The 102,488-nt window shown below is 51.1% G+C and carries 83 protein-coding genes, 3 pseudogenes and 1 riboswitch; of the genes and pseudogenes, 49 read left to right on the forward strand and 37 right to left on the reverse strand.

What is annotated here, in order from left to right:
- Positions 1–218: 218 nt before the first annotated feature.
- From RB620_RS19360 to RB620_RS19390, 7 genes and pseudogenes are all read left to right on the forward strand, one after another.
- Positions 219–644 (forward strand): annotated as a pseudogene (locus RB620_RS19360) (NUDIX hydrolase); the annotation flags it as partial.
- 141 nt (positions 645–785) lie between these two features.
- Positions 786–1,121, forward strand: a complete 336-nt coding sequence (locus RB620_RS19365; RefSeq protein ID WP_308097277.1) for a GNAT family N-acetyltransferase — start codon at positions 786–788, stop codon at positions 1,119–1,121.
- Positions 1,122–1,196: 75 nt separating this feature from the next.
- Positions 1,197–1,592, forward strand: a complete 396-nt coding sequence (locus RB620_RS19370; protein WP_308097156.1) for an HIT family protein — start codon at positions 1,197–1,199, stop codon at positions 1,590–1,592.
- A gap of 54 nt (positions 1,593–1,646) precedes the next feature.
- Positions 1,647–2,291 (forward strand): hypothetical protein, encoded by a 645-nt coding sequence (locus tag RB620_RS19375; protein WP_308097157.1) that lies wholly within the window; start codon positions 1,647–1,649, stop codon positions 2,289–2,291.
- A 74-nt stretch (positions 2,292–2,365) separates the two neighbouring features.
- Complete coding sequence (locus tag RB620_RS19380) at positions 2,366–4,441, forward strand: transglycosylase domain-containing protein (RefSeq protein WP_308097159.1); 2,076 nt, start codon at positions 2,366–2,368, stop codon at positions 4,439–4,441.
- Positions 4,442–4,621: 180 nt separating this feature from the next.
- Positions 4,622–6,901 (forward strand): heavy metal translocating P-type ATPase, encoded by a 2,280-nt coding sequence (locus RB620_RS19385; RefSeq protein WP_308097161.1) that lies wholly within the window; start codon positions 4,622–4,624, stop codon positions 6,899–6,901.
- Positions 6,898–7,590: a sulfite exporter TauE/SafE family protein gene (locus RB620_RS19390; protein ID WP_308097163.1), complete on the forward strand. Its 693-nt coding sequence runs from the start codon at positions 6,898–6,900 to the stop codon at positions 7,588–7,590. The genes RB620_RS19385 and RB620_RS19390 overlap by 4 nt, the downstream gene beginning before the upstream one ends.
- Before the next feature lie 15 nt (positions 7,591–7,605).
- Here the strand turns inward: RB620_RS19390 and RB620_RS19395 are convergent, their stop codons facing one another.
- Positions 7,606–8,079: a hypothetical protein gene (locus RB620_RS19395; RefSeq protein ID WP_308097165.1), complete on the reverse strand. Its 474-nt coding sequence runs from the start codon at positions 8,077–8,079 to the stop codon at positions 7,606–7,608.
- A 180-nt stretch (positions 8,080–8,259) separates the two neighbouring features.
- Positions 8,260–8,508: riboswitch (cobalamin riboswitch) on the forward strand.
- A 159-nt stretch (positions 8,509–8,667) separates the two neighbouring features.
- Here RB620_RS19395 and RB620_RS19400 point away from each other — a divergent pair.
- The 17 genes from RB620_RS19400 (at position 8,668) to RB620_RS19480 (ending at position 29,128) form a co-directional block, all read left to right on the forward strand.
- Positions 8,668–9,666 carry a helical backbone metal receptor gene (locus tag RB620_RS19400; protein WP_308097167.1) on the forward strand — a complete coding sequence of 333 codons (999 nt, stop codon included), beginning with the start codon at positions 8,668–8,670 and terminating at the stop codon, positions 9,664–9,666.
- A gap of 6 nt (positions 9,667–9,672) precedes the next feature.
- Positions 9,673–10,713, forward strand: a complete 1,041-nt coding sequence (locus RB620_RS19405; RefSeq protein ID WP_308097168.1) for a FecCD family ABC transporter permease — start codon at positions 9,673–9,675, stop codon at positions 10,711–10,713.
- Between the two features lies 1 nt (position 10,714).
- Positions 10,715–11,506 carry an ABC transporter ATP-binding protein gene (locus RB620_RS19410; RefSeq protein WP_308097169.1) on the forward strand — a complete coding sequence of 264 codons (792 nt, stop codon included), beginning with the start codon at positions 10,715–10,717 and terminating at the stop codon, positions 11,504–11,506.
- A 533-nt stretch (positions 11,507–12,039) separates the two neighbouring features.
- Complete coding sequence (gene cobT / locus RB620_RS19415; protein WP_374121434.1) at positions 12,040–13,107, forward strand: nicotinate-nucleotide--dimethylbenzimidazole phosphoribosyltransferase; 1,068 nt, start codon at positions 12,040–12,042, stop codon at positions 13,105–13,107.
- A gap of 16 nt (positions 13,108–13,123) precedes the next feature.
- Positions 13,124–13,834 (forward strand): bifunctional adenosylcobinamide kinase/adenosylcobinamide-phosphate guanylyltransferase, encoded by a 711-nt coding sequence (locus RB620_RS19420; RefSeq protein WP_308097170.1) that lies wholly within the window; start codon positions 13,124–13,126, stop codon positions 13,832–13,834.
- Positions 13,831–14,805 (forward strand): adenosylcobinamide-phosphate synthase CbiB, encoded by a 975-nt coding sequence (gene cbiB / locus RB620_RS19425; RefSeq protein WP_308097171.1) that lies wholly within the window; start codon positions 13,831–13,833, stop codon positions 14,803–14,805. The genes RB620_RS19420 and cbiB overlap by 4 nt, the downstream gene beginning before the upstream one ends.
- Entirely contained in the window at positions 14,790–15,611 is an 822-nt protein-coding gene (cobS, locus tag RB620_RS19430; RefSeq protein WP_308097173.1) for an adenosylcobinamide-GDP ribazoletransferase, read from the forward strand. The genes cbiB and cobS overlap by 16 nt, the downstream gene beginning before the upstream one ends.
- Before the next feature lie 31 nt (positions 15,612–15,642).
- On the forward strand, positions 15,643–16,752 hold the full coding sequence (gene cobD / locus RB620_RS19435) for a threonine-phosphate decarboxylase CobD (RefSeq protein ID WP_308097174.1): 1,110 nt from the start codon (positions 15,643–15,645) through the stop codon (positions 16,750–16,752).
- Positions 16,749–17,459: an adenosylcobinamide amidohydrolase gene (locus RB620_RS19440; RefSeq protein WP_308097176.1), complete on the forward strand. Its 711-nt coding sequence runs from the start codon at positions 16,749–16,751 to the stop codon at positions 17,457–17,459. Before cobD ends, RB620_RS19440 begins: the two co-directional genes overlap by 4 nt.
- Positions 17,460–17,638: 179 nt before the next feature.
- Entirely contained in the window at positions 17,639–19,426 is a 1,788-nt protein-coding gene (locus tag RB620_RS19445; protein ID WP_308097178.1) for a copper amine oxidase N-terminal domain-containing protein, read from the forward strand.
- 192 nt (positions 19,427–19,618) lie between these two features.
- Positions 19,619–20,449 (forward strand): phosphodiester glycosidase family protein, encoded by an 831-nt coding sequence (locus RB620_RS19450; RefSeq protein ID WP_308097180.1) that lies wholly within the window; start codon positions 19,619–19,621, stop codon positions 20,447–20,449.
- A gap of 25 nt (positions 20,450–20,474) precedes the next feature.
- Positions 20,475–22,952 carry an ATP-dependent helicase HrpB gene (gene hrpB, locus RB620_RS19455; RefSeq protein WP_308097182.1) on the forward strand — a complete coding sequence of 826 codons (2,478 nt, stop codon included), beginning with the start codon at positions 20,475–20,477 and terminating at the stop codon, positions 22,950–22,952.
- A gap of 47 nt (positions 22,953–22,999) precedes the next feature.
- Positions 23,000–23,296 carry a DUF1294 domain-containing protein gene (locus RB620_RS19460; RefSeq protein ID WP_308097184.1) on the forward strand — a complete coding sequence of 99 codons (297 nt, stop codon included), beginning with the start codon at positions 23,000–23,002 and terminating at the stop codon, positions 23,294–23,296.
- Positions 23,297–23,367: 71 nt separating this feature from the next.
- Positions 23,368–25,491: a HelD family protein gene (locus RB620_RS19465; protein ID WP_308097185.1), complete on the forward strand. Its 2,124-nt coding sequence runs from the start codon at positions 23,368–23,370 to the stop codon at positions 25,489–25,491.
- A gap of 155 nt (positions 25,492–25,646) precedes the next feature.
- Complete coding sequence (locus RB620_RS19470; RefSeq protein ID WP_308097187.1) at positions 25,647–26,789, forward strand: DUF3900 domain-containing protein; 1,143 nt, start codon at positions 25,647–25,649, stop codon at positions 26,787–26,789.
- A gap of 176 nt (positions 26,790–26,965) precedes the next feature.
- A complete protein-coding gene (locus tag RB620_RS19475; RefSeq protein WP_308097189.1) occupies positions 26,966–28,276 on the forward strand; it encodes a hemolysin family protein in 1,311 nt (436 codons plus the stop codon).
- 63 nt (positions 28,277–28,339) lie between these two features.
- The gene (locus RB620_RS19480) at positions 28,340–29,128 is read left to right on the forward strand and encodes an undecaprenyl-diphosphate phosphatase (RefSeq protein ID WP_308097190.1); all 789 of its coding nucleotides are present in this window, start codon (positions 28,340–28,342) and stop codon (positions 29,126–29,128) included.
- A gap of 124 nt (positions 29,129–29,252) precedes the next feature.
- Here RB620_RS19480 and RB620_RS19485 read toward each other — a convergent pair whose 3' ends face one another.
- Positions 29,253–29,546 carry a DUF3817 domain-containing protein gene (locus RB620_RS19485; protein ID WP_308097191.1) on the reverse strand — a complete coding sequence of 98 codons (294 nt, stop codon included), beginning with the start codon at positions 29,544–29,546 and terminating at the stop codon, positions 29,253–29,255.
- A gap of 278 nt (positions 29,547–29,824) precedes the next feature.
- Between RB620_RS19485 and RB620_RS19490 the strand changes: the two genes are divergently transcribed.
- The gene (locus RB620_RS19490) at positions 29,825–30,412 is read left to right on the forward strand and encodes a hypothetical protein (RefSeq protein WP_308097193.1); all 588 of its coding nucleotides are present in this window, start codon (positions 29,825–29,827) and stop codon (positions 30,410–30,412) included.
- On the opposite strand, the gene RB620_RS19495 is transcribed toward RB620_RS19490, so the two are convergent.
- A complete protein-coding gene (locus tag RB620_RS19495; RefSeq protein WP_308097195.1) occupies positions 30,409–31,821 on the reverse strand; it encodes a hypothetical protein in 1,413 nt (470 codons plus the stop codon). The genes RB620_RS19490 and RB620_RS19495 overlap by 4 nt on opposite strands.
- 182 nt (positions 31,822–32,003) lie before the next feature.
- On the opposite strand from RB620_RS19495, the gene RB620_RS19500 reads away from it, so the two are divergent.
- A complete protein-coding gene (locus RB620_RS19500; protein WP_308097197.1) occupies positions 32,004–32,273 on the forward strand; it encodes a hypothetical protein in 270 nt (89 codons plus the stop codon).
- A gap of 89 nt (positions 32,274–32,362) precedes the next feature.
- Here the strand turns inward: RB620_RS19500 and RB620_RS19505 are convergent, their stop codons facing one another.
- Positions 32,363–32,989: a DedA family protein gene (locus tag RB620_RS19505; protein ID WP_308097198.1), complete on the reverse strand. Its 627-nt coding sequence runs from the start codon at positions 32,987–32,989 to the stop codon at positions 32,363–32,365.
- A 205-nt stretch (positions 32,990–33,194) separates the two neighbouring features.
- Between RB620_RS19505 and RB620_RS19510 the strand changes: the two genes are divergently transcribed.
- The 14 genes and pseudogenes from RB620_RS19510 to RB620_RS19575 all read left to right on the forward strand — a co-directional run bounded on the left by RB620_RS19510 (position 33,195) and on the right by RB620_RS19575 (position 45,909).
- Positions 33,195–33,449 (forward strand): hypothetical protein, encoded by a 255-nt coding sequence (locus RB620_RS19510; protein WP_308097200.1) that lies wholly within the window; start codon positions 33,195–33,197, stop codon positions 33,447–33,449.
- 38 nt (positions 33,450–33,487) lie between these two features.
- On the forward strand, positions 33,488–34,417 hold the full coding sequence (locus tag RB620_RS19515) for a serine hydrolase domain-containing protein (RefSeq protein WP_308097202.1): 930 nt from the start codon (positions 33,488–33,490) through the stop codon (positions 34,415–34,417).
- 411 nt (positions 34,418–34,828) lie between these two features.
- Entirely contained in the window at positions 34,829–35,257 is a 429-nt protein-coding gene (gene fosB, locus RB620_RS19520) for a metallothiol transferase FosB (RefSeq protein WP_308097204.1), read from the forward strand.
- Entirely contained in the window at positions 35,244–36,035 is a 792-nt protein-coding gene (locus RB620_RS19525) for a GNAT family N-acetyltransferase (RefSeq protein WP_308097206.1), read from the forward strand. Before fosB ends, RB620_RS19525 begins: the two co-directional genes overlap by 14 nt.
- 51 nt (positions 36,036–36,086) lie before the next feature.
- Positions 36,087–36,446, forward strand: coding sequence for a VOC family protein (locus RB620_RS19530; protein WP_308097208.1), 360 nt, complete (start codon positions 36,087–36,089; stop codon positions 36,444–36,446).
- A 78-nt stretch (positions 36,447–36,524) separates the two neighbouring features.
- Positions 36,525–37,271 carry a phosphoribosylformimino-5-aminoimidazole carboxamide ribotide isomerase gene (gene hisA, locus RB620_RS19535; protein ID WP_308097209.1) on the forward strand — a complete coding sequence of 249 codons (747 nt, stop codon included), beginning with the start codon at positions 36,525–36,527 and terminating at the stop codon, positions 37,269–37,271.
- Between the two features lie 159 nt (positions 37,272–37,430).
- On the forward strand, positions 37,431–38,237 hold the full coding sequence (locus RB620_RS19540) for an inositol monophosphatase family protein (protein WP_308097210.1): 807 nt from the start codon (positions 37,431–37,433) through the stop codon (positions 38,235–38,237).
- Positions 38,238–38,243: 6 nt separating this feature from the next.
- A complete protein-coding gene (locus RB620_RS19545) occupies positions 38,244–38,786 on the forward strand; it encodes an NUDIX hydrolase (RefSeq protein ID WP_308097211.1) in 543 nt (180 codons plus the stop codon).
- Between the two features lie 76 nt (positions 38,787–38,862).
- Positions 38,863–39,780 carry an AraC family transcriptional regulator gene (locus RB620_RS19550; RefSeq protein WP_308097212.1) on the forward strand — a complete coding sequence of 306 codons (918 nt, stop codon included), beginning with the start codon at positions 38,863–38,865 and terminating at the stop codon, positions 39,778–39,780.
- Between the two features lie 84 nt (positions 39,781–39,864).
- Positions 39,865–41,187, forward strand: a pseudogene (locus tag RB620_RS19555) (prolyl oligopeptidase family serine peptidase); the annotation flags it as partial.
- Between the two features lie 33 nt (positions 41,188–41,220).
- Positions 41,221–41,643, forward strand: a complete 423-nt coding sequence (locus RB620_RS19560) for an S-layer homology domain-containing protein (RefSeq protein ID WP_308097281.1) — start codon at positions 41,221–41,223, stop codon at positions 41,641–41,643.
- 222 nt (positions 41,644–41,865) lie between these two features.
- On the forward strand, positions 41,866–43,359 hold the full coding sequence (locus tag RB620_RS19565; RefSeq protein WP_308097213.1) for a spore germination protein: 1,494 nt from the start codon (positions 41,866–41,868) through the stop codon (positions 43,357–43,359).
- Positions 43,356–44,525 (forward strand): Ger(x)C family spore germination protein, encoded by a 1,170-nt coding sequence (locus tag RB620_RS19570; protein WP_308097214.1) that lies wholly within the window; start codon positions 43,356–43,358, stop codon positions 44,523–44,525. Before RB620_RS19565 ends, RB620_RS19570 begins: the two co-directional genes overlap by 4 nt.
- 280 nt (positions 44,526–44,805) lie before the next feature.
- Positions 44,806–45,909, forward strand: coding sequence for a GerAB/ArcD/ProY family transporter (locus tag RB620_RS19575; RefSeq protein ID WP_308097215.1), 1,104 nt, complete (start codon positions 44,806–44,808; stop codon positions 45,907–45,909).
- A 10-nt stretch (positions 45,910–45,919) separates the two neighbouring features.
- Here RB620_RS19575 and RB620_RS19580 read toward each other — a convergent pair whose 3' ends face one another.
- The 3 genes from RB620_RS19580 to RB620_RS19590 form a co-directional block, all read right to left on the reverse strand.
- The gene (locus RB620_RS19580) at positions 45,920–46,690 is read right to left on the reverse strand and encodes a sugar phosphate isomerase/epimerase family protein (protein ID WP_308097216.1); all 771 of its coding nucleotides are present in this window, start codon (positions 46,688–46,690) and stop codon (positions 45,920–45,922) included.
- A gap of 20 nt (positions 46,691–46,710) precedes the next feature.
- Positions 46,711–48,153: a GMC oxidoreductase gene (locus RB620_RS19585; protein ID WP_308097217.1), complete on the reverse strand. Its 1,443-nt coding sequence runs from the start codon at positions 48,151–48,153 to the stop codon at positions 46,711–46,713.
- Between the two features lie 96 nt (positions 48,154–48,249).
- Positions 48,250–49,023, reverse strand: a complete 774-nt coding sequence (locus tag RB620_RS19590; RefSeq protein ID WP_308097218.1) for an IclR family transcriptional regulator — start codon at positions 49,021–49,023, stop codon at positions 48,250–48,252.
- Between the two features lie 152 nt (positions 49,024–49,175).
- Between RB620_RS19590 and RB620_RS19595 the strand changes: the two genes are divergently transcribed.
- On the forward strand, positions 49,176–50,276 hold the full coding sequence (locus RB620_RS19595) for an alpha/beta hydrolase (RefSeq protein WP_308097219.1): 1,101 nt from the start codon (positions 49,176–49,178) through the stop codon (positions 50,274–50,276).
- 111 nt (positions 50,277–50,387) lie between these two features.
- Positions 50,388–52,157 carry an alkaline phosphatase gene (locus RB620_RS19600; protein ID WP_308097283.1) on the forward strand — a complete coding sequence of 590 codons (1,770 nt, stop codon included), beginning with the start codon at positions 50,388–50,390 and terminating at the stop codon, positions 52,155–52,157.
- Between the two features lie 811 nt (positions 52,158–52,968).
- Here the strand turns inward: RB620_RS19600 and RB620_RS19605 are convergent.
- From RB620_RS19605 to RB620_RS19630, 6 genes and pseudogenes are all read right to left on the reverse strand, one after another.
- Positions 52,969–53,097 (reverse strand): annotated as a pseudogene (locus RB620_RS19605) (group II intron reverse transcriptase/maturase); the annotation flags it as partial.
- A 644-nt stretch (positions 53,098–53,741) separates the two neighbouring features.
- A complete protein-coding gene (locus RB620_RS19610) occupies positions 53,742–54,602 on the reverse strand; it encodes a LysM peptidoglycan-binding domain-containing protein (RefSeq protein ID WP_308097220.1) in 861 nt (286 codons plus the stop codon).
- Positions 54,603–55,357: 755 nt separating this feature from the next.
- Entirely contained in the window at positions 55,358–56,227 is an 870-nt protein-coding gene (locus tag RB620_RS19615) for a polysaccharide deacetylase family protein (protein ID WP_308097222.1), read from the reverse strand.
- A gap of 328 nt (positions 56,228–56,555) precedes the next feature.
- Positions 56,556–56,813: a fluoride efflux transporter FluC gene (locus RB620_RS19620; protein ID WP_308097285.1), complete on the reverse strand. Its 258-nt coding sequence runs from the start codon at positions 56,811–56,813 to the stop codon at positions 56,556–56,558.
- Between the two features lie 98 nt (positions 56,814–56,911).
- Positions 56,912–57,298, reverse strand: coding sequence for a fluoride efflux transporter FluC (locus RB620_RS19625; protein ID WP_308097223.1), 387 nt, complete (start codon positions 57,296–57,298; stop codon positions 56,912–56,914).
- An 830-nt stretch (positions 57,299–58,128) separates the two neighbouring features.
- Positions 58,129–63,684 carry a DNRLRE domain-containing protein gene (locus tag RB620_RS19630; protein ID WP_308097225.1) on the reverse strand — a complete coding sequence of 1,852 codons (5,556 nt, stop codon included), beginning with the start codon at positions 63,682–63,684 and terminating at the stop codon, positions 58,129–58,131.
- Between the two features lie 630 nt (positions 63,685–64,314).
- Here RB620_RS19630 and RB620_RS19635 point away from each other — a divergent pair.
- The gene (locus RB620_RS19635; protein WP_308097227.1) at positions 64,315–65,163 is read left to right on the forward strand and encodes an N-acetylmuramoyl-L-alanine amidase; all 849 of its coding nucleotides are present in this window, start codon (positions 64,315–64,317) and stop codon (positions 65,161–65,163) included.
- Between the two features lie 577 nt (positions 65,164–65,740).
- Here the strand turns inward: RB620_RS19635 and RB620_RS19640 are convergent.
- The 7 genes from RB620_RS19640 to RB620_RS19670 all read right to left on the reverse strand — a co-directional run bounded on the left by RB620_RS19640 (position 65,741) and on the right by RB620_RS19670 (position 72,443).
- Complete coding sequence (locus tag RB620_RS19640) at positions 65,741–66,376, reverse strand: pentapeptide repeat-containing protein (protein ID WP_308097229.1); 636 nt, start codon at positions 66,374–66,376, stop codon at positions 65,741–65,743.
- A 128-nt stretch (positions 66,377–66,504) separates the two neighbouring features.
- Entirely contained in the window at positions 66,505–67,473 is a 969-nt protein-coding gene (locus RB620_RS19645; RefSeq protein WP_308097286.1) for an aldo/keto reductase, read from the reverse strand.
- Between the two features lie 111 nt (positions 67,474–67,584).
- Positions 67,585–67,968, reverse strand: coding sequence for a MerR family transcriptional regulator (locus tag RB620_RS19650; RefSeq protein WP_308097231.1), 384 nt, complete (start codon positions 67,966–67,968; stop codon positions 67,585–67,587).
- Positions 67,969–68,456: 488 nt separating this feature from the next.
- A complete protein-coding gene (locus RB620_RS19655; protein WP_308097233.1) occupies positions 68,457–69,380 on the reverse strand; it encodes an NHL repeat-containing protein in 924 nt (307 codons plus the stop codon).
- Positions 69,381–69,462: 82 nt separating this feature from the next.
- Positions 69,463–70,314 carry a phytanoyl-CoA dioxygenase family protein gene (locus RB620_RS19660; RefSeq protein WP_308097235.1) on the reverse strand — a complete coding sequence of 284 codons (852 nt, stop codon included), beginning with the start codon at positions 70,312–70,314 and terminating at the stop codon, positions 69,463–69,465.
- Positions 70,315–70,453: 139 nt separating this feature from the next.
- Positions 70,454–71,344, reverse strand: coding sequence for an AraC family transcriptional regulator (locus RB620_RS19665; protein WP_308097237.1), 891 nt, complete (start codon positions 71,342–71,344; stop codon positions 70,454–70,456).
- A gap of 100 nt (positions 71,345–71,444) precedes the next feature.
- Positions 71,445–72,443 carry a phosphotransferase enzyme family protein gene (locus tag RB620_RS19670; protein ID WP_308097239.1) on the reverse strand — a complete coding sequence of 333 codons (999 nt, stop codon included), beginning with the start codon at positions 72,441–72,443 and terminating at the stop codon, positions 71,445–71,447.
- A gap of 229 nt (positions 72,444–72,672) precedes the next feature.
- Here RB620_RS19670 and RB620_RS19675 point away from each other — a divergent pair, with 229 nt between their 5' ends.
- The gene (locus RB620_RS19675; RefSeq protein ID WP_308097241.1) at positions 72,673–73,077 is read left to right on the forward strand and encodes a CBS domain-containing protein; all 405 of its coding nucleotides are present in this window, start codon (positions 72,673–72,675) and stop codon (positions 73,075–73,077) included.
- A 599-nt stretch (positions 73,078–73,676) separates the two neighbouring features.
- On the opposite strand, the gene RB620_RS19680 is transcribed toward RB620_RS19675, so the two are convergent.
- Positions 73,677–74,228 carry a hypothetical protein gene (locus RB620_RS19680; RefSeq protein WP_308097243.1) on the reverse strand — a complete coding sequence of 184 codons (552 nt, stop codon included), beginning with the start codon at positions 74,226–74,228 and terminating at the stop codon, positions 73,677–73,679.
- 238 nt (positions 74,229–74,466) lie between these two features.
- Here RB620_RS19680 and RB620_RS19685 point away from each other — a divergent pair, with 238 nt between their 5' ends.
- Positions 74,467–75,879 carry a HEAT repeat domain-containing protein gene (locus RB620_RS19685; protein ID WP_308097246.1) on the forward strand — a complete coding sequence of 471 codons (1,413 nt, stop codon included), beginning with the start codon at positions 74,467–74,469 and terminating at the stop codon, positions 75,877–75,879.
- A gap of 170 nt (positions 75,880–76,049) precedes the next feature.
- Here RB620_RS19685 and RB620_RS19690 read toward each other — a convergent pair whose 3' ends face one another.
- Positions 76,050–76,889, reverse strand: coding sequence for an AraC family transcriptional regulator (locus RB620_RS19690; RefSeq protein WP_308097248.1), 840 nt, complete (start codon positions 76,887–76,889; stop codon positions 76,050–76,052).
- A gap of 110 nt (positions 76,890–76,999) precedes the next feature.
- Between RB620_RS19690 and RB620_RS19695 the strand changes: the two genes are divergently transcribed.
- Positions 77,000–77,326, forward strand: a complete 327-nt coding sequence (locus RB620_RS19695; RefSeq protein ID WP_308097250.1) for a UxaA family hydrolase — start codon at positions 77,000–77,002, stop codon at positions 77,324–77,326.
- Positions 77,323–78,483, forward strand: coding sequence for a UxaA family hydrolase (locus RB620_RS19700; protein WP_308097251.1), 1,161 nt, complete (start codon positions 77,323–77,325; stop codon positions 78,481–78,483). The genes RB620_RS19695 and RB620_RS19700 overlap by 4 nt, the downstream gene beginning before the upstream one ends.
- Positions 78,484–78,705: 222 nt before the next feature.
- Here RB620_RS19700 and RB620_RS19705 read toward each other — a convergent pair whose 3' ends face one another.
- Entirely contained in the window at positions 78,706–82,062 is a 3,357-nt protein-coding gene (locus RB620_RS19705) for a DUF5107 domain-containing protein (RefSeq protein WP_308097253.1), read from the reverse strand.
- A 130-nt stretch (positions 82,063–82,192) separates the two neighbouring features.
- On the opposite strand from RB620_RS19705, the gene RB620_RS19710 reads away from it, so the two are divergent.
- Positions 82,193–83,080, forward strand: coding sequence for an AraC family transcriptional regulator (locus RB620_RS19710; RefSeq protein WP_308097254.1), 888 nt, complete (start codon positions 82,193–82,195; stop codon positions 83,078–83,080).
- 79 nt (positions 83,081–83,159) lie between these two features.
- Here RB620_RS19710 and RB620_RS19715 read toward each other — a convergent pair whose 3' ends face one another.
- From RB620_RS19715 to RB620_RS19765, 11 genes are all read right to left on the reverse strand, one after another.
- Positions 83,160–85,256 (reverse strand): alpha-galactosidase, encoded by a 2,097-nt coding sequence (locus tag RB620_RS19715; RefSeq protein WP_308097256.1) that lies wholly within the window; start codon positions 85,254–85,256, stop codon positions 83,160–83,162.
- Positions 85,257–85,275: 19 nt separating this feature from the next.
- Positions 85,276–86,094: a carbohydrate ABC transporter permease gene (locus RB620_RS19720; protein ID WP_308097258.1), complete on the reverse strand. Its 819-nt coding sequence runs from the start codon at positions 86,092–86,094 to the stop codon at positions 85,276–85,278.
- On the reverse strand, positions 86,094–86,972 hold the full coding sequence (locus tag RB620_RS19725; RefSeq protein WP_308097259.1) for a carbohydrate ABC transporter permease: 879 nt from the start codon (positions 86,970–86,972) through the stop codon (positions 86,094–86,096). The genes RB620_RS19720 and RB620_RS19725 overlap by 1 nt, the downstream gene beginning before the upstream one ends.
- Before the next feature lie 69 nt (positions 86,973–87,041).
- A complete protein-coding gene (locus RB620_RS19730) occupies positions 87,042–87,485 on the reverse strand; it encodes a type 2 periplasmic-binding domain-containing protein (protein WP_308097291.1) in 444 nt (147 codons plus the stop codon).
- A complete protein-coding gene (locus tag RB620_RS19735) occupies positions 87,391–88,380 on the reverse strand; it encodes an ABC transporter substrate-binding protein (RefSeq protein ID WP_308097261.1) in 990 nt (329 codons plus the stop codon). Before RB620_RS19735 ends, RB620_RS19730 begins: the two co-directional genes overlap by 95 nt.
- A 110-nt stretch (positions 88,381–88,490) precedes the next feature.
- Positions 88,491–90,098 carry a response regulator transcription factor gene (locus RB620_RS19740; RefSeq protein WP_308097263.1) on the reverse strand — a complete coding sequence of 536 codons (1,608 nt, stop codon included), beginning with the start codon at positions 90,096–90,098 and terminating at the stop codon, positions 88,491–88,493.
- A complete protein-coding gene (locus RB620_RS19745; RefSeq protein WP_308097264.1) occupies positions 90,091–91,893 on the reverse strand; it encodes a sensor histidine kinase in 1,803 nt (600 codons plus the stop codon). Before RB620_RS19745 ends, RB620_RS19740 begins: the two co-directional genes overlap by 8 nt.
- A 16-nt stretch (positions 91,894–91,909) precedes the next feature.
- Complete coding sequence (locus RB620_RS19750; protein WP_308097265.1) at positions 91,910–92,866, reverse strand: aldose epimerase family protein; 957 nt, start codon at positions 92,864–92,866, stop codon at positions 91,910–91,912.
- Between the two features lie 242 nt (positions 92,867–93,108).
- Positions 93,109–93,987: an RCC1 domain-containing protein gene (locus RB620_RS19755; protein WP_308097288.1), complete on the reverse strand. Its 879-nt coding sequence runs from the start codon at positions 93,985–93,987 to the stop codon at positions 93,109–93,111.
- Between the two features lie 150 nt (positions 93,988–94,137).
- Entirely contained in the window at positions 94,138–94,791 is a 654-nt protein-coding gene (locus RB620_RS19760; protein ID WP_308097266.1) for an ATP-binding protein, read from the reverse strand.
- 27 nt (positions 94,792–94,818) lie between these two features.
- The gene (locus RB620_RS19765; RefSeq protein WP_308097268.1) at positions 94,819–96,078 is read right to left on the reverse strand and encodes a helix-turn-helix domain-containing protein; all 1,260 of its coding nucleotides are present in this window, start codon (positions 96,076–96,078) and stop codon (positions 94,819–94,821) included.
- A gap of 118 nt (positions 96,079–96,196) precedes the next feature.
- Between RB620_RS19765 and RB620_RS19770 the strand changes: the two genes are divergently transcribed.
- On the forward strand, positions 96,197–98,467 hold the full coding sequence (locus RB620_RS19770; RefSeq protein ID WP_308097269.1) for a glycoside hydrolase family 3 C-terminal domain-containing protein: 2,271 nt from the start codon (positions 96,197–96,199) through the stop codon (positions 98,465–98,467).
- A 199-nt stretch (positions 98,468–98,666) separates the two neighbouring features.
- On the opposite strand, the gene map is transcribed toward RB620_RS19770, so the two are convergent.
- The 3 genes from map to RB620_RS19785 form a co-directional block, all read right to left on the reverse strand.
- Positions 98,667–99,413: a type I methionyl aminopeptidase gene (map, locus tag RB620_RS19775; RefSeq protein WP_308097270.1), complete on the reverse strand. Its 747-nt coding sequence runs from the start codon at positions 99,411–99,413 to the stop codon at positions 98,667–98,669.
- Between the two features lie 5 nt (positions 99,414–99,418).
- Entirely contained in the window at positions 99,419–100,021 is a 603-nt protein-coding gene (locus RB620_RS19780) for a TetR/AcrR family transcriptional regulator (protein WP_308097272.1), read from the reverse strand.
- Positions 100,022–100,208: 187 nt separating this feature from the next.
- Positions 100,209–102,026, reverse strand: coding sequence for a family 43 glycosylhydrolase (locus RB620_RS19785; RefSeq protein WP_308097274.1), 1,818 nt, complete (start codon positions 102,024–102,026; stop codon positions 100,209–100,211).
- Between the last annotated feature and the right edge of the window lie 462 nt (positions 102,027–102,488).

The following is a 102,488-nucleotide window of genomic DNA, read 5'->3' on the forward strand; positions in this document are numbered from 1 at the left end:
TGCATAGTAACAGCTCCTTTTGCTATGTAGCTCTGAAAATGGTTGTGTTCTTACTTCCCATTTTTAACCTACGACGTGAAGCACATACGGGGCTGTTTTTACGTTCATCATAGCTAGATTATCGAATAGGGAAAATGTTACAATTTAATAGGGTCGATTTGTTAACGAAAGGGCATCGACTGAGATATTGATCTGATCTGGCTATTGGAGGCGTCGTCATGGGATATATCATGGATTTGCGCAAGCTTGTGGGCACAAGGCCGCTAATTATGGCCGGTTCATGCGTGCTGGTGTTTAATGACGAGGGCCGCTTGCTCCTTCAGCGGAGAACGGACAGCGGGGATTGGGGAACGATCGGCGGCTCGATGGAACCTGGGGAGTCGTTCGAGGAAACTGCGGCAAGGGAGCTTCTGGAAGAGGCGGGGCTGGTCGCGCGAACGTGGACGCTGAGGACCGTGTTGTCCGGTCCCGAGCTGTACTACCGATATCCGCACGGAGACGAGATCTATAACGTCATGGCGGTGTTCGAAGCGACGGACACGGAAGGCGATCCTCGCATTCTTGATGACGAAGGTCTGGAGCTTCGTTATTTTTCGCTGGACGAACCCATACCCGATTTGAACCCTCTCTCCGAGTACGTGCTGGGAGCCATGGGATATATCCGCAAACAAATCAAGCCACAGCCGATCGAAGAGCTGACGGTAAGATTGTGCGGGTACGACGACCTGGATCTGCTCGCTCAAATGAACAAGGAGCTGATCTTGGACGAAGGACATGATAACCCGATGGACGATCGGCAGCTCCGAGATCGAATGAATGCTTTTATCGAGTCCGAATATAGGGCATATGTGTTCGAGGTTGGGAAAGCAGTTGTTGGTTACGCACTCGTGAATCATGCCCGTACGCCACTCTACTTGAGGCAGTTCTATATCGGGAGAGAGCATAGGAGACAAGGTTGCGGGAGAGAAGCCTTTCATCAGCTAAGGGCAACGCTTGGCGCCACGGACCTCGATTTGGAAGTGCTGGTCAGCAATGAAAGGGGACGAAGATTCTGGCGTTCGCTCGGATTTCGTGAGAGAAGCCTTTATATGAGAATTTCGGACGCGTGCGCAAAATCGTAAGAGTGCGAGAAAATTTTTGTTATTATGAACGAAAAAATATAAAAGCGACACTCATACATTAAGGTGGTTGTCTGAATGAAGGAATGTCCTTTTTGCAATCTTGATTTAGTAGAACAACAACAAGTGATCATTCAAAATGAATATTGTATTTTTCTACAAACTCCACAGGAAGTATTAATCGCTTCAGGACTTATAGTTCCAATTAAACATCGTGAAACCGTATTTGACTTAACGGAAGAAGAATGGTCTGCAACCTATTCATTATTACGAGAAGTAAAATCGATCTTGGATGAAAAACACCAGCCTAATGGATATAACATTGGTTGGAACTGTCACGCTGTTGGAGGTCAGCATATCATGCATTCACACCTACATGTTATTCCTCGATTTAGTGACGAACCCTATGCCGGCAAAGGGATCAGACACTGGCTGAAAAGCATAGATAACAAGCGAAATACATCTGCCAGTTGAGTAATTGAACCCAGATGTTTTCAAGTCGATGTGCTAGATAGGGGGAAAGGATAGATGACGAAGAAATTATCATCACTGTTATGGCTGTTCATCCTCTGTATGCTTGCTGCTTGCAGTAAACCTTATGGACATTACGAGGATGATAAAATGATCGGTACGGTCTTACGGGTGGAGCCCGACAACCATTTGCTCGAAGTCGATATTTCTGAATGGCACAAACGAGATCTGAGAGGAGGCATTGATGACTACGGCATGTCCGTAACCGTTGAAAATACGGATGAAATGGTTTTTAAGAAAGAAGACGGCACTTTAACCGATGCCCAGCATATCAAGATCGGACAAAAAGTGTTGGTTAAACCGCCAATGGATCAGAAGGACGGTGATTACAAAGCCGAAGAGATAATCGTGCTGGAAATGACCTATAAGGAGAAATATAAGCAATTATTGTCCAATCATAAAGATCTTTATCGTATAACCGTGTTTACAAAAGAAGATCCCTTGCCGCAAGAAACAGAAAAGAAATTAATGGATCTGCTCTCTAAAAGTACGTTAGGTATCGGATCGTATCCTGAAAATTACATTGTGGATTATGAAAAGGAACTGGATATCGAACAGTACTCTGTTTTTCTTGTTTTTGATCATAAAGGGTTCGTCTTCAAATCGTATGATGTAGAGGAAGTGGAGGCGTTTATTGATTAACGTCGACCAAACGACTTAAACCGGCATCAGCTTCCGAATGTTTTAGGAATAAGCAACTCGGGAGGATTTCGGTGATGAACACTGCAACAAGACAAAACAAGAAGAGACGCAGCGAATCTTGGAGAAAGATACTGATTATACTTGGGGCGCTATTCCTACTGCTTGCGGTATCGGGCTGGCTAGGACTTCGAATGATGGTAGCGGCTCAGGATGTTACAAGACTGGATCGTCCGCTTCCTGCGGAAACAATCCTTTTTGACGAGAATGGCCATGAAGCGGTGACGATTTCGTTAAACGAAATTGAACCGATCACCTTCGATCAAATTCCGAAAACTATGATCGATGCGATAATTGCGGTTGAGGACCGTCGATTTTACGAGCATAGAGGGACGGATATCTGGGGAATCGGCCGGGCGTTGCTGCAGAATGTGACGTCGGGACGAACGGTTCAAGGCGGCAGCACCATTACGCAGCAACTTGCGAAAAATGTATTTCTGTCTCACGAGAGATCATGGAGCCGGAAATGGAATGAAGCGCTGCTTGCCAAAAAAATCGAGGAGCGTTACAGCAAAGACGAAATCATCACGATGTATCTCAATCAGATCTATTTTGGCGAAGGCGCTTGGGGAATTAAACGGGCGGCGGAAGTGTATTATGGAAAACCGGTTGAACAATTAACGCCGGCCGAATCGGCATTATTGGCGGGTCTCGTAAAAGCTCCTTCCGTGCTGTCCCCCTATAAGCGGCCAGAGCAAGCGGTTGAGCGGCGGAATGTCGTGCTCTCGTTAATGAGAGATCAGGGATTAATAGAGCAAGAGGCATACGATCTTGCCTTACAGGAGTCTCCGAAACTCCGGGAGTCCAAACCTGACCGCGCGGAAGCTATTCATTTTCCATATTATACGGATCAGGTCATTCGGGAAGCGGTGAACTTGTACGGACTAACGGAGAACGACGTGCTGCACGGAGGCCTTCGCATCTACACGACGCTTAATCCCGATATGCAAAAGGCGGCAGAACAACTATTCCAAGAGGATGCCTTATTCCCCGAAAGCATGGGCGATCAGCTCATTCAGGCCGGCACGGTTCTGGTCGACCCGCGTAATGGCGGAATTAAGGCGCTAGTCGGCGGAAGAGGGAAACAACCGTTCCGAGGCTTTAACCGTGCCGTCCAATTAAAGCGGCAGCCAGGCTCAACGATGAAGCCAATTGCGGTCTATACACCGGCTCTAGAGAATGAGTTCAAGCCGGACAGCCGTATTATCGACGAGCCGGTTCGATTCGGAAGTTACGAGCCGAACAACGTGGACCATACGTTTCACGGCAATGTGTCGCTTTATGAAGCGCTGATTCATTCTTATAATATCCCTGCCGTTAAGCTGCTGAATGAGATCGGGATTGATCAGGGAATGGATGCGTCTTCCAGATTCGGCATACCGCTAAAGGCGGAGGATCGAACGCTTGGGCTGGCATTAGGAGGCACGAATACCGGCGTATCGCCTCTCCAGATGGCTGAAGCATACGGAGCATTCGCAAACGACGGGATCCGTATGGACAGTCATGCTATCGTCCGAATTGAGTCAGCCGATGGAACGGTCCTTGCATCTCGCCAGGAGGAGCAAGGAAATCGAGTCACCACATCCGAAAATGCTCGCATGATGTCTGCCATGCTTCAGGGCGTAGTCGAGAGCGGAAGCGGTAAAGCGGCTGCGATAGAGGGGAGAGATGTGGCAGGGAAAACTGGCACGACCCAGATGCCTGGCGTTAGCGGATATGGGGCGATGGACAATTGGTTTGTCGGCTACACGCCTCAGCTTGTGGGGGCCGTCTGGCTTGGCTACGATAATCCGGATGAAAGCAATTATTTGACAAGCTCCTCCTATGCGGCTGCCGCCGTCTTCAAGGAGCTTATGAGCAACGCCTTGCACGGTCAACCATCCATTCCGTTCCCTGTCGTGAAAGGGATGAATACCCGCAAAGATCAAAATGAGGAAGATTCTGAGCGCAAAGGCAACAAGGAGAAAAATCGAAAGAAAGAAAAAGAAGAGAAAAAAAGAAACAAAGAGAAAGAGGATGAACGTCATAATAAGGAAAGGGGAAGAGATAGGGATGACGAAGAGGATGATGAGGACGATGAAGACAACGATTAGAATGAACCTGAATGTATAAAGAACATAAGGAATAATCGTCCCTAATAGTTCCTCTTGGAAGGTGGGAGCATGCAATCCCGAAACCCCGCATATAGTGTAGGGCAGAGGTACGGGCCTGCTGCGGCGCCGCAAGGCTGCCGCTTCGGGCTGGCGGTTCTCCGGATCGGGAGGCGATGGGGGATGAAGAGAGGCTCAGCTTTCGGACAAGCCGGTCGCGGCGGCGCCGTGACGGAGCTGGATTTTACGATTCAAGGCATGAGCTGCTCGGCTTGCGCGGCGCGGATTGAACGCGTCGTCGGGCGGATGGACGGCGTGCGCGAAGCCGCGGTCAGCTTCCCGCTGCGAACGGCGTGGGTGCAGTTGGAGGCAGGCGCGGCTACGCGCGAGGAAGTCGCGGACAAAATCAAGCAGCTCGGCTTCACGGCCATGACGACGGAATCCGCCGGGCAAGGGCTGCGCAAGGAACGGAAAGCGCTCCTCATCCGGCTCATCGCGTCCCTGATCATGACGCTGCCGCTGCTCGCCACGATGCTCCAGCATATCCCGCTGCTGCAGCCATTGATGGCGTTGCTGCCTGCATGGATCTTTCTGCCTTGGCTGCAGCTGTTCCTCGCGACGGTTATTCAATTCGTCATCGGCATGCCGTTCTATTTCGGCGCCTATTACGCCATCCGCCAGCGCAGCGCCAATATGGACGTGCTTGTCGCGCTTGGTACGACGGCCGCCTATCTCTATAGCCACTACGTGGTGTTCTCCGAAGGCTTCATTCATTCGGCGGATTGGCCGCAGCACGCAGCTCCGCTTTATTTCGAGACGTCTGCGGTCGTGATGACGGCTGTGCTCCTCGGCAAATTCATCGAGACGAATGCTTCGCTTCGCACGCACGACGAGTCGCTCGGCTTCGGCAAGCTGCAGAGCGGCACTGCAACCGTCGAACGGGAAGGCGAGTTGACCGAGCTTAAGACGGAGTTCGTCCGGGAAGGAGATGTTGTCGTCGTGCAAGGCGGCGAAATGATTCCCGTGGACGGTACCGTCCAGTCCGGCGAGTCCCATGTGGACGAATCGCTGCTCACCGGAGAGAGTTTAGGCGCGGCAAAGCTTGCAGGCGACCTGGTATGGGCCGGGACGTTAAACATCTACGGCACACTCCGAATCGAGACGAAAGCGGCGGGCCACGACACGATGCTGAACCGGATCGCGGACCTCGTCAAACAAGGGCAACGCTCCAAGTCGACGATCCAGTCCCAGGTCGACGCGGCCGCCGGCTGGTTCGTGCCCATGATGCTGCTGATCGCGGCCGGCTCCTTCCTCGCTTGGGGGCTTTGGCTGGCTCCCGGCGATTGGGGGCAGGCAACCGTATGCGCGCTCGCCGTCCTGCTCGCGGCATGCCCATGCGCGCTTGGGCTTGCCGCGCCTATCTCGCTCGCCATTGCCTCCGGCAGGCTGGCGAAACGGGGCATTATTGCGAAGGAGGCAAGCGTGCTCGAGCGTCTCGCCGCGATTCGCACGATTGTGCTGGACAAAACGGGCACGTTGACCGAAGGGAAACCGAAGGTCAGCCATTTGCAGACTTTCTCGCTCGGGCAAACGGCGTTCCTGCGCATCGTGGCCGCGCTGGAAGCGGAGTCGTCGCATCCGCTTGCCGAGGCGATTCGCGAAGAGGCCCGGCGGCTGGGCATGACGGTGACGGACGCGGAAGCGATCGTCATAACGGCGGGAGGCGGCGTCCAGGGGCGGATTAGGGGCGTGAATTATTCGTTGGGCAATCTGCGTTTTATCGAACGTCAAGGCTTCAGCGTCGGCCCTTGGGCATCGCAAGCCGCCAAGCTGCGGGAAAAGCTGGGGGAGACGGTGTTATATGCGACGCAGGAGGGGGAATGCATCGGCATCGTCAGCTTCGCGGACCGGCTGAAGGCGGATGCGGCACGCACGGTCATCTCGCTGCGCAAGCTCGGCATTGCGCCGATCGTCGCGACGGGGGATCACGAGTCGCCGGCAAGGGCGGCGGCCGGAGCGATCGGCATCCGCGACGTGCACGCGTCGATGCTGCCGGAAGGCAAGCTGACGCTCGTGGAATCGTTGAAGCGGCGCGGCGGCCGGGTAGCTGTGGCGGGAGACGGCTGGAATGACGCGCCCGCGCTTGCCGCAGCGGACGTCGGGATCGCGATGGGGAGCGGGACGGAAGCGGCGCTCGCCGCCGGCCATCTGACGCTGCTATTCTCGCGGCTGCCCGCTATTCCCGAGGCGGTGCGCATCAGCCGGCAGACGATCCGCAACATTCGGCAAAATCTGGCGTTTGCTTTCCTCTATAACGCGGTTATCATTCCGTTCGCTGCGGCAGGTTTGCTGGAGCCTTGGATGGCGGGAACGGCGATGGCCCTAAGCTCCGTATCTGTCGTGGGCAACGCTCTCCGGCTGAATACGAGACTGCGCTCGGTGGAAGACGGAGCACCGCGATGACGCTCACGTGGAACGCCATCGGCTTGATTTTACTGACCGGCTTATTTAGCGCCCCCCATTGCATCGGCATGTGCGGGGGCATCGTTTCGACGGTGTCGCTGCAAGCCGGCATGCCCGCATCGAGGTCGATGCTGCTCTATAACGGCGGCCGCATCGTCTCCTATACGGCGATGGGGGCGATGATGGGCGCCGTCGGTTCGTTCGTCGATGTCGCGGGGCGGCTGGCGGGTGTTCGCGGTCTTGCATCCATCATTGGAGGAATTTTCGTTCTTTTATGGCTGTGGCGCCGGTTCCAGCTTCCGTTCATGGGCAGGCTGTCAGGGATGCTGCATCGCAATCTGGTCGACGGCACGGGGAAGGTGCCTTCGGACAAACGAGCGGCGCTCCACGTGCTTGCCACCGGCCTCGCGTTTGGCTTCCTCCCCTGCGGATTGACGTACGCCATGGGGATGAACGCGGCATCGACCGGATCCGCGCTGGAAGGCGCGGCGACGATGGCGTTGTTCGGCCTAGCCACGTTCCCCGCGCTGGCGGCGGCGGCTTCCATCGCTGCGTTCGCGAATCGCCGCTGGCGAAGGTTCATGCGCAAGGCGGGCGTCGTTACGGCGATGGCCGTCGGTATCCTATCCATTCTCCGCGGCTTGGCCGTGAACGGACTGATCCCTTCCGTCTCGCCCTGGTTGTGGTGAATCGACCCTGACACGTCAATAGACGGCCTTAAGCGTACGGTCGACCGTGAAGCTCTCACCGCTAGCCGTCCGCATCGTGGCGGTCGCACGCCAGAGGCCCGGCATGAGCGGCACGCCGCTGCCCTCGTAGACGCCGGGGCTCGTTTCACGTAGTTCGAATACATAATCTCCGCACACCATGTCGAGCATTTCCATCTTGACGTCGATCATCGCGCCTTCCACCAGGTTGCCCGATGCGTCTTGTAGGCGAAGCGTAAACGGATTGTTTTTCAGAACGGCTGCGGGGTATTGCGCGATGGTCCATTGAATGGCGATGCCGTCCTGTCGATGTTCGGTCGCGGCGGGATCCGCCGCAGAAGCCGGCGCCGTACGGAGCGTCCAGAACAAAGCTAGCCCGATCGCGGCTAGGACGAGTGCCCAAACGAGATAATGGGACTTTCGCGCAGGCCGATTGGCCAGGGATGCTGTGGGAATGTCCATGCCTGCCATCAGGCGACCTCCTTTTGATTGGGAACGGAACTATGGTACGTATGGCGGTCTTTCCTATTACTTGTATGTCGGGACGCGCCGAACATATACATGAGCGCGGAGTACGCGAATCCATACCTTTTGGCTAGGAATAGATAGACAAATAGGGATGACAAGTGTATAGTAACTACTGACCAAGTTGAATAGGATACGAAATAGGTGTCTAGACGAGCTAGCGGAGCGACGGCAACACGCTTCGAACTCATCGAGACTTAATAGGGAAGCCGGTTCAAATCCGGCGCGGACCCGCCACTGTAAGGAAGGGAATCCCAAGGCAGTCATGCCGACGGAGACCTAAGCTGCGGCATGACGTCACTGAACGAGCACGTTCGGGAAGACGCCGCCAGCGACATTCCGAGCCAGGATACCTGCCTGTTTCCATAACGCCGTAACCTACGCGGAATTAGGTTGGTGTTGGAAGAGGCCTGCTTCCTGCCATTGGCAGGTTCCCGCAAGCATTTCCGGCACGTTCGCCGGAAGTGCTTTTTTTATTGCCTAACATTGTGTACTAGTCTTAAGGTCCAAGACGATAAGGGGAGTGGAGAAAAAATGAAAACAAGGAACAAATGGAGCATGAAGCCGTTACTCGGCATGCTGATGGTGGTCCTCATGCTCGCGCTCGCGGCATGCTCTGGCAACAACGGCAACTCTGAGGTCCAGAGTACGAATGCGGCTGGCGAGCCTACCGCGACGGTGCAGCCGGAGTCGACCGAATCGGCATCCTCCGAAACAACGTATCCGTTAACCGTCGTCGACGCGACTGGAACGGAGCTTGTGCTGGAACAAGCGCCGACTGCGGTCGTTTCTTTGGCGCCAAGCGAAACCGAAACGATCTACGCGATCGGGGCAGGCGATGTTGTCGTTGGCGTAGACGATTTCAGTAACTACCCTCCGGAAGCGGCGCAGGTTGCCAAGGTCGGCGACATGACGACGAACATCGAAGCGGTGGCGGCGCTTAATCCGGATTTGGTGCTCGCCTCCTCGACGATGAACGCGGATGCGGTCACGAAGCTTCGCGAGCTTGGCATTCCCGTCTATGCGACGGATCCCAAATCGTACGACGAAGTAGTTGCCAAAGTCGAGGAACTCGGTAAAATGATGAATAGGAGCGAAGACGCGGCCAAAACCGCGGGCCAGATGCGCGATACGCTGGCGCTAGTCACCGAAGCCGTAAAGGATGCCGAGAAGAAGAAGGTTTACCTCGAGTTCTCGCCGGGCTGGACGGTCGGCTCCGGAGAGTTCCTTGACGAGCTGATCACGCTTGCAGGCGGCACGAACATTTCGGCATCGATGCCGGGCTGGTTCGAAGTGAACGCCGAGGAAGTCATCAAGCAGAACCCGCAGCTTATCATTTATCCGGAAATGGGAGAGGAGAAAAGCTCGATCGTCGCGGGCATCGAAGCGCGTCCTGGCTGGGAAGCGATCGACGCAGTGAAGAACAAGGCCATGATCGCCGTGACGAACGATCCGCTCGTCCGCGTAGGTCCGCGCCTTGCCGACGGATTGCTGGAGCTGGCGAAAGCCATTCATCCCGAGCTTGTCAAATAATCGTACATGAATAAAAGATTCGCAAGTTACGGAGGAGCAGCTATGCTCCTTCTTGCTGTTTCTATTACCGCAAGCCTGTCGATCGGCTCGGCCGGCTTGTCGTTAAGCGACGTATGGGGGATCCTGCTGCATCAGCTTCCTTGGTTCGGCGGCGACGGCGACGGTTCTTGGACGCCAGGCGAGGTGGCGATCGTCACGCAGGTAAGGCTGTCGCGCGTGCTGCTCGCCGTGCTGGTGGGCGCCTGCCTCGCGCTTGCGGGAACGGGCTTCCAAGGCGTGCTGCGCAATCCGCTTGCGGATCCGTACACGCTGGGCGTCGCCTCCGGCAGCTCTGTCGGCGCGGCGTTCCTCATCTTGTTCGGGCTGCAGCTCGCGATCGGCATCTGGACGATTCCGATCGTCGCGTTCCTGACGGGTATCGTCACGTTGCTCGGGGTCATCGCGTTGTCCCGTTCGAGAGGCGTCATGCATATCCAGACGTTGATCTTGTCCGGCGTTATCATTCAATCCTTCCTCGGCGCGTTCGTCTCGCTGATGGTTTCGATGTCGGAGGGCGTCATCAACCAGATCCTGTTCTGGATCATGGGCTCGCTCGCCTTGCGGGGATGGGAGCATGTGACGATGCTGCTTCCGTTCCTGTCGATCGGTCTATTCGTCATGCTTGCCTACAGCCAGACATTAAATTTGTTCGTGCTCGGCGAGCGCCATGCTGCGCATCTAGGCGTAAGGGTGGAGCGGACGAAGATGATCGTGCTGATCGCCTCCACGCTGCTCACCGCCGCCGCCGTGTCCGTCTCCGGCGTCATTGGCTTCGTCGGCCTTGTCGTCCCGCATATGATCCGGCTGATCGTCGGTCCGGATTACCGTTTTATCGCGCCGTTATCCGCCATTGGCGGCGGGATCTTCCTGCTGTGGGCGGACACGATCGCGCGGACGCTGCTTAGTCCCAAGGAGCTGCCGCTTGGCGTGGTGACGGCATTAATCGGTGCGCCGTTCTTCGCGTATTTGCTCCATCGCCGCATGAAGGACGAAAGGGGAGAGGCTTGATATGGCGCTGACACTGGAGCTTCAAGACGTATCCCGCTCGATTCACGGCGCGCAGGTGTTGAAATCGATCGATGTAAGCTTTGAACCCGGCCGCTTCTACGGGATCATCGGGCCGAACGGCGTCGGCAAGTCGACTTTGCTCGGACTGCTGGCCGGTCTCGAGAAACCCGACTGGGGAACGGTGACGCTCGGGGACCGCGAGCTGTCCGCGATTCCTCGCAAGGAGCTGGCGCGCCAAGTTGCCGTGCTTCAGCAAGGCGGCCTTGCGCCTGTCGCTTTCACGGTACGGGAGATCGTCCGGATGGGTCGATTCCCGTATCAAAGCTGGCTTGGCGCCGAGCCGTCGGATCCAGAGCCGCTCATCGACGAGGCGCTGGAGGCGATGGGTCTTACGCGGCTGCAGCATAGGCGGCTGCATCAGCTGAGCGGCGGCGAACGCCAGCGCGTCGCCTTGGCCAAGCTGATGGTTCAGCAGCCGACCATTCTTCTGCTCGACGAGCCGACGACTTATCTGGATATCGGCTACCAGATCCAATTGCTGGACAAAGTCCGCTCGTGGCAGCGTGAGGAAGGACTGCTCGTCGTCGCCGTGCTTCACGACCTGAATCTGGCAGCCATGTATTGCGACGAGTTGATCGCGCTCCATCAAGGCAAGGTGCTTGCGAATGGCAAGCCGTCGGATGTAATAGAGCCCGCAACCATCGAACGGATGTACGAGACGCGCGCGACGATCATTCGCCACCCCGGGAGCGGCGTTCCGCAGGTCATTCTTGAGCCGGGCGCGAGCCGATAAAGGACGCGTTGGAGTATTCGGTCATGCACGCAGGTGTGTCGCAAACGAATCGTCTGCAATCAAACTCTAACGGTCCATGGCGCCGCTATTTAAGATAAAATTGAGTATTTCAAAACGTAACGGACCAGAGAGACGTTATTAGCCTGTTCGAGGCCTCAAACCCGCTTCAAACAGTGAAATAACGTCATCTGGGTCCGTTACATTTCAAAAAAGCCTCTTTCGAAGCGAATAGCGTCGCCTCAGTCCGTTAGCGGCAGTTATGTCCGTCAACCGCGGGGAGGTTAACGAGGTTAACTAAATTAGCGGCAGTCAGGCCCGAACATTCTGTTCCAATAGCGAGACGACAACCCGAATGGCAAGCTAGGGGCGGTTTGTTCGAAACGAAGTACGACACGCCATTCCGTTAGCGTCACCCCATTCCGTTAGCGGCAGTCAGGTACGTTAGACGACGGAAGGTTAATGAGGTTAACTAAACATATGTTTACATAATTATAGTTATGTATATCAATTCAATCACTTAGGAGGCATCGACCATGAACCTTTCGGAGATGGAACAACAACTCTTGTCCCGCATTGCGAGCATTCCTGCATACGACACGGAAGCCGCCGAACAGGCGGCGCGCCATTCTGATCAGCTGACGAAGCCGCCCGGCAGCCTAGGCAAGCTGGAGGAGATGGCATGCCGGCTCGCCGGCATCGGAGGTAAGTTGTGGCCGGATCTGTCGCGTCGGGCGGTCATCGTCATGGCGGGCGATCATGGCGTATGCGAGGAGGGCGTCAGCGCGTTTCCATCGGCGGTCACGCCCCAGATGGTGATGAACTTCCTAAGCGGGGGCGCAGCCGTGAACGTGTTGGCCCGCCAAGCGAATGCCGACGTCGTCTGCGTGGACATCGGAGTAGCGTCGGAGCTGTCGCATCCGGAGCTGGTTAGCCGAAAAGTTGTATATGGCACGGCAAACATGGCGATCGGCCCTGCGATGAGCCGGCAAGAAGTGCTTGAGGCTGTTCTAACGGGGATCGATATCGTAGACGAACAGGTGAAGCGTGGCGTAAGTCTGTTCGCGACCGGCGAGATGGGAATCGGCAATACGACCGCAAGCGCGGCGATTGCCGCCGTGTTAGGAGGGCTGTCGCCGGACGCTGCCGTTGGGAGAGGGACGGGCATCGGCGACGATAAGCTTGCGCACAAGATCGATGTCGTCCGCAGGGCAATCGACGTAAACCGGCCCGATCCGGGCGATCCGCTCGAAGTGCTCGCCAAAGTCGGCGGCGCCGAGATCGCGGGACTTGTTGGCGTCATCATCGGCGCCGCGGCGAATCGTTGTCCGGTCGTGATCGACGGTTACATTTCGTCGGCTGCAGCCTTGGTTGCGTCACGGTTAGCTGCAGACTCGCTGCCTTACATGATCGCATCCCATCTCTCCCATGAGCAAGGGCACGGACGGCTGCTCCAAGCGATCGGCTTATCGCCGCTTATCCATCTGGAGATGAGACTTGGGGAAGGCACGGGAGCCGTTCTTTGCTTCCATCTGATCGACGCCGCGCTTCGTCTCATGCAAGAGATGGCCACTTTCGATAGCGCAGGCGTATCCAAAGCGTAAAGAGGAGGTAGCGAGTATGGCCATTCTGATTACGGGCGGCGCTCGCAGCGGCAAAAGCGCCTTCGCGGAGCGGTATGCGCGCTCTCAAAGCGCCGTAGGCATCTATATCGCGACCGGCCAGCCTTTCGACGACGAAATGGAAGCAAGGATCGAGAAACACCGGGACGATCGCGACCGGCAGGAAGGCATGACGTGGATAACGGTGGAGGAGCCGTTCGCTTTGGCGGAATGGCTGAACGGCCATGCCGAGGCGATCCTGTCGGAAAATCCGGGCGTTGACCAATCCTTATCGGCCGGAGGCGGTCAGGCAGGTCTGTCGGGGGAAGGTCATTCCCGGCCTGTCGCTTTCGGCAAGTGGTCAAGTTCCAAGAATACCGACTCACCGTCTCGCCAATTCGCCGAATCCCCCGTCGTACTTGTCGATTGTTTGACGTTGTGGCTGACGAATTGGCTGCTTCGCAAGGAAGAGGACCCAAGCACGGACTTGCGCGCGGAGATGGATCGGCTGGTGGACTCCATCGCTCGATTCCCGTTCCCTCTGCTCATCGTCACGAACGAGGTCGGCGACGGCATCGTGCCGAGTTATCCGCTCGGCAGGCGGTTCCGAGATGAAGCAGGGTGGCTCAATCAGCGAGTGGCAGCCGCATGCGAATGCGTCTTCCTCGTTACGTCGGGCATACCGGTTGATTTGCGCGCCATTGCGTTCCGATTCGAGGATGGGCGATGATCTATAGCTTCCAGGAGCTGCTTCTTCTATCGGCAGCCGCCATCGTCATCGATTGGGTCGTCGGCGATCCGAAGTGGCCGACGCATCCCGTTATCCTGATAGGGAGATGGATCGGATGGCTGGAGCAGCGACTAATGACGGAAGCGCGTCGCAGCAAGCCGGTTGCGGGGCGGCTGCTCGGAATCGTACTGATGCTTTCGACGCTCTTGCTTAGCTACGGAATCATGTGGGGCATCGTATGGACGGCGGATGCCGTCCATCCCTGGATCGGCTATGCCGTGTCGGCCTGGTTCATCTCGTCGACGATCGCGGTCAAAGGCTTGAAGGACGCGGCGATGCTCGTGTATGAGCCGCTGAAAGCCGGCGATCTCTCGAAAGCCCGCCAGTACGTCGGATATATCGTCGGACGGGATACGTCTGGCTTGAGCGAGCAGGAGGTGATCCGGGCGACGGTGGAGACCGTCTCGGAGAATACGGTCGACGCCTTCGTATCGCCGATTTTGTACGCGCTAATAGGCGGCGCGCCTCTCGCCATGTTGTACAGGGCGGCGAACACGCTTGATTCGATGGTCGGCTACCGCAACGACAAGTACCGTTATTTCGGCTGGTGTTCGGCGAGGACCGACGATTTGCTCAACTTGATTCCCGCTCGAATCGCAGGGCTTCTGATGGTCGCCGCGGCATGGCTCATTCCGGGCATGAGCGCGGGAAAGGCGTTCAGATCCGTCATCAAGTTTGCGCATAAACATCCGAGCCCGAACAGCGGCATTCCGGAAGCTGCGGCCGCAGGCGCGATGGGCATCGAGCTCGGCGGTCGCAACGTTTATTTCGGCGTCGCCAGCGAACGCGCGCGAATGGGTTATCCGACCCGGCCGATAACAATCGAAGATTCGAAATCGGCAGTCGTTCTTTTGTATACCGTCAGCGTATTAATCGGGACAGGGGTGTTGCTGTTATGGCTCGTCACGTAATAAAGGATCAAGCGCTGGCAGCCGTCGCCGCCGTTCAGTTTCTCACTCGGCTTCCGATGCCGATCGAAGTGCCGTTCGAACGGCGCATGCTCGCACGAAGCGTCGTCTATTTCCCGGTTGCCGGTTTGCTGATCGGCGTCATAGCGGGCGGGGCGGCATGGCTGCTCGGCTACGTGCTGCCGCCTTGGCCAGCCGCCGTTCTGACGCTTGCGATCTGGATCGGGCTGAGCGGCGGGCTCCATATCGACGGATGGATGGATGCGGCGGACGGCGTGCTGAGCAACCGTCCGCGCGAGCGGATGCTGGACATTATGAAGGACAGTCGAGTCGGCGCGATGGGCGTGCTGGCGGCTGTTCTTCTGTTGTTGTTGAAAGCTTCTCTCCTTGCGGAAGTGATCGGAGACGAATCAGCGACGGGAGGGTGGGCGTTTCTGCTTATCGTCATGGCTTCGTGCTTCGGACGCGCCTCGATGGCGATCGCCATTGCCGGCTGGCCTCCGGCAAGGAAGGATGAAGGGTTGGGAAGTATGTTTAACGACGTTAACAAGTTCCAAGCCGCTACAAGCGCGGTTTTAGCGCTCATTATTTCATTAGCGACGTTATTGATTAATGACATGAATTTAGTGTATTCCGTGTCGATTTCGCTCATTGGCTTACTATTAATGTCGTCAACTGTTGCTATGTTGGGAACGTGGTTCTGTCGAAAATTAGGCGGATTAACGGGCGATACGTACGGTGCAATAAATGAAGCGGTCGAAGCGTTGCTGCTGGTTGCTGCCGTGATCGCGATCCATATGTGGAGTTAGTATAGAAATCTTAGAAGGCGAGGGTAACGACATGCTGGAGAGATACGGGCACGGCGGCGATCTGCGAACGGCGGAGGAAGTATTCGGCATGCCTGCCGAATCGTTTGTCGATTTTAGCTCGAATATGAATCCTCTCGGGCCGCCCAAGTCGGTTCGGGACGTGATGGCGCGATATTGGGAGCATATCCAGGCGTATCCCGACCCGGCTTCGCGCGCGTTAAAGGCAAAATTGGCGGAGAGACACCGGATTCCCGAGTCTTCGATCTTGGTCGGCAATGGGGCTGCCGAGCTGATCGATCTCGCGGTGCGGGCAATTCGGCCGCAAGTGACCGCGCTTGCGATGCCTTGTTTCGACGAATACGGGGACGCGGTGCGCAAATGCGGCGGCGAAATTTACGCGATGCCGCTTGACCGCACGGCAAATTTCGAGTTGAGCGAGGACGCGGTGAGGGAAGCTATCGACCAATCGGGCGCGGCGCTTTACGTGCTCGGTTCGCCCAACAACCCGACGGGACGTCTGCTCGATGCCGGCCTCGTGCGCCTCTTGCTCGATAGCGGCGCGCATGTCGTCATCGACGAAGCGTTCCTGGATTTTGTGCCCGAGGAGGAAGAGCTGACGCTTCTTCGAGAAGCGGCTAGCCACGAAAGGCTGATCGTCCTTCGTTCGATGACGAAGTTTTATGCCGTGCCGGGGATTAGGCTCGGTTATGCGGTGGGCAAGTCTTCAACCATCAGCCGGCTGCGGAGGCTGCAGGTGCCTTGGAGCGTTAACTCGTTAGCACAGCAGATCGGGGAGACGGTGCTCATGGATGTGGAATTCGAAGCGGAAACGAAAAGCTGGCTGTTAAGCGAGCGCGAATGGCTCACAGACGGACTTCGGCGGCTAGGCTGCTGCGTCACGCAGAGCGTAACCAACTATCTGCTCGTCCGATTGCCGGAAGGAACGGGCTTAAGCGCCAGCCAACTCCAACTGGAGATGGGACGACGAGGCGTACTCGTGCGCGACGCGTCCCGCTTCCAAGGGCTGGATCATACCTATATACGCGTCGCGGTCAAGCTTCGCGAACATAACCTGAAGCTGCTGGCGGCATTGGCCGATTGTTTCGGCGAACAGTTCGACGGGCACGGCGGATCGCTATGACGCAGCCTTTCCGCAGCGGCATCACGTACTCCTCTCTGGTCTGGCCCGGCCTCGTCTTCGCGTTGGACGAAGACACGCTTCGCGTCCGATTCCCCGAACCGCTGCACGCGCTCAGCAGCGCCATTCTGCCCGGCGGCTTCTCTATCGCCGACGAGCTCGTCAACTGGAAGGTGCCGCTCGATTATGACGGAAGTGATCCGCTGACGGAACTCAAAGCGCGCTGCATGGATTGGGGCTGCGATCCGAGCCGAACCGTCGGGTTCATGACGGCCGCCAAGCTGACCCATGCCTCGCTTGCGGAGCAAGAAGGAGACCGGTTCCGCCTCGTCTGCTGCTCGACCGTCGGTACTCGCAACGCTGCTAGGGCAGGGTATCCGAGAGAAACGTATTCGGCTTACACGCCGGGCACGATCAATATCGCGCTTTTCATCGACGGCCGAATGACGGAATCCGCTATGGTGAATGCCGTCATCACAGCAACGGAGGCGAAAGCGGCCGCGCTGCAGGAGCTTGGCGTCGCGGAACGGGCGAGTGGCCTTATCGCCACGGGAACGACCACCGACGCCGTCGCCGTCTGCGTGAGCCAGCGCTCGGCTTGGAACGACGTGCACGCATACGCCGGCAGCGCGACGTCGATCGGCTGCGCCATTGGCGAAGCCGTCTTCCGTACCGTGAGCGAAGCCGTACGCACGCAAGGCGAAGACTAACGATCGACAAGCTCGGCGATGATTGTAATATCATTATTTTGAAATCAACCTGCAACTTTTCCAAATTTTGAACGTCTTAACGTTAGCGCACCGAGGGCGCAAGCCCGGGTCACCGTTCTCGCGATCCAAGTCCGGAGCCCGCGAGAAGCGCAGGATGAATCGAAAGAGGAGTTGTTGAAATGCCGCAAGGACAACGCAGATTTTCAGGAAAACGCGGGGCAGCCGCGTTACTTGTCTCCGCCATGCTGCTAGCGTCCCCCCTGGGACAAGCATCGGCGCTGGACGCCCCGATAACGTCGGGAACTAGTTACGTAATTTTGTATTTGGACAAGCAGGAAGCCTTCTTGAACGGCGAGCAAGTCACGCTGGATTCCCCTGCGACCGTGAAGAACGGTCGGACTTACGTGCCCGTTAAGTTTCTGGGCGATGCGTTCGGCATGAAGGTCGAATGGCAGGAGACGACCCGAACGATCGTGATGGAGACGCCGTCCCACGAAATTTTGCTCGATACCAAAAATAAGATCGCATGGGTAAACGGCTATCAATATCCGTTCGACGAAGTTGCCATGCTGAAGAACGGCAGGCTCCTTATTAAGCTGGCTTGGCTGTCCGATTACATGGGCGCAAGCTACACGTACAACCACGAGCTGCGGCGGGTGGACGTCCTGTATGTGAAGAAGCCGGAAGGCAACTACGATCCGAGCCAGAACAATTCGAAGCCGGTCGCGAAGTTCTCGTTCGGGAAGACTACATACCGGATCGGCGAACCGATCAAATACGTGAATCTGAGCTATGATCCCGACGCCGAGGGCGTCAGGATGGAGTGGGAAGGCAATGAGGAAGTCTTTTTCAAAGCAGGCACTTATCCCGTTACGCTAACGGTCACCGATCAAAAAGGCAATAAAAGCAAGCCTTACACGCGCCATCTCGTCATCGAGGACGAAGTTTACTTGAGCGAAGTCGAGTATCCTGTCTACACGAAGCCGATCGGCGGCTACATTGCGACGGATTGGAAGACGCTGTACGCGCATTACTTCGATCTGCCAAACTTGACGAAGACGGTGACTGAGGACAAATCCCGCACGCTGCTGCTTAGCGACAGCCCGGAGACGTTCACGGAGACGGGCATTCTGTACCAGGACACGATCAACGGCATGGGACGCTTATACGCGGATCATCTGAACGGCACGCCGAACAAGGTCGGTTTCGCGATTCTGGCGACGAATAATACCGATAAGCCGGTCAAAATCCGGACGACGAACAAAGGCGAAGTGTATCCTTCCATCTACGCGCATCTGATCGGCAGCGAAGCGATGGTCGATTTCCTCGCGAACGACACCGAGCCGGAGACGATGACCGTCCCTCCGGGCGAGACTTTTGTCTACAAGCAATTCCCGGATTTCTATCCCGGACAGGGCGTTAACCTGATGTACGACGTGGAGACCGACGGCGAGGTACAATTCACGTTCGCGACGGCCGACAAGGTGTCCAAAGACATGCTCGGCATGGCGAAGCTTCCGTTCACCGGCCATATTCGCGGCACGTTCCAAATCGCGGGCTTCGACTGGAAGGTCGACGTCTCCGAGAACGGGTTGAAGAAGCCGACCAAGCTGATCATCGGAGACGGCAAGGTCGATCCGTTCCAGATGGGCTACGACCCGCAGCGCGGGGAAGAAGCAACATTATGGGGCAATTACGGCACGGTCTACAAAATCCATTCCGACAAGCCGCGGAAGATGGCGATTATGATTTTGGCCAAGGGCGGCGCGTTCAAGGGTCCTTTCAAAATTAACGGAGAGCTCGTGAAGGTGCCCGCATCAGGCGTTCTGACCGCCTTCGACGGCATGATCATGCTGCATAAGACGACGGGCAAGGAAGATAGCCTCGACATCGAATTCAGCCCGCCGGCGGGCTCTGCTTTCCCGATTAACCTGATCTTCTATCCGCTCGACGACCGGGCGTTGTAATCGCGATATTTGGCGACATGCGCGCCAATCGTACAGGCATCACGGCCTCTCCCACAGGAGGGCTGGGATGCCTGTTCTATGCCAGTGTGGACAAATAGACGCCAGACATATTAAACTATTAGCTCGAGAATGAGAAAAAAGCGCGGACAAACTCAAAACGCGGCATCAGAGGGCGCGGCAAGGAGAATTTGGATGAATGAAGAGGCGCAAGCTCCCGCGCGGGCGCAGGGCAGACAGCTGATTAAGATCATAGCGGCTGTCGTCATCGTGTTCGCCGTCGCGGGCGCATTATTGATTTTATTAATCCAGTCGCTTAACCATAAGTCCGACGCGACCGGTGCAGCGATCGATAACGTCCGCGAATACGGCTATGCTACCGCTGAAGCGGCCAACGGCATGAGATTGCATGTGCTCAAGACGAAACCGTCGAACGTGTCGCTTGAGGTCATCTCCGGCAACGTGACCCTCGCCGACAAAGTAGGCGTGAACGGGGGATTCTTTTACGGGAAAGCGCTCGTCAGCATGGCGGTCGTGAATGGCAAACCGGTGAACGGAACGGAGAGCGATTACGGAAGCGGCTGGGAAAATATGAAATACGCCCGCGGCACGCTTGTCTGGGACGGCGAAGCGGATTCGCTTAGCGTCCAGGTCGTGCGGCGTGCGACCGAGCTGAAGGTGAAGGACGCGACGCGCTTCTGGGCACAGGGCGGCATCAGCATGTCGCTCGGCGACGACGCGAAGTGGCAAGCACAATCCGCCGCCGAGCAGGCGCCTTTCCCATCCGACAACCGGCTGCGCTCCGGCGCGGTTTATGACAAGGACGGTTATTTATATTTGGTCGTCAGCGAGACGAGCGGTACGCTCGCGGCATTCCGCGATGCGATCAAGGAGGAGCTCGGAGAGCATGAGCTCGTGGACGGCATCTTCCTCGACGGAGACGGTTCGTCGCAGCTGCTAAGCAAAGAAATGATGCTTCCCGGCGACAACAGGCCGGTCGTTCAGATGATACGCATCATGAAATAACAGGCGAAGAAAGGTAGGAACCGACATGAGACCGTTGCCGATTGACGAAGTTTTGCCGGAGCTGATGGCCGGGTTGGCAAAGGGCCGCAACGCCGTTCTTGTGGCGGAGCCGGGCGCGGGCAAGACGACGCGCGTCCCGCTAACGCTGCTGGACCAGCCGTGGCTGGCCGGCAGACGGATTATCATGCTGGAGCCGCGCAGACTCGCAGCCCGCTCCGCCGCAATCTACATGGCGCGCGAGCTTGGCGAGAGCGTAGGCGAACGCGTGGGCTACCGCGTGCGGCTGGATTCGAGAATCGGTCCCCGCACCGTCGTCGAGGTCGTCACGGAAGGCGTGCTGACGAGAATGCTTCAGGATGATCCGGGGCTGGAAGGCGTCGGCGCGATCCTGTTCGACGAATTTCACGAGCGCCATCTGCACGGCGACCTCGGACTCGCGTTAAGCTTGCAATCGCAGGCGCTGTTCCGCGAGGATCTGCGTCTTCTCATCATGTCTGCCACGCTGGACGCGTCGCCCGTCGCGGAGCTTCTCGGCGGAGCAGACGTGATTGCGAGCAAAGGCCGTACGTTCCCTGTGCAAACCGTTTACGCGCAAGTGAAGCCAACCGGCATGTATCCCGATCAAGCGATGGCTGCCACAATCGGGGATGCGCTGCGCGGCCATGACGGCGACGTGCTTGCGTTCCTGCCCGGCATCGCGGAAATTCGCCGGACGGCGAGGACGCTCCAGTCGCTACAGCTGCCCCACGAAGTCGATATCCGGGAGCTCCATGGCGGGATGCGCTTGGAATCGCAAGCCGAGGCCGTCGCGGCATGTCCGGAGGGCAGGCGCAAAGTCGTGTTGGCGACGTCCATCGCGGAATCGAGCTTGACCGTAGCGGGCGTGAAGGTCGTCGTCGACAGCGGCCTCATGCGCGTATCCCGCTTCTCGCCTCGGACCGGGATGAGCAGGCTCGAGACGGTGCCGGTATCCAAGGCGTCCGCCGATCAAAGGAGAGGACGTGCGGGCAGGCTTGCCCCTGGCGTCTGTTATAGGCTTTGGACGGAGGAGGAGCATCGCCATCTGCCGGAGCAAGGCAAACCCGAGATCCTGGAGACCGACCTTGCATCCCTGGCGCTGGAGCTTGCGGTATGGGGCATTCGCGATCCAGGTGAACTGGACTGGCTGACGCCTCCGCCGGAAGCTGCTTATGAACAGGCGGTTACGCTGCTGCAGGAGCTTGGCGCGATTGGCGAGCCGGGCGTTCCCACCGCTGCCGGCCGCCGCATCTGCTCGCTCGGCCTTCATCCGCGGCTCGGCTCGATGCTGCTCCGCTCGATGGAGGAAGGGGGCGCGGATCTCGCTTGCGAGCTCGCGGCCCTCATTAGCGATCGCGATTTGCTGCCGTCCGAGCGCAACCCCGATATGGGCCTCCGGCTTGACGCGCTGCGCCGCGGCGGCGGAAGCGATTCTGCGACCCAGCGAATCCTGCAGCAAGCCGAGCAATGGAAGCGGATGCTAAGAACCGCTTTGCCAGACGGGCAAACATCGACTCCGTCGATCGGAAAGCTGCTCGCGTATGCGTTCCCCGATCGGGTGGCTCAGCGCAGGAGCGACGGCCGCTACTTGCTGGCGAACGGGCGAGGCGCCGTCATGCCGACGGACAATCCGTTGTCGCAGCTGCCCTATCTAGTCGTCTGCGAGCTGGACGACGCCGGGCAGGAAGCCCGTATTCGTCTCGCCGAAGGAATCAAGCTCACCGAGATCGAGAGCGGGCTGGCTGAATTCCTTAAACGGGAAGACAACGTGGAATGGGACGGGACCGCGAAGGCAGTTCGGGCGCTAAGCCGAGTCAAGCTGGGCGCCATCGTGCTGCAAGAGAAACCGACAGCCGACGCGGATCCCGAGCGCATCGCAGATGCATTGATCGAGGCGATCCGGCAGCGCGGGCTTGCCATGCTGCCGATGTCGAAGCAGGCGAGCGGATTGCTAGGACGGATTCGACTGATGAGCGGAAGCGGAAGTCCCGATTGGCCTGACGCGAGCGAAGAGCGGCTCCTTGAGACGCTGAGCAATTGGCTGAAGCCGCATCTTTACGGCATCCGCAAGGAATCGGAGCTGCAGAAGCTGAATATGCTTGCCATTGTGGAGAGTTTGCTCTCCTGGAAGCAGCGGCAGGAGCTGGACGAGCAGGTGCCGACGCACTATATCGTGCCGTCCGGTTCCAAAATCCCGATCGATTACAGCGAGCCGACGGCTCCGGTGCTCGCCGTTCGGCTTCAGGAGATGTTCGGGCTGCGCGACACGCCTGCCATCGCAAGAGGCACATTGCCGCTGACACTGCATCTGTTATCGCCTTCCCAGCGGCCTGTTCAGGTTACACGCGATTTGGCGAGCTTCTGGGAGTCGGCTTATTTTGAAGTGAAGAAAGACTTGAAGGGGCGCTATCCGAAGCATGTGTGGCCGGATAATCCATACGAGGCAGCGGCGACAAGCAGAGCGAAGCCGCGGCCGAGAGGTTGAACGAAGAATGCAATAGGACACAATGGATGGCGAGGAGGAACGGCCGGATGACGATCATCGTTTGGATCATCGCGTTGTTGATTGTTTTGAACGGATTTACGTTCTTGCTCATGGGCTGGGACAAACGCCGCGCGAAGCAGCGCGGGAAGCGCCGGGTGCCGGAGAAGCGCTTTTTCCTTCTCGGCGCGGTCGGAGGCGCTCTTGGCGTCTGGTACGGCATGAAGGCTTGGCGGCATAAGACGCAGCACCGTGCGTTCACGGTGGGAATACCGTATTTAATCGCCGTCAATTTGATTGTCTATTTGGTATTGATCGGGTTTATCGGCATGAATGCAGTGGAATAACAGTCTTGAGAATAACGAAAGCAGCTGAGTCTGGAGCAGACTCGGCTCTTTACGGTTGGGAGGAAAAAAGGATGGCGGAGCAAGAGACGTACCAAGACACGCATCAAGAAGAGCAGCAGCGGCTGGAGAGGTCGCTAAGCGATATCGATAAACAACTGAGCGAGATCGGGCCGAGATATACGGGCAACGACTTCACGGAGCAAATGCTCGACTTGCAGCGCGAGGAACGTAAACGGCGTTTGGAAATTGCGCGAAAGGAGCCGTATTTCGGACGAATCGACTTCCAGGAGCTGCCGGAAGGAAGCTCTGACTCCGAAGCGAATGGCGACCTTGCTAAGCCGCTCTACATCGGCAAAGCCGGCGTCGCGAAGGGCGGCGGCAACGAGCTGCTGGTTATCGACTGGAGAGCGCCGGCCGCAAGCCTGTTCTACTCCTTCACCGGCGGCGACGCTTCGGCGGCCTACGATTCTCCGGACGGGGAAGTAAACGGCTATGTCCACTTGAAGCGGAACTTGATGGTACGCGGCGGCGAGCTTATTCGAATGGTCGACAGCTATGTGCGCGGCCAGGAAGAGGGCGCGGTATCCGACGAGTTCCTGCTCTACAGGCTAGGCGAGAACAAGGATAACAAACTTCGCGACATCGTCTCGACCATTCAAGAGGAGCAGGACCGGATCATCCGGGCGGAACGGAATAAAGCGCTGTTCATTCAGGGCGTCGCGGGAAGCGGCAAAACGACGGTCGCGCTTCACCGCCTCGCCTTCCTGCTCTATCAATACGAAGGGCGGATTCGCGCGGAGCGCATGATTATTTTCGCGCCGAACCGGATGTTCCTGGATTATATTTCGGGCGTCTTGCCCGAGCTTGGCGTCGGCGACATTAGCCAGACGACGTTCTCGGATTGGTCCATTCAGCTTTTGGAGCATGAAGTGACGCTGGCCGATCCATCGGAGACGATGGCTCATTGGTTCGAGCAGCCAAGATCCGCCGAGGAGCTGGAGCATGCTTCGGGCCGTTATAAAGGGTGCCTTTCGTTCAAGGCTGAGGTCGACAAGCGGATCGAGGAATTTATGGCCGGGATCGTCCCCGAAACGGCATTCCAGCCGCTGGACGGGTATGTGCTGACTGCCGCGGCGATGAGGAAATGGTACGACACGGATTACGGCGAAGAGTTGATCATGCAGAAGAGGGACCGACTGGCGAGCCGAATTCGGCGCTGGCTGGAGTCGGAGTTGAAGGCGAGGAACGTGACCGACAAGAAGAAGCGGGCGGCGGCGATGCAGAAGCTGAATGCTTTCGTCAAAAAAATCCCTTCCTACACGGCCGTGCAGCTTTATCTCTCCTTGTTTAAAGGAAAAACTGCTTTGGCGTCCATGCCGAGGGCCATCGCGAAGACGACAGCCGAACGGCTCGGCGGCGGCTCGGCCGCTGCGGAGGATTTGGCCGCTCTGGCCTATATCCAGCTTCGCCTGCACGGACTCAAGACGGCTCCATACGACCATATCGTCATCGACGAGGCGCAGGACTATTCGCCGTTCCAACTGGAGGCGCTGAAGCTGTGCCAACGCACGGCGTCCATGACCGTTCTCGGCGACTTGCAGCAAGGGATCCACGCTTATGTCGGCATTCAGAGCTGGAAGGAGCTTACGCGGTTATTCGACGCGGAGCAGACGGAGATGTTCGAGCTGAACCGGAGCTACCGTTCGACGATGGAAATCATCGAATTCGCCAACCATATCCTGGGCGGGATGACGGGCGAAGTGAAACCTGCGGTACCGGTGTTCCGGAGCGGAGAGCCGGTTGTCTCGGAAGCGGCGGACGAAGAAGGTTGGCTGCCCGCGATCGCGGACACGATTCGATCCTGGCAAGCCGCCGGGGTATACGATACGATGTCCGTCATCGGCAGGACGGCCAGGGAGTGCGAAATCATCCATAAGCATCTCGTTCGTCAAGGCATCGAAGCCTCGCTCGTTCAGAGCAAACAGCCGACGTACGGAGGCGGTCTGACGGTTGTCCCCGTTTATTTGTCCAAGGGACTCGAGTTCGACGCGGTGTTGATCGCCGATGCCGGGGAAGAAGCGTACGGCGAGCTAGACGCGAAGCTGCTGTACGTGGGCTGCACGCGCGCCCTGCATATGCTTAAGCTGTTCTATCGCGGACAGCGTACGCCGCTGCTCGGAAGCTGGGAAGTTTAGTATTTTGGGATCTGGCGCAGGGTTTGCGGTCGCGATGAACGTCTATATCATTGCTGTGCCGTCTCAATGTGCTCGAATTCTTCTAACGGATGCCTCCCTAGTAGAGTTGTGGTATTCTAGTACAATGACAATTTTATATGAGGGGGATCGCTGACGTGGATTTTCGAATGGAGTTTTTATCATTTTTCGTCATACTGACCGATGGTGATCAAGACGAGTCCTCATCCGGCAGACGGTTCAAGCATTATCAGACGCTCGATGGCGACGACTATGAACATAGCGAAATTAAGAAGTTTCTGGACGAGGAATTTAAGCGCATCGTCAAACGGAAAGTCGAACGCAATCCGAATACGGCCGGCGCGCCGACGAAGATCGGCCGGTTCATGGTTGAGCCGGGATACGAACTGGGCAGCAACCAGAACTACAATTTGTTCCAACGGCTGCGCGACGCCGATACGCGGGAGCGATTCATCGGAATCGCCGACGAGCTCGTCCGCATCTATATGGACACGAGCGCGGTCCGCGGCGGCGCTTTCATCATCGCCCGTTCCAAGCTGAATACCTACTTCGACGAACCGTTCCTGTTCCTGCTCAAATGCGACTTCGAGCCGAAGATCGCTCGTATTTCGGACGAACGCAATCTGATCTCGCATGTGGAGATGGCGATCAGCGCGCGCAGCATCAAATCGATCCAATATCCGCATATGCCGGAGGAAGGTTCGCTCGACCAATGGGAGCTCAAAATCCATCAGGCGTCGCATGCGCGATATTTCGAGGATTTCCTGAAATTCGTTTCGTACGAGAAACCGTTGCCGGAAGTCATCGGCGATCAGGTGGTGGAGATGGTCCACCAGTATATCGCGGACAAGTGGCAAGAGGAGACGGGGACGGAGCGCAGCGAAGAAGAGAATGCGGTTGAAGTATGGGCACACAGCGAGAAGCGCGAGCTGCAGGAATGGTGGTCGCAGGAGCAAGTAGAGACGGCAGCAGCGGCGCTCGTGGAGCAGAAACCGGACTTACCGTTCACCTTCAAGCTGGGAGGAGTGACGGTCAAAGGGCTGTTGTCCGACTTCGGAGACAGCGTCCGCTTCGCGAAACATAACGGCAGATACGTCGCGGTCATCGAAGGGGACGCATTCCAATTCGAAAAAGGGATGTCGCCGGTCGAGCTGCTCCAGCCAATGGAGCTCGCCGACGTCATTCCGCTGATCGGCACCGGGGTCTCGAAGGAGGACGCAGCCGGCCGTTACGACGAGCAGGAGGCGGCGGCAGGCAGCGAGGACGACGTGCCATGGTAATTCGGAAATAACAGGCGTGATGCGCCGGTAATCGTTGAATGGCTTTCAGGTATGCAGGGCCTTCCATAGGGTAAGGATGTATAAGTGGACGATCATGCATGCGCCGACCTTCCGACCGTGTCGGGAACTGCGGAGATGAAACGTCCTTGACCGACCCGGAAGGAGCCGCTGCCATTATGATTTTAAAACTTGTTTCATTTGCCTTATTGCTTGCGTTCACCGCTTTCTTCGTCGCGACCGAATTCGCAATCATCCGGATGAGGGCAAGCCGAGTCCAACAGATGGTGGACGAAGGCGTCAAAAACGCGAAAGCCATTCAACATGTTACCATGCATCTGGATGGGTATTTATCCGCCTGCCAGCTCGGCATAACGATTACGGCGCTTGGCCTCGGCTGGCTCGGCGAGCCGACCGTCGAGGAGCTGCTGCATCCGCTGTTCTACCGGTTCGGCATCGAAGGAAACGTCGGCACGCTGCTATCTTTTTTGATTTCGTTTGTCCTGGTCACCTACCTGCATGTTGTGCTGGGCGAGCTTGCGCCGAAAACCGTCGCGATCATTCAGCCGGAACGGATCAGCCAGCTGACCGCGCCCGCCATCATCCTGTTCCACAAGATGACATATCCGTTCATCTGGCTCCTTAACGGCTCGGCGAACAAGCTCGTACGTCTGTTCGGCCTCCGGCCCGCCAGCGAGCACGAGGCGCATTCCGAGGAGGAGATCCGGCATATTCTGTCGGAGAGCTACGAGAGCGGCAAAATCAACAAAAGCGAGTTCGGCTATGTTAGCCGTATTTTCGACTTCGACGAACGACTTGCGCGCGAAATCATGGTGCCCCGCACGGACATGGTTTGTATATTCGTCGGACAAACGCGCGAAGAAAATATTGAAATCATCAAACGCGAGCAATATACGAGATATCCCGTAGCCGATGGCGACAAGGACAATATTATCGGCGTGCTGAATACCAAACATCTATTCCTGCATGACCATGAGGACGAGCCCGAGCTGAAAAAACTGCTTCAGCCGGTGACGGCCGTTCCCGACGCGATGCCGGTCAGCAAGCTGATGAGCATTATGCAGCTAGAGCGGGTGCATATGGTCATTCTGCTCGACGAATACGGCGGCACGTCCGGGCTTCTGACGATGGAGGATATCGTGGAGGAGATCGTAGGCGAGATTCGCGATGAATTCGACGCGGACGAAACGAAGGAGATCGAGCGGCTGGAGGATGAACATTATTTGGTCGACGGCAAAGCGTTAATTAGCGACGTTAACGATATTTCGGGAATGCAGCTGCCTAGCGGCGACGCGGATACGATCGGGGGCTGGCTCTACCAACAGCAGCCCGCGTTGCCGGAAGGGGAAGCGTGGAACTATCGGAACGCGAAGTTTATCGTCCGGGAGCGGGATGACCATCGCATTCGCAAGATTGAAATTTTTACCGACATCGTGGAAAATGAAATGAGCGAGTACGGACATGCATAAGCTTGGAAGAAGAGCCCGGCATGTCTGAAGCAAGGAAGTACACGGGGAGAGTGAGCAATTGTCATGATGGATTTAATCAAAGCGATCATTATGGGGATCGTGGAGGGCTTAACGGAATTTCTTCCGGTATCGTCGACCGGCCACTTGATTCTGGCGGGGGAGCTTCTGAACTTTAAGGGAGACCGTGCGAGCACGTTCGAGGTCGTCATCCAATTCGGCGCCGTGCTTGCCGTGTTTGTGCTGTACCGCAATCGGTTTTTGAAACTGCTTAATTTTAACTTCAAAAAAGGAAGCGGCCTGAACGCCATTCATGTGGCGCTGGCGATGCTTCCGGCAGGCATCCTCGGCGTTGCACTCCATAGCGTGATCAAAGAATACCTGTTCGGACCGCAAACCGTGCTTATTGGATTAATTCTGGGAGGCATCCTGATGATCGTAGCGGATCGTTCGAAACGCCCTGTCGTGTCGGAAGAGCTTGACGACATTACATACAAGCAAGCGTTCATCATCGGCTGTTTTCAAATTTTGGCGCTCTGGCCGGGATTCTCACGCTCCGGATCGACGATCTCGGGAGGCATGCTGGTAGGGACAAGCCAGAAGGCCGCAGCCGAGTTCACGTTTATCGTCTCCGTCCCGATCATGGCGGCCGCGAGCACGGTCGACTTGATCGGCAGCCGCGAATTTCTGACGATGAACGATCTGCCGCTCTTTTTGGTCGGATTGATTTCGGCGTTTGTGGTCGGGATGATCGCGGTCGTGACGTTTATTAACGCCATGAAGAAACTTCGTCTCAGCTGGTTTGCCTACTATCGCTTCGCGCTTGCGGCACTCTTTTTCTTCATCATCCTCTAAGGCGATGGATGGGCACATGCCCGTAACCACGAAAAAAAGCATCCAACCTTGCCGAATTATCGCGACGGCAGGGAAGGATGCTTTTTTTTTTGTGCGCGATTGCGGGAATAACGAAGGTAGGCTCTTACTTCTCGTTTTTCAGCAGCTTCCTGTCGAGTACGAACGGGCCGAACGGCAGGACGGAAGCGACGCATGCCAAGCCGAGCTTCACAATGGACCAGCGATGTTGGATCGCGGCCCATATCGCGGCCAGGATGTAAAGCACAAACAATCCGCCGTGCAGCGCGCCGACGACGGCTACCGGCTCCGGAATATCAGCCCAATACTTAAGCGGCATGGCGATAAGCAGCAGTACAAGGAACGAGATGCCTTCGAAGAAGCCGATGAACCTTAGTCTGCCGATTGCGGTTTTTAACATGTGGAGTACCTCCGTTATTGTTATCGTATCATTGCGGAGAAGGGGCAATCCCCGTCCATATCAATTGTACGATTTCTTCGGCTGCTTGTCCCACAGTTCTCACATCGTTCACATTTTCCGTCCGGTTTATCTATAGATATAATGGCTGCTCCGCCACCCATTCACGGAACGGGAGGCGAAGCAGCCCTTTTTGCGTCGCGGATGCAACTAATTCCCAATCCTGAGCGTTGTATAGGAAATAGAAACAATGAAATCGCTCACAAGAGGGGGAAGAAAAAATGAGAAAGAAACGTTCATGGATTACCGCCGTGCTCGCATTCGCGATGCTGGCGGCCAGCTTTGCCATTTCTCCTAAGTCGGCATTCGCTTGCAGCTGCGCGATGCCCGCCTCCGTGGCGGAGGAGCTGGGCCGCAGCGACGCGGTGTTCGACGGTACCGTCATCGCAGGGCATAAACCGAGGAAGTGGTTTACAGAGTCTTCTGCAGATCCCGTTACTTGGACGTTCGAAGCCCATGAGATTTGGAAAGGAAAAGTCGCGCCAACCGTCACGGTGACATCGGCTCAGAGCGGTGCAAGCTGCGGCGTCGAGTTCCAAGAAGGCAAACGTTACATCGTTTATGCGAGAGGGACGGGCGATTCACTCGACGTCAGTTTATGCAGCCGCACGGCGCTGCAATCCGCGGCAAGTAGCGATCTTGCGGATCTCGGAGATGGCTCCATCCCGCCGCTGCCCACCGAGAACGAAGGCGATGCGGCTAATCCTCTGACCCGAATATCGATATTCATCGGATTGGCGATAGCCATAATCGCGGCCGTCTACGCCAGCATCCGGATAAAGAGTCATTCCCGCAATAAATCAGGTTAAATGAGGAAGATCGCAACGATCGTCGTTACTGCAAGCCCGATCAAGACGGGCTTCAGGTTGCGGCGAGCGAGCTCGAACGGGCTAACCCCGCAGATCGCTGCGGCAGGGATAAGCGCCCATGGAATGATCGTACCGCCGCCGACCCAGATGGCGGCTACCTGGCCGAGCGCAGTCAACGTATCTACGCCTGAGCCGATCGCATGGCCGAACAGCTGGGCGATCGAACCCGCAAGGGAAATGCCGGAGAAGCCGGAACCGTCAAGGCCGGTAATGGCGCCGACGACGGTCAGCGTGACGGCGCCGACAACGCCGTTCACCGGCACCTCGCCCGCAAGCGCCACGCCAAGGTCGTTGACGATACCCGCGGACGCTTCAGGAAGCTTCTCGCCGAACATCGCGAAGAATCCGGCATCCCCCAGATAGAAAAACGCAGCGATCGGAATGACGGGACCGAACACCCGGAATCCGAACAGGAATCCTTCGATCAAGTAACCGGTCGTTTTCTCCAACCCTTTGCCCCGATGAGCAAGCATCGTAATCGCGAGCATGATCAAGATGGATGTTCCGCCGATCAGCGCCGTCGCTTCGCCGCCTTGCAAGTCTAGCAGGAACATCGCGGCGACGTTCGCGGCATAGAGGAGCGGGATAAGAACGGCCATCAGCCGTTTGGTCCCCAAGGATAACAAATCTCCTCCTTCGGAACCCGCTTCTCCGCTCGCATCTTTCGGCGAATCCACCGGCGCGATGATCCCGTCGTTCCACGTGCCGAGCCGCTGATCACGACGCATCATCCAGAATGCCGTTACCGTTGTCACCACGCCCATGACGATGACGAGCGGTATACTCGCTTGCATGACGTCGGGGACCGGGAGACCTGCGGCATCCGCAGTCAGCTTGGGAGCCCCTTGAATAATATAATCGCCGGATAAGGCGATGCCGTGACCGAACAAGTTCATCGCGACGGCAGCGCCGAGCGCCGGCAGGCCGACGCGCATGGCAACCGGCAGCAGGACGGCGCCGATCAACGCAACGGCCGGAGACGGCCAGAAGAACAACGAAACGATTAACATGATGACGCCGATGCCCCAGAAGGCGAGTGTTGGCGTTTTCATAAACCGCGTAAGCGGAGTGATCATAATCTCATTAATACCCGTACGAATGAGGATCCTGCTTAAGGCTACGATGACGGATATGATGAGAATCGTGTTGATTAATTCCTTAATGGCATAAATAAAACTGTTAAAAATCCCGCTCACGGAGCCATCGATCGTCGTCGTAGCCAAGATGCCGATCCCCAGAATACCCGCGATGCAAATCAGCGTCGTGTCTCTTCGCATAACCATGAAGCCTATAATAGCAACGACGAAAGCCAGATAGACCCAGTGCAAAACCGTTAGTTCCATCACCATGCGCATCCATCCCCCCGGACTAAAGCGGCAACATCGGATTCGTTGCCGTACTGTACTGTATGCAGCGGCTCCGATAGGCGTTAAACATGGTCGCGGGCTTGTTGCGCGGCTCGTCGGCCTATGCTATTCTACTAAGCATGTAGGCGAAACGTATAGTCGGGATCGGAAAGGAAGATCGTCAAATGCAACCAATCGAAATCATCGATGCGTCGATGACTTATTCGAAGGAAGACGGCTACGTAGGCAAAGTGCAATTCCGCGTAGAGAATCATGTCAACGAATACGAAATGACGTTACATAGCAAGCGGGGAACGGAATGGGGCTACGGACTGTTCTTCCTGCACGAATCCGGGAAGGAAGAACAGCTCCTGGCGCTGGAAGACGAGCTGGAAGAGAATGATGAGCTATTCGATCTGCTCGTACAGGCTGCTAAGGACAAGCTGGAGGCTTAAGCCAAGGCAAGTCGAAGAAAACCCCTGCCGGAAGAGCTGCGTTCTCGCAACTCCGGCAGGGGCTTTACGTTTTTATGATCTTTAACGCGTTACATGTGCCGTTCCACGGAGGATGTTTTTTCTTTGCCGCGCGACTTCAGTCCGCGATAGACGAAGTAACCGGCCGCAGCCGCCGCAAGTGCCGCAAGTATCCATATCCCGTAGCGGTAGATCATATCCGCGATCTGCTGAACTTGATCGCCGACGAAGCTTCCGATCACGAAGTAGATCATCGTCCAGACGAATGCAGACGGGTAAGCGAACATGGCGAATCGTCCGAACTTCATCTTGTTCATACCCATCACGTAAGGCGTCACATGGCGGAGGAACGGCAGGCATAAGCTGATGCTGATGGCATATCCGCCGAACTTTTCGCTGAGCTCTTCGGAACGTTCGATGAACGCGCCGATATTCTTTTTGCTGCGGAACCAGTCCGACAGCTTGACTCCCGCGAACCGGCCGATGCTGTACCCGAAGGTCATCGCGGAACAAATGCCGAGGCATGTCATGATAAAGGCAGGTACCGGGGATAATACTCCGGCGGAGGCTAACGCTCCACCCGTCATGACGACGGCTTCGTTCGGAATCGGAAGTCCGATGAGTCCGAGGCATAAGACTAGGAACAACGCGGCATATCCCAATTGCTCGATAAAGGATAATAATAGATCGTAGGCCATTTGCTTTTACTCGCTTTCTATAAGTTACTGCCGGTTTATTAAAATAATCATCTTTATAAGGTACCATAATTGAAAGCCAATGAGAACCTTTCATACGTGCGAAGCCTGATGACGTTTCATGTTTTAACCATTTCGTAACTATTTCCATGCTTTGCTGGGGTAAGATGGGCTTAGAGAAATGGGAGTTCGAGGAGAGAACGTCGAGATGTGCTTTTTCCAACAAAAGGTGGCCGAACTGAAACGTTTCGAGTCCACGGTTTATACGATATGCCTATCGTTATCGGGCGAAGAAGGAACCGCTTGCGCGGCGGGGGAACGGGCGTTAATTCTTTTGTTTCAAGACAGCGAGTTCTGGCAAATGGACGAACAGCCGCGCAAGTCGCATCTGTTAAAGCTTTGCGTTCGCGCATGTATGGAGCATTCCGTCGTTGCGCAGCGTCCGGTGTCGCCTGCCATCTAAAGCTTGCGCGCATAAGACTTATATGCAGGAGCATTCAAATGTCGCTACAAGGGATTACGGATCAATTAAGAGATCGGCGGATATCATCCGTCATCGTCCATCAAGGTTCGAGCGTTGCGGTAGAGTGGCATGATCGGGGAGAAGACGCCGTCATGCCGCTCTATTCGTGTACAAAAAGCGTGCTGTCCGCCCTGATCGGCATTGCGATTGCACGCGGGGAGTTGCCCGGTACGGATGAGCCTCTGCGAACATTCTTCGACAAGGCCATCGTCGGAGGCAAGGAGGGGTGGCAAGATGTCACGGTCAAGCAACTGCTGACGATGACGCCTGGTTTCGATTGGCCGGACTTCGACAAGCCGTACAAAGCGCTCAGGAGGGCGAACGATCCTGTCGCTTTCGCGCTGGAGCAGCCGATGGCGCATACGCCGGGCAGCGCTTTTACTTACAATTCAGGCGGATCTCATCTGTTATCGGCTATTCTGACGGAAGTATCGGGAATGTCTGCCTTGCGTTACGCGAAGCGGCATCTGTTCGAGCCGCTCGGTTTCCGTGCCGCCAAGTGGACGGAGCGAAACGGCGTTAGCGAGGGAGGCACCGGACTTTCGTTGCTTGGCCATGATCTTGTTAAGTTCGGCACGTTGTACTTGAATCAAGGTTTATGGAACGGAGAGCAGCTGTTGCCGAAGGCATGGGTCGTGGAGTCTACGGCCATGCGTCACCGCGCTTTGCTCCTTTACGATCCGCCGATCTATGGCGGCTACGGTTATCATTGGTGGTGTTCGCCTGCCGAGCAGAACGGCTTGTCGGACTGTTATTTTGCATTCGGCCACGGGGGGCAATATTTAATGATCATCCCGGCGCTTGAGGCCGTCATCATGGTTCGCAAACAAATCACGAAGCGGAACGACGCCATTCAATCCCGCGATTTGATATTTAATTGGATTGTACCAATGATCCTCCAAAAGTAATGATCATCAACATTCATTCAAAGGAAACGTGAATATGATTCAACTCGAAGGTGAATCGATTATCAGGTATCGCGATGATCGGATTCGGGTTGGCGGCATTCGCCACGCTATTGTAAACAATGGAATCCCTCGTCGTCGAAAGTTGTCTTCATTTGGATGGGACAATGGGCCAGTTGCTTGCGAATCGACAATAGCACAACAGCGATCTACGAGATTCGATTTCATTAGCCAAGGCAGCTAGGCAAATTTACCCAAAACTAGCAAACTTCGAAGTTTAGGGCTTTATTGCCCTTCACAAAAGTTGTATAATCATGGAAGCTGCTTACCGACAAAGAACCCAACCTAAGAGAGGAAAACGATCTTGGGCTGGGTTGTTAGAGGTTTTCTCATTAGAAATGGAGATCAATAGCGATGAACGTACACTCTATCAATCATTTATGTTTCTCTGTATCCGATCTCGATCGATCCATCCGATTCTATGAACGCGTGTTTGAAGCAAAGCTAAAGGTCAAAGGCAGAAAGCTGGCGTATTTCGACCTGAACGGTCTGTGGATCGCTCTGAACCAAGAAGATATCGATCGGCAGAACAATGCCCGAACGTATACGCATATCGCGTTTACGATCGCGGAGGACGAGTACGAAAGCGAAGTAAGACGCTTGGATGAGCTTGAAGTCGAGCTCTTCACGGGGCGCCCGAGAGACGAACGGGACAAGAAGTCGATCTATTTCCTCGATCCGGACGGTCATATGTTCGAGCTGCATACCGGTACGCTTGACGACCGGCTTGCTTATTACAAGGCGGATATGAGCCATATGGAGTTTTACGATGAATCCAAATGAACGCGCGATCATACTCGTCCATTCCGAAATCGACTATATGTCGGATCGAATGACAGCGATGAAGGAACAAGACGGCAATCCGATGGGTGTCGACATGCAGCGGCTAGGCGACGCGGTCGCCTATTACAGCCGGAACATGCCATGGCCTCTTTTCAATCACGTCAAAGGCGCTTTGGCGCCTGAAGACGTCGAAGCCGCAATCGCTTTCTACGAGAAGCGGGAGCGCAAGGCTGAGTTCTATGTCTCCCCGGGCGTATTTCGCACGGAGACGCTGAAACTTCTTGCTGAACGCGGTTATTATCAATCCGCCTTCCACGTCTCGATGTATGCAGAGCCTACGTTTCAAGATCAACAGAATGACGATGTCATTCAAATCAGAAAACTGGACTCGGACGAGCTGCCTGTCTACGCCGAAATTCATTGTTTGGGCACCGGTCTATCCATCGAGGGCAAGGATCATGTAGCGGCCAATAATCGGCTGCTGCATGAGCGCCCCGGATGGCATTATTACCTTGGTTTATCGGAAGGGCAAGCCGCATCGGTCGGCGTCATGTTCGTGAAAGATGATGTCGCGTCCTTTACGTTCGCAGCAACGCTGCCGGAGTTTCGGAACAAAGGTCTCCATACGGCAATGCTGCGTGCAAGGCTTCGCGACGCTCGCGAGATTGGATGCCGGATTGTCGTCGCGCAGTGCGCATTTGGTTCCGCCAGCCATCGCAATATGGAACGGATTGGCATGAACATCGGCATGACCCGGTCGACATGGTCCAAACATTAGTTTACATAATAATAGTTATGAAAATTTAATTCCGAGGTGAGGGGCGATCTTATGCCAAGTCCTATCAAAAACCAAATCACAGGGATTTTCGTTCCGGTCAAGGACATCGAAGCCGCGAGAGCCTGGTATTGCGACTTGCTCGGACTCGAGCCGACGTACGATATACTCTCGGGACATCTCTGCTGCATTCCAATGAACAACAACGGGCAGAACGTTGTGCTGGACAGCAATGTTTATGCGCCGGACAATGTGTTTCAAACGCCCGCGTTCCACTTCGACACCGACGACATCGAGCTTGCTTATGCCTATATGAAGGAGAAGGGCATCGCGTTGACATCCGGCATCGAGCACGGTCATTGGTTCCGCTTCACGGATCCGGACGGCAACCATCTCATGATCTGCCGCTGCTAGCTCAATTCACGATTGCGATTCCTATCCGGTCTATGTCACAATGGTAGCAGCACACAACGAGAGAATTGAGGGTTAACATTGAAATTCAGACCTTGCATCGATCTTCATGACGGTAAAGTGAAACAAATCGTCGGCGAAACGCTAAACGAAGGCGCGATCGTCGAAAACTTCGTATCCGCACATGATTCCGTTTATTACGCAGAATTGTTCAAGAAAGACGGCCTCACTGGAGGTCATGTCATCATGCTGGGTCCGGGCAACGAAGCGGCCGCTCTGGCGGCTCTGCGACATTATCCGGGCGGCCTGCAGATCGGCGGAGGCATCAAGGCCGATAATGCGGCCTATTATTTGGAGCAAGGCGCGACGCATGCGATCGTGACGTCCTATATTTTCCGCGACGGGCGACTGGATGAAGAGAATCTCTCCCGCATCGTCGGCGAGACCGGCAAAGACAGGCTCGTGATCGATCTCAGCTGCAAGGAGAAGGACGGCAAGTGGTTCGTCGTGACGAACCAATGGAAACAATTCAGCGACTTTGAAGTGAACCCTTCCAATATTCGTTATTTGGAGCAATATTGCGACGAGTTTCTCGTACATGCCGTCGATGTCGAAGGCAAACAAAGCGGCATCCAGCAAAGCCTGGTGAAGGATTTGGCGGAATGGGTATCCATTCCGACGACCTATGCCGGCGGCGCAAGATCGATCGCCGACATGGAGCTGTTCCGCGAATTGTCAGGAGGCAAGTTGGATCTGACGATCGGCAGCGCCCTTGATATTTTCGGCGGCGCATTATCTTATGACGAAGTGGTGCGGTACGGGAAGTAAACGTCTTGAAGGAAGAAACCGAGTTCCGTTCGGTTTCTTTTTTTGCGTGATTGCGTGCCATGATTCGGTTTGCGTTGGCATGACAAACGATTTCGAGTCGATTATAATGTGAAACAATGGTTGGCGATATGCAATTACGGTATTGGGGGAGCATCCGGCATGTTGAAGCTAGCGAAAGAAGTCGCGATCGCGGCAGCCTATGAGGCTGGACGCCTGGCGAAAGAGAAGTTCGGCACGCTCGTTCGCATCGACGAGAAAGACGAGCATGGCGATGTCGTGACGGAAGTCGATCACGGCGCGGAACATATTATTTTGTCCAAAATCAAGGCCGCATTTCCCGACCATCGGATTCGCTCGGAGGAAATCGGGGACAATGAGGAACAGAGCGATTGGATGTGGCTGGTAGATCCGCTTGACGGCACGAATAACTTCGCGGTGGGGCTGCCGGTGTTTGCGATTTCGATCACGCTCGTCTACGTGGATCAACCGGTCATGGCCGTCATCTATGAGCCTATGACGGATCGATTGTCTGCGGCGATCGCGGGCGAAGGGGCGACTTGCAACGGAAACCCGATCTCGGCGGGACAAGCGGCGGTTCTGAAGAAAGCCAGAGTCGGTTGGATTCAGGGGCATCAAGTGCAAAATCAGCCAAGAGCCGTGCGGCTTAGGCATTCAATCGATGTGGAAGCGAAACGTATGATGAGATTATGGGCTCCGACGCTGCAATGGTGCATGCTCGCGAGAGGAGATTTAGACGCGATAATCGTCTATGATTCGGAAGGCGAGGATTTGTATTCGGGTTTGTTGATTGCTAAGGAAGCGGGATGCGAAATCGTCGATTTCGAAGGTCGATTATTTAACGGCGTTAACAATCAACCTTTTCTAATCGCATGTTTGCCGAGAAATCGGGAATATTTTATCCGCATGGTAGAAGCAGGGTTAAATCAAGGCTCCGGAGAGGAATAGATCGGCATGGATTTGTTGAGGGAGATTTATGAACGGGATCTGGGAATCAGCGATCGGGATAACACGGCAAGACGGCATGGCGGCCGGTTTTGGTTCAGCCAAACCGTTGTTGGCGTCGTCTACAACGACCAACATCAGATTGTCATGATCCATCGGAACGATGACCATTACGGTCTTCCTGCCGGAAATTCCGGCCCGGGTGAAGAAACGTCCCATGTGCTGCGATTAGAGCTTGACAAGCTTGGTGCAGGAGCATGGACGGTAGAGCCTGCGGATGAACTGGGTCTTGTCATCGAATACCGCGATTCGCTCGAATCGATCCAATTCGCATACGGATTTACCGCTCATGCGAGCGTACGAATATCCGATTTTCATACGGAAGCGGATTCGATTCTCCTACATGAAGCCTTGGAAGAAGAAGCTAATTTGGTGAAATGGATGTCGGTACATGAGGCTATCGCATTGCTCAATCGCCATTCTCCGAATAGTTATGAAGGGAAGTTTATTCAGGCGCGGGATCTGACTTTGTTGAAGCAATTACTTCGTTAGGGAGCGATAGCGCTTGACTGCCGCACTGCTTGGAAGCTTTATTTCCGCGATGGCTACTTTCAAGGGGGGTCACTGAATGGAATACAAATATGAAATGGTAAAAGTCGATGATTTTTGGCCGATTAAAATCATTATTCATACCACAGACAAACAGGGGTATATACCAAGACATTGGCATGAAAGTATTGAAATATCTTATGTTCTCTCCGGGATGATTGATGAAATTTATATAGACGGGAAGGTTTATGCATCCGGGCAAAGCGATATTGTCTTAATCAATTCCAATGCGATCCACTCTTTTTCAGTAAATAGAGGAGAAAACAGAAAGGCAATCACTATTCTTATGCCTTATGAATTTATCAAAGCTATTTATCCGGACCTTGATCAAATTGCCTTTGATTGTATCTCAATCGGTGAAAACGATTTACAGAAAAAAATACATTTTGATGAGTTGCGTGAGATTTTAGACTTAATCATAACTTTTTATGAAAATAAAGAGAATAACAACTTAACCCATATAAAAGTAACAAGTTTATCTTACGAGTTGGTTTATAACCTGTTAAAAAACTTTAAAGTTATGAAAAACGGTAACAGCAGGATCAAAGCAAGGAAATATCTCGAACGGTTAACCATGATTACGAATTATATAAGGGAAAACTATAATCAAAATTTATCTCTTGACTTTCTCTCAACCAAATTTAATTTATCGTCAGAATATCTTTCGCGGTTCTTTTTTAAATATACAGGAATGACTCTATTACAATATATCAATGCGATCCGTCTTGAAAAGTCGTATCCTGATTTAATGAATACCGATGATCCGATCACCCAGATTGCATTAAACCACGGTTTTCCGAATGAAAAGTCCTATAATCGAGTATTTAAAGCTGTCTATCTTGTAACACCTAGTCAATATAGGAAAGAGCAAAAAAAGTCAGGAATTGACCATAAACAGGCTGATAAAAGACAGGATATATTGTATCGCTTTCCTTAAAATATATGTAAGCGCCATCAATTTTAAAAATACTCAAATTAGTAGCGCTTACATTATGGAGAGAGAGCAGGAGGTATTAGGATTATGTTAAAGAGAACTAAAAAAAGCGTTAAAGCTGCATTGTTATGTACATTAGCAGCTGGTTCTGCCCTTTCTTTCAGTACGGGGGCAATGGCTGAGGAAGTGAAAACTCAGCATAGCTCAGGCTCATATCGGACGGTTACCGAAATTGAGGATTGGGGACCTGCCATAACAAAGGTCATCGTCGATATAGGCAAGCCGGTTCCGGTAAATTCTGTAACATCAGAAACATTCAAAGTACATGTGGCTAGAAGCGACAGCCGACTAGCCAAGCCCTTTCTAGAGGAAGGGTACAGGAAGGTTACAAATGCATATGTAGCGGACAAGAATGGAAAACCTGCCGTTCAAACAGGAAAATATGCCGTGTTGGAAATGGAAATTGGTCCAACTGTAACCTTAGGATCATCAATGAATTTTAATTTAGATACATTTCTAAACGACTGGATCGATAGTAAGTATACGATTACTCAGCAAAAAGACATTCTTACGCCTGCAGGGAAAGTTTCTGGATTGGTTGCGGATACATTTACTGGGGGAGTTAGAGAACTTGTAGATGATTTCTCTACCGGCAAAGCATCATATGATGGCGTTACTTTAACCTATGCCGATTATTCTCCAGCTAAGGATAAGAAAAAGAATCCTTTAATGATCTGGTTGCACGGCATGGGTGAGGGCGGTACAGATCCAACTATTGCGATTTCCGGCAATAAAGCCGTCAACTTTGCTACGGAAGAAATCCAATCCTATTTTGACGGGGCCTACGTATTGGCTCCTCAAACGCCAACTTATTGGATGGACGGTTTTACGGGATTTGGAGATGGGACTTCAAAATATGAAAAAGCTCTTATGGAATTGATCAAGGATTATGTTGCAAATAACAAAGATATTGATCCCGATCGAATTTATATCGGCGGGGACTCCAATGGCGGATATATGACGATGCTTATGATACGTGACTATCCGGAGTACTTTGCAGCAGCATTCCCAACATGCGAGGCTTTAATGGATACGCTTATTTCAGATGAAGACATTCAGAGTTTGAAAAACCTTCCCATTTGGTTCATTGCGGCTGAAACAGATAAAGTCGTACCTGTAAATGAGTATGTCGTTCCGACCTATAATCGCCTAGTCCAAGCAGGAGCAAAGAATGTTCATCTATCCTTGTTTGATAACGTGATTGACACTTCAGGCATATACAAGAAAGCGGACGGCACGCCATTCGAATACGATGGACATTGGTCATGGATTTATGTATATAACAACGATGTATCTAAAACGATCAATAGATCTGCAACTACTCTAATGGAATGGATAGCCGATCAGTCAAGCAGCAGCATTACTCGCGCCGAGTTTATCTCCATGATCGTGAAAGGTCTTGACATTAGGCCGGAATCGGGCGCGCCGTTCTCAGACGTTGCCGCCGATTCCACGTACGCGGGAGACATTGCCGCAGCGAAGGCCCTCGGACTGATCAAAGGCAAGTCCGCCGCAACATTCGATCCGAACGGCACGATTAGCCGCCAGGATATTGCTGTTATTCTTGCCAATGTGCTGGCTTACCTGGGCCACAGCACGGACGCCAACGTATCGGCGCTTGAAGCCTTTGCCGATTCCGGTGCGATCGCACCGTACGCGAAGTCCGCTGCAGCGCTTATCGTTGATCAAGGCATCATGATCGGCAAGTCCGAATCGAAGTTCGAACCGAAGGCAGACCTGACAAGAGCCCAAGCGGAGGACATCGTGATTCAACTGTTGGACGCACTTGAGCCGGGCAACGCGTAACCGGCGTAGCCCGTCCAAATGCCATGGCCGCCTCGCAACCTGCGGGGCGGCCGCTTTTTATGTCCATAACCCCCAGAGATTTACTCAATGAAGCCCCATGCCCTTACAAGGCAAGGGGCTTCTTCGGTTCAATTCAGCACGCAAGATGGATGCATACTGACTCATCATTGAAGGAACAATAGAAGAAGTTCCAGTTTCTCCAATGAAAGGTAATGACATGAGATGGGCAAACATACGATATCGCAGCATTTGGAGGAGAATCAGAAACGGATCGAGGATACGTTCGCAGCCTGCAAGGATCTAGTCATCCTTCCTTGGAGGTATGGAAGCGGGCTTGAACATGCCGCATTCTCCGTCTACTTCGATACGCTTGTTCAAGATAAAAAATTCAATTACATGAAAGAAACGCTGCAGGACCTCGTGTCGCATGAAGTCGGCCCGGGAGAGGACATTACTCCTGAGGATATCATCCATTTTTTTGATCGGAACGGGGTGTCAGCCCAATCCTCAGCGGTCATTGAGCATTACGATCAAGCCGTTCAGCACATTCTGAATGGCAATGTCGTTATTTTCTTCGACAAGTGGAATCACGCGCTAAGCTATCCTGCTCTTGGCCTTGAGATGAGACAAATTTCCGAGCCGATCACGGAACCTGTCGTTCAAGGGCCGCACATGAGTACGATTGAGGACCTTGGCAAAAATATCGGTTTGATCAGAAGTCTTTTGAAATCGCCTAAACTCAAATTCGCGATGTTGACGGTCGGAGCGGAAAGCAAGAGGGTCATCGCATACGGCTATTTGGACGGGGCGGTGAATCCCGAAACGTTAGATGATTTCCGGCGGCGAATCGAACAGATTGGCGAGGAAGAAGTGCTGGAGACATCCTATCTGGAGGAGTGGATCGAGGAGTCGGCTTATTCGCCCTTTCCCCAAGCGCGATATACGGAGAGGCCGGATGCCGCCGTCGCTTCACTGCTCGATGGAAAAATTATTGCTCTCGTTAACGGAACGCCGACGATATTAATTTGTCCTTCTAAATTTTTCGAGTTTTTTTCGGCGACCGAAGATTATTACCAACGAGCCGTATTTTCAAGCTTAATTCGTCAATTGCGGTTCTCCGCATTTTTGATGGCGCTGCTTCTGCCAAGCATCTATATCGCATTATCCACCTTCCATTCCGAGCTGCTTCCTACCGTATTGCTGCTCGCGATTCTCGATACTCGGGAAGGCATTCCGTTCCCAGCCTTCGTGGAAGCGTTAATTATGGAGTTTTTTTTCGAATTGCTGCGCGAGGCCGGCATTCGGTTGCCGCGTCCGATCGGCTCCGCCGTCAGCATCGTTGGCGCTCTCGTCATCGGACAGGCCGCGATCCAGGCCAAAATCGCATCGCCGGTCATGGTTATTATCGTTTCGCTGACCGGTATTGCTTCCTTTGCGCTGCCGCAATACAGCATGGCGGTCGCATTGCGAATTATGAGGTTTCCTCTCATGATACTAGCGGCAACGCTTGGAGGCCTTGGTATTATGTTCGGGCTGATATTGGCTTTTCTGCATCTGGCTTCGCTCCGAACCTTAGGTCAGCCGTATCTGTCGCCAGTAGCGCCGCTTGATATAAAACAATGGAGAGATGTCTTTCTCATCTTCTCGCGCAAAACTTTACTTCAATCCCCGCGCAATCGGCATCTTCACAGAAAGACGGGTGGGAGGAGCAAATGACGATGAGATCACGCCTGGCTGTCACGATTTCCATAGCCGCCTTATTTCTGCAAACCGGGTGTTGGGATCATGACGAGCTGACCGAATTTGGTTATGTCCAAGCAGCCGCGATCGATGCTGCGGAAGATGGGAAGCTTGAGCTCACCACTCATTTCTATCGGCCGTCGGGCGGCGAACAATCAGGGGAGAGCGGCAAAAGCGGCAAAGGCGGGATCAATATTAAGACGAAAGCGAAAACCGTGTTCGAAGCGGTTCGCGACATTCCCATTCATTTTGGGCGTAAGGCCAAGTGGGATCATATGCGCGTTATTCTGATCGGGGAAGAGCTGGCCAAAAAACAGAATATAGGAGACATCCTCGATTTTTTCTCAAGAGACCATGAACCTAGAGACACGATTTCGGTGTTGATTGCAAAAGGCAAAGCTAGCGATTATTTGGATACCAAACCTTTGATTGAGCATACGATTGGCCAGCAAATGCTGAAAATGGAGGAGACGACTTCGACGTATACCGCCAAGACGACACACTTTCTGCTGCTCGATTTGGCGATCCAATTAAAGAGCGAAACGAACACAACGTTGGTGCCGTTTATGTTCAGTCCTAACAAACAAAAAGAGATATCGATTGCGGGGTTTGCCGTTATAAAAGACGGAAAGATGCGGAAGACGCCATTGTCTCCGCAAGCGATCCCCCCATTGCTGATGCTGATTAATCAGTATGATCAAGGCGTGCTTGAAATCCCATGTTCCGATCAGGCTTTGGCCGATAAGGGAATGAAGGAAGCTTTGGAGGTCAAATCGTTAGTGACGAAACTAAAGACGAGTATCAAAGATGAATCCGTCAGCGTTCATGTAACGACCAAATTGAGCGGATCGGTCGCGGAGCTTCGCTGTTCGACGGTAAAAACAGAAGAAGAGCAGAAAAAACTCGAACATACGATCCAAAATCAAGTGGAGCGGGACATGAGGAAAACGGTGGAGCGGCTTCAGAAAGAACAGCTGGATGTACTCGGCCTCGGAAATTCCATTTACAGAAAACATCCCTCGTTATGGAAGAGTTGGAAGCCGACATGGGACAAGCGATTCTCGGAAATCCGATTCGATTTCAAGACGGAGGTCAATGTGGTGAACACGGGTACAATCGTTGGTACGCCTTTCTCAAAATAAGGGAGGAACAGCGGGATGTGGATTCGAATCTGTTTTTTGCTAATGCTGTACCTTTCGATATTCGCAAGCGATCTCCCCAAGTGGAAGCAGTTGGACAGGAAGACTCGAATGGCTTACGGGGCGCTGTTGCTGCCTGCGATCTATTTGAGTGTTATGTTTGCGACAGATCAGCCATGGCCAACCCTTATTAGCTTATTCAAACTCGTTTTTTTAGAGCCTGCCCTACGCATTGTCGAATCTATCAAGCTGCCTTCATAAACTGAAACATAAGGAGTATGCCATGCAAAAACAAGAAATCGTCAGCTCATTCCAAATGTCCATGCTGTTTCTCGCCTTTCTGACCGGCTCGTCCATCGTCAATATTCCGGCTCCGCTGACCGGCGCAGCCCGGAACGGGGCATGGATATCGGTATTGCTCGCCGCTGCGATGGGGGGGCTTCTGTTATTCGGCGTCCTTTATCTTCACCGAAAATTTCCCGGTATGACGTTCATCCAATACGGACGCCAAACGCTCGGGAAATGGCCGATGGCGATGATTTCGATTCCGTTCCTCTTGACCACCTTTTCGATGTTTTCAAGCATCCTCGTCGATATTGGCGGATTTTTCAGCAGCACGATGATGGTGGATACGCCTTCTTTTATTGTCCAAACTCTGTTTATTGTGCTGTCGGCGCTCACGGCTCGCGCTGGGATCGAAGTGATGGCCAGAATGTTCGTCGTTCTGATCGTCTTGATGTATGGCGCTGTTATTGTGGTTTTGGTTCTCGTGGCACCGCATTATCATCCGGAGTATCTCTTGCCCGTTATTCCGGAAGGCATAAAGCCCGTTCTCCATGGAGCGTACATCATATATGGCTTTCCGTTTACCGAAATCACCTTAATCTCGATGCTGCTTCCTTTTATCCGGAAAGAAGATGCCGGCACAACGGGCAAATACATGCTCTATGCGATTGTGATTTGCAGTGTCGTGTTGGTAGCGGCGGTCATATGTTCAATTATGGCTTTTGGTCCCTTGAGCGGCATATTTAAGTTTTCCGTATTTCGATTGGCCAGAATGATTCAAATCGGCGAGATTCTCGAAAGGGTCGAATCGATGATCGGGTTCTCGTTAATTGCCGGCTCCTATATGAAAGCCACCATTGTTCTATTCATTCTGAAGACGGCTTTGACGCAGCTGTTCAACTTGCAGGATGACCGGATCTTGACCTATCCCGCAGCGCTATTCGGGTTGCTTCTTTCGATCACTTCCTATAAAAATGAAGTCGGGTTTCTCGAGACTTCGTTGATTGTCTGGCCATTACTAAGCAATATTATGTTTACAGTGCCGCTGATTTTGATTATGGTGGTCGCATCCTTTAGACGGCAAAAGCCGAAAGGGGGATAGAAGCCGCCCATTACGCGACTCCGATCGATTTCAAATAGTTCAAGCTCGACTGTGCGCTTGCCATTGGATGCGGGCTGACATCCTGTTCGACGAAATAATAGTGAACGCCCGCTTCTTTGATCACGCGAAATACCGAAGGCCAGTCGATGACCCCTTGGCCTACTTCCGTCATTTCCCCGGAGGGAGCCATATCCTTGACATGGATCAGCGGAACGATCCCTTTGTAGGCGAGGAGAGTGCTCTTGGGATCCAGCCCTGCTTTCCTCGCCCAGTACAGATCGATCTCGAGCTGCATAAGATCGGTTCCGACATCCGCAAGCAACCGATCGAGGATCGATTGCCCGTTTAGTTGTTCAAACTCGTGGTCGTGGGGGTGATACAATAGCTGCATGCCGCGGCGTTTCAACAGTCGTGCGATATTGGTCAACAAGGAAACGGTGGCTTGATACTCTTTATGTTCAAACGATTGAGGCGGCAAGCTGATAACGAGATAACGAATGCCAAGAGTTGTCGCGTAATCGATTTGTTGTTGCAGGTCGTCATCCAGCGTGAAGAAGGAGGAGACGGCCTGCAAACCGAGCTCGGATAATGTCCGTTTTATTTCAACGGATGGAATAGTCCCATACCCCGCAAACTCGACCATCCGATATCCCATCTCCGCTACTTGTTTTAGTGCTCCGAAAAAATCCTTATTGATTTCGTTGCGTATCGAAAAAAGCTGCAATCCCGGAGGGATCTTGGACATCTCCCATAACGAATCGCCGAGTCTTCGAAATTTCATCGCATTCCCTCCATAACTGATTATTTGAGGCGATGGATGATGGCATCCGCCGTTCGAATCGCGAGAGCGACCGTGGTCAGCGTCGGATTCGTGGCGCCGACGGAGGGGAGGACGCTGTTATCCGCCACATACAGGCCGGAAACGCCATGAATTTGGCCAAATGGATTCGCGGATGATGTTCTCGGATCAGTCCCCATGCGGCATGTTCCGGCCTCGTGATAATCGCTCCCCGGAAGTCCCAAACATATGTTGGAATCATTCGATAAGGATTGCCCGCTGATGCCGGCCCATGCCCGCTTCATGGCCTCGGCTGTTTGCCGAATGACATGAATATCCGCGTCGCTGTATGAGAACTGAACTTGCGCCAGAGGAACTCCGTATGAATCCTTGCGAAATGGGTCCAAATAGAGAAAGTTCTCATATCTGGTTTCTACTTTACCGAAGCCGGCCATGATGAATGGAGCGGTGGCAGCATTCATGTCCGGAATGCCAATCCTGCCAATTTGAATTTGATATGGGGATCCAGCCCTGTGCGGGATGAGCACATGCACGAATGATTGCAGGTCGGAAGCGTTTCGGATGATCGCGGAACTGACTTGAAACAGGCGGGAATGGTTCACGAGATAATGTCCGATGGCGGTTCCATTGATGCCAGAGTGCAGCAGAAGACGGGGAGTTTCATAACTATTCGCCGAAAGAATGACGTTTTGGGCTCTAATCCTATACGTTTTTTTATCCTGTGACATCGCCTCTACGCCGATTACACTTCGTCCGTCGGACAGTACTCGAACGGCTCGCGACCGGACGGCCAATTCGAATGGACGATGCCGCAATGCATAAGCCAAAAACGAGATGGAACTAAAATGCATCCCGAATTGGATCGGCTCCCGGTTCATTGCGAGAGGAGCGGCGACAGCGTCCGGAAATCCGCTTTCGCGCAACCGTTGTATGATCAAGTGTTGAAGGGAAGAGGGGCTTCCGAACGATGGAGTGACGTTCATCACTTGTTCGGCGATGGCGTAATAATGAGCCATTTCGTTTGGCGATACAGGCCAGCCTGTTAGCTCAGAGGCGTCGAATCGAGGACTGACGCCGGTCCAGAACAATGTTTTTCCTCCGAGGGCGAACACTTCCCTAGCTCCCGGCAAGTCAGGAAATAAGTTTCCGTATGGCTGCGAGATTTCGGGATTAATAAAATATTCATAGGCGCGAAATCCAGAGAGGGTGGCCACATTCATGGCATGAGTCGGCAGCAGCAGGTCTCCGGCTTCCACAACCGCGATTCGTTTCCCGCTTCCACTGAGACGCTCACACAATCGCCAAAGCGCCGCGCCGCCGCCGGCTCCACTGCCGACGATCAGCACATCGTACGGATGTTTAGCCATTTCTTCCAATGGAATCGTAGGTATCCATTCTTTCAAGTAACGGGAATCCGGCGGGCAATATGGCGGAATGCCGTTCATAAGATCAACTCCTTGCCGCATCATTCAAAGCCTAGTCATCATCTAGTTGAATGTATGCGGTTCGAGTCCCTATAATACTGCTGCTTACGACGTACATTACATCAGATAACCGAACTGGCGCGATATCTCCTTCGCCGTCTTCACGACCTTATTCACGTAAGTCGTTATACGCTGTTCATCCATTCGATGCTTTAGAGCAACTAACGTAAGAACCGAGATGACAAGGCCGTTCGCATCTCGAAGCGGTGCGGAAATAGAGACGATGTTGTCGTGATATTCCCCATTTGAGACGCAATACCCCAGCTCGCGAATGCGTCCGATCCGCTCTTTAAGCTCACCCGGGTCGGTGACGGTGGCGGGTGTATGTTTCGTCAAGGGACGGCTCAATATTTTGCTCAAATTGAATTCGTCTTGAAAGGCGAGCAGCATTTTACCGGAGGCCGTGCAATGAACAGGGGCTCTTCCGCCAACGTAAGTCGTAATCTCTTCATGCTTAGCCGGATCTGTTTGATAAATGTATGCAACTTCATTTTCTTCCAATACAGCCACTCGCAATGCTTCGGACGTATCGTGGGCGAGGCGCTCGATAAGGGGGGAAGCCGCTTCCGCCAGATCCGAATAGGAGGTGAGAATCACATTATAGAGCGAGACAATGCGTTGGCCAAGCCTATATTTGTTGGTGATCGGGTCCTGGTAGACGAAGCCTTCATTCAATAAAGTGGACAGCAGCCGGCTGGCTGTGCTCTTGCTAATTCCCAGATCACGGGCTATCTCGGTTAATCTATGCTCGGGCTTCTGAATCGTAAACGACTTCAGGATTCGCAAGGCGTTGCTAACGGATGATAAGGTTTGTGGATTGGTATGTTTCACATTCGGTTCCCCCAAAAAATTAATAGACTGTTCCGTATAGAGAAACAATCGCGTTGTTCGCAACGATAACTTGCTATTATTATACATTTAGCTAGTGTTGATTCCAATGAGGTACTTTAGCTATTACTACAAACCGATGGGAGATGCGAGTCATGAACAATAACGATCAGTATCAGCAGTTGGTTTCTCGTCTCCAGGATAAGGCCGTAAGCGTTCTAAGGGACGATTACGAGTTCGTTGTTAAGCCAATCCCCGACTCCGACGAGACGGGACGATTGGATCCGCGAGTATTCGAGATTCAGAAGGCTTTCGCCATGTCTGCAACTGAAATGCCCAAGATAGATCCTTCCAATTTGCATGAATTCGTCCAAGGGATGCGGTCAATGATGGGCTGGGACAACCTTGACATTACGCTGGACCCGATTGATACCGCTTACAAGGTAATCGAAGGGACGAACGGACTGATACCGATGCGCATTTATTCGCCATCCCGCGAGGGACTAAAGCCGGCCATCGTATTTTTCCATGGCGGAGGATTTATTGGAGGAACCGTCGACGTCGTCGAGAATCCTTGCAAGGCATTAGCCGAAAAGGCGGGAGCTGTCGTCGTGAACGTCGATTACCGGCTTGCGCCTGAACACGCATATCCCGCAGGGCTGAATGATTGCTTCGAGGCCGTTCAATGGGTATACGAGCATGCCGAAGAGCTCGGCGTCAATCCGCAGCAAATCGGAGTTGCCGGCGACAGCGCAGGGGGGAACATGGCAGCGGTATGCGCCCTTATGGATCGCGATCAAGGAACGGGCATGATTCGTTATCAGGCGCTTATTTATCCGACCGTCAATATGGGCAATATCGAAACGGAAGATTTCCGTTGGAGTCTGGATGAATACGAAATTCGCGATCATCGCGAGCTGATCGTAGGCGGCATCCAAGAATTAGGCGAGGGCAGCGACATGATCATTCAGCTGTATCTGCAGAATCGTGCGGAGCTAACGGATCCTTATTTCGCGCCGCTGCTTGCAGATGATTTGACTGGCCTGCCGGAGACGCTGATCGTGACGGCGGAGTATGACTACTTAAGAATTGAGAACGAAGCTTTCGCGAGGAAATTAGCACGCACGGGCATCGCAACCAAGCTTATTCAATACAATGGCATGGACCATGCATTTATGGATAAAATCGGGCAATATCCGCAGGCGGAAGATTGTATGAGCGAGATCGCAAAGGATGTTCGGAGGATTTTTGCTTAATATACGAAGAGTGTACGCAGACTTGCAAAATTGAGGCATCCTATCGGGAGGTGAGAACAAAACAAATACACGATGCCGCAAGGACTGATCAAATGAGGTAATATCTTGAAAATGGGGGAAACAGAATTGGAAAAAACTTATAAGCGTTTTCTATTATCCGGATTGGCACTTTCCCTGCTATCGGCAGTGTTGGCAGGGAGCGCGTTGGGCGCAGAGACAAACACGAATGCCGCTCCCGCAGCCGCACCGTCCAAAAACTTGATTATTATGATCGGCGACGGAATGGGAACGGCGCACGTTACCGCAGCGCGGTATTATGCTAGAAAGTTTTTGAACAAAGATCAATTGGAACTGGACAACTATTTTGTCGGCACAGCTTCAACCTACTCCGAGCAAAGTCCTTATACAACGGAATCAGGCGCTGTTACGGATTCATCTGCAGCAGGCACTGCATTTGCAACAGGAAAAAAAACCTACAATAACGCGGTTAGCGTATCCAATGAAGATATTGCGAAGCCGCATGCCTCCGTCATCGAGGCAGCCATGAAAATCGGCAAATCGACCGGCCTTGTCACTACGGACACCCTCACGGGAGCAACGCCAGCGGTATTTGCCTCCCACGTCCGCTTGCGGTTCAATCAAAATGCTATCGCCTCCCAGTATGTGGACAGCGGTGTAAACGTCCTTCTTGGCGGCGGTAAAGCCTCCTTTGTGACGCTAGAGGAAAAGGGGACGCGCACCGACAAATCGATTATTGCGGATTTTGAGGCTAGAGGCTATCAAACCGTTAATGACGCGGCGGGATTGGATGCATTGCCTGCTAACAGCGATAAGGTGCTTGGACTTTTCGGGATGAAAACATTGCCTTATGTGATCGATCGCCGGGATAATAAAACGCCTAGCTTGTCGCAAATGACGCAAAAAGCGATCGACATTTTATCCAAAAACAAGAACGGCTTTACACTGCTAGTCGAAGGCGGGGAAATCGACCATGCCGCACACTCGAACGATTTTCCGGCCGCTGTTCAAGAAGTGTTGGACTTTGATGCAACCGTAAAAATGGTCATGGACTTTGCAAAAAAGGACGGCAATACTTCTGTCGTCGTTACCGCAGACCATGAAACAGGCGGTTTGACTGTTGGTAATACGGTCATCTCAAGTACAGGTTTGGCTTACCAACTGGACATTAATCTTTGGAATCAACCCAAACTTTCCGGCGATGCTATGGTGAAACTTTTGATGGAAAATACTACGACGGAGAACATTCGTAAAGTTGTAGCCGAACACACGGGTTTCACTGATCTTACCGATGCGGAGGTCGCCCAGATCAAGAGCGGCTTGAACCCGGATCTTCCCTCTCAGCTTCGCGCAAGCGGTTACAATAATGTGATTGCTAGGCGCCTCGGCGTAAATTGGGCGACTCCCGGCCATACTGCTGTGGATGTAGGAGTTTGGGCATATGGACCGATCGCTTCCCTTGTAAAAGGCGCCATCGATAACACCGACATCGCGAAAAGCGGCGCTAAAGTGATTGGCGCAGATTTGGACGCTGCTTCGGCAGAGCTGCAATCCAAATACCTTTATCCGATGTATAAAGTTACAAGTGAAAAGACGATTCTGTATCCTGCAAGAGCGATGGCGAATGCGCTGGGAATTACCGTGAAATGGGACGAAGCCACACGCACAGTAACACTGAGTAAAGGGGCTAACCAAGCAACGATAAGCATAGTTACGAAAGCAGTGAAAATCAATGGAGCTGACAGCGCGTTAGTTGGCATTGTTGATAAAGGAAAGTTGTACTTGCCTTTGGACGTATACAACAAACTGACTGGTAAGAGCATGACATGGGATACGCTGTCAGAAAGACTTGTTCTGAACTAAGCTAAATAATGAATGATGAAAAAGGCAGGGGGACGCAGTTCCTCTGCCTTTTTTGGTGCGCCACGCATGGCGATTAACTAGGCGGTGAAAGTCTGCTGGTGAAATTGCCGAAGGAGCGTATGGATTAGGGAAAGCCGGCAGCGGTTATTTTTTATGCCTCTAAATGTAATAGTTACGATTAACTGAGATTGATGATGGGAATGATGAGAATAGTTAGATCAGAGTTTAATTGTTTACATAACATTGATTATGGAATCTAATATCAAGATTGATTCAAAGTTGAATGTCAATCGACGCGATAAATCATGTTTCGATTCAATTGTGTTCGTTGAACTTGTTCATGGATGAACCGTATATTGAACCTGAATGAAGATTTGCGTACAACGGATTACGAGCAGATCGCAGCAGAATTAATATCGAATAGATACGTGATCATGATATGAACATAAAATGATTAATCTATAAAGGAAATGCCAGGATGCGACTATAAGTATTCAAAAGCTGGTTAAGATGATTATGCAGTACGGTATCAGCCATTCGTAATGACTCCGACTATACTTTTTCACAAAACTCGTATTTTGTACATATGTATGTAAATCGAATTAAGCCTTACTACGACTGCTCCCTGTAGATGTCCATTGACACAATATTACCCTCAATGATGAATCAATCATGCCCCCATTCGATTTATTGACACAAATACACCTGCAATCATGAAGTTGATTGTGGGTGTATTTGTGTCAATTTGATTTGAGCGATGTTAGTTGAATGAACCGAACACGCGCTTTTCTCCTCATTGACCTTGAGTTTCAACTTTCCCGAAGAATTGCGCCAAGTCGATGTCGACTACAAATGGATATCCTTCCCGGATAAATCGCTGGGCTTGCCTCACGGCGTCATGCCATCTCTTCCCTGGGCGGAAACCGAAACTGTGCGGAGAATTGGCAATGCGTGCCAAATAGCCCTCCCTTATGCAAGACGGCATCGAACTTATTATGGGGTACCGCCAACAAAACGCGGAAAACGTACGCTAAGCAATTCGTTGCATAAAAAAGCGAACTCTCCCTTACTCTACAAGGGGGAGTCGCTTTCGTAAACCGAAGCCCAGCAAAGTTAAACTAACGTGCCCGTTAGGGTATAGGATTTCCTTCTTGTGACATGATACTTCCAAATCGTAATTTAATAAACTTAGCCATTAAATTTAAAGGGGGGTCCAGCCAAAATTTTAACTAAAATATACGCTAAGGATGTTTTTTGTCTTCCCGGCAAGGTTTTTCACTACTCTTTAGCCATGATCGATAAACATCATTAGCGGTCATCAATAGGCCGGGAAGTGGCTCGTTACGTCCGCTAAGGTTGTCAGGAACGTCGAGAATGCATATCCACTAATGCTAAGCGTATAGAACAGTCAAAATGTTGGCGCTGCCCCTTCTAGATGAGTATTTACTTCATGGCTTACTTTTTATGAAGTTCGTCATTTTACACAATTTTATGGACTCAACTCCTCTTACCCAGTCCGGCATGATGAAGCGCAGCGGAATGGCTGATCTACTTTAGAAGCAACAATATTTTAGAACCGTTTTATTAAATTCTAACTGGGATCAATATTCTTTGACCGATATATAAATAAACATTTGGATTAATGTTGTTCCACTGGGAAATGGCATTGATTGTAATACCGTATCTTTGGGCGATTAACCACAATGTTTCACCACTTCTGACAATGTGAACGAACTGCCCGATCACCCTTAATCTTGACCAATCAAACAACCTTCCCGGGTCAGTCCTCCTGCCCGGGGCATACTCATCATGTCCGACAACATGCTGCCTGTCTCTTACTATCGAGGGATGGCGCTTAATAATTTCATCAAGAAGCAAATTTAAAGAGCGGTACTGAGCATCTGTGTAACCAATATTTGAGGGAGAAATCATATCGTATGTCTGGGATGGAAAAAAGGGCAGCATCTCATCACGGGTTCCAATTGCCATTAATTCTATCCCGATTGAATATTCATTTAGCCGGTTTTCGTATCCAGGAAATCCTGGTAGGCTCCCTTGTCCTGCATGGTACGCAACGCGATTTTCATCGACCAGTCGATAAATCTCTCCATTTCTTCCAATCAAGTAATGTGAAGAAACCCCACCATTTAAAAAAATACGATAAATATCCTGGACATCGTAAGGATTACGTGGATTATTAGCTGCATTGGATATGAAGTGAATAACCACATGCGTTATATTCTCTGTTCTAGGCTTTGAGTTTTGCAATGGAAGATAGTAATTCTGAATGGATACAGGTCTTTCAGGAATTTTTAGTGCAGTTCCGGGATAAATCGTATTTGGGTTTTGGATGTTATTCACACTAATGATTTCTAGGACAGATGTATTGTATTTTTGTGCAATTTGCCATAAGCTTTCCCCTGGCTGAACAACATGAGTTGCCATTACACAACCCTCCCTCTGCGTAGCATCCCTTATATATATTAGAATGGGAAGCGATAATTGTCTAAGAATATTCCTCCCTGGTTTTACACACTAATCCTACATGGCCTGACGGCCACCACCATGGATGAAAATGGAGCTTGCGCATCCTTCGTTCATTTGCGGTAATGGAAGTGCGCTGTTATGCTTCGCGACAAGGTACCTTATCTTGAAGCAGGAGCCAATTATTTAGGATCACGCGTGAAGACGGTTGATTACTGGGTTCGAAAGGTTAATCAAATGGGCTTCCAAGTTGAACTTAAAGAAAGTTCAATAGCTTAACCCATAAAATGGAATCAAGAAAAACAAGGGAAATCTTTTTTGTCACTGCGACTGCGGCGCTTTAAAGCAAAGTGTTATTTTCGTATAACTTAAAAGACAATGAAAAAGATTAAACTTTTTGACTAGAGCATCGATCCTTTGGTGGTATTGTACCTCGTTCTTGAGCGCGTTGGGACGTAGCGGATCGATATTGAACAGCTCCCGCCACATAAAGCAAGCTGGAACGCCAAGTTGGTCAATAGGCAGCCTGCCGCCTTCGCACGGCCGCCACCACCGAACTTCACTCCGATCTCTGATACGTCCACTTTGTAATAAATTCTGCGTAGGCGGAGCTTTTCACCCTATATTCAGATCGAGATGTGTAATCCAGATGCGCGTAACTTTCCCGAGCTCATTGACAGTTCGAGTGGTACATGTTATGCCGCATTCGAGCTATTTTATTTTTTTTCCGGCAGATTAAACATTTGCGGAATCGTAACAAATTCCGCGCCTTCTCTCTTTAAGAGGGGGATAAGTGCGTCCACCGCCTGGACCATCCCAGAGAGGTCCTGCGTCCAGTGACCACCGCTGTGCATAAGAACGATGGCGCCCGGATGCAAATTACTCAAAACATTTTTCTGCACGGTAGCGGAATCGATCTGCGTCCAATCCATGGAATCGGCTGACCAGCCGATGACGCTGAATTTCATTTTCCCAAATTCTATTAGAAGCTGCTCATTCAACCCACCGTACGGTGCACGAAAGAGCTTCGGCGAATACCCTACCACTTTTTTAATTTCTGCGTCTGTTTGCGTAACCTCCCACCTCATGCGGTCAATGCTTTCCTGCCACAGTTTTGGATGCCAATACGTATGGTTACCAATAGAATGACCTTCCTGATAAATTCTTCTCGTTATATCCGGATGACCGGCTACTCTGGAGCCCATTAGGAAGAATGTCGCTTTAACATTATGCTTCTTAAGAACATCCAGCACTTGCGGGGTGAAACGGCGGTCAGGACCATCGTCAAACGTTAGCGCTATACGATTTTTCTGCAAGGAACCACGGAGCACAAAAATATTCGGGAATTTCTTCTGGAGCTCGTAATTGCTGATTGGGCGAAGAACACGTTCCGTCGTCTCGGAACCTCCCGCCAGCGCATTCATGTTGCCGGCAACACTCGGCTCTATCTCATCGGCGGATTTTATTCCTAATCCGGAAGGCATGTTTTGAATGTGCATATGTTGCTTTTGGCCAGCATTGGAACATGCAGAAAGAATTGCAAGTCCGATTAAGATTGGTGTATAACATCTTTTCAATTTCAGCATTGAGGCACCTCCATGTAAATCATTTCCCTTCTAATTTGGATGATTTGACATGGAAATATTCTTAGATGGACCATATTGATACAGAAAAAACAAGGTCAAGTGAAGCCTAATTTGAATTTATTCCAATAAAGTGTTTAGCTGATTGAACCAATTTTATGAAGCAGATAAAGGATCCGCCGCAGTACAAATTCTTTTTCTATTTTTTGAGCTCCCGTTTAATGAAAACAGGGAGCAGCGACGATCTGTTCCCCGCTAATTCAACTATCGTATCCGTTAACTCTTTGCATTTTCAACCCGATATTCACTCGGATTTTGCTTATATTTTCGATCATTTTAGTAAAGTAATGCCTCCAAAAGCACACAATAGTCCCAGCAGCACAGAAGTGACCACATAGACCCCAGCTTTTACTACTTCCCCTTTTTGGACAAGTTGGATTGTTTCGTAGCCGGAAGTCGAAAAAGTCGTATATGCACCACAAAACCCTGTTCCGACCATCAGCCAAGCTAAGTCCGAAATTTCGTGGTTAACGTGTAGGGAAACCAGAACTCCTAAAATAATTGAGCCGGTTAAATTAATAACCCATATTCCCTATGGAAACATCGATGTTACCTTGGAACTTATCCATTTACCCAGGTGAAAACGAGAGAGTGTTCCTACAACGCCACTAAGACCATTAAGCCAAATCATGCCGTTCCCTGCCTCCTTTTCACCTTTGCCAAACGAATACCGGCAATAATCAACAATAACCCTCCAATTATGCTTAACAGAATATACAAGGCGGCAATGAAGAAGTGTCCACTTTGTATAAGATCAACGGATTGGACCGAAAACGTAGAGAACGTGGTAAAGCCCCGGTCACTCCAGTTCCTATTCCAAGTCGTATTTCGAGGGGGGACGTTCCAGCGCACTAATGTAACAGTGAAAAACCACCCTAGGAAGAAGCTGCCTAAGAGGTTAATAATCATAATGCCTAGTGGGAAACCACTCGATAGCGGAGGAATAACGTTTCCAAGCTCATATCTTAAGATCGTCCCAATAAATCCGCCAACCACGAGCGCAATTAATTTCATTTACAACTTCCTTTCATCAGAAGCACAAGGCGGTTATGGCGAACTCTATCGCCTGGTGCGTGATGCTGCAAGGAATGCATCGACAAGCTCCCGTTTTTTCCTTGAGGTTTATTCGCACACGCCCTTCTCAGACATACCATGATGTCTGTAAATTGAAAATACGACTGTATGATCCGCTTTTCCCCATTAACTCGTTATGCGACCCTTGTTCCTGAAGCTGGCCACTTCATGACGAATATTAGATTTGCCAAATTTGCTACTCCAAGCCTATGGGTATGCGTGGCGCACCTAAAAGAAGGTCGCATGAATCGCGACCTTCAATCACAAACTTTTTAAATTTATCTTTAATATTCAACTCTGCATCAAGCACTCTCGAGACGATGCGCAATTGGAAGGTCGATTCGTACTACCATCAAAGTTGATGCGTATGTGTAACCGTTGAGGCTGTCAAAACGTCACCATTACTTTACTCGTTATCGCAGTCGCTTTTGCTGGTATTCATATTTATTACAACCGCCATCGTAAGTCAAGTCAACTATCTAGCTCAAATTTTGAGGTTGAGCCTAAAGGAAACTTACATATAATAAAATCAAACCAATCAATATTGAACCTAACCCTTTTAATAAGTCATTGTTTAACAATACTCGCGTAAATATTTCAGTTAATATTACATTACTATCAGTACTTTTTAATTGTTTATATAAAGTAAAAATTTGATAAAGATAATAAATTCCAATATACATTGAACATAAACTAAGGATAAAAAGAAAAATATTCATGTTATCTCCCTTTCTTAAGAAATACCGGCACTATACAGTGCCGGATCGAGTTTACAAAGAATTCCGATAACCTGCTGTGTTTTCCCCCCAAAGAGGGAAAGTTTCTTCAAACAATACCGTATACCAATTTGATTGACTACTCTTATATTTCTGAGTATTTTTTTCAATCATTTTAATTAGAAAATTCTTTAGGAGCCTTTTACTTGTTACATATACCAATCCCGCAGTTAATGCTGCACCACCTGTACCTGCTACAACTACTGCCCAGAGCGCATCTAAAAGTTTATCTGAATAAAAATCGATTCCTTTTACTAATAATCCACCTTTTGTAATTTTAAAATGGATTCTAGCCCAGTTCCAACCAGATCTGAAGGCAATGTACATTCCGTAGGCATATTCTATTTTCTTATATGCGTGCCCGCTAGGATCATAATAGTTTACTGGGTTATTTTTTGAATATGCATACTGATTCAAGCTAATTGGTTCTTCTTCAAAGCCATGGAAAGTATCTCTTGTAATAAATCTGCCTATATTAGGATCATAATACCTAGCCATCAAGTAATACAGCCCCGTAGATTCATCATACCTGTATCCCGAATACCTGTATGGATTTATCGAAGCCATTGTACCTGACTGTGAGATAATATTACCCCAAGCATCATACTGATACTGAGCTACTGTATTGCCGCTGGCATCAGTCATCGCAGTGACACTACTGTGCCCATCCACATGATAGTAATAGGTGGCGCCATTGTACCTCATTGTAACCGGTTTACCGGCAGCATCCCAGGTATATTCGGAAGTAATGTTATTATTTGTATCCGTAACATAAACAACCTTATCTCCATCGTAATGGAAATTAGAAGTAGAACCAGAAGCTGTCATGCTTATGCGTCTGCCCTGATCGTCATAGGTGAAGGTCGCTATTGTGCTACCGCCGGTATTTTTCACCTCGATAAGCTGGTTCACTTCATTATACACGTAGGTCTTAGGGCCATTGCTAGTGAGATTCCCGTTAGCATCATACGTGTACGATTGACCGTTTACTGCAGTAAGCTGGTTGCCGCTATCATAAGTGTAGTTTGTAATATTAGCGCCAACCATTTTCTTCGTTCTGTTTCCTGCCGCATCATACTCGTAAGTGATTGTAGTTCCATCCAGTAATGTTTCCTGAATCAACTGGTTCAATGCATCGTATTGGTACGATATAGTGCCAGAATTCGTTACGATACTAGTCCGGTTGCTGTTGGCATCATAAGTGTAAGCATAGGAATCCAACACTGCACCGGCTGCATTGTAGTTTTTCATCACCGTCAGCCTGTTGTCGGCATCGTACTCATACGAGGTGTAGGTCCCATTGCTGGATCTGGCTGATATGACATTGCCTCTCTCGTCGTATACGAACTTGACAAGGTTAGAGCTGTTTCTTGCTAATGCCGTCAACTGGTTTAAGCTGTTATAAGTGTAACCGTGTGTTACCGAAGACGCTCCTGCAGTAAGAGTCAGGGATGTCAGGTTACTGTTATTGTCATAACCGTAATCAAACCTGTTATTCGCACCTTCAGACATCCTTGTTACACGGTTATTCTTGTCGTAAGTGAAGTCGGTAGTTTTACCCGCGGCAATGTTACTTATTGAGGTAACATCTCCATTGATGTCGTAGGTGTAACCCCACTTCTGCACTCCGTTATAAGATACTCCGTTTAGGCGGTTCAATGCGTTGTAGGAACTCGTTATGCTGTCGCCTTTTGGATAAATCACCTTCGTATTCTGTCCGTTTTTATTATACCCTAACTGTATAGCCTGGTTTAACGGGTTTGTTATCATTGAAACCCGATTGAACTCGTTATACTCATAGGTTGTTGTTTTGTTCCTTGCATCAGTGACCGTAGTCCTGTTCCCAGCATTGCCATATCCATAAGTGGTTATTCCGTTCTTTGCATCTGTCACCTTAGTAAGAAGGTTCCTGCTGTCGTATTGGAATGAAGTCGTCTGATTTTTCGGATCCTCTGCAGTCATCACATTCCCAAAGGCGTCATAGGTGTAATCTGCAGTATTCCCCAGTGGATCTTTTACACTGGTCACGTAGTTGCCGTTTGTATCATAGGTGTTAAAGGTATGGGAAGCCCCGATCTCCAGCCTCGATGCATCAAACCACGCTGTACCGGTCTGATTGTAGTAGTAATAGTATACTTCAATCCAATCAAAAGACGCTGTTGGATTGACAGTAGCTGCTACGTGCTGCCAGCCGGAAGCTGCCTTATCGAACGCATTGGAATTGTTCCAATCGGTTACCCCACTTGTATAGTGGATCGCCACCTGCATGTTGTAATAGCCTCCACTCGGGTTCGCACCCGACTGTTTCGACCAACCTAACAGGGTAAGCTTCGTATTAGCATCACCCGAGATATTTATCCGCTGCTTGATATATTTGTTTACTCCGCTTTGCCCGGTTATCTTATAGGAATAGGAACCGATATGCTTCTCCGCGGTATCTTTAACATCGCTCGATGTCAAAGCGCCCCTGTCCCAATTGTCGGGATAGTTGTCTGCATTAGCGTCGCGCTCGAAGCTGGAGTTATCAAGCAGGTTATAGGCGCTTAATACAGTCCCTTTTTCAAGCTGTATTCCATCAAAATAAGCTGTACCTGTACCAGGATCCATACCTGCCGATACTTTAATTTTCGCTGTTCCGGCCGGAATGCTGTCAACGACAGCCTGCACGCGAGTCCAGTCATGGGTTCCCTTTAATGCGTAAGATAATTGCTGGCTGATCCATACGTTTGACGAGTTATAGAAATCGACTTTTATAAGAGAATTGCTGGTTGTACCTGTTGTTTTTGCATACCCGCTGACGATAAATTTATCTGTCGCGGTGACAGATATAAAATCAGAGGTAACTACCGCCCAACCCGTTGGATTTGATATACTGACACCTTTATTACCGTATTTAGCCGTACCCGACCATGCAAAGGTTGCCGTCTTTCCTGTATCAACCAGCTGGGACCAGTTATCAGGCCAGTTATTGGAATCGCCATCCAACTCAAAGCTTGAATTTGCCAGCAAGTTATCAGCTGCTGCCATCATATTTGTCGAGTACTCAAGGTTACCGTTCAACAAATACCTACTTGCGGCAGTCTGAGTGTAAGGATCTGTTGATTCCGTTTGATTATTGCTTGCGTCATAACTGAAATTGCTTGTGTTCAAGTTGAAATCCCGTGAACTAATCCTATTGTTCTGGCTGTCGTAGGTGTGTATCTCCGACTGATTTTCAGGAAGCTGTACACCGGTAACATTCCCGTTCGAGTCGTAGGTATACACATAGACATTTACGGGATTGGTCTGCTGTCCAGGAGGCGTCACACCGGTAATATTGCCGTTCCCATCATAAGTGTAAACAAAAGCATAGGCATAATTTTCCGTCTTATTGACATTGGCTTCCTTTACCTGCGTGAGATTATTATTATTATCATACGCATAGGTTGTAACCGCTTTGTTTGCCGTATCCTGTGGATTTTCCGCAATTTGGACGATATTATTGCTGGAATTATAAGTGTAGTCTTTTCTCCGCCCTTCACCATCAATGACCGACGTAACACTGTATGCCGTGTAATAGTTATAATTAGTGGTGCTGGTCTGTACAGCACCATCGATCGTGATCGGCCTGCTGAAGCTGGTTACTCTGTCATTTGGTACGTCATATCCTACAGTTGTTGTTATATTTCTCTGGTCGGTTATGGTAGTCATGTTATGGGCAGAGTCGTAGCCCATTGTTACGAACTTTCCAGCCGGGTCGGTAACCTTTGTCAGGTTGTATGACGCATCATACTCATAGTTTACCGTACGATTGGCCGAATTGTAGGTTATACTTGAAACATAACCGTTAGCGCCGTAGGCAATGGTTGTCGTCCTGCCCGAAGCATCGGTGATCGTTGTAAGCTTACCTGAAATGTAGCTATAAGAAGTCGTATTGTTATTAGTATCTACCATAGAAGATATTTTACCGCTGTTATTGAAATTGATTTTTGTACCGTCGGTTCGGGTTACCGTATAGGTATTGTCGCCATTCTTTACTAAGGTCAGGTATACCCCTCCGGCAGCTACATAACCTCCTCCAACTGCCTGTCCGAAGATATGAAGTGTGTCATCTCCGTCTATAAGCGTAATGGGACCGCTGCCTGAATCGACAAGCTGAGCTTCCACATTACTCTTCCAGCCATATCCGAACATACCTGCTACATTGGATTTACGGCTGTTGTAAGACCGATCAATGCTAACAGGCACACCTCTTCCGGGTATTGAAAAGTCGGTTTGTTGAAGTACGAAGTTTCCGTTTGTTGGATTTACGCCATCTTCTGTATAGCCCCAGAAATCCTCAAGTCCGATGGGATCTATTGTATAATTGATCGTAAGTCTTGGCGTATTGGTGCTTGCGTTAACCGTATTGAACGACCTATAAGGAGATGTGCCCTCATTCTTCTGCTTGAGCATGAATCCATAGTTTGGCAGTACACCATTATACCAGTCCTTCGCTAACTGGGTTATATCCCACTGCCAGTATGTACCGGATGCATTGCTGGTTACGGTCGATTCGGGCGTTGCATGGATTGTAGGCTGAGTATTCCATGTTACAGAACCCGTCCAACCGGAGGTTATTTTCAACAGGTCTACAGAGACATTGGTAGACTCTACTCTGGTCTGGTAAGCGTTGAAGTTTGCACTTGAAATTTTACTGTCGCTGGGGAGGCTCGGCAGATAAAATTGCTGCAGAGACCGCATCGTGCCATAATAGCCGCTATCATTTCCTGTATACATCAACGTATTACTCGAATAGGACGAAGTGGGAAACGCACTGGAAACGAATGTATCCCGCAATATATTCCAGCTGTCGATCGTCGGGTCTATGGTAATGGGATATTGTGTGTCGGGATCTTCAAGGAATGTCTTGTCGGCTGTAACATCGACATAGGTTTTTCCGTTTTCATTTCGGAGCGTCAATGTAACTTTATCCGAATATTTACCGTTTGCATCGGTCATAAAGGGCTTTTCAAAATACCAGATTTTGTTGCCTTTGTTATCTCTAAATAGAATCGTTCCGTCCTTATCAACCGAAGCAGTTATTCCGCTCATCTTCAGTTCATATGAAAATACATTTTTGTTGTTATATTTGTTCAGAATGATGTCTTCCTTAACTGCGTCACCTTTTACCTGATATCGGACATCCGTATCCTTATAAAGTCCGGCATAAGTGATTTTGTCTTCTTTAATTGAGCCTTTGACTTTGTTTGCCAGTACAGGAACAATTGCTAGACTTTTACCTTCCTTTTCAACAGTAACAAGGTCACCTAATTCTGAATTGTCGGCAAATGTGGCGTTGAAGTCGTTAGCTCCGTTTTCATACTTCCCGGAAGTCTTTGCCTTAAGACTGTTATCGATCTTCTTCCACTTTTTATCTGCCCGATCCTGGTAAAACTTCGGCTCGAGATAGATTTCTTCAGTAAAGCTGCCATCCGGGTTGAGGAACCTGGTGGAGTATTTTGTACGCTTGCTTGTTAATTCCAGCTTTTCCTTAGGAAGTTTATTCGGTATTTCACCGATATCAGCCACAAGCTTGTTCTTCTGGGAAACACGCTGCGATTCTTCAGGGGAAGCAAGCGCACCAGATGCTCCAATAAGATTTGATAATAGAGTACCCCTCTCGAATGATGTGTAAACTATTATGACGTAGATAATATACCACGGTCTGCCTTCGGTTAATATCTAAATACTGCTGGTAATTAAACCTTTTATTGGGTTAAGTTTTAATACTGGAAACCAGCTCACCATCCGAAAACTTCGTTAAGGTCTCATATCAACAAGTGTGAATTTTCACTCTGTGTGATTGGCTAAGAATGAAGTAAAGCTCTTCCTGCTAATTGCCTCTGAGACCGCCAGCCGCGATAAGATTGACCTTGCTAACCGAACATCGTCGGAAGCCAGATTTCATACTAAAGCGCCGTGCCTCTCCGTGCATGTCGCCCACTGATCGTTCAGCGTATAGCAACTCCTACAGCGCCCCCTGCTTTGCAAATGTCGCCTGTGGATCTCCGGTATAATGTGTAATGTTTCGACCACTAAAACGTCGCATTACTTGCCGCAATTTGATCCAGTTTGGTGAAGTGCCTCATGCATAATTGGCATGTCTACAGTGGATGATAATCAAAAACCAAGGATTTAAATTATAGAGGAGTGCTTATTTTGAAACTGGGCAGTTTCTTTTCGGTCTTTTTTGGATGCATGATCTTAATAGGATGCAGCGGCCAAAGCACGGAGCCGGCACCGATCTCGGAAAACAAAAAGCAGTCACTCAATCGTGGCATTTCACAAGCTAGTACAAATGTCGGCTCTGTCTCAATACATAATTATTACCTTCCACCAAAATATTCGTACCCCCGGACTAACCAAGTCACACATGTGATGATTCACTTTATTTCGAATGCCGTACAAAAACCGCAGAACCCGTATAATGTAGAAGACGTTTATCGCATTTTTCTTACCTACGGAGTCTCCGCTAATTACATGATTGGACGGAACGGAGAAATTTACCGATTGGTGAGTGAAGACCGCGTCGCATTTCACGCTGGAAAAGGCATGCTTCCAGGATTCCCAGAGTACCAAAACAAAATGAACGAGTATTCGATCGGAATCGAGATGTTAGCGATTGGAACACGGGATGAGATGCTGTCTATCATGCCTGAAAAAACGTATGGTTTGATCTCCCCTGCTAATATTGGATATACCGATGCTCAGTATTACTCCCTAAATCGCTTATTGAATGAAATTATTAAACGCCACCCTACAATTCAACGGAACAGAAAACATATTGTGGGCCATAACGAGTATGCTCCGGATAGAAAAAAGAATCCTGGGAAGCTATTTGATTGGTCACGCATCAATATTAGTCAGCCTTATACAGTGAAGCCAGGTGATACTTTGTGGAATATTTCGAAAAAATTTGGTGTAAGTATACAAGCGATTATTAAGTATAACAATCTAAATCCGAACACTTACCTCAAAGTTGGGCAAAAGTTAATTATTCCTCAATAATGCTTTAGAAGGGGCCGCGGCCCCTTTTCGTTTCATGGTTAAAGATGCAATTCCTATAATTAGCTTAGGGGCAGATTGTACCAATTTCTCAATGTGGTTGGACCCTATGCTCTTGTTAGCCTCCTGCAGCATGTGCCCGCTTAAGTGTAATCCTCTGAGCTTCGTTTTAAAGGTTTTCCGGACGCTGCCTGATTTCCTCTCATTTCGGCTATGGATATATGTTCTTGTCCTTATCGGTTAAGGATATAAGTTCTTGTCCTCAAGTTTGGATAAGAACTTATATTCTTAAAACAAAAAAACCGCGATTTACGCGGTTTCTGATGCATATATGTTCTTGTCCTCCGACATTTGATTTGTTTAGTTCACTGTCCCTCTAGATAACAACTTGGTACAAATCAAAAGCAAGACATCTGCTGTTGTGGATGATGGCAAATGTCTTGTCGTTGTGCTAAAGTGTACCTTACTTCAATAAAAATAGCAGCTGATCCTCTGATCGGCTGCCGCTGTTTGTTGAATGAGCTATCGTTCTCGTTACCTTAATAATGATCCATGGTATTTGTAGCCTCTTAAGTATCGATTAACGAATAATCATTCCCATAAGCCCCACAAAAGTTGAAGCTTGATGACTAGCGATAATACAACCATCTAAACCCTCAGCCTCTACACTTAGTACATTAAAGCTACAATCGCTTAGATCGACTCCCTTTAATTTTGAACCGATCATATAGACTTGATCGATATTACAATGGGCAAAAAATATTTTTTGAAAAGTAGAAGTGTAATAGTCAGCGCTTATTAATGAACAATCTTCGAAGCTCACCTGTTTAAATTTAGCGAAGCGAAAATACGAATAATCACCTAAGCAGTTCAGAAAACGAACATTTTGCAATCTACTTTGAGAGAAATTTGTACCAATAAGTTTGGAATTTATAAATTCAGTACGATTTATAAATGAAGTTGAAAAATTTATATTTGAAAAATCACAATTCTCAAAAACAGTATCTGTAAGTTCGATTTGTTCCAACGATGAATCTGTAATGGTTACATTTCTTAAAATCATTTTATCTAAAGAAACTTTGACTGCATCTTGATGTTCAATGGTTATATGTTCAATTACTCCATTATTAATCTCATCTCTTGACTCTAATGAATCAAGAGACATTCTTACAAGTAACTCAACTGGAATTTTAGGTTGCTCGATCTTAGTTTTCATACTTTCCTCCATTTTTACTTTAATGAACAACGGCAACCGATCTTGCCGGTTGCCGTCGTGTCTTGCGGAGCTTCGTTTTTCATTACCTTAACTGCAAATACTAGGTAAAATGTGTAGCCTTGTGTATCTTATAGATTCACTGCCTTCATCCCATCTTCAGGCATACGTTCCCCTGCTACAGCAATTTTAGGACTAACCGATTCAATCCGTTGGAGATCCTCTTTAGTAAGAATAACATCCGCTGCAGCTGTATTTTCCTCTAGATTTTTGATGCGCTTCGTTCCCGGAATCGGTAGTGCTCCATTTGCGATCGTCCAGGCTATAGCTAATTGGGATGGTGTACAATTTTTCTCCAATGCGATCTCCTTGATCTTGTCAACGATTTCCACGTTCTTCTTGAAGTTTTCTCCTTGGAATCGCGGCAGCCATCTGCGAACATCATCGTCGGCCAAGTCTTCGAACGTACGTAGTTCACCGGTGATAAAGCCTCTGCTCAGTGGACTATATGCCACAAGCGTAGTGCCAAGCTCAATTAATGTTGGGGTGATCTCTTCAACATCTCGACTCCAAAGTGAGTATTCTGTCTGTAAAGCAGAAATAGGATGAATGGAATTAGCACGACGAATCGTGGATGCTCCTGCCTCCGACAGACCGAGAAATCGCACTTTACCAGCTTTAACGAGATCTGACATTGCTCCTACGGTCTCTTCAATCGGAACATTTGGATCGACCCTATGTTGATAATATAGATCGATGTACTCCATGCCTAAACGCCGGAGGCTTTCATCAATCGATTTTTTTACGTAGTCGGGATGCCCACTCAGTGGTCCAAAATTTGGGGAAAATCCGAACTTGGTTGCTACAATTGCTTGATCACGCCGTCCTTTAAGTGCTTGTCCAAGCAACTCCTCATTGTGCCCATTTCCATAAACATCTGCGGTATCAAATAAAGTGACGCCTAGCTCTAGAGCCCGATGAATAGTCTTTATCGAATCATCATCATTAACACTTCCGTATACTCCTGGTGACATTCCCATTAATCCTAGTCCAATGGACGAAACAGATAAATCAGAATTCCCTAAAGTTCTTGTTATCACAAGCTCACGACCTTTCTTGGTTATATGCCTAAATATTGTTGCAATCACAACCTCACCTACACTTGCAATAAGACTATACCAGTTAAAGTATTGTTTAAGTCAAACAGGAAATTATATGGTGAATTTTTGCGGATCCTTTTTAAGAACGAGCACATCATAAAGGATTATTTTATTATTTATTTTCTCAAGATGATTCAAAGTTAAAGCTAATTTCTCCTCAACACTTTGTTTATGTTCCTGTAGTATTTGTCTTCTCTGTTCCAGAGTGTTGTCACCTTCATATGCCATATGAAGGTATTCTTTAATCTTCTCTAATGGCATTCCAGTATCTTTTAAAGCAACAAGCAGATTCAACCACTCTATTTGGGAATCATCGTATACCCTTCGTCCATTAGTATCTCGACGAATCTCAGGGAGAATTCCTTCGTTTTCATAAAATCGTAAAGTTGAAGCGGAAATATCAAACATTTTTCTAACTTCATTTATCGTGTACAATTTGATGATCTCCTTTATGTTAAAGTTCACTTTAGCCCATTCTATATTAATCACCAGAGTACCACAATTTATATTCATACGATTTAATAATTGAACCATAACAAGCTTTGAGCTACACTGCCTCTTCAAAAAATGTGTTATTTCAAAGCTTATTGGCATTGTTTGTTTTTGTCACATTATGGATTGATCAAGGAGTTCTTGTCATGAACAAAAAAATGAACTTCAACAAAAAAAGTCGCTCGAATGTGCGACTTTTTCCAAAGATCACCTTTCTCCCTTCCCATTCCTACGCCCATTAGACAAAAATGGCCGTCTCTTTAGTTTTCATAGGATAAATACTTATAGATTTTTGACTTCTCAATCTTAAATCAATCAGATGTTGTACGAAGAACCTGACCATAGGTCAGGTTCTTCGATGATGTTGTATGACATGTTTGTCTGCAGTTGTGGTCCAATGCCTTACATCCGCAAACTCTTCTTGGATGTTTCTATCGTTTGCGGATCAATTTGGTTACGCGACCGTATTGGGTCCATTCGGCGATGAGCACGTTGCCTTGGGAATCTACGCAGACACCGTGCGGGGAGCTGAATCGGTTGTCGCGGAAGTAATCCAGCGGCAAGTTCGGCCAGCCTTGCAGCTTGTACGCCTGCTGATCTTCACCAAGGTGCGTGATCAACTTGTCGTTGCGGTCGAATATCGAAATCCGGCTATGTAGATCCGGGAAGTATACCTCATCGTTGTAATAGTAGAAACTGCACGGCATATCCATGTTCTCGTCGACAAACCGCTTATGCTCGCCCTCTAGCGTGAACACTTGGATCCGATTGTTGCTCCGGTCGGCTACGTATACTTCCGGCTCGTCGTGTCGTAGGTCGATGGAGATGCCGTGCGGGCAGCTCAGCTTACCGGCTTCCGAACCCGTCCCGCCCCAGGAGCGAATACGTTCGCCTTGTGCGTTATATTGGTGAATCCAGTTCTGGCCATAACCGTCCGTCACGTAAATGTCACCGTTCGGTGCAACAGCGACGTCCGTCGGAACGAACTTGTGATCCGCGTCGTATACACCAGGTAGATCCGGCGTTCCGAGTGTCAATAACGGTTCGCCTTCCATCGTTGTTTTCACCATCAATCCTCGGTTGACGTCCGTAAGGTATAGATATTCCGTCCCGCCTTCAGCGTGCAAGAGGAACCCGTGAGCCCCTCCTGCGAACTCTTCCCCCCAGGAGGAGAGATAGTTACCGTCCTTATCGAGCTTCACGACCGCTGGAGCGTTGGTATGGAAAATGTAGATGTTATCCTTGGAATCAGTCACGATTCCGTGTGTGTAGCCGAACTGAATGCTTTCAGGAAGCTTCGCCCAACCTTCCGCAACTTCATATACATGAGTGCCGCCGCCAACCGTTACCGCCATTTTCTTTCCCTCCAAATGAATAGTCGAGATCATTTTTTCGTGTGCTCGCTTGTTTTCTGGTTCTTATATATCGCGACTATCATTAGCGTCTTGCGTCATAAAGCACTGGCCATGCTTCACCTGCGAATAGCTCTCCATCTTTACCGGCCATCATTTGCGCATTAAAATGGCCATCTCCTCTTGAATTGCTAGTGTATCTCGTCTCTCCCGTCATCAGATGCACAGCCATCGAGCGGCGAGCGCTCTCAGTTGCGTTAGGGCCACTGCCGTGAATCGTCAACGCGTGGTGAAAGCTGACCTGACCGGCTTTCATAACAATCGGAACCGTAGTGAAAATTTCATTTTCCGGAATTTCCATCGTTTCCTGCTGTTTCGACATGTTTTGTTCGAAGAAATCGCTTACATTCAGAAGCCCCCATTGATGACTACGCGGTACCATTTGCATACAGCCATTGGACAAGTCCACATCAGTAAACGCTACCCATGCCGTAATGAGCGATGGTTCCTTGCAGCATTGCCAATACGAATAATCTTGGTGCCAGCCCACATTAGCAGTTTCTTTGCCTTTGCCTCTGCCCGGTTTATACAGCAGTTGGTCGTGAAACAACCGAATCGCATCCGCATGCATCAATTTGGCGGCAATAGCTCCGATGGTAGGATCTATCGCAACCTGACGAAGCGTCTTGTCAGACCAATGAGAGTTGTCCGTTTTCCGTAATGCTCTCGGGTTATCCTGACTCTCCAGCCAATTGCATATCGGCTCTCTCGTCGTCTCGTATTCACCCTTGTACATCTTATCTTGATGCTCCTTAATTTGTACGAGTTCTTCCTGCGAAAAAATGACCGGAGACACCCAGTAACCATTCTCGTCAAAAAAAGCAACATCTTGCTCCGAAGGAACACAATTCTCAAGCACTTCACGATGATCTACCATCTGACAACACCTCATCCTCAATTTAAATTTATTTGACTCTGAAATGATCATAACATGCCTAATCTTCTGTTTATTTGGCGATCATGAGCATAAATTTAAATATTTGTATCATCTTTGAACTGATACCAGATGGGACCGATCAACGAGAAGAATTTTGTTTCCGAAACTCGAGGGGGGATTTTCCACAGTGCCGCTTAAAGAATATGCTAAACGTATGGATCGATGTGAAATGCAGCCTCTCGGCAATGGAACTTACCGATTCGCCGGTTTCACGCAGCAAGTGCTTCGCCTTGTCCAAACAGAGAGAACGAATATACTCACCGATGGGTACCCCCAAATGCTGTTTAAATTCCCGGGCCAGATGGGAACGGCTGATATGGAATTTATTTGCAAGGTCTTCGATTGTAAGATCGGCACGAAAATCGGCATGCAAGTAATTTAATATATCGATCATGTTCGAAGTTAGCTTCTTCGACTCTTGATTTCCTACCTGCGAAGAGGCGTTATAGATTCGTACTATGGAGACAAGCAGTTGGATAAACAAACCTTGTACCATCGTATCATTCAAAGGGATTTTCATGCGCAGTTCTTCTAAAATGTTATCGAATATGCTTTTTACTAGACCTTTTTCGTCCTTCTCCACCCGATTGAACCCGATTTTATAATATTCCGCTTCCAAGCTTCTCATGAGCTCGAGATTAAAGCCAAGGTAATACAACCGGAACGGCAAATCTCCAGCAGCTGCTCCCTGATGACTTTCACCTGGTTTCGTTATAAAAAGATCACCCTGGCTAACTTTATAGAAAGATCCGTCTATCGTAAACCAACCTTCTCCACACTCCACATAACATAGTTCGAAATGTTCATGATGGTGGTTGGGTACATGCCATGTTTCGTGTAAAACCACACCGATATAAGATAAATTATCAAATTCTGTTTCACAAGGAAGATCGAAACGAATTTCTTTGTCTGATTCAAACAAACGTGAATCCTTTGGTCTGTTGAATTTGAGGGAATGTTTATTCTCCATCTGGCCACCTCCCATTTGCAAGGGTATTCTAAAAATGGTTCTGGTGCAAGAATTTAAATTATCCAGACGATCTCAGGTCAATCTAGATTAACAATACTAGTTAAGAGACCTCAAGTGACTGGAACAAGAACGGCATCCCGTCTACATAGGCTCTCAAAATCGCTTGTGCATAGGGTTGCTCTTCAATCAAGCCTTCTGTCTCAAGCGGATTCTCCGCATGGAAGCTGTATGCTTCGATGATCGCCATGATGAAGAAGCTTTCCAGTTTCGGAATGGCTTCGTTGTCCAATTGTCTGATCCTCTCATACCCTTTGATGAAATGAACTCTCTGTTGCGGATACAGCCCCATGATCGACTGAGCTATATCGTAGAGATGATAGCCGAAGCCACACCTGCCGAAATCAATGGGAAACGGTTCATCATCCTGAAATACGACGTTGCCAATGTGTAAGTCCGCATGGATCATCCCATAGTTCCGTTCATGACGTGTGAACGTAGCGAGACGATCTGCCACTTTAGCGGCTGCCATAGAGTACAACTCAAGGGCTTCATCCGAAATGAAATGCGAGTGATGCAGTTTCAGATGCTCCCAGTCCCGTTTAAAGCTCTGGCTGTCCCAAGAAGGGCGTGCAAAGCTGGCGGATGGGCTAAAATCAGTGCTTGCCTCGTGAAGATTCGCCATCATCGCCCCCATTTTTCGGATCGCCTCCTCTGTTAGTGCCCCTTTTTCCAAGCGCTCTCCCTCGATCCATCTTAACAAGGTCGAATAGAACCTTTGTCCGGTGCTCGTCGTCGCATCCGTGACGAAAGCGCCTTCACGATTCGGTACGGCTTCGGGCAAGATAAGACCTTTGCTCTTCATCGCCGACAACCATTGCAGTTCGGAGATTGTTTCCTCGCGCGGTTTGCTTGCTGGGTGAATGCGGAGCAAGAACTGTACCCCCTCGTCGGTCTCTACGCGGAAGGTGACATGTTCGGATACTTGGATGAAGTGAATGGAACTCCAGTCTGCTTCGTATTCCTGTAAGGCATTAAGCGCTGCTTGCTTCGCTTGTTTCAGCGTTTGGCGCCGATTTATTTCGGTATCGATCCGAAACATGACAAATCCCCCTAATTGAACATTCTTCCATCATTGTAACGGTCAAAAAAACTTTCATCGCGGTAAATTATCTTTTAAACTGTATTTTCTAGCGGGCGGCCTGTTCGCACGAAATGTTCATACCTGATCACTTTTTGCATCCTTTATTCGATAATGTTTGGCATGCCTAGTCCTTCCACATGCGCTCCACGACGAAATATGCTTTAATATAGCAAAGGAGCGTGATTCAATGGACATCAAATCGTTTCTATATCCCAAAAACGAGGTCTCTTACCTCATGACATCCTCTAATATGAAAGAAGCCATGGATAAATTGGAGGCGAGCCACTATACGGCCATTCCGATCTTGGACGAAAATGGTTTATATTTCGGAACGCTATCCGAGGGAGATTTGTTATGGAAGCTGAAAGCCACACCCAGCCTCGGCTTCGATACTATGCACGAAATTCCTGTCGTCTCCATCAAAAAACGGATGAAAGTCGAATGCGTCACGATCAGCGCCGATTTGGATGATATGCTGGCGTTGGCAGCCGATCAGAACTTTGTTCCGGTCGTAGACGCTGATCGCGTCTTCCTTGGTATTATTCGCCGCAAAGATATAATCGAATACTATACCCGTAATATTGCTGATTAGTCGGAAAGACCTGATCTTGCGGATCATGAAGGCTGCCGTTCGCCGGCAGCCTTATCTTTGTTCTTCATGTTGATTGAGCAATCGTTCCTCGTCGTATTATAAGGTCAGCCAGTTATTACTGGTTGAGACGGAACAGATCTCACATAACAAGCGATGTTGTGGAACTTTGAGAAGTGCTTAGGGGTGCCGGCAATTTTTATGAGAGGTAGGTTTTTTCATGAGTTCAAAACAGTGTTATTCTTTTAATGTTACTTCCCAATCAGTAATCAAAAGATTTTCCATGTTAAATACACAAATAAGATCCTGACACAGTAATTTTAATTCATCAACTTCTTTTGATTTCTTAATTACTTACATAAAGATTGATTACATTTCCCTTAGAAATTGTGAACACTGGTTCTCTATAAATATCGTCCATGTTCTGCCAAGGGGTATCGTTTGTTTCGGTTATAAACTTATCCACTTTTATTCCTCCTTAAAATCCTTGAACAAGTCTCCTGCCTGCAGGGAAACATCTAAGTATTAACCTTCCTACAGCAATGGCTGCACCAACTGTGCCAATATTCTTTATTAGTTGAATGAACGTTTCGCCTTGTTATCTAATTATCTGCGATCAGCTTACCATCCTTATCATAATATTTATATTTAAATGTATAGGTGTCACCCTTTGATTCAGGTAAGTTGATCCAAGTAACAGACTTCTGGTTGATGTTAAACTCCTGTTGTATCACTTGTTCATTTATGCCTAATTGCATTTTAGAAATAACATTAGCTTGATTTGTTACAATCATAAACTTCAATAATTTAGCTTCATTGTTCGACTCTTGAATTAGGTATGAAGCAAATGATTGATTTACACTTTTTTCTATATGTCTCCATTCATAATTCCCTTTTTGATTTTTAAAGAACTGAATATAAGCAGGATTATTATTAGATAAAAAGCCAACCACCCTCATATCGTAAATATCTTTTATCTCTAAAATCTCGATCGAATCGTTTTCGTAACCCTCAATCGATGAAATAACTTTTTCTATGGATTCTTTATCGTTTCCATATTGCTTTATTGAATTGTCTAAAGAAAAAATTACGAATATTGCAATTAAGATTACGATAATTGAAATATAAACTTTGCTATTTTTCTTTAATACCATAATCCTGAACCCCCTCTGAAACAGAACCTAAATAAAACTAATTATAGCAGATATCCCTAAACCATCCTGCCTTTAGCTTAATGAAACATGGAGAAGCTGCCGGATCACAATTTGCCACATGGTGCATTTCCGAACAACTTAATTCTGTGCAAATGTGAATGAACTTTCTCTATATCTGTTGCGGGTCTGTTTTTTTATGATGAGTGTGTAATCCAATATCAAGGAGGTTCACTCGGGCATGGGGAACAAAACGCCATTATTGTTAACGGATGAGCAAATGAGACAATTTATCGCGGATGGTTTTCTGATTCTGCAAACCGATTTTTCGAAGGAGTTTCATCAGAGTTTGATTGAGCAGTTGAGCTACGTGTATGAGAATGAAGGAAATCCGGGCAACAATCTTCTCCCTCGAATTCGCGAGTTGCAGCAAGTGTTTGATCACCCTGTCATTACCGGCGCATTAACGAGCGTACTCGGACCGGATTATATGCTGCATGCGCATCGACATGGGCATTTCAATGCCATTCCCGAGGCGGGCGGCTGGCACAAAGACAGCTATTGGGGTTACTCCAAAATGCGCAATCACCATCCTTGGTGGGCGATGATCATGTATTTCCCGCAAGACACGCCAGTGGAATTGGGGCCGACCGGCGTCATGCCGGGGACTCAGAATTACCAGACAAGAACATTCGTGGACAATGAGAATAAGGAAGAAGCGCTCGCGAGCGGAGAAGCGGGAACATTCGCTTTGATTCATTACGATATCTGGCACCGCTCGACTCCGAACGTGCTCGGCAAAGCGCGTTATATGCTGAAATTCGAATTTATGAGAACGCAAGCTCCGACAAGCCCTACATGGAATCAGAAGGAAGAGGCATGGAAGCTGCCGGAACAGATTAAAAGTCCTTTCAGGCAGCAAGACACGATGTGGGAAGAAACATGGAACTGGTTGTCCGGGAAGCTTGGCAGCGTAGCGAACACGGCTTCGGCGGATGCGGAGAGCGTTCAGCAGCTGGCCGTGGAACTGCGGGATGCTTCGGAGCCCAACGCGCTGCATGCGGCATACGAGCTTGCCCGCACAGGGACGCCGGGCATCGAAGCTCTGCTCCAAGGGTTGCTCGATGATGAAGCAGGCGTTTCGCGCATTTCCGCTTACGGACTGTCCGTATCCGGCGTTGAAGCGATAAGCGGATTAACCGACGCTCTGGATCACGAAAATCTGCATACGGTGATGCATGCGGCTTTTGCCTTGGGCGAACAACGGGAGCTGACGAGCGGCGCCGTATCCAAGCTGATTAACCTGCTTCAGCATCCTGCTCCACAAGTCCGCTATACGGCGGTAGAATCGCTAGGAATGCTCGGCAAACCGTCGGACGCAACGATCGAAGGATTAATTGAGTGTTTGAAAGATGAAGATGTGCAAGTCCGGTTTACGACAGGCTTATCGCTGTCGAGATTGGGCGCAGCGGCCGAGGCGGCCGTGCCGCAATTGCAAATCGCTTTGGACGACGAGAACCGTTATGTAAGGGCCCACGCTCTGGAAGCGCTGCGCTATATCGGGACGGAAGATGCCAAAGATGCCTTGATCAAGCATCTGTTCAACTCCCGCTGGTGCTCGAACACAACGCCGCAAAGCACATTTTATCCATGAGAAAATAAGCAAGAGAAAAAGAAGGGCTGCCCGCCCTCTTTTTCTCACCACATAGGAATGTTTAAGTTCTTTAAAGCGATAAAGCGTAAAGAAAATCATTCCTATTGGCGATAAAAACTTCCTCTTAAACGCGGTCGCACATCCCCGAATTACTCCGATAGGAGTTTTTCTCATTTTGCCCGAGGTCCTGCCATCAGCTCCCTGTAGGTGCTCGGCGCGTAGCCGCTATGCTCCTTGAACATACGGGAGAAATACGGGAGCTCGAGCCCGATGGAGTCGGCGATCGAAGAAATGCTCATGCTTGTGAACGTCAGCAGCTGGGTCGCTTTCTCCAGACGGTGGCGGTTAATATATTGGATCGGCGAGAGGCCGGTGAAGTTTTTGAACACATGGATGAAATAGTTCGGCTGGAAATGCGCGATATGCGCGAGTTCCTCAACGGTCATATGGTGGGAAGCGTTGTCCTCAATATGCTGCAGAACCGAGCTCATTTTATCGAAGGTGGAGCTGGTTGTTCGATTCAGCGCGGTATGACCGCACAGATCGAAGAAGGAAGACAGCATCTCAAGCAGAATCGAACGGACGCGGAATCCGGACGTTAGATCATCCCGGTTCGCGTATCGGATGAGACGCTCGAATAGACCTTTCATCTCCTCGGCATCCGGCCTAACGACGTAAGAGGAAACGGCAACATGATCGAATAGCTGGAGATCCCCAAGCTTCGAGGTGAAGTGGCACCAATACTTGCCCAGCGTGTTGTCGCTGATCGTGCCATAAGATTGCAAGACGCCAGCGGGCATGATATAGAGCTCTCCCGGCTTGGGGTAGTACTCTTGTTTGCCTATTTTCAAATACCCCTCGCCTTCCGTAACGTAATACATTTTATTGAAGTACGGGGTATAGTCATAATCGCGCCAAGTGACGGGTACTTTCGTATAGGCGGCGAAGGATAGATCGAGCTGCACGTTAACCAGGTATGGATTCGAGCCCAATCCCATTACATTAACCATTCATTCGCACCATCCTCTGCCAGAACGATCACTAATCATTAAATGCTAAGATGGAATGAAAGCATTGTCAAGACAGTTTATTTTATAGATGAAACGATGAGGTGAATCTATTGGAAAGTAACATTCACGCGGGGGCAGACGCTCTCACAGTCCATGATAGAGATCAAGTTGCGACGGCTTTGCGGGACTTGTCAGAAGGCGATACGGCATGGATCAGGCATGGCGAGACGCTGATCTCGATCAAGCTTCTTGGGCACGTTGCATTTGGCCATAAAATTGCCATTATGAACATTCCGAAGGGATCGGATGTGCGAAAATACGGAGAAGTCATCGGCCGCGCAACCGAAGAGATCGAAGCGGGCATGCACGTGCACATTCATAACGTGGAAGGCATACGCGGGCGCGGCGACAAGACGACTCAGGAGGAACAACGATGAATACGATACCTGCTTATTTGCGGCCGAACGGCGATATCGGAATCCGCAATCATTTGCTAATCATCCCTACGGTCATCTGCTCGAATCAAGTATGCAACCGGATTATGCAATCGGTGCCGGATACGGTGGCGATACCGCATCAGCATGGCTGCAGCCAGATCGGCGCCGACAAGGACCGCACCTTCGACGTTCTGGCGGGAACGGGAAAAAATCCGAACGTCGGTGGCGTCATTATCATTAGCTTAGGTTGCGAAGTCGTTGATCCGAAGCGTCTTGCCGAAGAAATTCGGAAGACGGGAAAGCCGGTGGAATGGTTCGACATCCAATCCGTTGGCGGGTCGGTAAAGGCCATCGGACACGGCGTCGAATTGGCTAAACGTATGAAAGCCGAGCTCGACAAGCAGCCCCAAACGGACGTTCCGCTCAGCAAGCTGAAAGTCGGCGTCAAATGCGGCGGCTCCGATGCGACTTCCGGTCTTGCGTCCAATCCGGCTCTCGGAGCGGCGGCGGATCGCCTCATTGCTGAAGGCGGCGGCATCGTGATCGGCGAGACGACGGAGATTATCGGCGCGGAGCATGTACTCGCGGAACGATGTGCGTCAGAGATGACCAAGGAGAAGCTGTACCATATCGTCGATCGGTTCGAGAAGGAAGTGGACCGCATGGGCGCCGATATGCGGGGAGGCAATCCGAGTCCGGGCAACATAGCCGGTGGCCTTACGACCATCGAGGAGAAATCGCTAGGCTGCATCAGCAAATGCGGCACGGCCCCCATCGAAGGCGTCATTGAATATGCAGAGCGCATCCCGGATCACGGCCTGTATTTCATGGACTCCCCGGGCAACGATATCGAATGCGTATCCGGCATGGCCGCAGGCGGAGCCCACATCGTCTGCTTCACGACGGGGCTCGGCACGCCGACCGGCGCCGCTGTCGTCCCCGTCATCAAAATTACGGGAAACCCCGGCACCTTCCGACATATGGAGGACAATATGGACGTGGATGTCAGCGAAATTTTGAGCGGTTCCTTCAGCCTCAGCGAAGCCGGAGATCGAATTTGGCAGGAAATCGTGGAAGTTGCGGGCGGCAAGCTCACCAAGGCGGAAATATTGGGGCATCAGGAATTCAGCATTAACCGCATTGGTCCGAGCTTATAAGGGCTTTATTGTCCAAACGAACAAGTGGCAAGGGCGCTCCGAGGTGTTCGGGGCGCCCTGTCGAAGACGACCACCTTCGTATCCAGAGCAGGCATGCTTGCGAACATAAGAGGAAGGAATTACCTTTCATGGTTTCGAAAAACGAGAAAAGCTCCTGAACTCCAGGAGCTTTTTTCGTTAAGATCTAATGCCCTTTGATTATTGCTACAACCGCTCTCTCGACTAAGAAAGCATCTCTAAGTGGATTCTCGCGCCCGAATGATTCATATCCATCGCCAAGGTCGCTTCAAGCTCCTCTCTTGCCTCCGAATGTCGTCCTAGACCGATCAAACCGAGTCCGCGCATGAACCGACAGTGGATCCTGTTCCGCTTGTTCAAATCGTCCTCGAATACGAGAAAATCAGGCAGCGAAACGGCGAAATAATCAAATTTCACATCGTCACGCAAATGTTTCTCGGAGTAATCGATCAACTTGTGGAATCGGCGCATGGCTTCCTTCTCGACGCCTAATTTTCGCCATGCCAGCCCCTGGTAAAAAATCGATTCGGGCGGTTGATCGTTGTAGTACATCATGCCGGCCGGCTCGACAAGCCCTCTGGATGCTTTAAGGTAACTTGAATCGGCAGCTTCTGTTCGGCCAAGACCTTCGTTGGCTAGACCTAGGTAATAGTAAACATGATTCTCCTGGGCGCCTTCCAATTTGCCTTCTCCCAGGCGCTCAGGATAAACCAACGCCGCTTCAAGGTATTCGGCCGCCTCCGAAAATCGCAAAGCAGCAAGTTCTTTTTTAGCCAGCTCTACATGGGCAAGTACATGCTGCCCCGTAGCTTTGCCTTCGCCGCCTTCCCAAGGATGGAACATACGAGCTTCAAGGGCCTGCAGCGCTTCACGATGCAGACCGGCTGCATTAAGAAGCGTAACGTACTCAAGATAAAGATCGTCCCGAAGTTCTACAGTCGGCTTGTGAGCGGAAAGCATGCTTAAGCGTCGTTCAGGCGCAACTCCCAGCTTTTTATATAATTGGTCGAGTTCGAAAAATACCCGGGCGTCTTCTTCGTCCAGCGAAAAAGCTTTTTCCATGGACACCTTTGCGAGTTCCGAGTCGCCTGACTTGTTGTAGTAAGCGAGCGCCAGGTTGCGATGAACGGTTGGGAATCGATCGTTTATTTCGCGGGAAGCTTCCCAAGCGGAAATGGCGTCCGCGTGCCGCTTCTTGTCATAAAGCAAATTTCCTAAATAATAATGCGCCTTGTCATCAGCCGGGTTAGCTCGAATCGCGCTCTCCAGCACGAGCAACTCGAACAGGCTGTTCGGGAAGCAATAATCCGGCGCAGAATTTCCGCCTGCGCGTAGATGGCCGATGGAGCCTGCAGCGTCTCCGGCACGGTCCAACAAATAAGCGAGCGCGTAATGAGCGAGCGGGTACGCCGAATAGGTATCCGAAGGCACGATCATGCACATGACTTCGATCGATTCGCGGTAAAGTCCCGCCTGCTCATAATCGGAAGCGAGCGCAAGATGGTTATGAACGTCTCCGCGCATAAGCAGCATCAATTGTTCATACACGTTCTGAGCCTCTTCCATTTCACCAGCTGCTTCTAACGCTAGCTTAAGCTCGAAACGTGCTCCGAAATCGGCGACATCACAGCCGATCGTCCCGCGGGCGGAAGCGATTGCTTCTTCCGTTCGTCCGAGTTTGCGCAGAGCTGCCGTCTTCACGTTTCGCGTTTTACAGTTGCGGGAATTCCGAACGAGAGACCTTTCGGAAAGGTCCAGCGCTTCCTCGTAAGATTGTCTTTGCATAGCGATTTGCGCAAGCGATAAGTATCCGGCATCTTGCCATGCAGCCGACCAAGTCGATTTGTAAAAGGCTGAAAAAGCTTCGTCCGTTCTCCCTTGCCCTTTCAAGGACAATCCAAGCTGATAGTAGGCTTCTCCGTCGTACGGATTCGGATTGCGCCATGTTGCTCTTCCGATCGCAGCTCTAAAATGCGTCTCGCTTTCGGAGTAGAGGCCTCTTTTCAATAACAGCGTCCCGTATGCGACATTAATCCGAATATCGGATGGATCGCGTTTCAACCCTTCCAGGTAGTAAGCTTCCGGTTCGAACGTTGCGTGCCTGTATTGCTCAAGGTGAAGGCCCGCGAGATACAACTCTTCGTTCGTTCGTAACTCCGCAGGTTCCGGAAGAGGCTTCGCTGCTTCCGGAACTTGTTCGATAGCGGGTTCAGCCGGTTTATAGGAGACCAGCAACTTTCCTTCATTGCTGCGAATCGAAATATAAAGATCATGGTTCCGATCCTCTTCATCTAACACGATGGTCCTCTTGTAGGTCGACTCGGGCGAAAGAAGGACTTTCTCTTGAAAGTACGTGCGTCTCTTACCCTTCAATTCGACAATCGCGCCATTGAAGACCGAAGTTGCATACCCAAGCACGGTCGCTTCGCGCGTCCGGTCGTCTATCTCAAGGTTCACGGCGGCATCGATCGAGGCGTTTTTAACGATTCCGATGTCCTTATAAGGCATAAAATATTGCTTGAACGATTTTTCTTCGTAAGGGGCAAGCCAAGTAAAATCCGGTTGGTTGTCCGTGTAAACGCCGGTCATCAATTCGATGTATGGACCGTCTTCGTCAGTCAAATTGCGATCCCACGCTTGGCCGAAATCGCCGTTCCCCCATGTCCACTGTTTTTTCCCTGGCGAAATGTGATGGTTAGCGACGTGCAGCAACCCGGCTTGAACGCCGTGATCATATCCGCCAACGAAGTTATAGTCCGACTTGTACGCCATATACGAGGTTGGCACCGGAATGTTGCGGTAACGGGATATATCCACGCCCTCCGAATAATCCATCTTGTAATAAGTACCGGTCGCGATCGGAAACTTGGATACATCCCGTTTGCCGTGGTCGAATACCGCCGTAACGTCTGGAGGGAATACCGATTGGGTATTGTCGTTTACTGCGACCGCCGGATTCGCCCACCAAAGAAACGTCTGCGGCTCCGGAGTCCGGTTGTAGAGCTGAGCCGATATCTCCAAGTACGCTTTACCGGGGCGCAACGTGAAACCAGCCGTCATCTTCGTGCCGTACATGCGGTCAATCTCGCTGACCCAAACGGTTGCGCTTCCGTCCTCGCGATTTTCGATTACGTGCTCGACGGGTCCGTAAGTGTTCGGACGATGATGCTGCGGCCAGTTGAATTCGATGCCTCCCGAAATCCACGGACCGGCAAGTCCGACCAGTGCCGGTTTGATGACTCTATTGTAATAAACGAAGTCGTAACTGTTCGTTTTATCCAAAGCGCGGTAGATCCGTCCCCCCAGCTCGGGCATGATCTCTATTCGAATATACTCGTTCTCCAGAACGGCCAATCGATAGTTTCGAAGATTTTTTTCGTCTTCAATCCTATCGATGACCGGATGCGGGTACACTTTTCCCGAGCTTCCTTGATAAACGCGTTTTTCCAGGAACATCGGGTTGCGGTCTGGAGCTCCGATTCCATAGGTAGGAATAGCAACGATTTCTTCCCAAATGCGAACGGGCTTCGCATCTTCCGTATGTGTTGTTGGTTTTGACATATGCAACCTCCTTCGTTTGATATTCTTAGTGTATAACTTCGAAACCATCTAGAAAATCGATATAATTCGGATTATAATGGATTAAATTCGGATTTTGTTGAAAATAGGCCATTGGTTGGGGGCGAAGGACATGTCCACTATTCAAAAACAAAAAGGGTTTCCAGAAGAAAAGCTATTTGTACTGCCCGATTATGTCGCGGTCGAGCTATCGAATACCGAACTTATCAAAAATTTTTACCTCAGCGATATCGGATATTTTCCTCGGGCTAAATATCATTACAGGGAACGACCGGAAGGGTGCGATGCCCATATTCTGATCTATTGCGAGAGCGGGTCCGGATGGGTGGAAATGGAGGGCAAATCCTTTCCTATTGCAAACCGGCAATTGGCCATTATCCCTGCTGGCGTTCCGCACCGCTATGGCGCATCGGCGGAATCCCCTTGGAGCATTTACTGGTTTCACCTGAAAGGCGAGAATGTCGCTTCCTATCTGCGGCTATTTGGCTTGGGGAGATCCCCCGTCACCCTCTCTTTAGCCCTTCAGACCGGCATTATGGAATGTTTCGACCTCTGTTATGGGCTCATGACAGATAAACCCTATTCCATTCCCGTTCAGGTTCACGTTTCGCAAACGATCGGCCAAATGATCGGAACGATTGGACTGAACGCCGCCGGCTCGAGCCGATCTCGCAAAAGGGAGAACGATCTGGAGCGCGCCATGCATTTGATGCGCTCTCGGCTTCATGGCAACTTAACGTTAACCGAACTTGCTTCGCACACCGGAATCTCTAAACAGCATCTTATCTATCTTTTTAAACAAGAGACCGGGTTTCCGCCGGTCGATTACTATTTGCGCCTCAAAATGCAAAAAGCCGGCCAGCAGCTGTGCCTGACCGGTTTATCCATAAAAGAGATTGCTGCTGACTTCGGATTCCCCGACCCTTATTATTTTTCCCGCATGTTCAAGAAGATAATGGGCGTCTCTCCTTCCAAATTCCAAAACGAACCTAAAGGATAGAACGCGGATAAGAACGAACGCCCCAGAGGGATTCCTTATTTATAATTTGTGCAGTTAATGTGCGCTTTTTTGCGCGGCGTTATAGCCGTCTTAGGCGCAGCAGCCAGCTGTCATAATCGCCCCTAAGCATAATCGGATAACCTGCCCGCATTAAAGTCGAGCCGTGAAGCGCCGTCGGTTCGCCGTCGTTCGCCGTCACTTCGTAAGCGGCGTCCGGTTGCAGCCCCTCCAGACGGATTCTCCGCTCCTCCCCTCCGAAATGCTGGGCGTGCAGAAAGACGAACGCGACCGACTCGGACCGGTCCTCGGTCACGTATTGATACGCGGCAAGGTTACTTCTGCCGAGAGGCGCAAGCCGGTAATAGTCGCCTTGCAGCACGATATGACGAATCGATTGGTACATCGCCACGAAACCCCGCGCCTCCTCCATCTCCGTGTCCGTCCAACCGCCGATGTCGGCCCCGATACCGAGTCCGCCCATCATCGCGCTATGGAATCGGTACGACAACGGCAAGCTCCGCCCGCCCAAGCCACTCGGCGATCCCGTCACCCAGCACATCATGACGGCCGGAGAGTAGGCGTACGAGAATCCCTCCTGAATGGCGAGCCGGTCGCGGGCGTCGGTATTGTCGCTGATCCAGGCTTGATCTGCGTAGCGCAGAATGCCAAGATCGATTCGGGCGCCACCGCCCGCGCAGGTCTCGAACTCCACGCCCGGGAACCTTGTTCGCAGCTCGGCCCAAATCTCGTACAGATGGCTGACATGCGCCAGCCAGATCGGCATTCCGGGATCGTCCGCGCCTGGCTCGGTAATCGTCCGGTTCATGTCCCACTTAATAAACTTGATGTCGTACGAGGTTAACAGCTCCGTCATGAAGCCAAGCACGAAATCCTTCACTTCGGGCAACCCCAGGTTCAGCGAATATTGATTGCGCAGTTGCGTGCCTTCGCGCGTCGGGAACCGATAGATCCATTCCGGATGCCGCCGGAACAGGTCGCTGTCAGGATTGACGGATTCCGGCTCCACCCACAAGCCGAATTCCATGCCAAGCGACTTCACCTCGCCGATTAGCGTCTCCAGCCCCTCCGGGAACTTGTCACGGTTTACCTGCCAATCGCCCAATCCGGCGCGGTCGCTGTTCCTCGCCCCGAACCAGCCGTCGTCCACGACGAACCGCTCCACGCCGAGCGCGGCGGCCCGGCGCGCGAGCTCCAGCTGCTCCTCCGCCCGCACGTCGAATTCCGTCGCCTCCCACGAATTGTACAGCACCTTGCGCAGCTCGCCCGTAGGGAGCACATGCGCTCTCTCGTAGCGGTGCAGCAGCCTGCTCATCTCCCCGAACCCCCGTAGCGTATATCCGCCGACGAAAACCGGGGATTCGTAGGCGTCTCCCGGCGCAAGCGAGAACGCGCCGTCAAAGTCATGGACGCCGCCGACGACGCGGACGTGTCCAAACGCGGACAGCTCCGCCACGATCTTCCAATTGCCGCTCCAGCCCAGCGCGCCGAACCAAACGTCGCCATGCGTCTCCGACGCTTCGCCGTCGTCAATCGCGAACCAAGGGTTGGCGTGAGGCCCCGTAAAGCCGCGGCGCGATTCGATCGTCTTCTTGCCTTCGGTCAGCATCGCGGAGCGCAGCTGGAATTCGCCGGCCCAGCGTTCCGCCACATGCGTCATCCGGTATCGTTGCCTTCCGGACACCGCCCACACGGCTGCCATCGCCTGCTCGATCCGCACGGGCGCGGACTCCCGGTTCTCGATCGTCACCCGCCGTTCGATGATGTCGTGCTCTTCGATTACCTTGTAGTGGACGCGGACAAGAAGCTTGTAGTGGGTATCCTGGAGCTCGATCGCGAGCGCGTCATCTCCCGTTATGGCATACCCCCGGTAGCCGAGCTTCAGATCGCGAACGCCGTCCGCGAATGTGGCCTTCAGTCCCGGCTCGGCATAGTGACTGCCGCCCCATCCGCCGAACTCCTCCGTCTCTCTGTCGATATCCGCGTCGAAGGAACTGTGATGTCTGCCCTTCAGCAGTCCGGCGCATTCCGCCGCTTCCACCTGCTCGCCCCAATAGGCATGTTGAAGCGTGCCTTTCCCGTTCACCCCGAATAGATAAGAAGTTCGGCGCGTTCGCAGCTCGAACAGCCGCTCTTGCTCGTAATATGTGATTGCCATGACGATTCCCCTTTCCGAATTAACCTTTGACTGCCCCTGCGGCAATGCCTTTGATGATGTAGCGCTGCATGAACAAGAAAAACGCGATGATCGGAATCAGCCCCATGACCGCGTAAGCGAACGCAAGGTTCAGGTCGCTGCTGTATTGCCCGAAGAAAAAGTATTGCTGCAACGGGATCGTCCGGTATTCGTCCTGTTGCAAATACAAGAGCGGCAACAAGAAGTCGTTCCAGATGTACAAGGCATTCAGCACCAGCACCGTCGCCGTAACCGGCTTCAGCAGCGGCATGATGATCCGGACGAAAATGCCGGGCGTCGAACACCCGTCGATGCGCGCGGCTTCCTCGATCTCGCGCGAGATCCCCCGCACGAAGCCCGTGAAGAGCAGCACGCCGGTTTGCACCCCGAATCCGCCGTAGATGATCATAATGCCCCAGTAGCTGTTCAGCAGATCGAACGACTTGCCGAGCTGGTACAGCGGCAGCATGGTCACCTGGAACGGCACCATCATGCCGGAGAGGAACAGCAGGAAAATGAAATGGTAGAACGGCTTGTTGCCGCGAGCGATCGCATAGCCGCTCAGGGCGGATACGACCAGGATGAGCGCGGTCGACAGCCCGGTGACGATGACGCTGTTCACGAAGGCCGACAGGTAGTTGGACGTCTCCCACGCATAAGAGAAATTGGAGAAATCGAGTCTTGCCGGCAGCGAATAAAACGAATCGAACGTCTCCTTGGCCGACTTCAGCGCCATGAGGAGCGCCACGTAAAGCGGAAACAGAAACACGACCGCCAAGACGGACACTCCGGCGAATACGAGCGGTTTGATGCCTTTCATTACAGCTCCACCTCCCGTTTCCTGAAGATCGAAACTTGCACGACGGTGACGATGACAAGGATGACGAAGAAAATCGTCGACAGCGCCATGCCGTACCCCGCCTTGAAGGAGGCGAACGCGTTTTTGTAGATGAACGTCGAGATAACCTCAGTGGCGAATCCGGGGCCGCCGTTCGTCGTCACGTAGACGAGATCGAACACCTTCAGCGAACCCGTCAGCACGAGCAGCATGTTGATCGTCACGGACGGGGCGAGCAGCGGAAGCGTCACGCTCCGGAAGACGCGGAAGACGCCGGCGCCGTCGATGCGCGCGCTCTCGACCAGCTCGGCCGGAATATTTTGCAGACCCGCGATATAGATGATCATCGGTGTTCCGACGCCTTGCCAGACGGCTACGATAATGAGTCCGATCAGCGCGTGATCCGGATTGCCCAGCGGGCTGGTGGCGTCGATCCCGACATACGACAGCAGCTTGGGAAAACCTTGGCTGTAGTTATAGCTCCAGATAAACCCCGCGAGCACGACCGAGATGACGCCGGGCAGGAAGAAGATCGTCCGGAACAGGTTCCGCATAGGCAAATAAGCGTCGAGCAGCAAGGCGAACAGAATCGCGAATAGATTGACGAGAATCGTCAGAATGATGGCGTATTTGAACGTGTTGCCAAGAACCGTCCAGAGGTCGGAATCTTGCATCGCATTCACGTAGTTTTCAATACCGGTATACGTCAATGTGCGGGCGACGCCGTCCCAATCGGTGAATGAATAACGAATCCCCGTCGCGAAGGGCACGATGACCGCGAACGTGAACAGCAGCACGCCCGGAACAAGAAATAATAAATACCACATCTCGCGGCGCAAGCCCCGAGCCAAGTTTCTCATGCGTTTCCTCTCCCTTCACGCGTAAGCGGCATAGGCTTCGCCTATGCCGCTCGCGTCGTCAAGCCTGAATTATTTGTGATTTTTGGCAACCCAGTCGTCGAGATCCTTGATCACGTCGTCCGGCGTCGACTTGTTGAAGAACACCTTCTGCACGTATTGGGTGAACTGCGAATTCCAGTCGATCGTCGTCGTGATGAACACTTGCGAGTTGTAGAGCTGGCCATTGTCGAAGAACGGCTTCAGATCCGCCATGGCGGGAGCGATGTCCGTGGACGCGCCCTTCACGTAGCTGAGCGTTTGGACGTTCTCGACCCACGCGTCCCCGCCCGCCTTGCTGGACAGATAAGCCAGGAACTTGAAAGCGGCCTCCTTGTTCTCCGACTGGCTGTTCACCGCCAGCGAAGCGTCTGGATTGAACTCAAGCTTGTTCAGAAGCGTCGTTGCTGAATGGATAAGGGAAGTACCCCATGCCCGTCTCGTAGAGCTCCGGATTTTTTTTCTGAATATCGGCAAGCGGCCACGTCCCCATATACATCATGGCGGCTTCCTCGCGGGCGAACAGGTCGATCGCGCCGTTGTAATCCACGCCGAGCTGATCCTTGTTGCCGAATTTGAACATGTCGAGCGCATGCGCGATGGTCGTCTTGACCGCCGGGTTGTCTGCGAATTTCGCTTCGCCCTTCTCCAGCTTGTCGAAGAAATCCGTCTGCTTCTCAATCAGCGCCGTATGGCTCGGGAAGTCGCGGCTCAGCCACATGCCGAGCGTCCAGCCGTCCTTCCAGCCCAGCGCGAACGGCGTCTTGCCCGCGTCCTTGATCTGCTGCGCCGCACCCATTAACGCGTCGTACGTCGTCGGAATTTCGATGCCTAGCTCGGCGAATATTTTCTTGTTGTAGAAGACCGCGATGGGTCCCGCGTTCAGCGGCATGATGAAGTTGCGTCCATCCGTCGCTTGCTCCGCGAGAACGCCGGGATCGAAATTCTGCATGAATGACTGATCCGTCAGATCCTCCAAGTATTCGCCATCGCGGAACATCTTGGTCGAGCCGCCCGCATTGAGCGTGAAGACATCCACGATGTCGCCGCTTGCCAGCTTCGTCTTGAGCAGCGTGTAGTAATCGTCGTATTTGACCGGTTCGACGTCGACCGTGATGTTCGGATTCTCCGACTCGAACTGTTCGATGATCTTGTTGATGCCGTCCGTCACGTCGCTCTTGAAATGCATGAACGAAATGGTGACGGGTTTCTCTTCCGGCGCCGGCGATGCCGTTGCCGTCGCTTCCGCGGTCGCGCCATCCGATTCCGCGGAGGTCGCGCCGGGAGCTCCTCCGTTGCCGCCGCTGCCGCAAGCCGACAATAATACGGTCAGCATCGCGGCCGCCAGACCAAGGCTAAGCTTTTTGTCCATATTCTTATCCCCTTTTTGGTTCATTTGCCGGAGCGAGCGTCCTCGTCCTTGAATCCCATATTAACGGTCCGCCATCGCATTAGGAATAAAATAAAATGGGGATGCGATGTTCAATTTTTTGCATGTCGCGGAACGACAACCGGCGACTCCCTATACTCCGTCGGCGTGGCTCCCGTGAACTTCTTGAACACCTGGCTGAAGTAGCGCTGGTTCTCGTAGCCCACAAGCTCCGCGATGTCGTTGATCTTGCGGTCCGGCTCGCGCAGCAGCTCGCACGCCTTCTCCATCCGCTTGCGGGTCACGTATTCGATGAAATTCTCTCCCGTGGCCGCTTTGAATTGCCGGCTCAGATAGCTGGGATCGAGATGGTAGCGGGTCGCGATGTCGATCAGCCCGATGTCTTCGAAATAATGTTCGTCCAAATAAGCGACGATCTCCCTCATGGCGTTCGAGGATTCGCCCATTGGCTTCTCTCCGGCGGCGCTGTCCGCGGCTTCGCAGAACCGCGCGACGTAATCCAGCAGCGAGGCCAGACTCGCGATGCCGTCGACCGTCCCCGGACTGGCCAGGAACGGACTGGCGGCGGCGATCGCCTGCCAACCGCTCCCGGCCGCGTCGATGAGCTTGCGCAGCTCCCTCTGCGCGCCATGGATGGTGAGCGCTCGCGACAGTTCCGCCTTGCGGGCGAAATCCGCAAGCAGCCGGCGCGCGGCAGCCGGCTGCCCGGCCGCAATGGCTTGCTGAAGCAGCTTCGCGTTGAAGACGGTGAGCAGCTCCGCTCCATCCGCCGGGCTTCGATCCTCTTGTTCGGAACGGATCTGGAAGCCCTCCCCGCAGAGAGGGTTGCCTCCCAGTCGCTCCTGGGCTTCCGCGAGCGCTTCCGGCAAGCCGGCCAGCCGATCCCGCGACGCGCTTAGTCCCGCGACCACGCCCAGCCCCAGCACGCGGACCATCGCCTCATGGAACGGGCGCAGCAGCTCCCGCGCGGCCTGAAGGTCCATCCCTTCATCGGGCAGCAGCAGGCATAGCCGTTGCCTGTCGTCCGATTTAAACGCGTATAGGGCGGCTCCGCTCGTCACCTCGTTCAGCATGTTCTCCACGCTGTACATGAGCAGATCGCTGTTGCCGTGGAACTTCGTCTCCGCTAGCTCGCGGAAACCGCGCAGCATGCATACCGCGAGACGATACCTCCCGACCGGCGGATCGCTCAGCAGCTCCGCCGAGCCGGCGACGATATCGGCTTCGCTCGCGATGCGCCTTCCCGCCACGTTCTGCAGGAACGTCTCCGTCCGCAGCCGTCGCATCTCGTGCGCGAGCCTGCTCCGCTGCTCTTGGCTTTGACGGCTGAGACAAGCCTGAACAGCTTTTTCCATCGCGCTCTTGAGGTCGGCGTACGAGACCGGCTTCAGCACGTATTCGCATGCCTGGAACGCGACGGCCGCTTTCATGTATTCGAACTGGGAATGGCCGCTGATGACGACGGTCTTGATCCCGTTATGCTCCTTGTACAGCCGCTCCAGAAACCGGCCTCCGTCCATGACGGGCATGTTCATGTCCGTCACCACGATATCCGGCCTCGCCATCGGAATCAGCGCCAGCGCTTCCGCGCCGTTGCGGGCCTCCGATACCACCTCGACGCCCAGGCCTAGCTCCGCGATCATCTTGCTCACCGACCGGCGTCCCCACGGTTCGTCGTCCACGACCATCACTTTAAGCATGCGTTTCTCCCCGCTTTCGATTAGGTATCCGGACGGTAACGACCGTCCCTTCTCCCGGCTTGCTGTCGATGGACAGGCCGTACTCGTCCCCGTAGGCCAGACGAATTCTCTCGTGCACGTTCTTCAGGCCGATCGAGATGCCGAGAAACACTTCCGTCGACTTGGCCTCCATCCCTGCGCGCAGCGCGGCCAGCTTGCCGGGTTCGATGCCGGGACCGTTGTCGGAGACGGAGAACGCGATGGCTTCTTTCTCGACGCTCGCACCGACCCGTATGAGCAGCTGCCGATCCTCGGGACCGCCGAGCGCGTGCACGACGGCGTTCTCCACGATGGGCTGCATGACGAAACGGACGACCCTCGTCTCCATGAGCGCCTCCGGCACGTCGAATTCGAGCAGAAGCGAATCCTCGAAACGGAACTGCTGAATGTACAGGTAGTTGCCGATATGCGACAGCTCCTGTCCGATGGTCGACTCCATATTGCCTTCGTAGAAGCTGTAGCGGAACAGGTCGCCGAGCGAGCGGCACATCTCGGGGATGTCGTAATCGCCAATCAGCACTGCCTTACCTCCGATGGTCTGCAGCGTATTGTACAGGAAGTGCGGATTAATCTGCATCTGAAGGGCCAGCAGCTGTGCTTCCTTGTTGCGAAGCTGCATCTGATACCGCTGCTCGATCAGCTCGCGAATCGTCTCCGTCATGAAGTTAAAGCTGCGCGTCAGCTCCGAAATGTCGTCCCTGTAGGTCATCGTCTGCGGCAGCGTCACGTGGAAATTGCCTTGGCGCACCGTCTTCATCGCCCTGCCGAGCTGCTTGACGGGACGCGTCACGTAGTGCTGCGCGAACAGCGACAACAGCGAGATGCAGAGCAGCGCGAAAACCATGGCGCCGATAGCGATCAGCAGCGTGTTGCTCCTGTGTCTCGCGAGCTCTTCATTGGGATAGACGATCGCAAGCGACAGGTTGCCGTTATCGAGATAGGAGGAGCTGACGAGCAGATCGTCCCGCTGCTGAAACCGGATCGTTTTCGGCTTGTTTTTCGCCCCTGCCTCGGGAGGTTCGATCGTCGGCGCCAGCTCGGCATAATCGTCGTTCGTCTGATAGAACCACTCTCCCCTCGCGTTGCGCAACGCTATGACGTTAGGGGCCTGATTGTTGGCTTCGACGATCTTGGCCAGCTCCTTCTGCTGGATGTAGAACACGAGCGTGCCGATCTTGTTGCGGTAGAACGGGTCGTAGATCGTGATGGCGAACACGTAGAAGCTCTGGCCCAGCACCTTGTCGTCATACGTGAATGAAAGCGATTGCTTAAACGGCAAATCCAGCATCTCCCCATAGTGGGGAATGCTCTCGTCGAAGGGAACGGAATCGTAGCTCGCGGCACGCGACCAATGGTCCCGGAGCTTGTTGTCTTTGCCGAAAATCATGATTTTGATGATGCTGTCCTTGTTTTTGTTGGACACGAGCGTATAGTAGCTCTTAAGCGAATCCTTCACGTTGAAGAAGTCGTCGTCCGTTATGTTCCGTCCATGCTCCATCAGATTCATGACCCTCTCGAAGCCGTACACCTGCAAAGCCGAGGAGGACAAATCCCGGAAGTATTGGTTCAGGGAATCCGATACGTATAGCGCATTCTGATTCGCGCTGCGGTACAACGTCCGCTCCAGCGACCTCGTGCTGGATTCGTAGAACATGTAGGAGAGCACGAGCATCGGCACCAGCGAGATCAGCACGCTGCTCCAGACGAGCTTGGTCCTTATGCTACGGTTCATAAACAATCGCTTGAAGCTTTGCATCGCGGGTCTCCCTTCCTTAACGAACGGCGACTTCCATATGCCAGCGGTACTTGCCCCGGGGAGCTACCGTCGCGGCTTTTCCTTCGCGCATCGCGTACGCCAGATCGTCCAGCATGCCGGTCGCGGGTTCGATGGCCAAGTGGTAATGCCCTCCGTACCCGCCGTAGTTCGCCCACACGGCCAGATAAGGCACCTGTTCGGGGGGAAAGCGGAATGCGATCGCTTCGTCCGTGTCCGGAACGCAAACCTCCGCCCAGCCTTCCGCCAGCTCGTCCGCAAAATAATATTTCTCCGCATAACGGCCCCCGTTCGGCTCCACGACGCTTAAGTCGACGGACCCGCCCGCATGCGGGCTTGCTCCTTGTCGATCCGGCCTCGGCCATGTGCGGGTCGCGCCGAACTCGCCGAGACGTCCCTCCGCCGAATAGGCGACCGCGATCGTCTTTAGTCCGTCCGGCACGCGGAGCTTCATCCCGGCTTCCGCCCGCAGGAGCGGATGGGCCGCCCACAGGAACGAGAACGGCGCATCGGAGTCGTTCGTGACCTCATAATCGATCCGAAGCGTGTTCTCGCTTGCAAGGGATATAACCTTTTCCAATCGGTAAGGGAACTGCCGTCCCTCAACTGAACAGCGCAGACTACCGTCTTGTGCCGCCGCGTCCCAGGGCAGCGTCCATACTTCGCCGTGGTCCGGCACGGCGGCGCCCCGCCATGGCCCGTTCGGATACGAACAGGCATTGATGCCGGGGAACATCTCGTCCCAGCCGGATTCGTCCCCGTCTCCGAAGGAGGAAGCGTAGCCTTGGTTCCCCAGCGGTTTGCCGCTGCTCCATAGCCATTCTCTCCCGGTTTCCTTATTACGGAGCGAGACGATCTTGGAGCCAAGCTCGGGCACGATCGTCACGGATAATCGGGACGACTCCAGCGTCCAAGCTGCAAAGCCTTCTCTATGCGTTTTCATCCAAGCGTTCATGGATATCCCTCGATTCTCGCGATAAAATATAAGCATTATAAATGATAATTCCTATAAGGCGATGCTACATTATAACGCTCCTGAATCTTGCCAACAACTCTAAAAAAGAGAGAATCGATGTTCAATTTTTTGACTTGCCGCACCGGCTAGTAGAGGCGTGCTTAGCTGGGCACGCCGCGCAGCAAAAAGCCCCGTCCGGGAAGACGAGGCTAGGAGGAATCGATTCGTATATAAATTGAAAACTAATTGCCGGGCAGTTGGATGCCGCGCCAGCCGCTTACATCGCATTGGCCATATTCATTATCACCCACAGCAACCACCGTGCCGTCTGATTTAAGGCCGACCGTATGAGCGCAACCCGCCGCTACCGCCACAATATCGCGCCAGGCACTTACATTGCATTGGCCATACTCATTCCAACCTACAGCCGCCACAGTACCGTCCGAGTTAAGGCCGAGGGTATGATAACTACCCGCCGCTACCGCCACCATATCACGCCAGCCGCTTACATCGCATTGGCCATGCTTATTCAAACCCACAGCCGCCACCGTGCCGTCAGATTTAAGCCCGACGGTATGAAGGTAACCCGCCGCTACCGCCACCATATCATGCCAGCCGCTTACATTGCATTGGCCATACCGATTATTACCCACAATCGTCACCGTGCCGTCTGATTGAAGCCCGACAGTATGCCAGTCACCCGCCGTTACCGCCACCATATCACGCCAACCGCTTACATTGCATTGGCCTTCATTATTTCGACCCACAGCAACGACCGTGCCATCCGATTTAAGCCCGACGCTACGACGCCAACCCGCCGCTACCGCTACAATATTGCGCCATTCATTTACATCACATTGGTCATGCATATTCCAACCCACAGCCGCCACCGTTCCGTCAGATGTAAGACCGATTGTATGGGCATTACCTGTGTTCGTCGCCATATGAACATTACCAGCCGCAACCGCCACCATATCGCGCCAGCCGCCTACATCACATTGGCCACATTTATTATCACCCACAGCCGTCGCCGTCCCGTCCGATTTAAGACCAACGGTATGGCGACGACCCGCCGCTATGGTATCCTTAGACCGCCATTTCACTTTTAACTCCGTCTGCATCAGCGCCCCCAACTTACCGCATCGGCATCTGATTTTATAGTTTTCATGATAATTACTCACTTTCTTAAAAGGATACTCCCAGATTACACCAGATGATAATTTTGGACAACGGAAATTTGGGTCATATTGGTAACTTCTCGTTAGAATAATTCATCTGAATTGATCTGCTTGATTTCGAGATAGCCAGTCGACTACAAAATCAAACAACTCAATTGAGTAAGTATGTTTATTGGTGAAACTTGGCACTGACGTAATAATTTCTTCAACATTTTTATCAATGCTCACGGAATCAATAAAACAGACTAGACCAGGAACTTCTTTGTTAAGTGCTTCGAAATAATGTTTTTGTGGTTTTATGAACTGTAAATTCATCTCAAAGCCGCCTCGTTTCCTTGAGGAGTCCGCCTTCTTACGTTTAATTAGTTCTTCCTCACTGCAACCGAGTAAATAATATCTGTCGGGGAACCCGATTTTTTGGTCTAGTATCAAGTTTCGATAGTAATCGGCTATAAACTCTAACGACTGATTATCAAATAAAGTAAAATCATACGCCCAGTTATACCAGAAAGGTTGAAACAAATCGATGTCTATTACAACAAATGAATGGTTATTCCTGTTTTCCAAGGCGATTCTCCATCGGTCAGCCTGACGTTCAAACCACCATTCTCTATATTCAGGGTTAGGTCGTTCTTTCCACCAGGTATTGACTTCTGGGATGTGAAAAGCCCCGTGGCTAGCAGCCAACTCAGAAGAGGTACTTGTTTTTCCAACAGCACTTGCACCCTCAATACTTATAATGGTCATTCCGTCTCCTCCAATTGTTTGACTAACTTATACGAATGAATGGAATCTATTTGTGAAATTTTTCTTATCCCTATACTGCTTAGGTGTAATACCCATATGTTTCTTAAAGACTTTGATAAAGTAGGTCTGATCACAGAAATTCAAACGCAAAGCTATGGTAGAGATCGAATCTTTCGTGAAATCTAGAAGCTTCTTAGCTTCTTCCACTCGTTCTTTTTGGATGAAATGACTAATCGTGATACCCGTTTCTTTCTTAAACAAATAGGATAAATATTCACTGTTCAATCCTGTCTGTTCCGAGAGTTTCCCAAGGGAAATATCTTCATACAAATGGTTAAAGATATATTCGCGGCAAACCTCAATCGGTTTGGAATTGCTGCTTTTTCTTAATAGGCGGACACGATCGGTAAAATCCAAAATAGCTTGCATCATGGCAACTTCCACTGCCCGCTCTTCCTGCAATTCCTCGATGTGCTGAATGTGCAGATCGCTCAGCGTATAGGCAAGCTCCGCATATAATCCTCCCTCCATCGCGGTTCGTGTCGTAATTGCAATAATACAGATTGCTAGATTTTTACGGTTTCGAAGATGACTTTTTTTGGCGAGAGTTCCACCTCCCTCAAATGATCCTTCGGCTATCATATTCATAATCGCGGCTGTATTCCCGCTTTTAATATGCATATGCAGTAATTTTTCAACCTCTTGTATCGAGTGTAAGGCGGAGAATTCCCTTATATCAGACAATACCAAGTCCACATTGTCTTTAAGGTTGAATGGTGTCTCGAGCCTAAAATTGTATTCTATGATATCTGTTATTTCTAAAGCCTCACCATTAATGATTAAGTGAGCGAGCACGCCAATATGAAACAATTGTAATTTAGACGTGATTCTAAGGCTGCTCCAATAGCGAGACCATAACGGCATTTGATGAGAAGGCAACTGATTATCATTCAACACATTTCTAATCACTTCTTCAGATGGTTTGGCGATGGTAGCAGGACCTATTATCACTGTGCCAATTCTTTCACCCGTTTGTTTTACGGGTAGAGCAATAAATTGCTCTAATAGGTTTGTTGAATGAATGGTTGGGAACTCACAGTCTGGCGTCTCTCTGACAAGCGAAGCCGAGAATTCCCTCCATCCGGTAAACAGAGGGTTCACTTGATAATCGCCAAAATAAATATTCTCACTGTCATCCTCAGTCAGATAACAAATTGGCAACTGAATATTTTCATAAAGGAGTTTACATAAATAAGGAAGTTCAATTTTTCCATATATAGAACTCATATCTGAACCCCCCTCAATAAAATACTATTTATCTAGGTATTATACTATTAATAAGGCAGAAGAGACATTAGAATTCAGTTGTATGACATTAACTAATTACCATGAGAGGATGAGTTTAATGAAACGCGATTTAAGAGCAATTATTGCTCAAATGACACTGGAAGAGAAGGCAGGCATGTGCTCGGGGTTTGATTACTGGCATCTCAAAGGCGTCGAACGGCTTGGTATACCCTCTATTATGGTAAAGGACGGCTCCCATGGATTATGTAAGACGAATGGTTCTTCTGATGATGAAAGCCTTTTTGAAAGCGCTTCTTCGACCTGCTTCCCTTCTGCTGGAGCGATGGCCAGCTCTTGGGATAGAGAATTGATCAACGAAGTAGGCGTTGCCATTGGGGAGGAATGTCAAGCGGAAGGTGTTGCAATCTTGCTCGGACCTGGTGCCAACATCAAGCGCTCGCCTCTCTGTGGGAGAAACTTCGACTACTTCTCTGAGGATCCTTACCTTTCCTCGGAAATGGCAGCCACCGAAATTCAAGGCGTGCAAAGTCAAGGGGTGGGCACTTCGCTGAAGCATTTCGCCGCAAATAATCAGGAGAACCGCCGTTTAACGTCTGACTCTATCGTGGATGAACGAACGTTACGGGAAATTTACTTAGCGAGCTTTGAGGGAGCAGTTAAGAAAGGGAAGCCTTGGACCGTTATGAGTGCATACAACAAGGTTAACGGTACGTACGCTTCCGAAAATTCTTTTCTACTTACGGATATTTTAAAGGAAGAATGGAATCACGATGGCTTTGTCATTGCGGAATGGGGATCAGTAATTCAAAGAGTGGAGTCACTCGCTGCAGGCTTGGACCTTCAAATGCCATCTAGCACCAACGATGGAGACATAAAGATAGTCAAAGCCGTAAGAAACGGCAAACTTTCAATGGAAATACTTGATAATGCCGTTGAAAGACTTTTGCGTGTCATATTCAAGTATGTAGATCATAAAAAAAGCATGGTATCTTACAATAAGAACGAGCATCATCAGCTAGCCAGAACTGTTGCTAGGGAAAGCATGGTTTTGTTGAAAAATGAATACAATCTGTTACCGCTTAGTAAGGGAAGTAAAGTGGCGGTCATTGGAGAATTTGCTAAAAAACCTAAATTCCAAGGGGGAGGAACCTCTCTAATTGTTCCTACTAAGTTGGATGTACCTCTAGAAGAAATAATGCTTCTCGCAGGTGATTCTACATCTGTACGATATGCTCCCGGTTATTCCATCGTTAACGATAACATTGATCAGACTTTGATCGAAGATGCAAAGGAAGCGGCAAGGCAAGCTGATGTGGCGGTCATATTCGCCGGTCTCCCTGATCGATATGAATCTGAAGGCTATGACAGAACCCACCTCCAACTACCCGCTAATCAGAATAAGTTGATTGAGGCGATTGCTGGTGTGCAAAGCAATATTGTAGTTGTCTTGATGAATGGTTCCGCCATCGAGATGCCTTGGGAAATTGAAGTGAATGCCATTTTAGAAGCGCATTTAGGAGGACAGGCTGTAGGGGGCGCGATTGCCGATCTGCTATACGGTGAAGCTAATCCATGCGGCAAATTAGCCGAGACGTTCCCCATGGCATTAAGCGACAATCCTTCGTATCTATTTTTTCCAGGTGAAAAAGATCGAGCCGAGTACCGTGAGGGAATCTTCGTCGGTTATCGGTACTACGATACAAAGAAGGTTAAGCCCCTGTTTCCATTTGGACACGGATTAAGCTACACGACGTTTGAGTACTCAGATTTATCAATCAGTGACAAAGAAATTCTGGATACAGATACAGTGAACGTCAGTGTCACAGTTAAAAACATAGGAACGCGTGCTGGCAAGGAAATCGTCCAATTGTACATCCAGGATATCGAGAGCACTGTCATTCGTCCGACAAAAGAATTGAAAGGGTTTGCAAAAATGATGCTTCACCCTGGTGAACCAAAAACAGTGACTTTTACGCTGGATAAACGATCTTTTGCTTACTATAACGTTCAAATGAAGGATTGGCATGTTGAGAGCGGTGATTTTAACGTTCTGATTGGACGCTCTGTCGATGAAATTGTTTTGCATCAAACACTGAGCGTTAAATCTACAGCTTCGATAAACATAACCTATCACCGGGACACGCTGATTGGTGATTTGATGAATGATACGCTAAAAGCACCAATCGCTCAGGATTTAATCCAGAAGTTTAAGGATTCAATTGGCTTCACACCGACCTACGAAGAAAAAGCAGGCGAAATGGTTGCTGCTTTGATGAACAATATGCCACTCCGAGGTCTGGTGTCATTTAGTCAGGGCACGATTACCGAGGAGCAACTTGAGGAGTTATTGCAAGAACTGAATAAATAATGCGAAAAGCTCCTGAATTTCAGGAGCTTTTCATCGTTTATGTTTTAATTTTAATGGCCTTGATTACAGCTGAAGCAATATACTGATCAACATTTGAGCCCGGGCACCCAATCTTTAAAATAAACGATCTCGATTCTTCCTTAAGATCCACATGAATATCTGAAAAGCCGCGATTGCAATCTACTCATGATACACTGAACTAAAGTGCGGTCAAAATAATCGGGCCATCCGCAGTAATGGCGACCGTATGCTCGTATTGTGCGGAAAGCGAGCCATCAGCGGTTCTGGCGGTCCATCCGTCGGCATCAACCGTCATTGACGCTTTTCCGGCATTAATCATCGGCTCGATCGTAAAAACCATCCCTTCCTTCAAGCGGAACCCTTTGCCCGGCTTCCCGACGTGGGGATAATTAGGTTCCTCGTGCATCTCCCTTCCTACGCCATGTCCGAGCAGATCGCGCACCACCGAGAATCCGTTTCGCTCGGCATGGGTTTGGACCGCGTGCATCACATCGCCGATCCGGTTTCCGACGACAGCTTTTTCGATACCAAGATATAAACATTCCTTCGTTACCTGCATCAGTTTACGGGATTCTTCCGACACCTCGCCGACCGCATAACACCAAGCTGAATCGCCGATCCAGCCATCCGCATCCGCGACGATATCGATTGTGACGATGTCGCCTTCCTTGAGCGGCATCTCGCTCGGAAAACCATGAGCAATGACGTCGTTGATAGACGCGCATGTCGCAAACGGATAGCCGTTATAGCCTATCGTATAAGCCTTGGCGCCATTCTCCTTCAGGAACCGCACCGCGAACGACTCGATATCGAGCGTCGTGACACCCGGCCGGATCATTCCTGCGATTGCTTGATGAAAAGCTGCGACAATTCGGCCGGCTTTTCTCATTTCTTCAATTTCTGCTCTCGATTTCAGGATGATCATGTCATTCATTTCTCCTTTGACTGTATGCCTGAAAAAATCATATCGATGATCCCTTCCAGATCCATCTCGTTCCGCATATTGTGGTGGATGTTCAATGCTGCGCAGCCAACAAGCGAGCCAAATATCAGATTAGCTGTTTTCTCCGGTGATGTGGAACCGATTCCTTCACGAATCATTTCCACAAACGGCAAATAGATCCGTTCCTGAAAATCGGAAAACAGCTTGTTGAACCGGTTTCCCGGAAAGTGATGAAAATTATCCGCAACCGTCTTAAGCAAAATAAATACGGAAGGATCCTGGATGCACTTCCGCAGGAGCAGCCTGGAGAACGAGTCAGCTTTAAGCAAACTGCCTCCGTCCCCCGTCAAAGCGGGCAGTACTGCCGACTCCGTTCGATTCAGGGCATCCCACAGTAAATCTTCCAACAGCATGTGCTTATTTTTGTAGTAATGATACACGGTTCCGTAACCGAGCTCTGCCTTGACCGCAACATCGCGTATTTCCAATTGAATCCCCTTCTCCAAATATACTTCCGCAGCCGCTTGCATAATTTGGTTCATCCGTATCTCGCGGATCGCTTCATTCTGTTCTTTGGTACGTGGTGACATGGCGCCTCCTTTTTTAGACCTGCAGTAATGTCAATGTAAAATTAATATATATCATTTGGAAGTAAGGATCAATAGGCATAGAATCTCCTCCTTCTATGTGAATTGCACTCCGGCAAAAAAAGGCTGGCTCCATCCTGCTGCGAACAGATGGAACGACCAGCCTTCTTGACGATATGCGGTTGTCTCGTTACGGCATCGGTGTGACGATAATGCGCGTGACGTTCGCTCCTCCCATGCCCCCTGTCATCCGGATGACATTGCCCGAACCGGGATTCAGAGTGATGACGGAGCTGACGTTGCCTGTATACGCGCTCCAACCTCCTGTGCCTGGCAAGGTCAAAGGAACGCCGCTTCCGGAATAATGGGTTCCGGCACGCACGGTAAAGGTGGATGAGCTGTCCGCCGAAGCGTATACCACCGTCATCTGCGCCTGTCCTCCAGCTCCCCCGTTCACGCCGGCCACCTCGAAGTAGGCACCTGGAATATGCATGTTCTCGATGCTCGAACCGGACTTGACCGAGCCTCCTCCGACCGTAACGTTAGTGCCGCTAACGGGATACTCCGTGCCTTCCGTGGTATCCGGAATCAAGGATACGATGACTCGCGAGACATTGGCTCCGCCCATGCCGCCGGTCAGTTTGATCACATTGCCGACCCCGGGATTCAGGTCGACCAGACGATTCGTCCGTCCCGTGTAATTCCCCCAGCCTCCCGTACCGGGCAAGGGGAGGTAATAGCCGTCCCCGGCGGGATCGCCGCTAGCGTCTGCCTTGAAGGCTGCGCCTCCGTCTCCTGATGCATACAGCACGGTGAGCAGCGCCTTGCCTCCCGCTCCCCCGTCAACGCCGCCGATCTGGATATAGGAGCCCTCAATGTGCATATTCTCGACATTCCCGCCCGATCGGGTTGCTCCCCCGCCAACAGATACGGCGGCATGGGTCATCCCATATTCGGTATGGAGCGAATATTCATCGAAATTCTCGTTCACTAGATCATGGTATTTGACCTCCGTCGCGTGGGAAGGGGGTCCTACGGCCGGAACACCGTCCTCGGTCTGAACGACCTTCTGAATCGTGCCATCGGGATTGAAGAATACGCGATCTACGGCTACGGAACGAAGCGTGCCGTTCGAGGAGATCCGCGCGTTATGGTAGAACATATACCAATTCCCCTTGTACTCCACGATGGAGCCATGCGAGGTTTCGCTGCCCAGTACGGGATCCAGGATGATGCCGCGATTCTGCCAAGGCCCCAGCGGACTGGAGCTCGTCGCGTACCGCATCCGGTTGGCGCCGGGATTGTTGTCGGAGTACATCAGATAATAGAGATTGCCCCGCTTGAACACCCAGGTCGCTTCGTGAAAGTCCTCCAGCTCCGAAAACATTTGAACGGGACCGTCGATCGACATCATGTCGTCGTCCAGCTTCATCCCGTAGCTGCTTCCCCCGCCGCCGGCGTATAAATAATAAGTGCCGTCGTCGTCCCGGAACACGTTGGGGTCGATCATATTCCCGCCGGGCAGACCCTCGATGTAGCCCTGCACCTCGAAATCCGCGGCAGGCTGCTGGCTTGTCGCCACACCGATCTTCCATGTATTATTCCAATTGCTGCCGCTTGGATGAGGGAAATAGTAGAAGTAGGTTCCATCCTTGTAAGCGGCGTCCGGCGCCCACATGAATCCGCCCTCCGGCCTTCCCCACGGCACGTCGTCCGCCCTCAGAATCTCTCCCTCGTCGACCCAGTCCACCATATTATCCGAGGAGAAGACATGATATTTGTCCATCAGATCGCTGCCCCTGGACGGGAAAATATCATGCGATGCATACACATAGATTCGTCCGTCTCCCCATACCCTGGCGGATGGATCCGCCGTGAAAATGCTGGTAAAAATCGGATTGCCCGACATAACGATTTTATTCTCGGCCGACGACGAAGCAGTGAATCCGCTTACAACACATAGCAGCATGGTACCCGACAATAACAACCTCAGCAGCTTTTTGACCATAATCGTTCGTTACCTCCCATGATATGAATTCAGGCCGCCCTTCCGAGATGGTAAAAATGATAATTGCAGGGGCGTAATTAGCTTACTTCATTCATGTCCGGGGAGGTAATGAGGCAATGTTAAACTTTGCCCGTCATTCTTGTCCATGGGGGAACACATGGGAACCAACGGGAGCTACTTTGTAGGTGGTGTCACGTTCGCTGGTATCCATTAGAGTAGAAATCGGGAATTGGAGCTGCACTGACCCACCGCCATTATAGGAACGCCGAACGTAACTCTCTTATTTTCATATGATTATGTGTCGTAAACACAATATGTCGATCTTTGGAGGTTAATTTAACTAGACATGACTTATGCAGTTCATGAGATTAACCGGTAATTGTGAGAATTTATGCTTGAATAAACCGGCCACATGGTCATGGAGAGAATCTTGGGCCAGTATGCGGAAATAAGGCTTGCAAA

Origin of the sequence: Paenibacillus sp. LHD-117 (genome assembly GCF_030929555.1) — a bacterium.
Taxonomy (GTDB): domain Bacteria; phylum Bacillota; class Bacilli; order Paenibacillales; family Paenibacillaceae; genus Pristimantibacillus.

Coding starts and splice junctions, on each gene's coding strand:
- RB620_RS19365 (WP_308097277.1), top strand. CDS start 786: ATGGACGATCGGCAGCTCCGAGATCGAATGAATGCTTTTATCGAGTCC.
- RB620_RS19370 (WP_308097156.1), top strand. CDS start 1,197: ATGAAGGAATGTCCTTTTTGCAATCTTGATTTAGTAGAACAACAACAA.
- RB620_RS19375 (WP_308097157.1), top strand. CDS start 1,647: ATGACGAAGAAATTATCATCACTGTTATGGCTGTTCATCCTCTGTATG.
- RB620_RS19380 (WP_308097159.1), top strand. CDS start 2,366: ATGAACACTGCAACAAGACAAAACAAGAAGAGACGCAGCGAATCTTGG.
- RB620_RS19385 (WP_308097161.1), top strand. CDS start 4,622: ATGAAGAGAGGCTCAGCTTTCGGACAAGCCGGTCGCGGCGGCGCCGTG.
- RB620_RS19390 (WP_308097163.1), top strand. CDS start 6,898: ATGACGCTCACGTGGAACGCCATCGGCTTGATTTTACTGACCGGCTTA.
- RB620_RS19395 (WP_308097165.1), bottom strand. CDS start 8,079: ATGGCAGGCATGGACATTCCCACAGCATCCCTGGCCAATCGGCCTGCG.
- RB620_RS19400 (WP_308097167.1), top strand. CDS start 8,668: ATGAAAACAAGGAACAAATGGAGCATGAAGCCGTTACTCGGCATGCTG.
- RB620_RS19405 (WP_308097168.1), top strand. CDS start 9,673: ATGAATAAAAGATTCGCAAGTTACGGAGGAGCAGCTATGCTCCTTCTT.
- RB620_RS19410 (WP_308097169.1), top strand. CDS start 10,715: ATGGCGCTGACACTGGAGCTTCAAGACGTATCCCGCTCGATTCACGGC.
- cobT (WP_374121434.1), top strand. CDS start 12,040: ATGAACCTTTCGGAGATGGAACAACAACTCTTGTCCCGCATTGCGAGC.
- RB620_RS19420 (WP_308097170.1), top strand. CDS start 13,124: ATGGCCATTCTGATTACGGGCGGCGCTCGCAGCGGCAAAAGCGCCTTC.
- cbiB (WP_308097171.1), top strand. CDS start 13,831: ATGATCTATAGCTTCCAGGAGCTGCTTCTTCTATCGGCAGCCGCCATC.
- cobS (WP_308097173.1), top strand. CDS start 14,790: ATGGCTCGTCACGTAATAAAGGATCAAGCGCTGGCAGCCGTCGCCGCC.
- cobD (WP_308097174.1), top strand. CDS start 15,643: ATGCTGGAGAGATACGGGCACGGCGGCGATCTGCGAACGGCGGAGGAA.
- RB620_RS19440 (WP_308097176.1), top strand. CDS start 16,749: ATGACGCAGCCTTTCCGCAGCGGCATCACGTACTCCTCTCTGGTCTGG.
- RB620_RS19445 (WP_308097178.1), top strand. CDS start 17,639: ATGCCGCAAGGACAACGCAGATTTTCAGGAAAACGCGGGGCAGCCGCG.
- RB620_RS19450 (WP_308097180.1), top strand. CDS start 19,619: ATGAATGAAGAGGCGCAAGCTCCCGCGCGGGCGCAGGGCAGACAGCTG.
- hrpB (WP_308097182.1), top strand. CDS start 20,475: ATGAGACCGTTGCCGATTGACGAAGTTTTGCCGGAGCTGATGGCCGGG.
- RB620_RS19460 (WP_308097184.1), top strand. CDS start 23,000: ATGACGATCATCGTTTGGATCATCGCGTTGTTGATTGTTTTGAACGGA.
- RB620_RS19465 (WP_308097185.1), top strand. CDS start 23,368: ATGGCGGAGCAAGAGACGTACCAAGACACGCATCAAGAAGAGCAGCAG.
- RB620_RS19475 (WP_308097189.1), top strand. CDS start 26,966: ATGATTTTAAAACTTGTTTCATTTGCCTTATTGCTTGCGTTCACCGCT.
- RB620_RS19480 (WP_308097190.1), top strand. CDS start 28,340: ATGATGGATTTAATCAAAGCGATCATTATGGGGATCGTGGAGGGCTTA.
- RB620_RS19485 (WP_308097191.1), bottom strand. CDS start 29,546: ATGTTAAAAACCGCAATCGGCAGACTAAGGTTCATCGGCTTCTTCGAA.
- RB620_RS19490 (WP_308097193.1), top strand. CDS start 29,825: ATGAGAAAGAAACGTTCATGGATTACCGCCGTGCTCGCATTCGCGATG.
- RB620_RS19495 (WP_308097195.1), bottom strand. CDS start 31,821: ATGGTGATGGAACTAACGGTTTTGCACTGGGTCTATCTGGCTTTCGTC.
- RB620_RS19500 (WP_308097197.1), top strand. CDS start 32,004: ATGCAACCAATCGAAATCATCGATGCGTCGATGACTTATTCGAAGGAA.
- RB620_RS19505 (WP_308097198.1), bottom strand. CDS start 32,989: ATGGCCTACGATCTATTATTATCCTTTATCGAGCAATTGGGATATGCC.
- RB620_RS19510 (WP_308097200.1), top strand. CDS start 33,195: ATGTGCTTTTTCCAACAAAAGGTGGCCGAACTGAAACGTTTCGAGTCC.
- RB620_RS19515 (WP_308097202.1), top strand. CDS start 33,488: ATGTCGCTACAAGGGATTACGGATCAATTAAGAGATCGGCGGATATCA.
- fosB (WP_308097204.1), top strand. CDS start 34,829: ATGAACGTACACTCTATCAATCATTTATGTTTCTCTGTATCCGATCTC.
- RB620_RS19525 (WP_308097206.1), top strand. CDS start 35,244: ATGAATCCAAATGAACGCGCGATCATACTCGTCCATTCCGAAATCGAC.
- RB620_RS19530 (WP_308097208.1), top strand. CDS start 36,087: ATGCCAAGTCCTATCAAAAACCAAATCACAGGGATTTTCGTTCCGGTC.
- RB620_RS19540 (WP_308097210.1), top strand. CDS start 37,431: ATGTTGAAGCTAGCGAAAGAAGTCGCGATCGCGGCAGCCTATGAGGCT.
- RB620_RS19545 (WP_308097211.1), top strand. CDS start 38,244: ATGGATTTGTTGAGGGAGATTTATGAACGGGATCTGGGAATCAGCGAT.
- RB620_RS19550 (WP_308097212.1), top strand. CDS start 38,863: ATGGAATACAAATATGAAATGGTAAAAGTCGATGATTTTTGGCCGATT.
- RB620_RS19560 (WP_308097281.1), top strand. CDS start 41,221: ATGATCGTGAAAGGTCTTGACATTAGGCCGGAATCGGGCGCGCCGTTC.
- RB620_RS19565 (WP_308097213.1), top strand. CDS start 41,866: ATGGGCAAACATACGATATCGCAGCATTTGGAGGAGAATCAGAAACGG.
- RB620_RS19570 (WP_308097214.1), top strand. CDS start 43,356: ATGACGATGAGATCACGCCTGGCTGTCACGATTTCCATAGCCGCCTTA.
- RB620_RS19575 (WP_308097215.1), top strand. CDS start 44,806: ATGCAAAAACAAGAAATCGTCAGCTCATTCCAAATGTCCATGCTGTTT.
- RB620_RS19580 (WP_308097216.1), bottom strand. CDS start 46,690: ATGAAATTTCGAAGACTCGGCGATTCGTTATGGGAGATGTCCAAGATC.
- RB620_RS19585 (WP_308097217.1), bottom strand. CDS start 48,153: ATGAACGGCATTCCGCCATATTGCCCGCCGGATTCCCGTTACTTGAAA.
- RB620_RS19595 (WP_308097219.1), top strand. CDS start 49,176: ATGAACAATAACGATCAGTATCAGCAGTTGGTTTCTCGTCTCCAGGAT.
- RB620_RS19600 (WP_308097283.1), top strand. CDS start 50,388: ATGGGGGAAACAGAATTGGAAAAAACTTATAAGCGTTTTCTATTATCC.
- RB620_RS19610 (WP_308097220.1), bottom strand. CDS start 54,602: ATGGCAACTCATGTTGTTCAGCCAGGGGAAAGCTTATGGCAAATTGCA.
- RB620_RS19615 (WP_308097222.1), bottom strand. CDS start 56,227: ATGCTGAAATTGAAAAGATGTTATACACCAATCTTAATCGGACTTGCA.
- RB620_RS19625 (WP_308097223.1), bottom strand. CDS start 57,298: ATGAAATTAATTGCGCTCGTGGTTGGCGGATTTATTGGGACGATCTTA.
- RB620_RS19640 (WP_308097229.1), bottom strand. CDS start 66,376: ATGAAAACTAAGATCGAGCAACCTAAAATTCCAGTTGAGTTACTTGTA.
- RB620_RS19655 (WP_308097233.1), bottom strand. CDS start 69,380: ATGGCGGTAACGGTTGGCGGCGGCACTCATGTATATGAAGTTGCGGAA.
- RB620_RS19660 (WP_308097235.1), bottom strand. CDS start 70,314: ATGGTAGATCATCGTGAAGTGCTTGAGAATTGTGTTCCTTCGGAGCAA.
- RB620_RS19665 (WP_308097237.1), bottom strand. CDS start 71,344: ATGGAGAATAAACATTCCCTCAAATTCAACAGACCAAAGGATTCACGT.
- RB620_RS19670 (WP_308097239.1), bottom strand. CDS start 72,443: ATGTTTCGGATCGATACCGAAATAAATCGGCGCCAAACGCTGAAACAA.
- RB620_RS19675 (WP_308097241.1), top strand. CDS start 72,673: ATGGACATCAAATCGTTTCTATATCCCAAAAACGAGGTCTCTTACCTC.
- RB620_RS19680 (WP_308097243.1), bottom strand. CDS start 74,228: ATGGTATTAAAGAAAAATAGCAAAGTTTATATTTCAATTATCGTAATC.
- RB620_RS19685 (WP_308097246.1), top strand. CDS start 74,467: ATGGGGAACAAAACGCCATTATTGTTAACGGATGAGCAAATGAGACAA.
- RB620_RS19690 (WP_308097248.1), bottom strand. CDS start 76,889: ATGGTTAATGTAATGGGATTGGGCTCGAATCCATACCTGGTTAACGTG.
- RB620_RS19700 (WP_308097251.1), top strand. CDS start 77,323: ATGAATACGATACCTGCTTATTTGCGGCCGAACGGCGATATCGGAATC.
- RB620_RS19705 (WP_308097253.1), bottom strand. CDS start 82,062: ATGTCAAAACCAACAACACATACGGAAGATGCGAAGCCCGTTCGCATT.
- RB620_RS19710 (WP_308097254.1), top strand. CDS start 82,193: ATGTCCACTATTCAAAAACAAAAAGGGTTTCCAGAAGAAAAGCTATTT.
- RB620_RS19715 (WP_308097256.1), bottom strand. CDS start 85,256: ATGGCAATCACATATTACGAGCAAGAGCGGCTGTTCGAGCTGCGAACG.
- RB620_RS19720 (WP_308097258.1), bottom strand. CDS start 86,094: ATGAAAGGCATCAAACCGCTCGTATTCGCCGGAGTGTCCGTCTTGGCG.
- RB620_RS19725 (WP_308097259.1), bottom strand. CDS start 86,972: ATGAGAAACTTGGCTCGGGGCTTGCGCCGCGAGATGTGGTATTTATTA.
- RB620_RS19735 (WP_308097261.1), bottom strand. CDS start 88,380: ATGGACAAAAAGCTTAGCCTTGGTCTGGCGGCCGCGATGCTGACCGTA.
- RB620_RS19740 (WP_308097263.1), bottom strand. CDS start 90,098: ATGCTTAAAGTGATGGTCGTGGACGACGAACCGTGGGGACGCCGGTCG.
- RB620_RS19745 (WP_308097264.1), bottom strand. CDS start 91,893: ATGCAAAGCTTCAAGCGATTGTTTATGAACCGTAGCATAAGGACCAAG.
- RB620_RS19750 (WP_308097265.1), bottom strand. CDS start 92,866: ATGAACGCTTGGATGAAAACGCATAGAGAAGGCTTTGCAGCTTGGACG.
- RB620_RS19755 (WP_308097288.1), bottom strand. CDS start 93,987: ATGCAGACGGAGTTAAAAGTGAAATGGCGGTCTAAGGATACCATAGCG.
- RB620_RS19760 (WP_308097266.1), bottom strand. CDS start 94,791: ATGACCATTATAAGTATTGAGGGTGCAAGTGCTGTTGGAAAAACAAGT.
- RB620_RS19765 (WP_308097268.1), bottom strand. CDS start 96,078: ATGAGTTCTATATATGGAAAAATTGAACTTCCTTATTTATGTAAACTC.
- RB620_RS19770 (WP_308097269.1), top strand. CDS start 96,197: ATGAAACGCGATTTAAGAGCAATTATTGCTCAAATGACACTGGAAGAG.
- map (WP_308097270.1), bottom strand. CDS start 99,413: ATGATCATCCTGAAATCGAGAGCAGAAATTGAAGAAATGAGAAAAGCC.
- RB620_RS19780 (WP_308097272.1), bottom strand. CDS start 100,021: ATGTCACCACGTACCAAAGAACAGAATGAAGCGATCCGCGAGATACGG.
- RB620_RS19785 (WP_308097274.1), bottom strand. CDS start 102,026: ATGGTCAAAAAGCTGCTGAGGTTGTTATTGTCGGGTACCATGCTGCTA.